We start from the raw sequence: 114654 nt of genomic DNA, 5'->3' as shown, positions 1-114654 counted from the left end.
TAAAAAACGAAATGAATGTTTTTCCTTGATATCATGGGAATCTCTCCAATGTTATGATGTTTTTCCTATAAATTGGAACATCAATTATTAAACAGGACAGGAATTAATTTCTAACAAAAAAGCCAATCCTTTTTGATTGACTATGCAGATTTCGCAGGCAGAACAATATTGAATGTTGTACCTTTATTTAATTCACTCTCGATAAATACTTTTCCGTTATGGCTTTCGATAATTTTAAAGCTGACCATCAGGCCTAAGCCGTTCCCATTTTTTTTGGTTGTAAAAAAAGGCTCTCCGATATTTTTCAGTTTTTCCTGCGGGATTCCTACACCTGTATCCTGAATTGCAATTTGAACCTGGTTATTGATGATTCCGGCTCTAACGGTGATGCATCCTCCATCAGGCATCGCTTCAATTCCATTTTTAATAAAATTAAGGAAGACTTGTTTTAGCCGATTTTCGTCACATTCAATCTGAATGATATCCTGTTTATATTCGAAACCAATTTTCACGTCTCTTTTTCGAGCTTCAAATTCCAAAAAAGAAACGACATTTTTAATAATTGGTATGATATCCCTTTCTTCCAGTTCTGCGGCTTTTGGCTTAGCGAGAACCATAAAATCTTCTACTATATTATTAACCCGGTCAATCTCATCTAAAATGATGCTTAAGTACTCCTGCCTCTCTTCATCTGTCTCATCCAGCTGCAGGAATTCTGTATATCCTTTCATGGTTGTGAGCGGATTGCGGATTTCATGGGCAACCCCCGCAGCAAGCTGGCCAACTGCTGCCAGTTTGTCCTGCCGATGCAAAACTTCTTCTGTTTTTTTTCTTTCTGATATATCGTTTCTTATTGCTAAATATTGATAAGGTTTTCCGCTTGCGTTCAGGAAAGGCACAATCGTAGTATGAACCCAGTAATAAGATCCGTCTTTTGCTTTATTGCGTATTTCCCCTTTCCATACTTCTCCCAGGCCAATTGTTTTCCATAGGTTCTTAAAGAATTCTTTTGAATGAAGTCCTGAATTTAAAATAGAGTGATTCTGTCCTATCAGTTCTTCCCTGCTGTACTGAGAGATTTCACAAAATTTCTCATTAACATTGGTTATGGTTCCTTTTTCATCTGTAAAGGCAATAATGGAAGATTGATCAAGCGCAAATTTAATATCGTTTACCTCTTTCAGAGATTTTTTAAGGCTGGCTTCAGCAGATTTCAAGGCCGATATATCTGTCCGGATGGAAACATACTGATAGGGTTTATTCTTTTTATTAAGAAAAGGAACAATTGTAGTTTCAACCCAATAAAAGCTTCCGTCTTTTGCTTTATTGCGTATTTCCCCTTTCCATATTTCCCCTGATCCAATTGTTTTCCATAAAGTTTGAAAAAATTCCGGAGGATGAAAACCCGAATTTAAGATATTGTGATTTTTGCCAAGCAGTTCATGTTCTTCATATTTAGATATCTCAACAAATTTATCATTCACATAAGTGATGATGCCCTTTGGATCTGTAATTGCCACTATAGAGGATTCATCGAGCGCAGCCTGAATATCATGTAAACGGGTGTCGCTTGCTTCCAGCCGCTTGCTGATTAAAGTGCTTGAAGCAATGAGCCCGCTCAGGATAAGAATCCCTGCAAAAAATACAAGATAAATCAGAAAAGTTTCCGGTGAGCCTCCTCCCGTGCTAATTTCTCCATTTGAATAGAACGATGACGATCGGATCAGCAGAAAATAACCCTCCACAATGGCTCCGGTGAAAATGAGTGCACTTAAGGGCTTAATCCAGAAAGGTCTGGAGTTCGAAAGACTTTTCGAATAAAAGAGCATCCATAGTGAAAATAAAAAAGAAACAAAAATGATCAGTGCGGAAATGAAAAATATGATAGGGCCAAACTGCACATTCATCCCCACAGCAAACATTCCCGTTACATGGATAGATAGGACCGCCATTGTTAAAAAGAAGCTTCCCGCAAATAGATTGACTGCTTTCAGCTGCCGGTCGATTACAGTATTAAAAGCCATACCGGTAAAGGAAATGCCAAAAGCCATGGACAATAAAGTTAGCGGAATATTATAACTTCCTGAAGCACTTATGTTGATGGCGACCATGCCAATAAAGTTCATAATCCATATCCCGATTCCAAGGGAAAAAGTTCCGCCTAAGAACAAAAATTTCTGGTTTCTCTCAGATGATTTAATCAGTGTAAATAAATCTAATGCTGTATAAGAAGCCATCATGGTAAGTATTACGGCCACGAATATTAATATCGGATTAAAAGAAACAATTATCTCAGTCATCGCAGGCTGTTAGCCCCCTCCATTTTACTTTTATTAAATATGATTGTAATAGAATCATTCCAGCCTTGGAAGGGGCTGTGCGAAATAAAGTCAGAAGTTCATTGGAAGAGATTTTGCAGTTAAGCTAGAAATGATTAGATGATTTTACCCCATGTTTTCGGACTTGTTCCTATGGATTTCCCTTTCTGCTGTCCGAATGGTGGCAAAGTTCGGACTCGTTCCACCGGATTTCCGCTATTGCTGTCCGAATGGTGACAAAGTTCGGACTCGTTCCACCGGATTTCCGCTATTGCTGTCCGAATGATGGCCAAGTTCGGACTTGTTCCACCAGAATTCCGCTTCTCTTGTCCGAATGGTGACCAAGTTCGGACTCGTTCCACTGGATTTCGGCTTCTGCTGTCCGAATGATGGCCAGCTTAAGACTTGTTCCACCAGAATTCCGCTTCTCTTGTCAGAATGGTGACCAAGTTCGGACTCGTTCCACCGGATTTCCGCTATTGCTGTCCGAATGCTAACCAAATTTTTTTACCCAAAAACATAATAAATAAAATTTTTAAAAAATTTAATCAAACCACTTCACATTTAATTTCGTTTGGTATATACTGTACTACAACAGATGAACACAAAATAAACTGTATTATAAAAAGGAGGAAAATTCATGATCAAAAGTCCAGTTGAATTTTTTAGAACTCTTCCCAAAAAGGTATGCCCGGAGTGCGGCCAAACAGTCAAGGAACAGGCAGAATCCTATTTAATGGAATGTGATCGGTGTCTTTCAAAAAAAATGGAGTAGCACAAAAAGCGGAAGGCTTCAGGCCCTCCGCTTTTTTATTTTCTGTTATTTTCTGTTATTTTCTGCCATTTCCACTTAAAAGCAAACTCAAGCTGTTACAGTACAGTTAATTTAAAATGTTTGAAAAGTCTATAAATTTACCAAACCTTCCTGTATAATTGTCCCATAATCTCTTTATTTAGAGAATCGAAATAGGAGGGATCGTTAATGATTCAAACAGAAGTAACTCGATTAAAGCGTGTTGAGGTACCGAAAGATCGTACCTGGAAAGTGGAGGATTTATTTTCTTTAGAGGAAGATTGGCATAAAGAAATTAGAAATATAGATAAGGATCTTACTGTTTTTGAGCAGTTCAAGGGAAAGCTCCATGAAGGCCCGCAACTATTACTGGGCTGCCTTTCCGCTCAGGAAAAGCTCTCCATCCGATTGGTTCAAGCTGGAACGTATGCTAGTTTGCGTCAGTCGGAGGATGGAACAAATCCAAACAATCAGGCAAATTCATCCATACTTGCATCTTTAAGAGCAAAAGCAGCCTCCACTCTTTCGTTTATTGACTCTGAATTAATTTCCTTGCCTGAAGGCACGATTGAAAAATACATAGAAAATGAAAGCGGCCTGGAGCCTTTCAGGAAACAGCTGACAGATCTTCTTGAATCAAAGAAGCACAGGCTTTCTCCAGAGACGGAAGAAACTCTGGCAGCATTGGGTGAAGTCCATGGAGCTCCGTATAATGTGTATCAGGCTGCAAAACTTGCTGACATGCCATTTTCCTCTTTTAAAGACAGTAAAGGAAACGATCTGCCAAACTCTTTTGCTCTTTACGAAGATCGTTACGAGTTTTCGTCAGATACGGCTATCAGAAGGAATGCCTATGTCTCATTTACAGATTCACTGGAAAACTATAAGAATACAATTGCCTCCGCCTATTCTGCTGAGGTGAAAAAGCAGGTAACACTTTCTAAGCTGAGAAAATACAGTTCAGTCACCCAAATGCTCCTGGATTCCCAGCATGTTACAGAGGAAATGTACAACAATCAGCTGAATATTATCCAAAAAGAGCTTGCCCCCCATATGCGCAGATATGCACAGTTAAAAAGAAAAGTTCTGGGATTGGATAAGATGCTTTTTTGTGACCTGAAGGCTCCTCTAGATCCTGAGTTCAATCCTGAAACAACATTTGAAGAAGCATCAAAAGTCATATTAGAGGCACTCAAAGTAATGGGACCAGAGTATACAGATATAATGAAGAAAGGCTTGACTGAACGCTGGGTTGATTTGGCTGACAATGTGGGCAAATCAACAGGTGCATTTTGTTCAAGTCCATATGGATCGCATCCCTTCATCCTGATTACATGGACAGACACGATGCGCGGTGCTTTCGTTCTCGCACATGAGCTCGGCCATGCGGGTCATTTCTATTTGGCCAATAAATATCAGCGTATAATGAATACCCGCCCTTCGACTTATTTTGTAGAAGCTCCCTCAACACTTAACGAATTGCTGCTTGGACAGCATTTATTGGCGGGCACTGAAGATAAGAGAATGAAGCGCTGGGTAATTCTTCAGCTGCTTGGAACTTATTATCACAACTTTGTCACACACCTTCTCGAGGGAGAATATCAGCGAAGAATTTATAGTCTTGCTGATCAAGGGGTTCCGTTAACGGCAAAAACACTTTCAGATCAAAAGATGGAAACACTTGCTGAATTCTGGGGTGATACGGTTGAACTGGATGATAAGGCGGCTTTAACCTGGATGAGACAGCCTCATTACTACATGGGACTCTATCCATATACTTATTCAGCTGGTTTGACTGCTTCCACTGCTATGGCACAGAGCATTCAAGAGGAAGGGCAGCCTGCCATTGAACGCTGGCTTAATGTATTAAAAGCAGGCGGAACGAAAAAGCCGCTTGATCTGCTTAAGAGCGCAGGCATTGATATGTCCAAGCCAGATCCAATCCGCAAAGCTGTAAGCTATGTGGGAACATTGGTGGATGAATTGGAAAACAGCTATGTTTAACAAGAACCCCCTCCGTTTTTTGGAGGGGGTTAAGTTTAGAATTTATAGGTTTTATGTGAGATTTATTCAGTCAGAAATGCAGGTTATGACTTTCTCAAAGGCATATTAAGCGGGTTTAAACTATTGGTCTTCTCTATAAAAATGAAGCCGTCATACCTGAGTGAGATCTGAGTGGACACATAATTTCCATCCTGTTCATATTCAGGATTATAGACAACTCCGATAGCCCGGTGTCCGATAGAATCTGTGAATAAATCCCGGTTCTCTTCGGTAAACAGCAAAGCCTTATCACCCGGGCCTGCCTTTTGAAGGGCATCTTCCCAGCTCCCTGCCTGTGCTGTGGGCACCTCCATAACCTGCATCTCCTCCCCCCATTGCTCTGCAGCTATAACGGTACCTGCGTGAGTGCCAAATCCTAGTGCGAAAACCTGATCTTCCCCATACTTTTCCCGGAGGATCTGCCCAACATTAACAAGCCCCTCTTCTTTCATATCTGTTGCCCTGGCATCTCCGATATGGGTATTGTGTTCCCAAACGATGACTTTGGCATCTTTTCCATAATACTCCGATACTTCCTCCAGTGCATTCACCATATGATGGTCCCTAATATTCCAGTCATCAGGACCGCCTTTTACCATTGCTCGATAATAGTTTTCTGCATTCAGGGCAACAAGGCTATTTATTAAGAGGTTCAGTGATTCCTCTTCATAGTTCCTGGTATGTTCCCACTTATTTTTTATTTTTACTAAAAGTTCGGCAACTTCCTTGTCGCAAGCTTCCCCATAAAATTCTGCAGCCACTGCATAATTTTCAGGCTTTCTGTGAAAGGGTTCAAAGCAGGCAAATGCTCTTTTAGCAGCTCCCAGCTCTGCTGCACCCTTTGTCTCAAGAAGTTTTATTATCTCATGCATCGATTCCCATAGGCTATATATATCAATGCCATAGAAACCTGCCTTTAGACTATGTTCGTTAATCAGCTGATTATGATTATAAAGCCAGGTTATTAGATCTTTAATTTCCTCATTTGCCCACATCCATGTCGGCCACCGGTTAAAATCTTTCAATGCATCAAGGGGGCTCAGTCGCGCATAGCCTTTAACATACTTGTTTACAGTAAAGCAGGAAGGCCAGTCTCCTTCCACTGCGATACAATTGAACCCTTTTTGTTCAATTAGCCTTTTAGATATTTCCGCTCTAATTGTATAAAATTCTGATGTTCCGTGTGAAGCTTCTCCCAATAATACAAATTTCGCTTCCCCGGCTGCTTTAATAATCCGGTCAAGCCCATATGAATCGCTTAACAAGAATGCTTCTTTTTGAATAGCTGTAATCAAGCCCTTATTTTCTTCGATTTTTATCACCTCATTCAAAACCTATATGGTTACTTTGCCCATTTTAATTAGGATTAATATGGTTGAATATAAGAACAATGCAGAGAGAAAACTTTAAAGAAAGATGCTCGAATATCTATACCAGAAGGAGTTTTACTAATGAAAGAAAACGATGAGAAGTACCTGACATATGCACCAAAAGAGGAGATGGTAACCATTGAAACAGGTGGCATATTTCCAAATTTAAAACATGCAGCTGGGGATACAGTTGATGAACATGAACAGCAGGAAATGGCAAATGCTATTATAGGTGCAAAAGAAATTGGACAGCAGAACGAAAACCTATAAATTAAAGGAGTGAGTGAATTGGAGACAATCGATCCTAAAAAGGTGAAATCTGGTGATGAGGTTTTTGTTATATATCATAACCCTCATACTCCAAGTGTAGCAAACGTCAGGCCGGCTGAAATTGTACAGCATCCTAAAGATCCTAATGCAGTGGCCCTCTTCCTTAATGAATCATTCCATTTAATAGAAGAAGATGATGCCTTATTTTCTTCTGAAAAAGACGCAGAAAAGGCCTTTCAGGAATTATATGGAGATTATTGAAATTAATAAAGAAAGACTGTTATTTACCAGACAACAGTCTTTCTTTATATCTTGATTATAGAATTTGAGGCAATTCCCTCATTTCGGCAGTTGTTTCATCACCGCATAATGGGCATTTTAAATCTGAAGAGGCAAAATCTTTTCTCATCCAGCCATTGCAGCTATTACAGGAATACACCTCTGTGTCCAGCATTACAACTTCTGGCTTGTCATCTTGGCCTTTTTTATTGAAAAAAATTGGAAACGCCCCCTTTTTTTCTTAGTATGGCCAAAAAAAGAGAAAATTATTGAAAATGTTTTGAACAAAATTTTGAATAGGAGGTGATCCAATGGACCGCCGAGAGAAAAAGCGAAATCTTACTATAGCAGGAACTGATATTGATGAAGTGAAAAGGCTGAATAGCCAATCAGGGCTATCGTACAATGAAGCAAAAAAACTGCTTGCAGAACTTTACTTTAAGAAATGAGGTATTGAATGGGTTACACCATTAATACGATCAAATTTTTGTTATGGTGAAGAAACCTTTATCAAAGGCCAGAAATAAGCATGTTTTTCCGGAGAGTAGTGTACTATTGGTTCGCCTTCAAGGTACTTGCGGGGCAAAAATGAAGCTAAAGTGTTTTGATGTATCGTACAAGAAGCTTTCTGCAGCTGCCATTTTGTATGATGGATATCCCCGCGGAAAACTTTTTCACCTTTTATTACCCATAAGCAATACCTTTCAGTGAGCCATTCATCAAGTGTTCCTGCTTTTGAATTAAAGGGGCTTGATATTGGCTTATAATTGGCTTTGAATTGGCCGCTCTCAGAATGGCTGTGTGTTCGCCTGCTTTCATAATTAATTAATCCTTCAGACTTACTAACTTGCATTTCAGCATTCATATACGGCAGGAAATACAACATTCTGGCCCCTGTTACGGCTAAAAAGTTGTCTGCATCCATGCTAAAAAAATATACTCCTTTCATGCCCTCATACTCCACATAAGTCCTTACATTCAATTCATTCATCGATTTCATAATTGGCAATGGCGGCAAGCCGCGCACCCTCATTTTACTGATCCAGAAAGGTACGATTCCAACCCATGCTGTACCGTTGTATGTATCTAATGTTAACTGTGAAGGGATGTGTTCTTTCATTATTTCTGCAGGTACCGGCCAATGAGCAAATAATACATCATTCCATATTTGTTCCATAACCCAGGGTTTATCAGGCAGTGAAAAAGGCCTATGTCCTGTTATCCTCAATTCTTCTTTCATTTCCTTACCGCCCTTCATCATGTTATATAAATGATTATTCCTCATAATGCCGGCATTAAACTTAGCATAAATGAAGTGTTGATTGTCTATAGTTCTAACGCTGGGCATTGCATTGTATTTATGAATGGAGGTGATGGTTCATGAATAGACAGTTTTCAGCACCTTATCTGAAAACGCTAAGTCTGTCTCCTGAAAATCAGGAGTCTCCCATTCATTTTTTGGAGAGCTGGAAAACACCGCAGGAATATTTTTATTTAAGAAACCATTTTTCCTACCCGATAATTAGCCCTCATAATTTGTTTTTGTCCATTAGTGGGAATGTGAAACAAGCGATGGAAATATCTTTAAGTGAACTTTCCCGCTTTCCTACCAAAACCATTCTGGTCTCTCTGGAATGCGCTGGCAATAACAGAGCGAAATTTAAACCTAAGGTTTTTGGTGAGCAATGGGAAGAAGGAGCAGTCAGTCAGGGGAAATGGAAGGGAGTGCCATTGAAAGAACTGCTGGATAAAGCCGGACTTTTGGATGGAAGTAAAGAAGCCGTGTTTGCAGGAATGGATTTTGGTGAGCGAAAAGATTTGAAAGGATCCTTTTACTTTGCCAGAAGCCTGCCAATTGAGAAGGCACTCGGTGAAGATACGATTGTAGCTTATGAGTACAACGGCAAGCCCATCCCTTATAAGCATGGATATCCATTCAGGCTGATCGTGCCTCAATGGTATGCAATGGCCTCCGTCAAGTGGCTAAGAAATATTTTTATTATTCGTCATGAATTTAATGGTCCTTTTCAATCAAAAGATTATGTTTATTATCCCTATAAAGACAGCGATTTAGATAAAAAGCCTGTTACAGCCATGAATGTTAATAGCACAATCCAGCAGCCATTGAATTATTCCATTTTGAAAGAAGGATTTCATGCTATAAAAGGAATTGCCTGGACTGGCACAGGAACAATTAATGAGGTGGCATTAAGCATAGATCATGGTGTTACTTGGAGAAAGGCCACTCTTAAATACAGGGAAAACGAAAAATATTCCTGGGTAAAGTGGCATTTTGATTGGGAGGCATATAAGGGTGAGCATACCATTCTTGTAAGGGCCAGCGATTCTACGGGCAATATGCAGCCATTAAAGCCTTACTGGAACAGAAAAGGATATGGATATAATGCTGTGCAAAAGATAAAAATTCAGGTAGAATAATTTTTCAGGTGCAAATTCCCGAATTTCTTATATAGTCATAAACAAAAGAGAAGATGTCCCAGCATCCTCTCTTTTGTTTATCAATTTTATCACCGCTGCAATCTAAATCAGCAATCCATGTTGAACAGATTTTAATTTTCCTGATCTGTTCTCTTACCTGCTTCAGGTTCACCAGGTGTCTGGTTGCCTGTTGTAGCCTGGTATCCCACCCGATAGGAGGAATTCCTCTTTTTTCTGAGAACTTCCGGCATTTTGTACTGGCCGAGATCATCTTGAGCATCTTTTGGTGCCATTGAATTGCCTCCTTACTTTGCGTTATTCATCATACCCTTTGCGCGGAATGGAAATATCCACCCCGACAACGTCTTCAATTACGGCATCAGCTTGTCCTTCCATATATGCGTCACTCACTTGTTCATGGGTTGTCGCCAGGCCTGATGAAAGCTGATCATTCCTGTTATAATCTTCAGTTTCATAATATCTGCCCGCAATATTCGTGCCATCATTTTTGTCTCTTTTGTTCATGCTGAATACCTCCTTCTAAATTTTAAGAACTATCCTTATTTTGGACATTAAACCGATTATCATACTGATTCATTTTAACAGGAAGGCTGAAAAAAAATCTGCCCAAGTACGGGCAGATTTTTTGCGCTGTAGATTTTTTAGATATTAATAGTAGCCTCCACCAACGAAAGCAGCACCAACAATGATTAGAAGTATAAACAGGACAACGATTAAAGCAAAACCGCCGCCATACCCTGCACCTGCGCCCATTCTAACACCTCCTGACATCTAGTGACATTGTATGAAAATGATGTTTGTCCCGAATGGGCAATTATACCGGGGAAAGAAAATAAAATCGAAGGTATTTTATTTAGGCACTGAAAGATTTTAATGTTATTGGCCACTTTAGAGAGAATAAAATCTTTGAAAATGTGAACAAAATAGGAGATTAATCAACAAATTTAACTTGGCAAGAAAAAAACTCTTTACTGCAAGCGGATTCATGTTAAAATGGACATGTAATCAAGTTAGATGTCTGACGTCTATTCACAAACCTCTTTAATGTGAGGTCTATATTTTTGGCGTTTCGTAAAAACGTTTTCATAATTCTAAATTCAACAAATGAGGTGTCAACATGAATTTTTTCTGGGGTTTATTAGGGGTTGCTTCTGTATTGGGGATTGCTTTTCTCCTTTCTTCAAATCGGAAAGCGATCAATCTGCGTACAATACTTGGCGGACTTGCCATACAGTTTGCATTTGCATTTGCAGTCCTCAAATGGGATCTTGGCAAAAAAGCATTAGAAAAACTAACATTTGCAGTAAATGATATTGTCGGTTATGCAAATGAAGGCATTAATTTTCTATTCGGAGGATTATTCCAGGAAGGATCTGGAGTTGGGTTTGTCTTTGCTTTTCAGGTGCTGACTACTGTAATCTTCTTCTCTTCCCTAATATCTGTGCTTTATTATACCGGTGTCATGCAAGTGATTATTAAGGTCATTGGCGGAGGTTTGTCCAAACTGCTTGGAACAAGCAAGGCGGAGTCCATGTCCGCAGCAGCCAATATTTTTGTCGGACAAACGGAAGCTCCATTGATTGTCCGTCCATTTCTTAACAAAATGACGAAATCTGAACTGTTTGCTGTTATGACCGGAGGCCTTGCATCAGTTGCCGGTTCAGTTCTTATAGGATACTCCCTTCTTGGGGTACCATTGGAATACTTGCTTGCCGCAAGCTTCATGGCTGCACCTGCAGGTCTTGTCCTGGCTAAAATTATGATTCCTGAAACAGAAATTTCAGAGACAACAGACGACATAACTATTGAAAAAGATACTGATTCAGTAAATGTGGTAGACGCTGCCGCACGCGGTGCAAGTGTAGGACTTCAGCTTGCATTAAACATCGGTGCAATGCTTCTTGCTTTTATCGCTCTTGTTGCTCTTATCAATGGAATTATCGGATTTGCAGGCGGGATTTTCGGATTTGAAAATCTTACACTGGAAACCATTCTTGGATTTATTTTTGCACCGCTCGCATTTGCAGTAGGAGTTCCCTGGGCTGAAGCTGTACAGGCTGGCGGGTATATCGGCCAAAAACTTGTTTTAAATGAATTTGTTGCTTATTCAGCATTCGCTCCGGAAATCAGCAGCCTGTCTCCTAAGACGGTTGCAGTAGTGAGTTTCGCTCTTTGCGGATTTGCCAACATTTCCTCTATGGCCATTCTTCTGGGCGGACTGGGCAACCTTGCTCCTGACCGCAGGAACGATATAGCAAAGCTTGGAATACGTGCGGTAATAGCTGGAGCACTTGCTTCTCTATTAAGTGCAGCAATTGCAGGAATGCTAATTTAATAGTTTTATAGCATACCGGATGAATCCGGTATGCTTTTTTATTGCTGAAAATAGAAATAGGCGAGAATTGTCGAACATTATCTGAAAATTATTTTAATTCAGAGTTGATTTTATATTTTTATTAATGTTAAAGTATGGTTGTAAGCGTTACCATAAGTATTCTTCTAAATGTTTTGCACCATGGAAATACATAGATTACTATTTTAAGGAGGAATTATATGAGTCAGCTAACTGCAGGTTTAAAAGAAAAGGTAGAAAAGTTTTTAAGCGGAAAGAAGAAATTATATATCAATGGTGAATTTGTTGAAAGCAAATCACAGAAAACGTTTGATACGTATAACCCGGCTACAGGAGAAGTTCTTGCTTCTGTTTTCGAAGCCGGTGCAGAAGATATTGATCTGGCAGTAAAAGCAGCCCGTAAGGCATTTGATGAAGGCAAATGGTCAAAAATGAGCGCCTCAAAGCGCAGCCGCCTGATGTACAAGCTTGCTGATCTGATGGAAGAAAACAGTGAAGAATTAGCGCAGCTTGAGACATTGGATAATGGTAAGCCGATCCGTGAAACAACCAATGCCGATATTCCTCTGGCTGTTGAACATATGCGCTATTATGCTGGCTGGTCTACGAAGATTGTCGGTCAGACGATTCCTGTAAGCGGTCCATTCTTTAACTATACCCGCCATGAGGCAGTTGGTGTAGTGGGACAAATTATCCCTTGGAACTTCCCTCTTCTTATGGCTATGTGGAAACTGGGTGCTGCGCTTGCCACAGGATGTACGGTTGTTCTAAAACCAGCGGAGCAAACACCTCTTTCTGCTTTATACCTTGCTGAATTAATGGATGAAGCCGGCTTCCCTCCTGGGGTTGTCAATATTGTTCCAGGTTTCGGAGAAACAGCTGGCCAGCCGCTTGTCGATCACCCATTAGTAGATAAAATTGCGTTTACGGGTTCTACTGAAGTAGGCAAATTGATCATGTCCAATGCTTCAAAAACATTAAAGCGCGTTACGCTTGAACTGGGCGGTAAGTCTCCAAATATTATTCTTCCAGATGCTGATTTATCAAAGGCTATTCCAGGAGCTCTGAACGGTGTTATGTTCAACCAGGGTCAGGTGTGCTGTGCCGGCTCCCGTGTTTTCATACAAAAAAAGCAGTTTGATAATGTTGTAGCTGACATGGCTTCACATGCCAAAAAAATTAAACAAGGTGCAGGTATTCATGCTGACACAGAAATTGGCCCGCTTGTTTCTGCTGAGCAGCAAAACCGCGTTCTTGGGTACATTGAAAAAGGCCTAAGCGAAGGTGCTCAGCTTGTAGCGGGTGGCGACAAGCCGCAAGAGCAAGGTTACTTTGTCTCTCCTACTATTTTTGCAGATGTTCGTGACGAAATGACAATTGCAAAAGAAGAAATATTCGGACCAGTTATTTCGGCCATGCCTTATGATGACATAGACGAATTAATTAACCGGGCTAATAACAGCGAATATGGTCTAGCTGCAGGTGTTTGGACTCGTGATGTGGCAAATGCACATTATGTGGCCAACAAACTCCGCGCAGGTACAGTCTGGGTGAACTGCTACAACGCATTTGACGCTGCATCTCCATTTGGCGGGTATAAGCAATCCGGTATTGGCCGTGAAATGGGATCATATGCTCTGGATAACTATACAGAAGTTAAGAGTGTTTGGATTTCAATGAAGTAATAGACGGAAACAAAAAAGGAGCCTTGCGGGGTTCCTTTTTTATTGCTGTCCTTCCCCTTCAATATTTCTCTGTTTGCAGAATAAGTTCACAGATTATCCATAGGATTTTTGATGGATATTATTTATCCTTATATTGGGAGGGGAAATAATGAAAAAAGTATATATGATATCCGCTATTATTGTAATATTAGGCATAGCCGCCGGCATTTCTTTTTTTATCATTCGTGATATGACAGCAAAGATACCTGATCATATTACACTTTTAACCGATGATGAGAAGGTATACGACTTTGCAGAATCGGATAAAAAACTGAAGCTTGTTGAATTTATTTATACGCACTGTCCGGATATTTGTCCGACTACTACACAAAGAATGAATCTGCTGAAAGGCGATCTTAGCAAAGAGGGTGTCTTTGGGGAGAAGGTGCAATTCATAACTGTAACGATCGACCCCTATAGAGACACCACAGAGGTTCTTCGAACATATAGAAATACCTTTGAAATCGAAAATGATGGCAATTGGGTCTTTCTTACTGCAGAGCCGGATAAACTGAAAAAAGATCAGGCTGAAATTCAGGAGCTCGCTAACACTTTTCAATTTCAGTACCGTGATCCCGGTGATGGTTTCTACGTTCATAGCACATTTGTGTATTTGCTTGACGAGAATAATAAGTTTATTAAGAAGTTCCCAATGGGAGAAGATTTTGATAAGAATGATGTTTTCAATAAGATAATGAAGCAAATATAAAAAAAAAGTGGCGGATACTGAATCCGCCACTTTTTTTAAACCTAATTTGCTGAAGAAGATAAATTTTTGTTTTGGTTAATGAGTATTAAAGTTTTCGATCTTGGCTTTGAAAAGCTTACTTTAATACCGGATTTCTTTAATCTGTTTACCAAATCAACCAGCTGCTTTTTAGCCATTTGAAAAACTCCTTTTTCCCTGCCTGTATGTTTAATATTGTACATGAAAAATATGAAAAAACTATGAACAAAAAGAAACATTTTATGATTTTTGGGAAGCATTTTCAAGGTTTTAATAAGACTGTATGCCTGGTTTTCTCTTCAGTGAGAGCTGTCTTATGATAGTTCCCATCTGCCCAGCCGTTCATCTGGTCATGATACCAAGGGCTTAGAGGGTGTCCTGATTGTCCTGGTCCCACAAGATGATAGGCAGTATTCATGTTTTGCGTATCCATCACAAATCTCCATGAGCCCCCGTGATTTACAGTGCCATCCTCTTTATTAGCTGCCGCCTGGACTGTGACTGAGCTTCCGCCAACAGGAATCCGCCCTTCTCTATTAAACAGGAAGTTTAAAGGTTTTACACTTGAAAGCGGGTGGGCAAATGCTAATTGGTGATAGTCTCCCCATTTCCACTCAGACAGGTTATTTCCTTGAAGATCTGCTGCTTTCTTTACAGCTGAACTCAATGATTGTGAAAGGACCTCCTCAAGTCCGCCCTTTTCTTCAATCCAGCGGCTTTCCCTGCCTTTTGCAGCATTTCTCAATAATTCATCCACCGCCTGCTTTTGCCCTTTAAAGAGATTCCTCATCTCGGATGATATCTGATCCTCAAAAAGAACATCGGATATGCTTTTCATCCAAAGATTGAAAATGAGAGGGGCTGCTTCATCTTTGCTGTCGTTATAATCCCATTTCCTCAAGGCGGATAAAGCTGCCTTTTCAAGATTGGAAGATGGTTCTCTAATTTTCGACAGGAAAATGGGTATAAATTCCTTTGCCTGCAGGTTTTTCTGATCCATCTGCAGAGACATCATGTCTTCAGGTGTAAGTTTATCCCTGCTATCCAGGAATTCCTGAATGCGCATTTGCCTGTACGGCTGTGCCCAATCATGACTTATATGGTAAGGGTAGCTGTCGTCAATCACTTTATTGTTTGCAGTAGATATGAAGCCTTCCTTTGGATTGATGGTTTTTGGCAGTTCATCATAAGAAATATATCCTTCCCATCCATAATCTTCTGTCCAGCCTGGCACTGGCAATAGCCCGTCTCCTTTCTTTCTGATGGGGATTTTACCGTTTGCTTTATACGCTATTGTTCCATCTGGCGAGGCAAATACAAAGTTCTGTGCTGGTGTATGAAATAACTCCAATGCTTGTTCAAATTGATTCCAGTCCGATGATTTATTCATTTTTAGAATGGCTTCCAGTTCTTTTGAAGGTTCAAGGGCTGTCCATTGCAAAGAAAGAACGGTATCTTTGCCGCTGTCTGCAGCAAATTCCGAAATCACTGGTCCGTGGCGTGTAATCGTTACTTGATAACTGATCGGATCTTTGTCTTTAACCTTAATTGGTTCTTCAATTATTTCTGCCTTTTCCCATTTATCATTGAATAGAAACTCATTTTTATTGTCAGGATTCCTTTTTTCGATGTACAAATCCTGAACATCTGGTCCTGTATTGGTTACTCCCCATGCAATGTCTTCATTGTGACCGAGAATAATGCCCGGAATGCCGGCAAAAATGACCCCGCTGACATTCATTTCCGGGGACTTCAGATGCATCTGATACCAGATGGAAGGTGTGCTGAGTGATAAATGTGGATCATCTGCAAGAATCGGCTTCCCGGATGCTGTTTTGCTGCCTGCTGCTACCCAGTTATTGCTTCCGTTGAATTCAGGCGGTGTTACTGCATATGCTAAGCTTTCTTCAATATTCAAATTGTGTTTTCCTATTATGTAAGGGGCTTCCTTCGGATATGAGGGGAATAATTCATACGCTTTATCTTCCGGAAAATGCTGAAGGAGATAATAGCGGAATGCCTGGCTCTCCCAGTGTCCTCCAAGATCATATGCCATATATTTGCCTATAGTGAGTGAATCCACGGGAGTCCATTCTTCAGGCTTATAGCCGAGAATAGAAAATTCAGGCGGCCATTTTCCGTTTTCTTTCACCTCTTTCATATAAAGATTTACTCCTTCAGCAAACCAGCCTAAAATCTGTTTTGCTTCCGGGGAATATGCTTCATAGGATGCTTCTGCGGCCCTTCTCAGTCCAAGTGTCCTAAAATATTTATCATTGTCAATTGTCCCTTCCCCGATCACTTCACTTAATCTGCCGGATGCCTGCCGCCTGCTTAAATCCATTTGAAAAAGGCGATCCTGTGCCTGCACATATCCCTGTGCAATAAAAAGGTCTCGTTCATTATCCGCAAATATGTGGGGAACGCCATTGCCGTCGCGATTCACCCTGACTTCCGCAGCGATGGATCCAATTTTAATCTCTCCTTCTGTTTCAGGGAGTGAGCGCGATAAATAACCAAACATCACGAAAAATGCCGCAGCCAGTAACACTAATATGATTGCAAAGGTCCAAAGTGTGTATTTCCTCCACTTTGATTTTGGCTTGAGCTGGACCCCAATATGACCTCCCATAGAAATCCTTCCTTTATATTATATTTTTACTTCGAACTGTCCGGAGAGCTTTACTTCACCAGCTTCATTTTTAACTGAGACTTCTCCTGTCAGTCTCTTCTCATCTTCTTCCATTCTCTCCCCTGTCACTTTTCCTTCTATTGTCAGTTTCTCGCCAGGACGAGTCATTTTGCTGAAGCGCACTTTGAACTTTCTCAGGTTTCTTCTCGGAAACCAATCAGCCAGTGCTTCGCCTGCCATTCCCATAATGAGCATCCCATGGGCAATCACACCGTCCAATCCCGCTTTTTCCCCAATGGGTACTACAGTATGAATTGGATTAAAATCCCCGGATGCTCCTGCATATTTGACCAGCTGTGTATGTGTGATCTCGGGTTTATGAATCGCTGTTAATTCGCTCTTTATATTGTTCCCCTTCTTTCGATAATGGTAGATTCCGAATATAAAACCTTGATTCCTTCACTGTTTTTGTAATGAATTCCTATTGTGATAAAACGGAGATTCCTCTTTTCAAATGCTGAGATTAACTGAGGAGTTGCAGTTATTGTATCGCCGGCGCATAATTCCCCCATATAGCGATATTCCTGTCCCCCGTGAAGAACTTTGAGCGGGTCAAGGTCGAATAGCTTGATTAGGGTTTCAAAATCCAAGCCTCCCCACATCTCTATGGCCGTCGGAAATGTAGGCGGAATGGGGATGTCCCGGTACCCTTCTTTTCTCGCGATGTCCGCATCATAATAAATAGGATTCCTGTCTCCAATGGCCATAGCAAATTCCCTGATTTTTCCCCTCTCAATTGTGAAGCGGAAAGGTTTTAATTTTACATCTTCTTTTAAAAGAGAATCCATTACAAAATGCACTTCCTCTCACTATGTTTATAATCTTTATTATTCGCCTTTTACCTGATGCTTCCTTTTAATTTTCTGAACTTTTATGAAGCCGGCAGATTACATTAAGAAGAATTCGCGATTACGCGCTGAAAGTGGTATACTTTTAGGGATTATGTATTTGGAGGAATAAAAATAATATGATAACTGTCAGTAATGTAGGTCTTCGATACGGCGACCGCAAACTATTCGAAGATGTTAATATTAAATTCACACCTGGCAATTGCTATGGATTAATTGGAGCAAATGGTGCAGGTAAATCAACTTTTCTTAAAATTTTATCAGGTGAAATCGAGGCACAGTCGGGAAGTGTTCATTTAGGTCCCGGCGAGCGCCTTGCTGTCCTGAAGCAGAATCATTTTGAATACGAAGAGTTTGAAGCATTAAAAGTAGTCATCATGGGACATGCACGCCTTTATGAAGTGATGCAGGAAAAAGATGCGATTTATATGAAGGCCGATTTCACTGATGAAGATGGCATGAAGGCTGCGGAACTTGAAGGTGAATTTGCAGAACTGAACGGATGGGAAGCAGAATCTGAAGCAGCTATTTTGCTGAAAGGGCTCGGCATCGAAGAAGAACTTCATGACAAAAAAATGGCAGACCTTTCCGGTTCGGAAAAAGTGAAAGTTCTTCTTGCGCAGGCCCTTTTCGGCAAGCCGGATGTTCTTTTGCTGGATGAGCCGACCAACCACTTGGATATTAAAGCAATTCAATGGCTTGAGGAATTTCTTATCAATTTTGAAAATACGGTTATTGTTGTATCCCATGACCGTCACTTCTTAAACAAAGTATGTACTCATATTGCCGACCTTGACTTTGGGAAAATTCAAATTTACGTTGGTAACTATGACTTCTGGTATGAGTCGAGCCAGCTTGCACAAAGGATGGCACAGGATGCCAATAAGAAAAAGGAAGAAAAAATCAAGGAACTGCAAAGCTTTATTGCGCGATTTAGTGCAAATGCATCAAAATCAAAGCAGGCAACTTCGCGTAAAAAGCTTCTTGATAAGATTTCTTTGGATGACATTAGACCGTCCTCAAGAAAATATCCATATGTCGGATTTTCCCCTGACCGTGAAATCGGAAATGATTTGCTTCGGGTAGACGGCCTCAGCAAAACAATAGATGGTGTTAAGGTTCTGAACAATGTCAGCTTCATCATGAACAAAGATGATAAAATTGCGTTAGTTGGGACAAACGAATTGGCGAAAACTACCCTATTTAAGATACTGACTGGTGAAATGGAGCCGGATGAAGGAACGTATAAGTGGGGTGTTACTACATCTCAATCTTATTTCCCGAATGATAACTCGGAGTTCTTCGAAAACTCTGATTTGAATCTTGTAGACTGGCTGCGCCAATTCTCACCTGCTGACGACAGTGAAAGCTTCCTGAGAGGTTTCCTTGGAAGAATGCTGTTCTCTGGTGAGGAAGTTCTAAAGAAAGCAAGCGTTCTTTCAGGTGGAGAAAAAGTCCGCTGCATGCTTTCCAAAATGATGCTTAGCGGTGCAAATGTACTAATGCTGGATGAGCCGACTAACCACCTTGATTTGGAATCCATTACGGCATTGAATAATGGTCTAATTAATTTCAAAGGGTCTTTGATTTTTGCATCACATGACCATCAGTTTATTCAAACCATTGCCAACCGCATTATTGAAATTACACCGGCTGGCATTGTGGATAAGCAGATGACTTATGATGAGTATTTAGAAGATACATCCATTCAAAAACAAGTTGCTGAAATGTATCAGTAAAAAGTAAAAGCAGGAGGAATAACCTCCTGCTTTTCGTTTGGTTAAAAGTCTTGTTTTTTCTTTTTATGCCGTGCGGAAGAAGCCGTTCTGCTTCCCGTTTCCATATTAGTTGTACCTTGCCCTTCGATATTTGGAGAACTTAGTCCAGCCTTTGAAGGGTCTTTTTTGCGTTTGCTCATATTAAACACCTCCTTTCTTACTGTTTCGTGATTAGGCTTTTTTTATCCATGGAATAAAATTGGAGCACAAAAGCCAATCTAACAAACGGAGGAGGTGTTAACATTGACGAAAAGAGTAGCGGTTGAACAATCCTTAACAAATGTTTCGGAAGCGCTTCGCCAAAAAGGATATGAAGTGGTTGATATGAAGTCGGCGCATGATGCTGAGAACTGCTCCTGCTGTGTAGTGAGCGGTGTTGATTCAAATGTGATGGGTATGCAGGATGTTTCTACAAAGGCTTCTGTCATTGAAGCAAGCGGCCTATCGGCGGATGAAGTATGCCGTCAGGTGGAGCAAAGAATGCAATAAAAGAATGTCCAAAGACTAAAGAGAAATTCTTTAGTCTTTTTCTGAAGAACATGCAATAAAAAGACGGGCATTAAACCCGTCTTCTTCTTTTGGCTTTTGCTTTAAGATTTTTCCTTAATAATAGAATAAAGATCCCGAATAAAAATATCGTTAACCCGACTCTTCCATAGTACCCGGTTGTCTCTTTTTCAGGCTCCTTATCTGTTTTCAGCTGGCTTGAAACCACTTCATCCTGTTTGTCTTCAACGAGCTTTACGGATTGAATGATCGTTCCGTTTTCATTCTTTATCTGCAGTTTTCCTTTTGCTGTAATGTTTTCTTCGTAGTTTCCTTTTGGCAAAGTTATGGCTACATTTTCACCGCCAGTTGTATAGGTTTTTCCATCAGAAGGAAAAACATCAGTGCTGCTCAGTGTCGCAGTTTTAAAGTTGCTGAACCCATAGTTCAATAGGTTTTTTGTATCATTATAAATATCCCGCTTGAATTCAGCTTTTAAGACAATGGCCGTTAACTTTATTGAATCGTTTTCGGCAGAAGTGGCGAGGGTCTGCTTAGCTTCATCTACGAAACCGGTTTTTCCCCCTGTCACTCCTTCAAATGGAACCTCACCTTTAAGCATCCTGTGATGAGTAAAGATGGTGGTGTCCCATGATTTTCCTGACCACTTCATTTCCTTTGTTCCATAAATTTCTCGAAAGGTCTTATTTTTCAGGGCGTAATTAGTTAATTTTGCAAGGTCCCTTGCCGTTGTATAGTGGTTTTCATCATACAAGCCGTGAGGATTAACAAAGTGAGTATTTTTTAACCCTGCACTCTCTTCAAGATAGTGATTAAGATTCTCTGAGAATGCTTTCATATTGCCGTCAAGATGCTCAGCAATGCTCCAGGCAGCATCATTTCCTGAATTAATCAGCATGCCCTGAACGAGTTTTATTAAAGGCACTTTTTCTCCTTCCTCCAAATAAACTCGTGTTCCTTCAACCTCTGCAGCTTTCTTGCTGATAGTTACTATGTCCTTTAAATCTCCATTTTCTATGGCATATATGGCTGTGGCTATTTTCGTCAAGCTGGCAGGGTACATCTTATTATCCGCATTTTTCGCATACAGAACAGCACCTGATTCAGCATCTGTTACGATAGCGGCTTCACTGATAATTTCAGGGTCTTTTGTTTCCTCAGCTGCTGTATATGCAGTCGGAAAGCTGAATAATAGCAGGATGAAAGCAAGCAATTTCTTCATAAATACACATCCAATTCAAACCGATAATCAATACTGATTCTACCAGACAATTCATGCATACATAATTGAAAATTTAGTGCCGTAATTTGAGAAGATTGATAATGAAAGGAAATTACCTGCTCTTATCTTTTCCAAAACAGCAGGAACCTAAAATTTTGAAAACAAAAAAGCAATCCAATTGGACTGCTTTTTAGCTTGAACATCCCCCTCCACAGCTCGAACAGCTGGAGCCGCCAGAATCATGTCCTCCTCCAGAATCATGATCACCATGGCTGCTGCAAGAGAAGCCGGTGCAGTAAACCATTCCGGCAGCACTGTCTTTTGCGAGTTCCGGGGGAAGAAGTTCGTTCATATGGTCCTCGAACCCATCTGGTTCATAAACCGAAAAATAAACGGCAGAAAAGAGCAGATAGGAATACTGGCTGCCAGATGCGGGCTTCGTAAATTCCAGCGGCTTTTTCCCAAGCTTCAATGATTCTGATTCAGAAATTTCATGCTTCAGTTTTTCTATCATTTTCTTTTTCAGTTCCACCCGATCATTTCCTGCCCTGAAATACTTATTTAACAGTTCAGCCTCATTCATGCTTCTGAAATCCTCAAGTATTTCCTTTTTAATCGGATTTTGCAAAAAGTTTCCCCAAATTCTTCTGCTATTATGGCCTGCTTCAAAAAGACTTAAATACACCCAGTCAAAAAAAGCCCTTTCTCCTGGAATGGGGGTGCTGTCCATATTTGGTGAATGGTGCAGGTATTCACCGAAGAAGTTTTTTGAAAACTGATCATAATCACGGGTGAACATGAGCATTTCATGCCATATTTCATCCGCTTTACTGCTGAACATAGGCACTGTTTTCAGTATGGCATTCATCACAAAATATCTTTTCAGCTCAAAAAATGTCCAATCATATGCGTAGTCTTTCCATTTCGGATGCTCCCTCAGGACACGATTTTTTATATTCTCCCTGTACCCTTCAGGCAAAGATTTTTCTAATTTTTGAATCATTGGAAGATAGTCTTCGCACTGCATTCCCAGATGTTCAGGAAATGGCTCGTTTTTAATAAAGGGATCTCTTTTCGAACCAGCAACTAGACCTTTAATGATTATGGCAGCGAAAATCACACCAAAAATTAACAGAAATATTTCCATAGAACCTCCCCCAATCTATATATATCTTAATTATATATGGAATTTACAATATTTAGCAGGGGTGGTTTTTAAAAAATATAAACCGCCCAATAAGGCGGCATTGCTAATTTTTTGTCTTTATATAAAAACGCTTTAAAAATTCTACATAAATATCATCATGAACAAGCCATGCCTGGTATTTTCTTTTAATGAAATTTTCTGCCTGCTGAAAGTTCTGATAGGATTCATGGACTGGCTTTCCGTTCATTTCCAGAATCCAATTGTCCTCGCCAGCAGCAAAAATAAAAAATTTGTCTCCTTTCTTATTTTCGTAAAGGGATCCCTGCATAGAACTTTTATTATTGTATTTGTTCCTGAATGCGTCCTGTCTCATGGGATCCAGAGGAAAAATATCCTGAACGAATAATTTATAAGCATCTTTTCCCATCGAACATCCTGATGCTTTTGCATGTCCTCCCCCTCCGAACTTTCCGGCGACAGCAGATACATCAACGTGGTCATGTATTGTCCTGAAACTGATTTTTTTGCCCCCCAGGTTTAAGATTGCGATATAATCCAAATGGGGAAAGTCTTTGCCAAGTTCGTTTCCCAGTTCAGAATGATAGGATTCAGCATGGACGATGCCGGCACAATATTCACCAATGAAAGTTTGGACAATTTCCCGCTTCTTCCGTCTAACATAACGCTCAATCTTTTCCTCTTCCATTTCCAGCAATTTTTGTTCAAAATCATCAAACTTGAAATGGTCTGAGTTTATGATTCTTTCCGTCATTTTTTCTTCGAATTCTTCAATGGAAACCATAAAGAATAGATCGTTCAGATTCTTTGCTTTAATATTCTCATTTTGATCCCATTCCCAGGTATCATACTGGCGGACAAGTTCAACGAATTCATCCAGAGCCTGGGATGATTTAATCAGTTCATGTTCGAGGAGATACTCATACAGCAAAGAGGTTGCAGCGGTGAGTCTGCCATCATCATATTGAACCTCCACTCTGCCCCAGCTATAATCATTAAAGTGCAGGGCTGTTTTGTGATGGTCAATCAATCTGACCTTGCCTCCGCCTTTTTCCAGATCATCAAGCCTGATCAAATTTTCATCATTAACTGATAAATCCGTGATTATTAAAAAGTCATCCTTCAAGTTTTTTTCATTTTCAAATAATTTTTCAATCTGATAATCAAGTCCCATTACAGAGTTATAGCGCACCTCGACGTCTTTTCCAAAAGCAATCTTGGCAACGATGCCGCATCCGACACCATCAAGGTCATTATGGGTATACAGTCTGTACAATATCAATCACCTGCTATTCTTAGACTCATTCCTCTGTTAGTTTGGTTGTGCAGGAAAATTCTATGCGGAAAATCCCCGCTGCAAGGAACGGGGATATGCCGGTTATAGCAATATATAGGCTAGAGGCGCAGCAATCAGTATTGTTAAAATTGTTCTTTCTGCCCAGATGACAAGCAGCTGCGGAATGGTTATAGGGATCTCTGTTGATAAAATACACGGGACAAGAGCAGAAAAGAAAATGATGGCTGATACTGAAACAACTCCGATTACAAATTTAGTGGCCAGTGCTGCCTCTGCTGCAAGCAATGCCGGCAAAAACATTTCAGCAATCCCCACTGCACTTGCTTTTGCTGCCAGTAATGGCTCAGGCAGCTGCACTAGAGCCGTAAACGGATAAAAGATATATCCAAGCCAGTCAAAAACAGGGGTGAATTCTGCAAGAACCAGGCCTAATAAGCCTACTGACATAATGGATGGCAAAATGGACATCGTCATAACAAACCCATCTTTTAAATTATCTCTGATGTTGTTCCATAATGCCGGGGACTGATTGGCTGTATCCATTGCTTCCTTCCAGGCTGCCTGGAGACGACTCCCTGAAAAGGTTTCCATTGGAGGCTGCTGTCCATTGTAATATTCTTCGCTCATTGATCTAAGAGGCCAGATTCTTACTGTAATAGCCGTTACGATGAAAGTGACAGCGAACGTCGTCCAAAAATAGGTGTTCCAGATTTCCATCAATCCAAGTGTTTTGGCAACAACAATCATGAACGTTGCGGAGACGGTTGAGAATCCGGTAGCTATAATGGCGGCTTCCTTAATACTATATTTTCCTTCTTTGAATACCCGGTTTGTAATGAGCAGCCCGATTGAATAGCTTCCTACAAAAGATGCCACCGCATCGATAGCAGATTTCCCCGGTGTCTTCCAGATCGGCTTCATGATCGGCTGCATTAAGACACCGAAAAATTCAAGGAGACCATAACCAACCAGCAGTGCCAGAAAAACGGAGCCGATTGGAACGAGCAGCCCGACAGGAACGACAAGTTTGTCAAACAAAAACGGTCCCATACTCGGGTCGAATAGCCAGGATGGCCCGAAACCGAATACAATCATGAGGGCGGTAAATAACCCGGCCACTTTAAAAATAGAAAATACAATATTTACTTTATTCTTGTTCCAGGATTTTGTATAGAACGGATAAATGGCGCCAAGCAGGATGACGAGTAAGGCATAATAAGGGACAGCTGCAGGTATGGAAGTCTGAATGGCTGTGACAATATGGTCAAGCATGATGGAGGATTTCTCATTAACGGTGACGGGAACAAAAAACATAAATAGGCCAATTGCGCTGAAAAGAAAAAATTTAACCTTATTTTTCAAAGCTGTATTTGGATTCTTGAGTTCAGGCTGGTGAGATTGATTCACTGCAGTTTCTTTTTCCATTCTCATTCCCCCTAGTAATTTAGCGGTAAGGAGCAAAGTCAGCCCCTTACCTTCTGTTCATTAATGCTGTCAAAAAGGTCAGAAAAGTGTACGTACCTGCTTTAACCGTTGGCTGTGCCTGGTGGTCTCTTGTTGGATCGAGGCAAACTATATCCATGGCTGCGGTTTTGGAAGAAAGTCCTGCAGTATATACCGCACTGAATAATTCTTCGGTGCTCATGCCGCCTGGTGTGGAAGCAGGAACCCCGGGAGCAAAGCCGATATCAAGCACGTCCATGTCAATCGTGACATAAATTTTATCCACTTTTGACTCCATCTGCAAAAGTGCTTCTTTAACCGTTTCTTCAATTCCCCGTCTTCTGGCTTCCTTCAGCGTAATATAATTGAGCTTGTGCTCTTTTGCATACCTGATAAGGGACTGGCTGTTAAAAAAGCCATGAAGGCCAATATTATAGACATTTTCCCCTTTAATCATGCGGTTCTGAATCAGGTTGCGGATGGGTGTCCCATTAGTCGGCCCGTGGTCTTCAAGGCTTCTGAGATCAAGGTGAGTATCCAGCTGGAGTATGCCGATTTCTTTTTCCGGCTCCAGTTCTTTCAGGCCGCTGACAAGCATGGCTGTAATGGAGTGGTCTCCTCCAATCGCAATTGGAAATGAATCAGGAAATTGTTTCCTTATATCTTTCATTGTCTGTTTGATATTGGAATGGCATTGCGGAATATCCGTGAAATGCATTTTTACATCGCCAAGATCTGCAACCTTCATCATTTGAAGATCACTTTCAAAATCCAGATTGTACGTGGAAAAGCCTTTCCAGGATCTCCTGAATGATTCAGGGAATTCAGAGGCTCCAGATGCGCTTATGGATGAGCGGGAAAGAGGGACACCGAAGAGCACGACATCCCATTTTTCTTTTTTCAACTCCTCTTCCCTCTGGATTTGGCGAATCCATTCACTCACCTTTACGTCAGTTCCTAATTCGGCTTGCGGCCAGAAGAACCCGGGAGGATTTATTGTTGGCAGCATAAGCTTCCTCCTTTAACGACCACTTTCCCATTTTTAATCACTGTGTCTGTATGGTTCATTCCGTAATGATATTGCATTTGCATGTAGTTCGGGACATTAAGCATAAGCAGATCAGCCTTTTTCCCGGCTTCAATACTTCCCACTTCTTTTGCCCTATTGATGGCATGTGCTGCATTAATTGTAGCGGCAGTAATGGCTTCTGCCGGAGTTAAACCCATGTGCATGCAAGCGAGATTCATCATAAATGGCATGGAGCAGGTTGGCGAAGAGCCAGGGTTGCAATCGGTTGATAATGCAACCGGCACACCTTTATCGATCATCCGGCGGCCCCTGGCGGCTTCAGCCATCAGGAAGAATGCTGTCCCTGGAAGAAGCACACCGATTACTCCCTTTTCAGCCATCATTTCCATGCCTTTATCAGATGCTCTAAGCAGATGATCTGCAGAAATGGCACCAACTTCTGCGGCAAGCTCCGCCCCCTCATAAGGTTCAATTTCATCGGCATGGATTTTCGGAGTCAGGCCAAGCTTCTTCCCTGCTTCCAGCAGCTTTCTTGACTGTTCCGGGGTGAACACGCCTCTTTCGCAGAAAATATCGTTGAATTCTGCAAGCTTATCTTCCGCAACTTTCGGCAGCATTTCTTCAATGACCAAATCAATAAAGGCATCTGGATTCTCTTTGTATTCAGCAGGTACTGCGTGTGCACCCATAAAGGTGCGGACAACATCCACCGGATGCAGTTCATCCGCTTTCCTGGCTGCAATCAGCTGCTTGCGCTCTGTTTCCCAATCAAGGCCATATCCGCTTTTTGCCTCTATTGTGGTTACTCCGTGTTTAAGGAAGCGATCAAGACGGACAAGGCTCGCTTCTACTAATTCCTCTTCAGTTGCTTTTCTGGTCATCGAAGTGGTGGCGTGAATTCCGCCGCCATTGTTCATAATTTCCATATACGTCGCCCCGTTCAGGCGCATATTGAATTCCTCTTCCCTGCTGCCAGCATATACGAGGTGTGTATGCGGATCAACCAGTCCTGGAAGGAGGACTTTTCCTGTGGCATCAATGATTTCAGCTTCCTGAAGCCGGCTTTGATATTCAGCTTCGAGTTCCGCTGTTGTACCAGCCGATTTGATCCTTCCTTCTTCAATCCATACCGCCCCGTCTTCAATAATGTGAAGCTCGCTCATTTTTTCTTTTGTCAGCGGCTGTTTGGAGCTGCCCTTTAAAGTGATCATTTGATTTGCATGTTTGATAAAAATAGGTTTTGAGTGCATTTTGTGCTCCTCCTTAAAAAATGGAAGTTCCAATCCGCTAAAATCACGGATTGGAGGGCTTCCTCATTGAAGATATTAGTGGTTATTTGCAAGTTTAAAAGTTTTCTTTGCTGAATTGACTGGCTTCTTTGCAAATTAGGATGGTTTATTTGCGGATTCGAAGTTTTCTTTGCTGATTTTTCGTTTTTATTTGCAAAGTTCATAAAATACTAGAGAAAACTTTTATTTCATCATTGGAATGTTTACGCCTTTTTCTTTTGCTGTTTTGATAGCAAGGTCATAGCCTGCATCTACATGGCGTACGATCCCCATTCCAGGATCAGATGTGAGGACACGTTCAAGGCGCTGTTCCGCTTCTTTCGTGCCATCTGCAACGATGACCATGCCAGCATGGAGGGAGTATCCCATTCCGACACCGCCTCCATGGTGGACGGAAACCCAGCTTGCTCCGCCCACCGCATTGATCAGTGCATTAAGGATTGGCCAGTCTGCCACTGCATCACTGCCGTCCTTCATAGCTTCTGTCTCGCGGTTTGGAGATGCAACGGAACCAGAATCGAGATGATCGCGGCCTATAACGACCGGTGCTTTCAATTCACCTTTTGCCACCATATCATTAATGATTTTTCCGAATTTGGCGCGCTCCCCATATCCAAGCCAGCAAATTCTTGAAGGCAGGCCCTGGAATTGGATTTTATCCTGTGCCATCTTGATCCATTTGCAAAGGTGTTCATTATCTGCAAATTCACGCAGAATCACTTCATCTGTTTTATAAATATCTTCAGGATCTCCTGATAATGCTACCCAGCGGAAAGGCCCCTTCCCTTCACAGAATAACGGACGGATGTATGCAGGCACGAATCCAGGGAAATCAAAAGCATTCTCAACACCTTCGTCTTTTGCCACCTGACGGATATTGTTTCCGTAATCAAATGTGACTGCACCCTTCTTCTGCATGTCGAGCATAGCCTGAACATGGACGGCCATGCTTGCTTTTGATTTCTGAACATATTCAGCAGCATTTTCCTTTCGCAGAACAGCTGCTTTTTCTAAAGAATAGCCGATTGGAACATAGCCATTTAAAGGATCATGTGCAGAAGTCTGGTCAGTCAAGACGTCCGGGATGAAGTTCATTTCAAGCATTTTTGGCAGAATTTCAGCTGCATTACCTAATAGACCGATAGAAAGCGGACGGCCTTCCTGCTTTGCCTCTTGTGCTAATTTGATTGCCTCTTCAATTGAATAAACCTTTGTATCCAGATATTTCGTTTCAAGTCTGCGGTCAATGCGGTGTTCATCCACATCAATGGCAATGCAGACACCATCATTCATTGTTACTGCAAGCGGCTGGGCGCCACCCATTCCGCCAAGGCCTGCGGTTAAAGTAATAGTCTGTTTCAGTGAGCCGGAGAAGTGCTGTCTGCCTAGCTCTGCAAATGTTTCGTAGGTTCCTTGTACAATTCCCTGGCTACCGATGTAAATCCAGCTTCCGGCTGTCATTTGGCCATACATCATCAGGCCTTTCTTATCAAGCTCATGAAAGGTATCCCAATTTGCCCAGGCAGGCACAAGATTCGAGTTGGCGATTAATACCTTCGGTGCATCTTTATGTGATTTAAAAACGGCAACCGGCTTTCCGGATTGGACAAGAAGTGTTTCATTGTCTTCTAATTCATGCAATGTTTTGACAATCGCGTCATAACAATCCCAATTTCGCGCTGCCTTTCCGATCCCGCCGTATACAACCAGCTCTTCAGGGATCTCTGCAACCTCTTTGTCCAAGTTATTCATCAGCATGCGGAGTGCTGCTTCCTGAATCCAGCCCTTAGCATGAAGCTCACTGCCTTGATAGTTTTTTATTTCTCTTTTTGTTTCCGCTTTCATTGTTATCCCTCCAATGTTATCTCATATTTAGATTTTATAATGGGAACTATCTGAAAAGTATAATAATTAAGTTTGATTTTTTATAATTTTGTTAGATTCTTATAATGTTTTTTTCGATTTTTATATAAATATTAGTATTTTTATAATTAGAACAAAAATAAACCCCCGGTTAAACGGAGGTTTTATGCATGCTCTTTCTATATTGATTTGGCGGCATTCCTTTAATTTTACTAAAAACTTTATTGAAATATTGCTGATTGCGAAAACCGCAGACAGACGCGATTTCCTTAATGCTTATTTCTGATTCCATCAAAAGCTTGGCAGATTGCCTGATCCGGGTTTCATTAAGCAGCTCCCGGAACGACTTGCCGCATTTTTTTGCGAGCGTGGAGCTGATATAATTCGGGTTTCGGTCTGCATATTCAGCTGCCCTTTCAAGAGTAACCTCAGGGTCCCAGTAATTCGTTTCTATATAGAATAAGACTCTGTCAGTAAGTTCCAGCTTCAGCTTTTTATCAGAGCGTATGGTTTCAAAAATAAGGGAAATAAAGCTAATCATTTCGTTAATCACCCGGTAGATCAGGGGGGAATAAAGGATAGTCTGGAATAAACGCAGATATTCTTTCTCCATATCCCCGTCTGCCAGCCGGAAAGTTTTCATATGCCTGCGAATTTGCGCAAGGATACTGGTCAGTCGAATTCTGATGAGACCTGGTTCCGGATATGGGTCCTGCAAAATAAGGAATTCCTTGTAAAACCATGACTTCAGCGCTTCTAAATCAGATTGATTCAGGAAATCAATCCATTTGCTCTGTTCCTCGGGGGTCAGGAATGGATCAATTGATAGCCATTTAGGCAATGATTTCTCCTCAATTACCTGATTAAATCCCCTGTAAAAAGTTAACTCCATCAGTTTCCTGTTTGCAAGATAGTAGCTTCTGACGGTTCCGCTGTCCTCCTTGCCCGTATAAATGCTGATGGCGATTTGTTCTGCTGACGTCTCCTGCCAATCTCTCATAAATCTGAGGCTCTCCTCTTTCCAGGCCACATCAGATTTTTCAGCCAAAATCAAAATCATATCACTCAAAATAAATGAGTGAACTGTTTTTTGAAAAGTATAGCTTTCAAGAAATTTATATAGTTTTGGAAGCTCCAGCGGATTTTCAGTCTTTATTCCAATAGATACAAATGGTTCTGCCGAATCATGACCTTCTAAAAATAAGTCCTGATATTTGAAGTCTTTTTCAGCTTTCTGAATGGAGTTTTGTTCAGCAGTCCGATTATTCATCTGATTACGTCTATGAATCTTTCTCGCTGATTTTAATAAAGTATCTGCAGAAATTGGCTTAAGTATTAAATCGGATACACCCATGTCGATGGCTCTTTTTGCTTGTGAAAAGGTCGCTTCCATTGTTAAGGCAATCAAATCCGGCCCTATGATCTGAATGGTTTTAAGGAAAGAACTATAACTTTCTTCATTTATCAGATCAAGTTCAAAAATCAATAGGTCTGGCTGAAAAGTTTCAAGCTTATAAATAAGCCCTGATTCATTTTGGGCGGAATCTACTTGCCATGCGTTCATTGATGATTTAAGAAGCCACTCTATGCCTTTCGTATCGTACTCATCCCGATTGGCCACAAGTACTTTGTACATGCTGCCACATCCTTTTTTAATTCTATTATGAAATAGTATTTTGGCAAATGTAAAGAAATTATCGTGAAAATCTCAGAAATAGTAGACAAGTTATGATGCCCTTCCTGCATATCTATATAGGGACAACCAATTTGGAAGGAGTATGAGCATGCCTTTTCTTGTATTAAAGAAACGCAGCATTATTGCATTTGTCATCATATTTTCAGTAATCGTTTCTGCATCAGTATGGTTTTTTTCAAAATCTGATAATTTGACAGTATTCAACCAGACGGAGGGCGAAAAAGTCCGGGAAATTCATATGGTTACAGGAGAATTTAAAGCCAAGCTGCCTGATGGCAGAGAAATTGAAGCTTATCGCTGGGATCCTGGAACTATATTTCTTGAAAAAGGTGAAAAGGTAAATCTGAAGATTTGGGGAGTTAATGGAATGGAACATCCATACATCATTGAAGGAACTGATATTAAAGGTGTGGTAAAAAAAGCAGAAGAAACGGTGGTCCCTCTTCAATTTGATAAAGAAGGCGTTTACCGTCTGGTGTGTCTTACTCATCCGGATAAGGATAATAGCGGACCAATGATTGCTTATATTGTAGTAGACTAATGTGAAAAGCAAAAGCACCGGATAATCCGGTGCTTTTCTTAACTGTCCAGCTCCAGCGCCTACCCCTCGAGGTCACAAGCTTGTCTAGTTCCGGCTCCTAGTGACTCGGGGTTATAATCCGTTTCCTTCCAGAAGGAAGAACGCCTTCTTACAGGAACCGTCTTATGCCTGTCGTCCCTGGGCAGTCGCCTCCACATTTCGGGCAATCCTTTCAAGAAAGCAAAGGTCGCCTTTCCGGAAGGCTCGTCTTGTGCTTGAGGCCCGCAGGACAAGGAAGGCTTCGTCAGCATAATCATCGCACGACCAAAAGCGGCAGCTTTTGGGAGGATGCGGGTCATGCAGACGTTGCCACAGGACGTGGCGTTCTTAGTCTGCGTTCCTTCGTGGGCAAGGCGCTTCCCCTTTTCTTCTTACCTCCCAATAAACATCTGTGTCCAATAGTGGCCATAGTATCCGCCCTGTGCGTATCCCACTCCGATTTCTGTGAAATTGGCTGATAGGATGTTCTTGCGGTGACCCTCGCTGTTCATCCATGCTGTTACAACTTCCTGAGGTGTTTTTTGACCTGCAGCAATGTTTTCTCCAGCGGTTCTGTAAGTAATTCCAAAGCTCTTCATCATATCAAACGGGCTTCCGTATGTAGGAGAGTTGTGATCGAAATACTTCTTGCTGATCATATCCTGAGATTTGTATCTTGCCACTCTCGCAAGCTCCCAATTTGATTTTAATGGCTTTAACCCATACTTTGCCCTTTCCTGGTTTACAAGCTGAACTACCTGCTCTTCAACACCGGTAGTGGCTTTAGATAATGTAGGGATATTCACCTTTTGCCCAGGATAAATGAAGTTTGGATTTGAAATCTGCCCGTTGGCATTTATGATTTCAGGAACTCCCACCTGATACTTCAGGGCGATCTTCCACATTGTGTCCCCTGGCTGAACGGTATGTACTGTTGATGCTTTTGCATCGAAATTGAATCCAAAGACAAGTGCGACAGACAACATTAGAATGAATGAAAGTTTTGATAGTGTTTTCATATTTATATTTAATCAAAATCTCTTATTCTATTAAACAGGTAATTGTTGGCGCTGATTGTAAGAATTTCATGATTTCCTCTTTATTCTTCTTCTAGTGGGATTTTCAATCTATATATATCAGTTCAAAAGTACGAGTGGTTTTATAGTACACTTATGCATTATTAAATATAGATTTACTCTATTTCACAATACGTTCAAAAAGTTTGTGATTTATTTCACATTATCTCTGTTATATTGAATGTATAGTTAAGTTGTAATAACTGTTATACACATTGATTATATGAGGTGAAGGAATATGGAAAGTTGGAATGGCTTTAAAAAAGGAATCTGGACACATGAAATTGATGTTAGAGACTTTATTTTAAAGAATTACTCACCTTTTTTTGGGGATGAATCATTTTTGGAGAAGGCAACAGAAGCTACTACTTCATTATGGGAACAAGTGATGGATCTTACGAAAATGGAACGTGATAATGGCGGAGTGCTCGATATGGACACAGAGATTGTCTCAACCATCACCTCACATGGTCCTGGTTACCTGGACCAAAAAAAAGAAAAAATTGTGGGTGTGCAGACTGACCGTCCGTTTAAGCGCTCTCTTCAGCCATATGGCGGAGTCAGAATGGCTGTGGCAGCTTGTGAAGCATACGGCTATGAAGCCAGTAAAGTGATGGAAAAGATATTTACAGATTACCGCAAAACACATAACCAAGGCGTGTTTGATGCTTATACCGATGAAATGAAACTTGCCCGCAAAGCCGGCATTATTACAGGCCTGCCGGATGCATATGGCCGAGGCAGGATAATCGGTGATTACCGCAGGGTTGCTCTTTATGGAGTTGACCGCTTGGTTGAAGCCAAAAAAGCGGATTTGAAATCAACCTCAAGTGTGATGACGGAAGACAATATTCGCCTTAGAGAAGAGATTTCAGAACAGATAAGGTCTCTGAAAGAACTGGAGCAGCTGGCAAACAGCTATGGTTTTGATATTTCAAAGCCTGCAGAAAATGCTCTCGAGGCTTTCCAATGGCTGTACTTCGCCTATCTTGCAGCCATCAAAGAGCAAAATGGAGCAGCTATGAGCCTTGGCCGTGTCTCGACTTTCCTTGATATTTTTATAGAAAGAGACATTCAGAAAGGAATGCTTACCGAGAAGGAAGCCCAGGAACTGGTCGATCACTTTGTAATGAAGCTGCGCCTTGTCAAATTTGCGAGAACTCCTGACTATAATGAATTATTCAGCGGTGATCCTACATGGGTTACAGAGTCCATTGGCGGGATGGCTCTTGATGGCCGTCCGCTTATAACGAAAAATTCTTACCGCTTCCTTCATACTTTGAATAATCTGGGGCCGGCACCTGAACCGAATTTAACAGTTTTATGGTCCAGCAAGCTTCCCGAGAACTTCAAAAAATATTGTGCCGGGATGTCCATAGAAACAAGTTCAATCCAATATGAAAACGACGATATCATGCTTCCTGAATATGGCGATGATTATGGAATTGCCTGCTGTGTTTCTGCAATGGAGATCGGGAAACAAATGCAATTTTTCGGAGCAAGAGCAAACCTTGCAAAGGCTCTGTTATATAGCATTAATGGAGGCAAGGATGAGAAACTTAAGCGTCAGGTCGGCCCTTCCTATGCCCCAATTACCTCAGACATCCTTCAATATGAAGAAGTGATGGTGAAGTTTGATTTAATGATGGAATGGCTGGCAGATCTCTATATTAATACGCTGAATATCATTCATTACATGCATGATAAATATAGCTACGAACGGATCGAAATGGCTCTGCATGACTCCAAAATTCTTAGAACGATGGCCACTGGCATTGCGGGTCTGAGTGTAGCGGCCGACTCACTGAGTGCGATCAAATACGCAACTGTTAAGGCAATCCGTGATGAGAACGGGCTAGTGATTGATTTTATGACAGAAGGAGATTTTCCGAAATACGGGAATAATGATGATCGCGTTGACAGCATAGCTATAGACCTGGTTGAACGGTTTATGAAAAAGCTCCGCAAGCATCCGACATACAGAAACTCTATGCATACGATGTCTATATTAACCATTACATCCAATGTAGTGTATGGAAAGAAAACAGGTAATACGCCTGATGGACGGCGAGCCGGCGAGCCGTTCGCCCCGGGAGCAAATCCGATGCACGGGAGAGATACGAAAGGAACGCTTGCTTCCCTGTCTTCTGTTGCAAAACTGCCATACAAACATGCGCTGGATGGCATCAGCAACACTTTCTCCATTGTCCCTAAAGCACTCGGAAAGGATGCTGATAGCCGTATCCGCAATCTGGTATCTATACTGGATGGATATGCCATAAAGTCAGGACATCACCTAAATGTAAATGTATTCAATAAAGAAACGCTTCTGGACGCCATGGAACATCCGGAAGAATATCCACAGTTGACCATCAGGGTATCAGGCTATGCTGTGAACTTCATTAAGCTGACTAAAGAGCAGCAGCTTGACGTTATCAATCGAACATTCCATGATTCAATGTAACAAATAGGATGGCGGGCCTTTATAAGAGGCCCTCTCTTCAAAAAAAGATTGAGCAATGCTGCTGCTGCGCCGGCTGCATTTGGAAAGGAAGATGCTGATGTACGGCAATATTCATTCAATTGAAACATTTGGTACAGTAGATGGGCCTGGCATTAGATATGTCATTTTTACACAGGGGTGCCTCCTTCGCTGTCAATTTTGCCATAATGCGGACACTTGGGAAATTGGGTCAGGGAAACAAATATCTATTTCAGAAATCATGAATGATCTGCAATCCTATCTCCCTTTTTTGGCTGCTTCCGGAGGCGGCATTACAGTTAGCGGCGGTGAACCTTTGCTTCAGATTCCTTTTCTTATAGAACTTTTTAAAGAATGCAAGAAACATGGCATTCACACTGCAATAGATTCATCGGGAGGCAGCTACTCCACCTCCCCGTTTTTTCAAAAGCAGCTGAAAGAGCTTCTGGACTATACGGACCTGGTGCTGCTGGATTTAAAGCATATTAATAGGGATAAGCATAAAAAACTGACAGGTCTTACAAATGATCATATCCTCCAATTCGCCCAGTATCTGTCTGATCATCAGGTGCCAGTATGGATCCGCCACGTGCTTGTGCCTTCAATCTCTGATGATGAACGTGATCTGGAACAGCTTGGGCGTTTCATTAAAAATTTAAATAATGTGAAAAAAATTGAGGTTCTTCCCTATCACAAGCTTGGTGTATATAAATGGGAAGCACTCGGATTGGAATATCCGCTGAAGGATACTGAGCCGCCAAGTGAGGAAATGGCAGAATGGGCTTATCACATACTTACAGGACAATGAAAAAAAATCAGTTCCGATTGCTGGAACTGATTTTTCTTTGTGATAAATGCTTATTTCCACCAATTATCGTGCATGGATGCAGGCAGCTGGCGCTTGTGTTCTGATACCAGGTAGCGTTTTTCGATTTTTTCTGCCGCTTCCGGACTTACTGGTTTTCCTTCAAGGTAATCATCCAATTCATCGTATGAGATACCTAATTCAGTTTCATCAGCCTGTCCGGGTTTCTGGTCAAGAAGATCTGCTGTAGGCACTTTTAAGTATAGTCTTTCCTCTGCCCCAAGCTCTTTAAGAAGTGCTTTTCCCTGTCTTTTTGTCAGTCCGGACAGCGGCAGGACATCTGCGCCGCCATCGCCATATTTTGTGAAGAATCCAGTCACTGCTTCTGCAGCATGATCCGTGCCGATGACCAGCAAGCCATACTGGCCGCCAATGGCATATTGGGCAATCATTCTCATGCGGGCTTTAACATTGCCTTTATGATAATCCTTCAGCGGTTCTTCCGGAATTATTCGATCATACTCGGTTTTCACTTCATCGACTGCATTTTTAATATTAAAGACCACTTCTTTGTCGGCCTGAATAAAGGAAAGGGCAAGCTGTGCATCCTTCTCATCCTGCTGAACGCCGTACGGAAGGCGGACTGCGATGAATGTTGCGTCCTTCCCTTCTTTTCGAAGCTCTTCAACCGCAAGCTGCGCAAGTCTTCCGGCAAGAGTGGAATCCTGGCCGCCGCTTATGCCTAAAACATAACCTTTTGCATTTGTTTTAACAAGATAATCCTTTAGAAACTCAATTCTTTTCTTTATTTCTTCCTTTGGATTGATAGTCGGATTTACATTTAAACTTTCCATAATTTCTTTTTGCAGATTCATTGCAGGTTCCTCCCTCTTCTTAAAGCTTCAGCCATTTATATTTTCTTTCACCTGGCTGATCATTTTCATCTTATTATCCCAGCACTCCTGGCTAAGGTCGACTGGGTATTCCTCCGGATTCAGAGAACGGCGGTACTCATCCCATAATACATTGAGATTATCCTTTGCAAACTTCTGCATCTCTTTTAAAGATGGAACTTTATAGGTAAGCTTGCCTTCGTGAAATATCACTTTATGCAGCTCCCTGGCTTCGAAATTTGTAACGAACTTGCTTATAAACGTGTGAACAGGATGGAACATCTTAAGTTTTTGCTCAGCTTGAGGATTTTCATGATCCAGCGCAATATAGTCCCCTTCTGATTTATGGTTATCTCTGTTAATAATCCGATAAACCCTCTTTAATCCGGGAGTTGTCACTTTTTCCGGGTTGCCGCTTATTTTTATCGTGTCAGCCATTTTGCCATTTTCATCTTCTATTGAAACGAGTTTGTAAACAGCCCCTAATGCAGCCTGCTCGTACGCTGTAATGAGTTTTGTGCCTATGCCCCAAATATCGATTTTCGCCCCTTGAGCTTTCAGGTTTATGATGGTGTATTCATCCAGATCATTTGACGCAATAATCTTTGCTTCAGGAAAACCTGCATCATCCAGCATTTTTCTTGCTTTTTTAGAAAGGTAAGCCAAGTCCCCGCTATCAAGCCTTATACCTTTAAAGTTAATTTGACCCTGCATCTCCTTTGCCACTTTAATTGCGTTCGGTACTCCTGATTTAAGGGTATCATACGTATCGACGAGAAAAACGCAGTCCTTATGGGTCTGGGCATATTTCTTAAAAGCAGTATACTCGTCCCGGTAAGCCTGAACAAATGAATGGGCATGGGTTCCTGCAACCGGAATGCCAAACTTCTTGCCTGCTCTAACGTTAGATGTGGCATCAAAGCCGCCGATATAGGCTGCTCTTGTTCCCCAGATGGCTGCGTCCATTTCATGGGCTCTTCTTGAACCGAATTCCATGGCTGTTCCGTCGCCAATTACTTCTCTGATTCGGGTTGCTTTTGTAGCAATCAATGTCTGATAGTTAATGATATTCAAAATAGCAGTTTCAATAATCTGGGCCTCAGCCAGGGGAGCTTCTACACGCAAAATTGGTTCATTGCCGAATACAAGCTCACCTTCTTCCATTGATTTGATGGTCCCTGAAAACCTCATGTTTTTCAAGTATTCGAGGAAATCTTCTTCATAGTTCAATTCGTTTTTTAAGTACTGCAGATCAGTGTCTGTAAATCTGAAGTTTTCTATATACTCAATAACTCTTTCCAGGCCGGCAAAAATTCCATAGCCGTTGCCAAAAGGCAGCTTCCTGAAGAACACTTCAAAGACCGCCTTTTTAGTATGTATGTTGTCTTCCCAGTAAGTCTGTGCCATATTTATTTGGTACAAATCAGTATGCAAGGCTATACTATCATCCGCAAATTCCCTCTGCATTATCTTAAACCTCCTGTGACAAATATAACAATTCCTATTAAAAATCTGCTATCTGCTATTATCCCCCATTCAATATTTTATCATCTTAAATAGATGAAAAATTGGCTATTATTTTAATAGTAGTGAAGTTTCTCGCCTTAATCAAATTTTTCAGCCTCAAGCCATACAGTTATTTACCCGTTAAGGATTTTTTTACACATTCTTCTTCAGTTGTTCGTTATATTGAACAGTGATATTATCCTGTTATAACACTTTGAAATTATTTCCCGAGTGTCGCTCGCTGAAATGTTATTTTGAAATATGAAGCAGGAATATTCCCTCGGACTGTCGGACTGCATTTCCCGATTAGGGCAATCACCAACTTTCTGCCCTCCGCATAGGATGTCATGAACTGACAAGGAGGGCTGTGAGCTATGGAAAGACGGGACCTTTTGCCTTTCGTTGTGACCGCATTTTTTGCCGTAATGATTTCGCTCTTTGCTTTCTCCCTAATGGATTCAAAGGATGACACGCCAATAACCAAGACCATTCCAGATGGCCAAAGCAAAAGCAATGACAGTGATATCAGCAATCAAGTAAAAAATAATATAAAAGGAAATAAAGCTAATGTTAATAACTCAATCGACAACGATTTGAATAATGGTGAAGATAGCCAAATTGATAATAATGTTACGAATGACATTGAGGTAAATGTAGACGTTAATGTAACAAATACAATCAAAAATAAAGCTGATAAAAATCAGGACTCCGGTCAAACAGGAAATGAAAATGAAAACAGCGGCAGCGATAAAGGTGCGAAAAATGAACAGGATGGCAAGTCTGAGGATGATGAAGTCGTTTGGGGTGTAGACTCTGCAAGTCTCACCACAAGCGACTTGCTTTCATGCGTACGGGAGAATTTCGGATCTCCTAAAGTCTGGGGACGCTATTTAGGTGAAAAGGAAGGTGTATCAGCAGGCATTACACCACAAGAGGCCAAACTTCTGCAAGACAATAATATTAAATTACTCGTGATTTGGAATCGATTTAATGATGCAACAGGCCTTGAAAATGGACAGAGTGAGGCAAAAGCAGCTGTTCAATTGGCACAGGAGCTGGGGATACCGGAGGGAGTAGCGATTTTTGCGGATATTGAGCCAAATTATCCTGTTGATTCTTCCTTTATTGAAGGCTGGTATCAAGCAATGGAGGAGTCACCCTATCATCCCGGCATATACGGGATTTTTGATAAGGAACAGGCCCTGACTAAATCTTTCAGTGAAGCTGCAGCTGAAAATTCTTCCATACTTGAAAACACATTCATATGGACTGCTGCGCCAAATATAGGAATCACTGAGCAGAAACAGGCACCTGGATATAAACCTGAAGCTCCTGCAAATTCCTTGATTGCAGGCTGGCAGTATGGAATTGATGCGGAGGAGTGCAATATAGATACAAATTTATTCAACAAGGACATTCTGGATGTTCTTTGGTAAATATAAAAAATAAAGAGCCCGCAACGGCTCTTTTATAATTTGAAGCTGTTTTTAGGCATTCCGGTATTCCAGAACTGGCTCATGACAAACGGAGTGCCAATAAACACAGGAACTACATAATAGCTGAGACGATAAAACATGAGAATCAACAGCCCCAATTCGGTGGGAACACCCTGTGATTCCAGTCCGATCAAAAATACAAAATCAAAGGAACCAATGCCTCCAGGGATCATACTCGCAATGCCAGCGCAAGCTGAAATGATGACAATGGGAAACAGCACAAAAAATGAAATCGATACTTCCAGGGCCCGGGCAATTCCCCAGATGCATATAATAATAAATAGCCACTCCGATAAAGAAACAGCCAGCAATTCTCCTGCAAATCCTTTTTTGATGTGTTTCATATTCCAAAAAGACGCCTTAAAAATGTAAACGCCAAGCAGCAGAGGTGTATATGCCGCAACGGCCCAAACGGCAATCTTTATAAGTTTAACATCATCGTATAAACGTAAATCTGTAAAAAGGACCATCCATGACAATATGGACAAGCCGGTGAGGTAAAAAAGCGACAGCTTGGCAATAATTTTGATATACGGAGTATTGCCAGTCAAGTAATCCTTATAAAAATAGGACCTTAGTGTTGCTCCGGCCACACCTCCAAATCCGATAAAGTTAGAGAATGCGTTGGCAGATAAAGAATAAAATAATAGCTTTTTTCTAGGCACTTTAATCCTGAAAAGCCTTTGGAGTATTTCATCATAGAAATACATTGGAAAAAGTGCAGCCAGTCCCAATAAAAGGATAAAAAATAGTCTTCGGAAGGTTAGCCGGTCAACATAAAGCTCAAGGAGAGCCCAATTAAAATCATTGAATATCCCTTTTGCTTCCATCATGACAAACAGCAAAATGAATAAGGGTACGAGGAGTTTGGCAAGCGTTATAATTGTTTTTTGTTTTAACAAAGACAAAATACCCCACCATTCATGTAGTGAACTAGAGATAATGATTATTTAATCTCCCTGATAGAGTGTAGCATACTAAAGCGGACAATATATACCTTCTCCTATTATATTCCTGCATAGATACAATAGAATGGGACAAACGATAACTTTTTGCAATTGGTCATATCTGCAATTGTTTTCAATGCAGCATTCAATTATACTTAAATCTGTGAATAGAGGTGAAATAATATCTTTGAAATATTAACTGAATCGTCTTTTATTTCATCAGAATATACTCTTTATTTAACATATATTATTGGTTTAGCAGCAAAGCTGTTAATCATTTGGAAAATAGAGCCGACTTTATGCAATACCAGATATATTGAGAACGAAAAAAGACAATTTGAAAGCCTTCCAGGTTTTTACATGGTTCGGGGCTTTATTTGCGATTCAATTCAGTCCTGGATAGCAAAACTTATTCTAAAAAAAGGCCAAGATAGTGATGAGCCTGAAGGTCTCTCCCCTATTTAAAGAAAAAAATAGCGGGAGGTTTGACCTGTATGAGAAAAATTAAACTGTTATTAGCCATTACCATGATTACTGTACTGCCAATATTCTTATCTGCCTGTCAGGCTCAAGGCGGACAAGGAACAGGTTTTTTCCATCATTATTTTGTCGATTCCTTTGCTTTGGCAATACATGGAACAGCCGTTTTCTTTCATGGTAATTTCGGCCTGGCCATTATCTTCATTACCATAATGATTAGGCTGATATTAATGCCCTTAATGCTGAAACAATATAAAAATCAAAGCGAAATGAAAGAAAAAATGGATAAGTTAAAACCTGAACTTGAAAAAATTCAGCAAAAGCTGAAAATAGCGAAAAAACCACAGGAGCAGCAAAAGCTGCAGCAGGAAATGTTCGGTTTGTATCAATCTCACGGAGTAAATCCTTTGAATGCAGCGGGATGTCTGCCAATCTTTATTCAAATGCCCATTCTGATGGGGTTCTATTATGCCATAAGAGGGAATCAGGAAATAGCTGCACATTCATTTCTCTGGTTCGATCTTGGTCATTCTGATATTTGGATCACAATCATTGCAGGAATTGTGTACTATCTTCAGTACCGGTTCACTCTAACGAATATGACTGCGCAAACGCCAAAGCAAATGAAATTGATTGGTCTTTTGTCTCCTGTAATGATTATGCTTGTTTCTTTAAATGCACCTGCCGCTTTGCCGCTATATTGGACTGCGGGCGGATTATTTTTAGTTTTTCAATCATGGCTTGGCAGAAGATTGTATACGAAAAATAAACCTGATACTATGCAGTTCATGTCAGAATCATAATTACATGGGGAGCGGGCTTAATGCCTGCTCCTTTTTTGTCTATTTTATAAAAGAAATCTGAATAACCTCACCTATTATTGGAAAGATAAGAGGGAAAAACGGAAGGAGGAAAGTGAATGATCAAAGGTAAATTATTAATGGCAGGGGCATTGTCAGCTGCATTACTTGCAGGCTGCGGCATGAATGACGCGGATATGAATGAAACAGCTCAAAGAAACAGAGACTTGACAGAGCCTACAAAAGTGAACAACAGCAATTATGGCGAAAATGGACGCACCACTGAACCCGGGATTGATCTTACCCGCACGGGAACAAACAATGAGAATCGAAATGAATCCCCTCGAATGAAGGTTGCTGATAAAGCTGCCGATAAAATTACCTCTATTCCAGAGGTTGAGTCTGCGAATGTAATTGTGACAGACAATAATGCATATGTTGCCGCACGCTTGAATGATGGAAATGGGGAATTGACTAAGGATGTCGAGAAAAAGATTTCCGATCAGGTTAAAGCAGTCGATCAGGACATTGATAATGTATATGTTTCTGTTAACCCCGACTTTTATGATCGAATGACTGGATATACTGAGGACATTCAAGCCGGTCAGCCAATTGAAGGATTTTTTGATGAATTTACAGAAACAGTCAGGAGAATTTTTCCTACACAAAGGTAAAGGAATATTAAAAACGGCCCATTTTAACAGGCCGTTTTCTTCTTTGGATTAAGCATCATGGAAATAATCTTTATAAAATCCGCTTACTTTTCCGGAATTGTCTGTGATGAAATAGAATTCTTCAGTTTCATTTTTTACATCATAGGTATTCCCTGCTGTCAAAGCCCGGTTTACAATGTATTTTGCTGCATCTGTATGCACGCATTTTACTTTTTTCAATGTTTCTCGTTCATGCCATTTTAAATGAATCATAATTGCCACTCCTTCATAATCTGCATTACTTACTATGATTAGTTTTTATTATAAAGAATACGAACTGTTGTCTGCAACTGGATTCTCATTAACTGCTGGCATTAATTTCATAAATTTCCGGAATCGGCTGATTTTATCCGCCTCAAATGTATACACTTCTCCGGTTAGCGTGTTTTTCATTGTTATATAATTAATTTCACAGATTTGGTCTATTCGTACAAACTCTAAATGATCATAATGTTCGTTATCATATTCCACTTCATAAAAGCCATTATCTGCTAAAATTTTCATTTTGATGACCTTCTTTCTAAGATGATGGCAAAGGTAATATACCACCCGCTTAGCCTGTTTCAAACCACCAAATAAAAATTTTGCGCTATTTTAGCAAATTTCAATAGATGAAAACTGGTCAGCACAGAGAAAAATCAATATGGGCTAGTACTAAGCATCCAATCTAATTTGAACACCCAGTTTTTCCAGCTGCTGTTCAAGCTTTCTGTAATAATCGTCACTTACTCTGCCTCTTGCTCCCCGGAGAATTTCAAGCGCGTAATGGTCAGGCGGGGGCAGCTCCCCCTTTTTATTGTAGACATGAAAAGTCAGGACATCTCCAAAAAACTTATCTCCAACTTTGACATTCACAAAGGCAGGACGATACCATTGTCCATAAAAACCTTCTCTATGAAACAGGTATTCTACTGCTTCATAAGGAAGTTCATATAGAACTCCTTCCGTGACGCCGCCATTTTCGATAATGTCTGCCCTTCCTCCATCCTCCCTGGAAAATAGGTATTGCATCGAGTAACCTGCCAGCGTTCCCCCGCCGACTATGGTTTTGAAGTGGTGATCTATTTTTGCCACGCAAAACCGCTCATCATCCATGCAGGAACCGTAAGCAAAATAAAACGTCTTTTCGGGCTTTTCCTTCATTAAGCGATAAAGCTTCCAATCTCCATGTAGAATGGGTTCGGCTAAAAGATCATCCCGGCAGGAGACATATACTAGTGCATTTACTTCTCCGGTATCAGTATGTACAGTCTGTTCCACACGGTCATATAAATTATCTTTTCTGCCCGGGATATAATCCTCAAGTTCATCCAGGTCAGTGAAATGATCTAAATGCACTTCATAAAGCTCTCCATACACTTTTTGGTCAAGTGATGATTTCATAGAGGGATAGCCAAGTCCTGTATCAAATAACTCCCCATATACCCATGCCTGCTCGGCAATGCAGGTACTGCCTTTTAAAACGAAGTGATTTGACTCATGTTTTCTTAAGGTTCCATAAACAAACAGCTTTTGTGTTGTCATTAGTGCTTGCTCCCCCTTATTCTTCTCTTTTGTTTATTATACTACCATTTTCTGAAGATTCTTTTCAAAAAAATAAGACGGATAGTAATCTCCGTCCTAGCTGCATTGGCATACTGTGAACTTCTTTACTAAAGGAAGCTTGCAGAAAAATTTTTCCTTCGTATTTTCCTGGAACGGATTAATTTGGTTAAGTTCAGCAAATTCCTTCCGCTTAGCATTATTCAAAACTTCAATGACATAAATTTCCTCGTACATCTTCTATCTCTCCCTTCAATTTATCTTTAATCTCATTTTAAATACTTTACGCAGTAAAAACATTGGCAATGGGATTGAGATTTATTAAGACTTATGAATGAAGGAATGAGGAGTTCTTTAGGAAAGCGGAAGGCGCCCGCCTATTGGCTTATACCCGAGAGCCGAAGGCGCCTGGAGCTGGACAGTTATCTAGCTTCAGAATCTATACATCTTATTACATAAAAAAACCTGCTGGAATAGTCCCAACAGGTTAAATGTACTTTATTTCAATGTATTTGCTTTTTCAACGACTTCTTTAGCCTTTTCACGGAGTCTGAATTTCTGGATTTTACCAGAAGCCGTCATTGGATACTCCTTTGTAAATTCTATATAGCGAGGGATTTTATGGCGTGAAATTTTCCCTTTGCAGTATTCGCGAAGTTCGTCTGGTGTTAATTCAGAGCCTTCTTTTACGATTATCCAGGCGACCACTTCCTCCCCATAGACGGCATCTGGAACTCCAACCACCTGAACGTCCAGAATCGCTGGATGCGTATAAAGAAATTCTTCAATTTCGCGGGGATATATATTCTCTCCCCCGCGAATGATCATATCCTTTAGTCTTCCAGTGATTTTGCAGTACCCGTTCTCATCCATAACAGCGAGATCACCTGTATGCAGCCAGCCATCTTCATCAATGGCTTCTTTTGTAGCATCAGGATTTTTATAATATCCCTTCATGACATGATAGCCTCTTGTACACAATTCCCCTTGTTCTCCAAATGGTACTTCTTTATTGGTGCCTGGTTCCACAATTTTCACTTCCACATTCGGCAGTGCTCTTCCGACTGATTCCACTCTGAGCTCAATCAGATCATCCGTTCGAGTCTGCGTTATGACGGGAGAGGACTCTGTTTGACCATAGGCAATGGTTATTTCGCTCACGCCCATCCTTTCAATAACGCCTTTCATGACTTCAATAGGACAATTGGAGCCAGCCATTATGCCAGTACGGAGAGCCGATAGATCATACTTTGAGAAGTCAGGATCATTCAGCTCTGCAATAAACATTGTCGGCACCCCATGCAGGCCTGTACATTTTTCATCCTGGACCGTCTGCAGAACAGCTTTAGGACTGAACTCCTGCACAGGCACAATGGTTGCGCCGACGGATATGCATGCCATCGTCCCCAGCACGCACCCGAAGCAATGGAAAAACGGAACAGGAATACATAAACGGTCATCTTTTGTTAAACGCATGCAATTAGCAATATTATAGCCATTGTTAACAATGTTGTTATGGGCTAGCATAACCCCTTTTGGAAACCCTGTCGTCCCTGATGTATATTGCATATTGATGGCATCATCCGGGTCCAGGCTCTCCATACGCTCATTGAGTTCTGCGTCTGTAACTGATTCGCCCATCCTGATAATATCTTCCCAGCTGTAAGTCCCGGGAAAGCGTTTTTCTCCCATCACGATAACATTTTTTAAAAAAGGAAGTCTTTTGCTTTTCAGCTGTCCCGGCTCAGAATTCTTTAGTTCCGGAACAATACTGTATAGCATTTCTATGTAGGAGGTTTCTCTGAACTTTTCCATTAGAACAATAGTTGTACTGTCAGATTGCTTTAATAGGTATTCAAGCTCGGCAGCTTGATAGTTTGTATTAACTGTTACAAGGACAGCACCCATTTTGCCTGTTGAGAACTGGCATGTAAGCCATTCTGGCGTATTGGTTGACCATGCGGCAATATGCTCTCCTTTTTCAAGACCCAGCTTCATAAACCCTTTGGCAGCAAGCCTGCAGTATCCATTAAACTCCTTATAACTCATTCGGAGCCCGCGATCTGCGTAAACTACAGCTTCATGATTCGGGTGAAGACCGGCTTTCTCCTCCAGGAGCTTCCCTACTGTTAGATTCAATAATTCCGTCATCCAGAAATCCTCCTTGGTATATGATGATCTAATTAATGTGTGAAGAGTTCTCTAAGATGCTGATATATAAAACGCTTTCATTTTATGTTATCATATATTGCTGAATATTCAATATTTTCATATATTAATAACTTATAAATTTTTCCGGCTGCAATTTCATATCTCTTAATTTATCAAATTTGTATTCTTTAATAGTAAAAAGCCGCCCCTTGTTATAAGAGCAGCTTCCTTATGTTTAAACTAAAATAGTTCCGTCCCATTTAAAAATAAACAGTTTCAAATAGATTTATTTCTTTTTCAAGACCAGGAGAGAACTGGGCAGCAAAGGGCTTCTCCCCCCTTTTTTTCAGGACTTCAATAGCCTTTCCTTCATTCTGCAATGGCTGGCAAAAGGTGATATTAGCTGATCCAATTTCAATGGATGCTCTCTTCTCTTTTCCATCGTTGCTTATGTATACATCACCCATGGAATTTGGCATAATAGCCTTCCAGGACTCCGCAGACTTTTCACAGTCATTGGAGGCAATAAATACTGCTTCGATTTTTTTATTTTCAAGGTTTTCATCAATAAAGCCAAGATGTCTCAGTTCTTCAAATCTTCTATCGTCTTCCACGCCCCAGTCAATAAAGAAAGGATATTTATAATCGGGATTTTCTTTAAAGAACAGCATCTTCCATGAAAGCATGCTGCCATCCTGCCTCTTTCTGCTTCCTTTAAAAATCGGAAGGGTCTCAAAGCCCTTTTTCTTTAATTCAATTCTTAGGTCTTCAATATTACTGGTTCGGAAGCAAAGCTGCCCGAGGCCATCCCCTAAAGGGAGTTCATCTGTCAGCTGGTTAATGAGCGGATTTTCAGCATCAGCGGCAATATGATTTTTTTCAATTGATAGAAATTCAATGTATGACTGTCCGATATATAAAAGGCTGTTATATGTCCCCCAGTTTTCATGGCTTCCTCCCAATACTGCTTTATATCCCTCGTTCCTCCACCTCGCCGCTGCTTCAGATGGATCAGCTTTAATAAAGTGGACGAGATGGTCCAGTGCCAGATTCATTATCGGCTTCCTCCTTTATACAATCTATTTATATAAATCTTACCTTCGGTTTGTATTCCAGTCCACTATCAGCTGCTGAAATGGGCCTGCAGAAAATGTCATCATAATGAAATAAATCTTTTCTTTATAAAGGGTTCACAAAAACTTAAAAAACCTTTACAATAATTAAAAATAGAATATTCAATCCATTTAACCAGGAGGTATGCATAATGAAAATTATGAGTAATGAACAGCTGGTCTTCTCGTATCGTGATGCATTGAAGTCGGGGTCTGAAAAGGAATGGATTAGGATATTAAAAACGGAGATTCAAAAACGGGGATTGAAGCCGTTTAAAGAGTAAGTTTCAACTTAATATTAATTTGCCAAATACTTAGTGGGTATGTAGAGCGGGAGCTATTCCCGCTTTTTTTAATATTTTCGCAAGGATTTTGGCAGTTTATTTGCTTTTTTAATATTTTCATATTCTTGTTGACTTAGAACTCCTAGTTTCTTTAACACTGTACTATATTGGAGTATCTTCATCTGCCTTCTTCTCAAGCTGATCACCTGCTTTTTTATTATAATATTCATAACACGTACAATGTTTCCTTAATGCAAATAATTTTCCATAATAAAAAATAAAACCAGAGCGAATCTCCGCTCTGGTTTGTCATTTTATTATGCTTCAAAAAGAAGGCTTTCAGGATCTTCGATCAGTTCCTTGACGCGTTTCAGGAATGTGACAGCCTCTTTGCCGTCAACAATTCGGTGGTCATAAGAAAGTGCGATATACATCATAGGACGGTTTTCCATTCTTTCAGCATCAATTGCAACCGGGCGCAATTGAATGGAATGCATTCCAAGAATACCAACCTGTGGTCCGTTAAGGATTGGCGTAGACATCATGGATCCAAATACTCCGCCATTTGTGATAGTGAAGCTTCCACCCTGCAGGTCTGATAAGGCAAGCTTGTTGTCTCTGGCCTTCACCGCAAGGTCCATAATATCCTTTTCGATTTCAGCAAAGTTTTTGCGGTCTGCATCACGTACAACCGGAACTACAAGACCTTCTGGTGCTGACACGGCAATACCAATGTCATAGAATTTTTTTAGGACAATTTCATTGCCTTGAATTTCAGCATTTAAATAAGGATTTTTCTTAAGGGCTGCAACTACCGCTTTTGTGAAAAATGACATGAAACCAAGCTTAACATCATTTTCTTCGAAGAATTTATCTTTGCGCTTCTTGCGAAGGTTCATCACATTTGTCATGTCGACTTCATTGAATGTAGTCAGCATCGCTGCAGTTTGCTGAACTTCTACAAGGCGGTTTGCAATTGTCTGGCGGCGGCGGGACATTTTGATTCGTTCCACTTCTTTTCCGCCGGCCTGCTGTTCTGCAGGTTTTGAAGCTGCTGCCGGTTTTTGCGGCTGTGCTTGCTGTTTTGCTTGATTTGGATTGAAGGACTCAACATCCTGGGTTCTGATTCTGCCCAGTGGATCAGCTGTCGGCACCTGGCTTAGGTCAATCCCTTTTTCTCTTGCCAGCTTGCGTGCTGCCGGAGAAGCGATCGGACGCTGTCCGCCAGCTTTTTCTTCAGCCGCTGGCTGTTCGTGCTGAACCTCTGCTTTTGGCAGTTCAGCTTTAGGAGCCTCAGGCTTTTCTTCCGCTTTTTCTGGAGCAGGTGCAGCTTCTCCGCTTTCATTAACGATAGCAATGGTTTCACCTACATTAACCGTGTCGCCTTCCTGGGCTTTAATTTCCTGTAAAACACCGCTATGTTCAGAGATTATTTCAACGTTTACCTTATCAGTTTCAAGTTCTACAACATAGTCACCCTTATTTACAGTGTCACCAGGCTGTTTTAGCCACTGTGCCACCGTACCTTCTGTAATGGATTCTGCCAATTCCGGAACTATGATTTCTGCCACCTTAATTTCCTCCTTATTGCTTGCGTGTTAAAGTGAAACTTCAATCAGTGGGGGAATTTTCCCACTGATTGTTAGTCGCGTTCTAGTGTCGCTAATATCTCCGCTAACGCTTCGATCTATCGACACTACGAACCCGATTGGTTCAACTAAGCCCCTGCCTGCGCATCGGCAAGTTTCACTGTATCTCACCAAACGGGCCTATACGGGGAGTTTGACTCCTGCTAAATCTATTTCAATCCATCTATCTAGTCTTAATGCGGGAGTTTTACTGCCCGTTAGACTGCGATAGGGTTTCATCTATTATGCGTGCTTGTTCTTTCTTATGAACAGTCGGGTCACCTTCAGCAGGGCTTGAACGTCGTCTTCTTCCGATATATGTGACGTCTATATCACTTCCGGCAATTTCCTTCAGTCTTGGTTCAACGAAATTCCATGCACCCATATTTTTTGGTTCTTCCTGAATCCAGACGATTTCTTCCACATTCGGATAGCGGGTTAATATTTCTTTAATTTGATCCATTGGGAACGGATAGATTTCTTCCACACGTAAAATGTGGAACCAATCCTGATCCTGGTAGTTTTTCAGGTTTTCTGATAAATCGATTGTGATTTTACCTGTTCCAAGAATGATGCGTTTCACTTTTTCGTGATTTTGACCAAGGCCAGGCTGTTCCATAACAGACTTGAATTCTCCTTCGCTCAATTCCAGTCCATTTGAAGCGACATTCGGATTGCGCAGAAGACTCTTAGGAGACATGATCACTAACGGGCGAACTTCCTCTTTTCCGAGAATGGCAGCCTGTCTTCTTAAGATATGGAAGTACTGTGCTGAAGAAGAAAGATTGGCAACTGTCCAGTTGTTTTCTGCTGCAAGAGTCAGGAATCTTTCCAGGCGTGCACTTGAATGTTCAGGTCCCTGTCCTTCATAGCCATGTGGAAGAAGCATGACAAGACCTGATTTTTGGCCCCATTTCGCACGGCCAGCAGCAATAAACTGGTCAAACATTACCTGTGCCGCATTAGCAAAATCGCCATATTGAGCTTCCCATAGAACAAGCGTCTCCGGAGCGAATACATTATAGCCATATTCGAAGCCTACTACAGCAGCTTCAGATAATGGGCTATTATGGACAGCGAAAGATGCCTTGGCAGTTGAAAGCTTGTGTAAAGGTGAATACGCTTTTCCAGTTGTATGATCGTGCAAAACAACGTTTCTTTGGGCAAATGTACCTCTCTCAGAATCCTGGCCAGTCAGTCTGACAGGGGTACCATCAGATAGAATGGTTGCAAAAGCCAGTGTTTCGGCAAGTCCCCAATCAATCTTGCCGTCGCCTTCAAGCGCTTCCAATCTGCGCTGCAGAATTTTGCCGAGTTTATCAAACACTTTGAAATCCTCTGGCCATTTTAATAATTCTTCGTTAATTTGCTTTAATTTATCGACAGACACAGCTGTTTTAATTTTTGGCAGACCCTTTTCGACTGTTTCAGGCGGATTGGTTAACTCTGCCTCCTTTTTTTCTTTTGGAACTTTTTCATAGGCAGCCTTCATTTTTTCCAGTACATCATGATGAATGCCTTCTGCTTCTTCTTTGGAAATGATCTTATCATTTAAAAGCTTATCAGCATACAGCGCTTTCACGGTTGGACGCTTGCGAATAATGTTATACATAAGAGGATTAGTCGTCATAGGCTCGTCCATCTCGTTATGTCCAAAACGGCGGTATCCGATTAAGTCAATAAGGATATCTTTTTGGAATTTAGCACGATATTCACAAGCAATTCTTGCCGCTGCGACTACTGCTTCAGGTTCATCTGCATTAACATGAAGAATTGGCATTTCATACCCTTTGGCAAGGTCACTTGCATATCTGGTAGAACGTGAATCATGTGATTCTGTTGTGAAACCAATTGTGTTATTGGCAATGATATGGATTGAACCGCCCGTATTATAGCCAGTCAGCTGCCCAAGGTTAAGTGTTTCTGCAACAATTCCCTGTCCTGGGAAGGCTGCGTCTCCATGAATGATAATGGCTAAAGCAGCTTTTGGATCTACTTCAGGATAACCTGCTTTTGTTCTATTATCCTGTGAAGCTCTGGTGTAGCCCTCAACCAGTGAACCAACAAATTCAAGGTGGCTCGGATTATTTGCTAATGTCAGTCTGGCTATGGTCGTATTCTCATCTTTGATCTGTTTATCAAGACCAAGGTGATATTTAACATCGCCTGTCCATCCGTAATTGATTCCGATAGATCCTTCGGAAGGAACCAGTTCTTTATTTGGCGCATGCTGGAATTCCGCGAAGATCATTTCATATGGCTTTCCAAGCACATGTGCAAGAACATTTAACCTTCCGCGGTGGGCCATGCCGATATTAATCGTTTTGGCTCCATCAGAAACGGATTCGGAAACAATTTCATCCAGTAATGGAACCATTGTATCCAGACCCTCAATTGAGAATCTTTTCTGACCAACGAATGTTTTATGAAGGAACTTTTCAAATTCCTCAACTTCAGTCAGTCTTCTTAAAACTTTCAGTTTTTCCGCCTTCTGCATTGACAGTTTGTGGCTGTTGGCCCCTATTTTACGGCGAAGCCAGTCTTTTTCGTTTTCATCAAATATATGCTGGAATTCAAACGCAATTGGTCCCATATAAGCACTTTTCAGGAATTCAATTGCTTCAAGTCCGTTGCGTAATGGATAGGTGGCGTCTTTAGTAATGACACCGGCAGGAATCTCTTTTAAATCATTTTCAGTTAAGCCATATTTACTCAGTTCGAATAATGCACTTTCAGATTTATTGTTACCAAGCGGATAAATATCTGCAGCCAGGTGGCCATATGTGCGGATATTATCAGCAAGGCGAATTGCAGCAAGTGTTTTTTCAAGCTGTCCGGCATTCATTGGCTGATTTGCTGATGAAGCCATTTGCGGAGTTCCTTCACTCGCTAAAGGGGAACCGTTTCTTTCAAAGTAGTCTTTCATTTCAGGATCAATAGATGATGGATCCTCTAAGTATCTTTCATATAGTTCAATAACGTAGCCAAGGTTGGGGCCATGAAATCCTTGTTCAAAAGGTCCCTCACCATTCGATGGCTTTTTCATGGAAAATTACCTCCATAACTGTTTTAAGTAAATAATTCAAATACATTTTTCTCCCCTGAAAATACATTACCCATCTATAAGATGCATTAACGTTTTATTTTTACGAATAATAATATTTTTCAGAGGATAAAACGTTTCCACAGTTATTCTAACACGGAAAATCTAGTTGTACAAAGATAAAAACATGAATATAGTGGAAAACTATTAAAAAAATTTTTTTCGTAATTACTTATTCTAATAAAATGTTTTGTTAAATGTTAAACAATTATAAATAAGAAATAACTGGGTGGTTTTAAAAAGAGGCAAAAATAAAAAGCCGAAGTGCTGTTCGGCTTTAAAAAGTCTCAACTAAGTTAATATAAATTTGTTTCGCTGCATTCGCATTTTTTCTGTTTTCTTTTAGGGAAGATTCAATTGCTTCTCTCGTTTCCACAGGAAAATCAAAATGGCCGCAAGTTGTACATTTTTCGAACATGGAACCAGAAACATTTACTTCAATGCCATCCATGGTCTGGAATACTGCTGGTCCTTCGGATTCCGCAAACCGGTGGCGGCAGTGGCTATGTTCTCGCATATTAGCTTCCCTCCAAGAATTATATCATTTGCCTTCATTATAAAACAAATATTCTGAACTTTAAAGCCGTTCACTTCTAACATTTTATGCCATGGTTTTTTTAAAAGAATAATTTGAGTGTTTTTAAGACACATTAAAGTTATTCAAATTCAGGAGGTTTTTCCATGAATATTGGCAGAGCAAAAGAGATTGCTGAGTCTGCTGAAATGTATAGTGTTACTTTCAATGGCAATCCGGTCATCATTCAGCATGTAGATGAGCAGACTAAGACAGCACGTATTTACACAAAGGCAGATTCTGAAAAAGAAATTGATGTGCCGGTTAACGATTTGATTGAAGAATAAATACCCTTAAAAACTTTCCAGAATATGATGGAAAGTTTTTTTGTTCAAATTCTTCTTCATTCCCCCTTAAAAACGGATGCTTAGGGCAAACAGACTCAAAACAACTGAGCGGAAATTTTTTATAACATAAAATATTCAAAAAAGTGTTGACGATTAGCGGTTTAGTGTAGTAAAGTTTAGAGAAAATTTAATATTTGATTTCTTATCCAGAGAGGTCGAGGGTAAGGCCCGACGACGCCTCAGCAACCAGCAATCATATATTTGATTGAAAAGGTGCTAATTCCTGCAAGTTTCTTAAAAACTTGAAAGATAAGAAGAATGGCTGATCACATTAAAAAGTCTTCTTCTTATAGAAGGCTTTTTTTATTTTTACTAAGGAGTGGTTACAAGCATGTATAAAATTGACACCAGATTAGCGCAAATCGGCAACAGAAGCGAGTCAGCAACAGGTGCAGTCAATCCGCCTGTATATTTTTCCACGGCATATCGCCATGAAGGCATTGGGCAGTCAACTGGCTTTGACTATAGCAGAACAGGCAATCCCACCCGCCAGCTGCTTGAAAAGGCAATTGCCGATCTGGAAGAAGGCGATCAAGGCTATGCCTGCAGTTCTGGAATGGCCGCAATTCTTACCATACTATCTCTTTTTAAATCCGGAGATGAATGGATTGTATCCAAGGATTTATATGGGGGTACATATCGTCTGCTAGAACAGGGCTTCAAGAAGTGGGGACTTCAGTGCAAATATGTAAATACCAGCAATCCGGAAGATGTGGAAATTTTAATCACAGAAAAGACCAAGGCAATATTTCTGGAAACTCCAACTAATCCGCTGATGGAACAGACTGACATTCAATCGATTGCAGACATTGCCCAGAAGCATAATATCCTCCTTATCGTCGATAACACGTTTTATACCCCTCTCCTTCAGCAGCCGTTAAAGCTTGGAGCTGATATTGTTATCCATAGTGCAACAAAGTATCTTGGCGGGCATAATGATGTCCTTGCCGGCTTAGTTGTCGCAAAAGGCAAAGAGTTATGCGAAGCCCTTGCTATGAATCACAATGCCGCAGGTGCTGTCCTCAGCCCGTTTGATTCATGGCTGCTCATCAGAGGCATGAAGACACTCTCCCTCCGCATGGAACGGCATGGAGAAAATGCGAAGGAATTAGCAGAATTTTTATCGGGCCACGATGCAGTAACGGATGTCCTTTATCCAGGCAAGGGAGGCATGATATCTTTCCGAATTAAGGATGAATCCTGGGTGAATCCATTTCTGCAGAGCCTCTCCCTTATCTCCTTTGCAGAAAGCCTTGGCGGAGTCGAGAGTTTCATAACGTATCCAGCAACCCAGACACATGCGGACATTCCTGAAGAAATCCGCATTGAAACCGGTGTCTGTAATAGGCTTCTGCGTTTCTCGGTTGGAATCGAAAATGCAGAAGATTTGAAGGCGGATCTTGAACATGCTTTTGCAAAGGTTGTTAAGGAGGCAGTACGATGAGTTCGAATTACACATTCCAAACGAAATTACTTCACAATAATCAAAAATTCGACCCGGAAACAGGAGCTGTCAGTGTACCAATCCAGCATGCCTCCACTTTTCATCAAAAAGATATTGATGTGTTCGGAAAATATGATTACAGCCGCAGCCTGAATCCAACAAGGGAAGCACTTGAAGAAGTCATCGCGGAGCTTGAAGAAGGTATTAAAGGGTTTGCCTTTTCTTCTGGTATGGCTGCCATTTCTACAGCATTCCTGCTCTTATCACAGGGAGATCATGTAGTCATTACAGAAGACGTATATGGCGGAACCTATCGCATGACAACAGAAGTCCTGTCCCGTTTTGGCATAGAGCACACATTTGTTGATATGACAAATCTTGAGGAAGTAAAAGAAGCAATCCGTCCAAACACGAAGGTTTTTTATGTAGAGACTCCTTCCAATCCGCTGCTGAAAGTGACAGATATACAGGCCATCAGTTCACTTGCAAGACAGCATGGAGCCCTGACATTTGTGGATAATACATTCCTGACCCCTGCCCTTCAAAAACCGCTCTCTTTAGGTGCAGATATAGTGCTTCATAGCGCAACCAAATTTTTATCCGGACACAGCGACGTCGTTGCTGGCCTGGCGGTTGTGAAGGATCCTGAATTAGGTGCAAAACTTGCTTTTCTTCAGAATTCCTTTGGAGCTGTTCTGGGTGTTCAGGATGCCTGGCTTGTGCTGAGAGGTATTAAAACGCTGCAGGTAAGGCTTGATCAGTCTGTGAAGTCAGCTAAAAAAATTGCTGGTTTCCTTAATGATCACCCTGCAGTTAAAAAGGTGCATTATCCAGGGTTTGCAGATCATCCCGGATATGAAATCCAGAAAAATCAGGCAGTAAACGCAGGTGCCGTCCTATCTTTTGAGCTTGAAGATGAGCTATCGATGAGAACATTTGTTGAGAATGCCAAAATACCCGTTTTTGCAGTAAGTCTGGGAGCTGTTGAATCCATCCTCTCCTACCCTGCAAAAATGTCACATGCAGCCATGCCTGCATCCGAACGGGAGCAGCGTGGAATAACGGACAGTCTTCTTCGTCTATCTGTTGGCCTGGAGAGTGCAGATGATATTATAGAAGATTTCAAGGCAGCTTTATCTGCTGCCGTACAAACAAAGCATTCGATTTTACAGCGGGGGTGATACTTTGAGTTTCCTTAATAAATTAAAGAATGAAATCATCATAGCAGATGGCGCGATGGGAACTCTTCTGTACTCCTATGGTACCGACAGCTGTTTTGAGGAATTAAATCTCTCACAATCTGAACAGATCCAGCACATCCATGAAGCGTACATTGGCGCAGGTGCTGAATTGATCCAAACAAATACGTATGCGGCGAATTATCTGAAGCTGCAGCGATATGGACTGGAGGACTCCGTTAAGGAGATTAACAGTTCTGCAGCAAGGATTGCAAAAAAAGCTGCCAAGGGAAAGGCATATGTCACTGGTACAATCGGCGGGATCAGAGGATTCAAGCCCAACATGATTACCCTTGAAGAAATAAAAAGAAGCTTCAGAGAGCAGCTTTATTGCCTGCTGCTAGAGGATGTAGATGGTATTTTACTGGAAACCTATTACGACCTTGAAGAACTTGAGACAGTTCTTGCCATTGCCAGAAAAGAAACTGATTTGCCGATTATCGCACAGGTATCTCTTCAGGAAGCGGGTGTTCTTCAGAACCAGACTTCTATCGCTGATGCTTTAACAAAGCTTGAGGGCATTGGTGCAGATGTTGTGGGAATCAATTGCAGGCTTGGTCCGCATCATATGCTCAAAACTCTCGAAAGTGTACCTTTGCCAAAGCATGCCTATCTTTCTGCCTATCCAAATGCCAGTATTCCAGCCTATACGGACGGCAAATTTCATTATGAAGGAGATGCAGAATATTTCCGCCAGTCAGCAATTGAATTCCGAAATCAGGGTGTCCGCCTGCTTGGAGGCTGCTGTGGAACAACACCTGACCATATCAAGGCGTTTTCTGATGTTTTAAAAGGACTTCCGCCAATCGAGGAAAAAGAGGCAAAGGCAATTAATAAAATCATTGTTTCTGAAAAGCCATCATCATCAAGAGAGCTCCCCCCTCTCCAGGATATTGTCAGGGAAAGGCCTTCTGTCATTGTTGAGTTGGATCCCCCGAGGAAGCTTGATACTTCACGCTTTTTCGAAGGTGCAGAAGCATTGAAGGAAGCCGGAATAGATTCTATTACACTTGCAGATAACTCCCTTGCTTCCCCCCGGGTTTGCAACTCTGCGCTTGGCTATCTCGTCAAGCAGCAGACAGGATTGCGCCCGCTTGTTCATGTGACCTGCAGGGATAGAAATATAATTGGACTGCAATCCCATTTAATGGGGCTGCATGCACTTGGATTAAATGATATTCTTGCTGTTACGGGTGATCCTGCACGTGTCGGTGATTTTCCAGGAGCATCTTCCGTATATGATGTCTCATCATTTGAATTGATCAGTATGATCAAGCAGTTGAATGAGGGGTTATCTTTTTCAGGGAAAGATCTTGGCCAGAAAGCTGCTTTTTCAGTTGCAGGCGCTTTTAACCCCAATGTCCGCTCATTGGAAAAAGCTGTTGGACGGCTTGAAAAGAAAATTGAACATGGTGCGGATTATTTCATCTCGCAGCCAGTTTTTTCTGAAGAGAAGCTGCTGGAAGTTCATGAGGCTGTGAAAGATTTAAAAGCACCTGTTTATATAGGCCTAATGCCCCTTACCGGCAGCCGGAATGCCGAGTTTCTTCATAATGAAGTACCGGGAATCAAAATTTCCGACAGTATTAGAAACCGAATGGCTTCATTGAAAGATGATCCTGCGCAGGCTGGAGCTGAAGGCATTGCCATTGCGAAGTCACTGATCGATGCCGCGGCAGAGCTGTTTAATGGCATTTACCTTATCACTCCATTTATGCGCTATGAAATGACGGTCGAACTATCAAACTATGCCCGTGAGACAACCGAACGGCTTTCAAGGAGGAAACAACATGCATAAACCATCACTGCAGGAGCAGCTGAAAAAGAAGATCCTGATCATGGATGGAGCAATGGGCACCATGCTGCAGAGAGCCAATCTTACCGCGGATGACTTTGGCGGCGAAGAATATGAAGGCTGCAACGAGTATTTAAATATAACAGCTCCTTCTGTGATTGAACATATTCACCTTGAATATTTAAAAGCCGGCGCAGATATTATTGAAACCAATACCTTTGGCGCAACCAGCATTGTTCTGGCAGATTACGATCTGGAAGAAAAAGCTTATGAACTAAACAAACTTGCTGTTGAAATTGCCAGGGAAGCTGCAGACAGCATTTCAACCCCTGAATGGCCGAGATATGTGGCTGGTGCCATGGGACCTACTACGAAGACGCTGAGTGTAACCGGCGGGTCTACTTTTGAAGAAATGATAACAGCTTATGAAGAACAAGCCAGAGGGTTAATTGACGGCGGAGCCGATCTTCTCCTCCTTGAAACCAGCCAGGACATGCTGAATGTGAAGGCTGGTTTTATCGGCATTGAAAATGCATCAAAAACGACGGGAATAAAACTTCCGCTCATCGTTTCGGGAACGATTGAACCGATGGGCACAACTCTTGCAGGCCAATCGATTGAAGCATTTTATATTTCTCTGGAACATATGAAACCTCTGGCAGTTGGTCTTAACTGTGCGACAGGCCCTGAATTCATGCAGGACCATATCCGTTCCTTATCAGGATTGGCATCCACTGCTGTCAGCTGCTATCCCAATGCAGGACTGCCTGATGAAGAAGGACAGTACCATGAAACTCCCGAATCACTGGCGAGCAAGCTTGAGGGCTTTGCCAAGGAAGGCTGGCTGAATATTGTTGGCGGCTGCTGCGGAACCACACCTGAACATATCCAGGCAATTGCTGAGTCGGTTGAAAATTATAAACCAAGGAATTATGAGGGGAATTCACTGCACAAAGTTTCTGGAATTGAACCTCTGATTTATGACGATCCGACATTAAGGCCCATAATGGTCGGCGAGCGCACAAATGTAATTGGCTCACGCAAGTTTAAAAGACTGATTGCTGAAGGTAAGTTTGAGGAAGCTGCTGAGATTGGCCGAGCACAGGTAAAAGGCGGAGCCCATGTAATTGATATATGCCTTGCAGACCCTGACCGTGATGAAATGCAGGATGTTGAAAACTTTATCAGGGAATTAGTGAAAAAAATTAAGGTCCCGCTGGTCATTGATTCAACAGACGAACTGGTTATCGAGAAGGCCCTTACCTATTCTCAGGGGAAAGCCATCATTAATTCCATTAATCTGGAGGATGGCGAAGAAAGATTCGAAGCTATAGCTCCTCTCATCCATCGATATGGTGCAGCTGTGGTAGTAGGTACGATAGATGAAGTCGGAATGGGAGTTACGGCTGAACGAAAACTTGAAATTGCAAAGCGTTCGTATGATTTGCTTGTAAACAAGTATCAAATTCCGCCTGAGGATCTTATTTTTGACCCTCTCGTCTTCCCTGTCGGCACAGGGGATGAGCAATACATCGGGTCTGCAAAGGCAACTGTAGATGGGATAAGACTTATTAAAGAAGCTTTCCCGGAGGTACAAACCATACTGGGAATCAGTAATGTTTCATTCGGCCTTCCTCCTGTCGGCAGGGAGATATTAAATTCAGTATTTCTGTATCACTGCACTCAGGCAGGCCTCGATTATGCGATAGTGAATACGGAGAAACTCGAAAGATTTGCTTCTATTTCAAAAGAAGAGGTCTTAATGGCTGAAAAGCTTCTTTTTGAAACTACTGATGAATCACTTGCCATTTTCACAGATTTTTACCGGGATAAAAAGAAAGAAAGCAAAAGTGTTCTTCCGGATATGACACTTGAGGAACGCCTCGCTTATTATATTCTGGAGGGAACAAAAGAAGGGCTCCTGCCTGATCTTGATCTGGCCCTGCAAGCATACCCTGCTCCCCTTGATATCATTAATGGGCCTTTAATGAATGGAATGAAGGAAGTAGGAAGATTGTTCAATGATAACCAGCTGATTGTTGCAGAAGTCCTTCAAAGTGCAGAGGTAATGAAAGCATCTGTTGCTCATCTTGAACCTTATATGGAAAAAGACGCTGCACAATCTTCTTCCAAGGGGAAAATCATCCTCGCAACCGTTAAAGGCGATGTCCATGATATTGGGAAAAATCTTGTAGATATTATTTTAAGCAATAATGGATATGAAGTAATAGACCTGGGAATCAAGGTCTCCCCTGCTGAACTGATTGAAAAAATCAGGCGTGAGAATCCGGATATGGTCGGCCTGTCAGGTCTGCTTGTTAAATCCGCACAGCAGATGGTCATTACGGCCCATGATATGAAGCAGGCAGGAATTGATATTCCGATATTAGTAGGCGGAGCTGCACTGTCGAGAAAGTTCACAGATACTAAAATCTCCAAGGAATATGATGGACTTGTACTGTATGCCAAGGATGCGATGAATGGACTCTCTATAGCCAATCAGCTTCAGGAGCCCGAAGAAGCGGAGAAACTGCGGATCCAGCAGGCAGAAAAACAGGCAGCCGTGCTGAATGCAGTCCCTTTTGACCGCGGATCGGTTGCGGTTGCAGTAAAGCCTAAACCAACAGTCAGCACAAAAGTGCCAGTTTTTGTTCCAAAAGATTTAAAGAGGCATCTGCTGAAAACATATTCCCTCTCGCATATAGAGCCGTATATAAATAAGCAAATGCTCATTGGCCATCACCTTGGCTTAAAAGGAAACCTGCAAAAGCTTCTTGCGGAAAAAGATGAAAAAGCGATTAAGATTAACGCAATGGTTGATGAACTGATTGCTGAAGCAAAAGAGAAAAACTGGATTGAGCCTAAAGCAGTTTATCAATTCTTCCCTGCCCAAGCAGATGGCGATAAGGTGTATATCTATGATGAAGATGAACAAACGGTCATTGAAACGTTTGAGTTCCCGCGCCAGGAAACAGAGCCATTCCTGTGTCTGGCAGACTTCCTTAAATCAAAAGAAAGCGGTCAAATGGATTATGTTTCCTTCTTTACTGTTACAGCCGGGAAAGGAATACGCAGTATAGCAGACCGTTTAAAAGGGGAAGGCAGATTCCTGGAAAGCCACGCTCTGCAGTCGCTCGCTTTGGAGACAGCTGAAGGGCTTGCCGAGCTGATCCATCGTCAAATACGGGATCGCTGGGGATTCCCTGATCCAGTTGAAATGACTATGAAAGACCGTTTTGCAGCGAAATACCAGGGACAGCGCTTTTCTTATGGATATCCTGCATGCCCAGAGCTTGAGGATCAGAAAAAGCTATTTAAACTAATAAAGCCTGAAGATATCGGAGTTAAGCTTACGGAAGAATGCATGATGGAGCCGGAAGCTTCTGTATCTGCAATGGTTTTTGCCCATCCGGAAGCAAGATATTTTAATGTATTAAGATAGTAAATAACCCGGCAAATAAAAAAATTGCCGGGTATTTGCCTATCCCTTTTTAAAACCTTTACAATGGTTACATAGCAAGGAGGGAAATTTATATGAATGTTCTCTGGGATTTAGATGGCACCATTCTGGATACATGGCCTACTCTGGTCCAGTCTTTTATTCGCATATCCGGCAAAGAGCTGGATCCTCAAGAAGTTCTTACGCCTCTTAAAAACGGGACAGCCTATCAGAAATTTAATGTTTCACCGGAAAAAATTGCTGATTTTCGTCAAATGGAAGCAACTTTTAAGCATGATAAGAAGCCATTATTCCCATATGTAAGGAATATTTTAGAACAAAATAATGTAAATGTGATGGTAACCCATCGGAACCGGCAATCCACAGAGGAGCTGCTTGAATATTGGAAACTTAATTCCTATTTTGCAGAAGTCATCTGCCCTGAATTTGATGGGTTCAGCTTAAAACCACATCCGGAATCCTATGAATATCTTCATCGGCGATATCATATTGATTTGGCGATTGGCGACCAGGATACAGATTTAATGCCTGCCAGACAGATTGGCATCAGCACCTGTGCGTTTCGCAATCCTAACCCCTATGCAGACTTCGCGATTGATTGCTATTCAAAATTTGAATTTGAGAAATAAGGAACCAGGGCTTCACTATGATGAAGTCCTGGTTTGATACCGAGCAGTTTAATTAGCTGATCTTCGCGTATTAATCCTGATTACTCTCTCAGTTTTTGAATCAAACTCAATATCAATATATAAACCGAATTCTTTGCCGCTATCCTCTATCCATAGCTTGAACTTTTCAATGTCTGTCGTTTGTCTCTTTTCTCTGCCGATATGCAAGTAGTCCAGAATTTTAGCTTTAGGGTATTTCTCTTTTGCTGTTTCCATAGCCAGTCTGCCCCATTTTGCATAGGCTGGTTCTGGTCTTTCTGCAAACGCTTCTCCAGTGAATGTCCGAATGGGAATATACTCCGATAAGAACATCAAAACCATAAAGCTGATAATTAATTTCTTCATCTTTTACCTCTTTCCCAAAAGATCCTAATCAGTATTCCCGCTATTCATGGTTTCTTCCTTCATCCGTTCTTCCTCTTCCTCTACACAGATATAAGCAATTTGTTCTTCCATTAGATGATGGAGAATATCTTTATCATCTGTACAGGAAATGTCTTTTCTTTTTTCCATTATCCTCTCTCCCCTCCTCATTCATTCGGGATTTATTAAAATAATTTCTAAATCTAACTACTAACGCCGACAATATTTTTTTATCCACAAATGCCAAATGAAAAACATACATGAATATTGATTTCATCAAGAACAGCATAAATAGCTTCAGCTGTGAAAAACGGAGAAGCTTCCATATCCCGATCTTTTTGAACCACGTATAAAAAGGATAGGCGAAAAAGGCGTCAACAACTGTATTCAAAAGGAAATACAGCAAGGGCCTGCCATAGGTTAATTTTAATATCCATATAGATCCCGCAAAAAACGGCCCTAAAATCATTGGCAATTCACCACTGAGTTTTGGAAGAAGCCTTTCCTTAATAGTCCACCATTTGTTTTTTTCAGCAATAAATCCTTCTAATAAAACATAAAGGCACATAAAAATGGCTGCCGGATAAAAACGTTTAAAGTCCCTTTTGCCTATGAATGGAACAGTCAGCCAGGAAAGGAGAATTATAAGCACCAAATATAGCTTCTTTTTCATCTTACCCCACCTTTTTTTTAAGGTTTTGTATTTAAAGGAAAATTATTCATTCCTTCCGCATGAACGGCAGATATTTTTAAATTTGCTTTAAATTTGAGGTTTGAACATTTAAATATGTGTAATAGATTAACAACCAAAGAAGGAGCTGATCAGCATGTTAACAATGTATAAATGCAAAAATTTTAATAAAACTGGGAAAATTCTGCTCCCCAGCAAGTGGCGCTGCCAATTTGGGCTTTTGCCGGGAAAACTGGCTGATCTTCGCTTCGACCAGGATCAAATTATTATTGAGAAGGCCGATTATAAATCAACCCATAATAAAAGACTTATATCTGAAAATGGCTCTATCCATATTCCAAAAGAACTTCAGCTTCTTCTTGACATTACGGAGGAAGAAGAATATTGCCTTTTTATTGATGAGGAAGATAAGAGTTTTGTCCTTAAGATGATTTCAGAACACTAAAAAAGCTGCAGCTATTTCCTTAGCAGCAGCTTTTTAGCAGATATATTTACCTGTCAGCTTTGAAAGTGCCTTGCAAAACTTTTCCCAGCCCTTAGGGAATGCCTGTATTCCCTGACTCTCAAAAATATTTGCCTTTGTAATCAGCTTTATGGACCATGTCACACTATCCAATATTATTCCAGGGTTTTGGTATTCCTTCTGCCACTTCCAAATTTTCAGCCGATATAATTCCTTCTTAAACTCCTCAATGCTGCCTGAAGCTGCAGGCAGTTCATTTCTAGGTGAGAACGAACTTAAATGCCATTCAAAATATACAAAACGTCCGTTGATAAAGTCCACTTCAATTTTGTACCATGGCCCGGGATAACCGCCAAGGCTGACACTTAAAACGATGGGATCTTTATCAGGATCAATCGTGACAATATTATTTTTTATATGGAAAATTTCTCTTTTTCTGCTGATAACAGATTTTACATGTGATAATTCAAGCGGTTTCCGGTTGGTATTCTGAAAGTTACTTTGTCTATTTATTTCGTCAAGCAAGGAAGGGATTGATATAGCTCCCTTTTTCTCCAGGATATCCAAAATATTCTCGTAAATACTCATTGTTTCTTCCTCCATCAACACAAGGTGGGTTTATGTACCAAAGAATGTTTTCTTCCCTAATATCCTTTTTTCCCCCTGTGCAAACATTAATTAGTTATCAAGGTACATGAGTGAATAAATTCCGCCTGCTTATTGCACGCTATGGATTGGGAGGTGCAGCCATGGATCCAATAAAACCAGGAAGTAAAAAGCTGCCGGATTTCGAAGAACTGGATGATCGGATGATTGCGGGGCATACTTCGGGGCCAACACTTGTAATAAAGACAAATCTTGATCCGGAAAATTCGACTGAAGATAATCCTTACTTTAAGAATAAAGGCGAAACGGATACAGAAGAATTTCGGGATTATTTTGAGGAATAAAAGGAAACCGGCAGGCTTTTTGCCTGCCGGTTTCCTGCATTATTTAGAAATCGAAGTTGTCAGGGTCAGGACCTACTCGTCTATTTTCATTTAAGCCGCTGATTTTGTCCATATCTTCTGAAGTAAGCTCAAAGTCAAATACATCAGCATTTTCAATGATGCGATGTTCTTTTACTGACTTGGGTATTGTTACAATTTCGTTCTGAAGATCCCATCTTAAGATCACTTGTGCAACCGATTTGCTGTACTTTTGGGCAATTTCCTTCAATGCTTCGTTTTCAAGAAGCTCTCCTTGTGCAAGTGGTGACCATGCTTCTATTTGAATATCCTGTTTCCTGGAGAACTCCCTAAGCTCAGTCTGGTTCAGCAAAGGATGAAGCTCTACCTGGTTAACCATAGGGTTTATTTCAGCATCCTGCATCAGATCTTCAAGGTGATGAATCTGGAAGTTGCTCACGCCAATTGCCTTTACTCTTTTTTCTTTATAAAGAGTTTCAAGGGCTTTCCATGTTTCTTTATATTTCCCTTTCACAGGCCAATGGATCAGGTAAAGGTCGATATAATCGAGACCCAGCTTTTTAAGACTGGTTTCAAATGCCTTGATTGTAGAATCATAGCCCTGGTCAGAATTCCAGACTTTTGTGGTAATAAATAGTTCTTCACGAGGTACGCCTGCTTCCTTGATTGCCTGGCCTACACCTTCTTCATTCTGATAGACAGCTGCCGTATCAATGCTTTTATATCCTGCTTTAATGGCTGATTTAACTGACTGGACAACTTCGTCTCCGTCCTTAACCTTGAAAACACCCAGTCCCAGCCACGGCATTTTGACACCGTTATGTAATGTTGCAGCAGATTGTAAATTTTCCATTCTTTCACCTCTTTTTAGGAATTAGGGTACTGGATAATTTTCTCACATTATTTTCAGTTAACAAAATCTTTTGCTTAAAAAGAAAAACATTGCCCCATATTAGGCAATGTATGATCAGATACTTTTATCCCCCGAAGAAAAAATCCAGAACGTTTCCTGCAGTGGAAGAGTTTTTATTATAGAATTCTGAGTATCCGCAGTTTTTACAGTAAACTACCAGAAAGCGGTTATGCTGAATATCAAACATTTTGGAAAGTCCTGTACCAGTCATGGCAACTTCTTTTTGGCCGGCATCACTGCTGCCGCATTTAATACAGCCCTTTTTCTCCATATTCTCACCCTTTCGATTTCTTTCCTTACTTTACGTTCACAGCTGAAAAAAGTTTCGCCAATAATCGTACTGTGATTTTAATCACACTTAAGCTAAAATAACTTCTATATAATGACAAATATAATTAATGTAATTAAAGCAGGTGAAGAATTGTGCATGACTTTAAAACACTTTTTGAAGAAATTGGCGGAGCTGAAACCATTGAAAAGCTTGTGGAGGCGTTTTATCCGCGTGTGTATGCTGATCCCGTATTAAGTCCCCTTTTTGTAGGAGACATAGAGGACATTAAGCGAAAACAGAGGATGTTTCTTACACAATTTCTTGGAGGCTCTCCCCTCTACAGCCAGGAGTTTGGACCGCCGGCCATGAAACAAAGGCATCTGCCATTCGAGATTACACCTTTAAGAGCACAAAGATGGCTTGCCTGCATGAAAGAGGCCTTCAAGGAAACGGGGCTCGATCAAATTCCAGCATCGGTTCTATTCTTTGATCGATTAATACAGGTGGCGGCCATTATGGTCAATAGCCCGGAACGAGAATAGACCTTCCGATTCGGAAGGTCTATTCTCTGTTAAATGAGTAAGTATATAGTTTTAAACATCCAGTCCAAGCGATTTTCCAGTTATTGCGATTCAAAATATTCTTTTGCATGTTCTACCGACTGGAACATCTTAACTTCTGTCACCTCTTTTTCATCATAAGCTACTCCGAGAAATCCATCTGCAAGCTGAAGGATATCAGCAGATGAGGTGTTTTCATCTTCGACGATAACAGTGTCTTCCATTTCAAGCTGCCCTTTTTCCGCCCATGATTGAACTTCGGCCGAGTAAGTATCAATATTCATGCCCTCATCAATACGATCATCCAATTCAGCTACTGACAGCGGCTTTTCTTCACCTTCTGTATTCGTAGCATCATTATATTCCTGGCTATTAGTTGAATCATTCGCTGCTTCTTCCTTATTTTCTTCCTCTGTACTGCATGCTGTCATCAGTATGCAGGCGGTAAATGCAAGAATCCATTTACGCATATGTGTTCATCTCCTTTTATAATTCTTCTATGCTAGTAACCTATTACCCCAAATTTTAGTTTGCATTCATATTAAAAAAATAAAGCACCTATAAAAAGGTGCTCTAGCTATTTATTCCTGAGCTCTTCTCTATCAAGTGATTGAGGCGGATTTTCAAGCCAGCCGTTGTCAATCATAATCTTTGCTCCATCATCTGCAAAATCACCGACTTTGATCATCATTTTAGCATACTGAATAGCCAGGTCTTTTCTGATGCTTGCACCGATAGCTATACCAAAGTCCATTACGCCGACCGCCGTTATGCTGGCGATTAGAAACATCATTAATCTATCCGAAAAAGGTGAAATGGTTGAGTCTGTAATGGAACCATCCCATGTGCTTGGATAGGCTACATCGTCATTTTTTAAGACATTGAGAAAATATTCGACATGCTCCAGGCTCATTTCATAGCCTTTTTTAAAATAATCGCTTATATCTTTTTGTTTAGCTACCTGGCTGAAAGCCAAAAGCATGGTTTTGGCAATATTGGATAACTCGATATTTGTACCCAGATGGGCAATTTCGATGGCCAGCAGCTGCCTCCTTTTGCCTACAATCCCGCCCAGAAAACGATGGTCTGATACATACTTAACTTTCTTGGGATATTCTATGTATGGTGATCGAATGAAAATTCCCTTTTCTTGCATAGCCTCAGCTGCCATATCAAAAAGTTTTTCTGTTTGTTCATAGTATTTTTTAAACATACTGCGAACGTCTTTTCTTGCAGAAACTGATTTAGCAAGTGAATAGGCACTCAATCCGGTTCTTCCCAAATGATGCATGAATCTTAAATAGGTTACGTCCGAAAATAATTTAGGAGTGTCATTGTGCAGGTCTTTTTCATTAAATCCATCAGGTATTGGAAATTCTTCTTTTTTAAAGAGCGAGGCAATGTCGTCTATGTGATCCTTGGCGATGGAAAGCGCGTATTTCAATACTGGCAGGACATCTGGATCTTTATTTGTTTTTATATAGTGCCTTATGCAGCAGACTGCTGCAGTATCTGCTACATAGGTATTCCAGAGCAATGCCATTTCAGACGAAATTAATTTAGGAATACTGCTGCCGTTCATATTCTCACCAGCCGTTAGTAAAATTATATTTATATACTATCAGCTTTATATTTGCCTTCATTCAGCATTTTCATTCAAAGATATGGAAATTAATTTCCATCATACTGTTTTACAGGCACATTAAGAAAAAGAACCAGCCAGAAAAGAGGCCGGTTCCTATAAATTAATTTAACTCGAGCTCTCCTGCTTTTTTGAATCCATCAATATGGTAGGCATCAACTTTTTTAGGAGAAATGCTATAAATGTGATCACCGATATAAATAAGCCTTTCTATTGTCTCTTCCCATTCTTCATAGATTGCATTTTCTGTCTGATGGGTAATTTTACTTTGAAGCTCGATTCCACTTTGGGCAGTAATTTTGTATACTAACGCACCCTGGAAGTCGAATGTGGATTCAAACTGGCTTCCTTCTTTATTCTGGTAAATCGAAATGGGAAATCCATATAGATTCTTCTTTTTATGAATGAGCAGAGCTTTGTGATCGTAATTTAATGGTGAATATGTTCCGCGTCCTCCTATTATTTCGGTATCTTTTTCCACGGGCTTATTTGTATTGCTTACATCGAATAATGATATTTTAACACCGTCCGTAGTAATAACAGGCTGGCTGCCTGTACCTTTGCCTCCTGTTATCTTCGTATCATACCCGAAGCCTATCAGATGGTTTTCATCCAATGGGTGCAGGTAATTGCTAAAGCCGGGAATTTTTAATTCACCCAGTACAGAAGGTTTTTTCGGATCTGATCCATCAATGACAAAGAGCGGGTCAGTTTCCTTAAAAGTAACCATATAAATTCGGTCATTCATAAACCTTGCAGAATAAATCCGTTCCCCTCTAGCCAGGTCTTCAAGCTGTCCAATCTGTTTTAAATTCTTATCCAGTATATAAAGGCTGTTGGATGAAGGGGTTCTTTCGTCCCAGGCTTCACCCCTGGTTGTTACCACTCTGAAGTTTTCATTATACTCATCCATTGAAAATTGATTTAAAACGGTGCCTTCTATTTCAGCTGATGCCTGGAACTCTACTTTTCCATCTTTTATATTGAACTTATAGATGCTCGTATCCGGCTGGGGCATCTGTCTGTCTGCGATGATTTCATTGCTGTAGCTGACGGCTGATAAATATAGATTATTATGGGACATATAGAATTCGTTTCCGCTGCCTAAGTAGCTTGTGATAGATAGTGGCTCTCTGCTTGATCTTACATTCAATACAGCTATATTAATATAGTTTGCGTTTTGGGAACCAGGAAAATATTTTATCTCATTATAATCAACGATCTGCTGCTCACTGCTCTTGGCAGTATCAAAATAACGAGGACGCAGATCTGCATTTTTATTTCTTTCCAGAATCCAATATTCAGGATAATAACTTGTAATAAAATATACCTTTCCATCCATTAGCCTGGAAGCAAGCAAACTTCCTTCGATGTCTGCCTCTCTAATTTGTACCGGTTTTTGTTTATTTTCGATATTGAATACAATCGTTTTTGTGGAATGAAATGCAGGTGCAATCTTTTTTTCTGAAGCCGCTTTTCCAATATGATCAGGAGCATCTATATAGCTGTGGCCCACAACTATTAATTGATTCCCTTCTATAAATAACTGATAGGGAGAGAAGGCTTGATTAAATGTTAATACAGAATCCATCTTCATTTTATCAGCAGGCATGGCCTTAATAATCTGGACTTTATTATCAGTGATTTTGTAAATATGCGTGCCATCCGTTTTTACCACATCAGCTTCATCTATACCCGCTACTTGAATATTTGTCCCGGAATAGTCTGCACCTGCAGAATCTGATGAGCTCTTTTCACTGCTGTTCTCCTCACTCACTGCCATATCCCTTCCAGCAAGGACAGTCCTGTCTTCATTGGACATTTTTGAAAAGTAATTGTTCAATTTTTTTCTTGAGCCGATTGCCGGCAGAGTATTTATAACTTTGAAAGCAGTTTTTACTGATTGATTCAAATTTTGCCCGCCCTTTGTTTTGATATCCTTTGTCAGGACCAAGGTATAATGTGGAGAATTTAAATTATAACCTTTAGAAGGGGGCTGAATTTCAATGGATTTATTAGTATTTTCCAGAGAGATTTTAACCTGCTCTTTTTCCCCCTTCTCATTTAAAATATAAACCGAGCGGCTGTTAACACTATCTGGATTAAGTTTTTTTGAAAACGTAATTTCCCATACTTTATTATTTAGAACTATAACTTCTTCATTATTTTCTGCCAGATTACCGACAATTTTTAATCTGTTAAGGAATGAAAAAGACGCCAAAATAATAATAATCATTGTGACTCCGCCTAGAAAAAGCCATTTTTTCTTCATGAAAGACACCCCTTTTTAAGTAAGTTGACGGGTTAAATCTTCCAATAGTTACAAATTATTATTTATTAAATTTCTGAAATTAATGAATTTTCCTGGCGGTAAAGGTAAAATGTAATTTATTACAGTGCAGGAAGAAGGTTTTCTCAATTGCTGGGAGAGACAAACAAAAGGTACGGTTTTTTAATGCTGATTTTAGCGAACATGATTTGGGGCGGTAATTTTGTTATTGGGAGAATTGGTGTCGATTATTTTCCTCCAATCCTCTTTTCCCTATTAAGATGGATTATTGCATTCTTGCTTTTAACCCCTTTTATGGTCAAGCAGCTAAAAAAAGATTGGAACATTATTTGGCAACATAAGCGGATCATTTTGCTTTTGGCAATGACTGGTGTTGCCGGTTACAATACAATCATTTATTTTGCCCTGCAATACACCACTTCCATTAATGCATCAGTGGTAAACAGCACAACACCACTTTTTATTGCCATTCTGGCCATATTTATTTTAAGAGAAAAGCTTCTAGCCCACCAGGGAGCTGGAATTCTCCTGTCAGTCTTGGGAATTTTATTCATTATTTCAAAGGGATCGATTGAAGTGTTTCTTTCATGGAAAATAAATGCGGGAGATTTATACGTTTTGGCTGCAGTCATTATGTGGGCATTGTATTCGGTCATTGGCAAAAAATATTCAGGCGTATTGCCTGTACTATCTTCTTTTTATGCATCATCATTTCTCGGCATATTACTATTGGCGCCATTAAGCTTGATTGAATATTCTGTAATGGAAGAAGAGCCTGTCTTATCCTTAACTTCCGCAGGAATCTTGCTGTATGTTGGTTTCCTGGCTTCAATTATGGCTTTTCTATCCTGGAATTTTGGAGTTTCCTTAATAGGAGCTGCCAAAGCAGGCGTTTTTCTGAATCTTCTTCCTGTTTTCGCTATCATATTCTCATTGTGTTTTACGGAGGAAAAATTGTATTTGTATCAGATAATCGGCGGAGGAATTGTCGCATTGGGCGTTGTATTATCTTCTAAAAAATCTCTTCGACTTAAGAATCACTTTCAAGAAAATAAGTCTTCAGCATAAAAACTCCCCTCAGTTCCTGACTGCGGGGAGTTTCCATATATATTACCAATCCTGGGTTCGTTCTAATAAATGATCAATTTCTACATGTCTGATCATATAGCCAAGATCTTCTTCGGCAATTTCCGATGTGGATTCCAATAGCTGATCAATATCCATTTGCACCAATCTCATAACCAGACCTCCTGATTTAATAAATGAATCTATATTCTCTTTCCTGCTATACTATTCGCTATGCACTAGACTGGTATGGGGGCAGATGAGAAATTTTATCAGTATTTATTACCCGACTTTTTTTGGACCTAAACATAAATTCAAAAAACAAGATTGAATGGCTGTTCATTATTCGTCACGTCTACTCCGGAAAATAGATAGTATATAATGTTTTAAAAAATCGCAACAGGGAATAGTGTCATAAATACATTGCTGTTTGAAGGTGGCTATTATGAAAACTAACTTTAGTGATTTTGCGAAGCTATTGGAATCTGCCCTTGATAAAGGGCAAACAGATAACGAAGTGACCATTCATGAATTGCTTGATGAAATAAAAAATCAGCTTGAACCTTTAATTAATAAAAAGGAAATCGGCTAATGTGCCGATTTCCTTTTTATTTTGCTATAAACATTTGTGTCCAATAGGAGCCATTTTCAGTATATCCAACACCAATATGTGTGAAAGTGCTGTTTAATATATTTTTCCGATGCCCTTCACTTTCCATCCATGCTTGAACAACTTGTTCAGGAGTCTGCTGTCCCATGGCAATATTTTCGCCAGCGCTGCTGTAATTGACCCCAAAATCCCTCATCATGTCAAATGGCGACCCAAAAGTTGGGCTTGTATGAGAAAAGTAATTTTTCTGCTGCATATCATTTGATTTCGCTTGTGCCACATTACTTAGCGGATTATCTGATTTTAATGCATTTAGGCCATTTTTCTGACGTTCTGCATTTGTTAATTCAATTACTTTCGATTCAAAGTTGTTAATTTCATCATTTTGAGCTGCAGGTGCCTGTCCTCTATCGCTATCTTCTTGAGGCACTGCTGATTTCGGCTGCTGTTGTCCGCCTTCCTGCTGATCTGGCTGCGCAAATTGGCGGCTTTCAGGCTGCTGGGGTGTCATACCCTGTTCTTGCTGCTGGTCTTCTCCGAATTGGAATAAGGGCATTCCGCCATCATCTGTTAATTGGCTGTGTGGAAATTCCTGACTTGGTGTTGCTGTACTATAAGAATTCGGGTCAATAGTTAGATAGCCATTATTTACACGCTGCAATTCCAGAGGAGCTGCTCCCCGTCTTTCTCTATCCACATTCACATTATTTGCATTGCTTATTTCCTGGAGATCTTCACCTGTCAATGCCCCGGAGTGCATTCCCTGCTCTGTGTTATTATTACATGCCGTGAGCATGAGAATCAGGAAGAGACCTGGCAGAACATTTTTCTTTAAGTTCATTTTTCAATTCTCCTTTAGAAAGTGTTTTATAACTTTCTTATCATATGGAGACATTCATAAAGTATGGGTGGAAAAATAGAGAAGTCATCGAGAGAGAACGTAAACATTGTTTGGCATATCTTATTGATAAAGATAAATAAGGAGGAATATCTTTGAGGCAATATATAATTACAGGCATAAATGGAGCACATTATTATGGATATCCTCAGATGCAGTATGGGCCCTGGTGGCAGCCAATTCATCAAGGCTATCCTTATCACAGCATTTGGCATCAAAGTCATTTTCATTCACAGCATTACAATGCTGTTCCGATGCAAAGAATAATTTGAAACAGAAAAACGCATGTTTAAGGGAAACATGCGTTTTTACATTTTATTATGAGATTTGAACAGAAACTCTCTGTATGGCATTAATTGCATCTTCAAGCTGGTTTTTAGTAACATCATAGTGAGTAACAAAACGCACATAAGAGGGTCCAAAAGTTCCTGAAAGCACGCCTTCAGCTTTTAACCTTTCAACAAACTCCGATGAATTCATTTTAAGTTTTTTTACATCAGCCACAATGATATTTGTATCCACTTGATTTACGATTTCTATCCCTTTGATTTGCCCAAGCTGCTGAGCAAGAAGTTGAGCATTTTCATGATCCTCGGCTAAACGCTCTCTCATATTCGTTAATGCAACAATTCCCGGGGCTGCTATGATCCCAGCCTGGCGGAGTCCCCCGCCTAATCTTTTGCGCCATTTTCTTGCTGCAGCAATAAACTCCCTGCTGCCTGCAAGAATGGAACCAACTGGAGCTCCGAGCCCCTTTGAGAGACATACTTGCACTGTGTCGCAGTGTTCAGCCAAGTCAGAAGCCGGCAGATTTAAGGCTGCGGCTGCATTAAACAGTCTTGCCCCATCAATATGTAAGGGAATATTATTCCTTTTTGCAATGCTGTATATTTCTTTCATATTATCAATAGGTATTACGGCACCGCCAGCTCTATTGTGAGTATTTTCCAGACAAATCAATCCAGTTTCCGGATAATGCTGATCTTCTCCCCTAATGGCATACTCCACTTCTGATGGATTCATTGCACCTCGTGTCCCATTTAGCGTCCTTGTCTGGACTCCGGCAAAAGCTGAAGAAGCACCGCTTTCATAATAAAAAATATGGCTTTCTGCTTCAAGAATGATTTCATTGCCCGGTCGGCAGTGTGTTAAGATGGCAATCTGGTTTCCCTGAGTGCCGCTCGTTACAAACAGAGCTGCCTCCTTACCAAGCACCTCAGCAGCGGTCTCTTCCAACTTATTGATTGATGGATCCTCTCCGTATACGTCATCCCCAACTGCTGCTTCATAAGCAGCTTTCCTCATTTCTTCAGTTGGCTTTGTAACTGTATCACTTCTTAAATCAATCATACCCTCACCCTGTCCTTCTCTATTTTTAGTCCATGTTACTGTACTATTCAGTATTTTTCAACAAAGAGAGTAATTAGGGTGTCGCAATAAAGTTCAAAATTTGTTCAAAAGTTGTTTTGATGGCCAAAACCCTGCAATAATGCTATTTGTGCAAAATTATCAGCCACTCTAACACCTTACATTTATTTCCTTCTCACTTTTGTCACAACTTTTCATATTTGCTTATGTTAATATCATTTACACAGTGATAACTAAGTTAAATAAAGGTTTTAAGGATGTTTATGTTTATCAGCTATATATTTTTTTGGCATCTTTGTGAAAACCCGCACATTATTTGTGAATTATTTAACAATAGTTTTTGTCAAAAAGGAGATGAAACATCAGATGAAGAAAATGCTGCTCTCTTTAACAGCTCTATTGCCCTTAATGGTTCTCAGCGGCTGTAATATGGTTGTATTTGAACCTCAGGGCCCCGTTGCAAGAAGCATAACCGAATTAATTAACTGGTCCCTGATCTGGATGCTTCTTGTCGTTGCAGTTGTATTTGGATTATTCGGCTACATTGTCTGGAAATACAGGGAACGACCTGAAAATAAAGATTATGAACCCCCGGAGGAGCATGGCAGTACACTCCTTGAAATTATCTGGACCGGGATTCCGATATTAATTGTCATTGCCCTGACAATCCCGACAGTAAAAACTCTTTATGCTCTGGAAGAAACACCAAAGGGCTATGAAGAAAAAGAACCTATTACAATACATGTAACATCTGCAGACTGGAAATGGATCTTCAGCTATCCTGAAGAAGGCATTGAGACAGTGAACTATGTAAATATACCGGAAGATACGCCAGTTCTCTTTAAGATGACATCTGCAAGCACCATGCAATCTTTCTGGGTGCCAGCTCTTGGCGGACAAAAGTATACCATGCCAAAAATGGAAACAGAATTGTATCTTGTTGCAGACAACCCTGGATCTTATGAAGGCCAGAACACGAACTTTAACGGCCGTGGATATGCGGATATGAAATTTGAAGTGCTTGCACAAACCCAGGAAGATTTTGACCAATGGGTTGACGACGTTAAGGATACAGCTCCCAAGCTAACGGAAGATGAGTATGAAGGGCTGCTGAAGCCTACTCATTTAGGAAGACTGACATATTCCAATACTCATTTAGAATGGGTCAATCATGCTGATCCAAATTCGAAGGCTTATACAAATCCTGAGCTCTACAGAGGGCATGGATATCAAGGTAAAACCTTCGAAGAAGATGACAATTATAAAAATGAGAATCCAAACGTAATCGAAGGTCATGGCGAAGAAGAAAGCCATGATAGTCAAGAAAACCATGGAGGTGACCATCATGGGCATTAAATGGGATGAGTTTTTTATTACTGGGGACCCCCTTATACTAGGTTCACAGATTGCTATATTGTTAACGATGATTGGTGCAGTCGCTGGCATCACTTACTTAAAAAAGTGGAAATACCTTTGGACAGAATGGCTGACTACAGTTGATCATAAAAAAATCGGTATCATGTATATCATCTCCGCAGTATTGATGTTTTTCCGCGGCGGAATGGACGGCTTGCTGATGAAAGCTCAGACAGCGAGACCTGAAATGGAGTTTTTGAATTCCCAGCACTATAATGAAATCTTTACAACACACGGCGTTATTATGATTCTTTTCATGGCTATGCCGTTCTTAATTGGTTTAATGAACGTTGTCATTCCGCTGCAGATCGGTGCGCGTGACGTTGCTTTTCCACAGCTGAATGCTCTAAGCTTCTGGCTGTTTTTCAGCGGAGCTATGCTATTTAATATTTCCTTCGTCATCGGAGGATCGCCTGATGCAGGCTGGACATCTTACTTCCCTCTTGCAGGCAAGGAATTCAGCCCGGGAATCGGCAACAACTTTTACGCAGTCGCACTGCAAATTGCTGGTATCGGTACTCTAATGACAGGTATAAACTTTATCGTCACGATTTTGAAAATGAGAACAAAAGGCATGACACTGATGAAAATGCCGATGTTCACATGGACTACCTTTGTAACATCCATTCTGATTGTGGCTGCTTTCCCAATTTTCACAGTTGCATTGGCGTTGATGACATTCGACCGTCTGTATGGAACACACTTCTTTACAGTGTCAGGCGGAGGAATGGATATGCTTTGGGCTAACCTGTTTTGGCTATGGGGACATCCTGAGGTTTACATTGTTGCCCTTCCTGCTTTCGGGATTTTCTCAGAAGTTATTGCAACATTCTCAAGAAAATCTTTGTTTGGATATAAATCAATGGTATTTTCCATCCTTGGAATTGCCCTTTTAAGTATGGTTGTATGGGTTCACCATTTCTACACAATGGGATCAGGCCCTGCAGTTAACTCTTTCTTCTCCATCACGACGATGGCGATAGCCATACCGACCGGAGTTAAGATGTTCAACTGGCTGTTTACGATGCGTAAAGGCCGCATAAAAATTACTTCCGCCATGCTTTGGGCACTGGCATTCGTCCCATGCTTTGTTATAGGCGGGGTTACAGGTGTAATGCTTGCAATGGGTGCAGCGGATTATCAGTATCACAATACATTATTCCTTGTTGCCCACTTCCACTATGTATTAATTCCAGGTGTAGTATTTGCCGTATTTGCAGGTCTGTACTACTGGTGGCCAAAAATGTTCGGCTTCATGCTGAATGAAAAAATCGGAAAATGGCATTTCTGGCTCTTTGTTATTGGTTTTAACGTAACATTCATGCCTATGTTCTTCCTTGGATTAAACGGAGCTGTGAGACGTGCATACACATACTCTGCGGAATCAGGATTTGCACCACTCTTCATGCTATCGGCAATTGGTTCGATCATTCTGGCAGCAGGGTTCGCGGTATTCTGCTACAACATTTACTGGAGCATCCGCTATGCTGACAGAAACATCTCAAGCGACCCATGGGATGCAAGAACATTGGAATGGTCTACTGCTTCACCAGTTCAATTCTATAACTTTGCAAAGCTGCCGGAGGTTAAATCCCTTGATCCTTTCTGGCACATGAAGAAAAAGAATGAAGGCTTAACGTTATATGACAGTGAAATTGAAGAGATTCATATGCCAAGCAATTCCTGGCTTCCGATTTATATGGGTGTCATCTTCGGCATCGCAGGCTTCCTCCTTGTATTTGAATGGCACATTGCTGCAGCTGTAGCTGCCATCGGCATTTTTGCTGGTTTGATCATCCGTTCATTCGATTACAATGAAGGCTTCCATGTTAAAAAAGATGAAATTCACAGAATTGAAAATGCCTGGAGAAAAACAGAAGGAGAGGTGCATGATCATGTCAGCTAAAGTGGATACTTCCTTGCCCCTTGAATATCAAACTGAACAGGACCGGATGAATATTCTTGGCTTCTGGGTTTTCCTTGGCGCTGAAATCGTTCTATTTGCCACTCTGTTTGGAGTATATGGTGTATTATATGAACGCTTTGCAGGAGGTCCAACACATAAAGACATTTTTGTGATCAAGGATGTCATGATTCAGACAGTCCTCCTTTTGACAAGCAGCTTTACAATGGGCATCGCCATTTTTGAAATGCGCCGGCATAACCTGAAAGGGCTAATTACCTGGCTGGTGATTACCCTTGCTCTTGGCGCAGGATTCCTATTCATGGAGATTAATGAATTTATCCATTATGCCCATGAAGGCGCAACGATGCAGACAAGTGCGTTCCTTTCCAGCTTATTTGTCTTGCTGGGTACACACGGAGCCCACGTTACATTGGGTATTGGCTGGGCAACTATGGTCATTATCCAGCTTTTAAAAAGAGGCCTTACCCCTACTACAGCAAGAAAAACATTTATTATCGGCCTTTACTGGCACTTCCTTGATGTAGTCTGGATCTTTATTTTCACATTCGTGTATTTGAAAGGACTGGTGGCTTAAATGGAACATCATCAATCAAAAAGCTTCCCGATAAGCCATGTCATTGGATTTGTTGTTTCCCTTGTGCTGACATTTGCAGCAGCAGGTATTGCCTTAAAAACGAACCTCTCTTTTAAAGTTATCATGTGGATCATCGGCTCACTGGCTGTCATTCAGGCAGGCATGCAGCTTTTCATGTTCATGCACTTAAGAGAAGGCGAAGACGGCAAAACGAACTTGGTAAATATGATTTATGCCGTATTTATGGTTATCGTTATTGTAGTGGGTTCAATTTGGGTTCTGACTTCTGGGCACGCTGCTCATTAATTAAAGATAAGCAGAAGCGCCATGTCCAACCGATGAACCAAATAATACAAAAAACCGGTCTCCCTATTGGAGGCCGGTTTTATTTGTATTGTCTGATTCCCTTGCTTCCCTTTGTCATTTCTTCCATTACATTGATAAAAAATCCAAATCCAAAAATTAGCATGGATGATACCATAATGCTTAAGCCGATTGATAAAACATACTCACCCGTGATACCGCTTACAAAAAAGCTGGAAATAAAGACAATTAATCCTAAAAGTATACCTGCTGCTGTAACATTCCTAAAAAAGTGAAGAACCTTTTGCTGTTTTAATGTCATGTTTTTCATCCCCTTTTATTTAATATTCTAACTATGTTCACAAATTTGTCAAACTTTTTGTCACAAATTTGTCAAATTTAATTTGGCAAGAAAAAAAGCCTTGCAAGATGCAAAGCGATTTTCTACTGATATAGTTTTTTAATGTTCTCCAAATCTTTCTTTAAACTGCATATTTCCTGCCTGGTCAGCATTAACGGCATTTGATCGTACAGTGTAATAATTTGTCCTCCCTCATCTTCCTCATGGATGGATAAATAGTTATACAAATTTTCACATTGATTTTTGTTGAGAATCGACTGGGTAGTGAAACTTTTAACCTTTTGGATCTCAAAGGCACTGGTTTCTGCATCAAAGACACCTGTTATGATGTTACCCTGCAATGTGTTTGACAAACAATCACTCCCCTTTTTGAGTAATATACCCATTTTTCATAAGGAGTTTCCTAAGATATGAAAAAAACCTCTTTGAAATATATTCAAAGAGGCAGATTATAATCAGGAAGCATGTTTTTGCGATTGAATAATTTCATCTGATTTTCTCATGATTAATCTAGGTGCCGAAGAAATAATTAATGCTGCTAAAATGGAACAAAGAATAGCAGCACCAAGCATTGTTGCGCCATTTGCCATGAAGGAGAATAATACAGGCGACATCCCTTCTGGCGCATAGCTTCCAAAGAAAAATACACCTGCTATGAAATGCCAGAAATACCTGGCAAGGCTTCCGGCAAACACAGCTAAAACTATCCAGCCCAATGCTTTGTTCTTGTTTCCCCTGTGCAGCTGATTTTGAATTGGCCGGAAAAACAAACCGGCAAAACCAATACAGGCAAATGCGACAAAGTACTCAATAAATGCCTGAAGCGGAGTGGCGATCCAGGCATCTCCCATGGAAATCTGCAAAATTCCCCATAAGAGGCCTGCGATGAAGCTTACCTTAAAACCCCACCTGAAAGCCAAAATAAAGATCGGAATCATCGCGGCGGAAATGGAAATAGACGGTGACAGCTTGATTGATGGCAGAAAATCCAGAATGATGGCAAATGCTGCAAAAAATGAAGCTTCAATCATCGCAGTTAAGCTTAATTTTTTCATAAAAAAATCCCCCTTTAATCGTTGACGATACCCCAAGGGAGAACAAGCAGGCAGAAAATCTCCTTCCGCCTTTTATTCCACATTCCTGCGCTAGCATTATCTAACAGGTTCAAAGGGTCAGAACAGCGAACTATTCACTCTCAGCAAAATGCTCCCCTTGTGGCACGTTATTGAATTATCCGATTTTAGTATATATGAAATGAAACATTGTGAAAAGGATTCTTTGAAAAAACTTTTTTAATTTATATGCCAGGTTTTCACCCTGCTTGTCACATTTTTTTCACATATTTATGCCATCTGATAGCTGTTGTAGCACACTTTCTTATAAACTATACTATTTTTCCATAATTTACAACGTTTAAAAAAAGTAAAACCCTGTTATTAACAATACTATTTCCTTATAATGTAGGTATGTTCAATGAGGAGGGAAATAGTTGAAATCACTTCTAAAGAAGCCTTCGACGATTGTTTCTATTGCATTGGTGATCACGGTGATTTTGGCGGCGGTTATTTGGACCGTACAAGCAGGAAATAAGGATGTGACAGTTCCGTTTTCTTCTGTGGAAAAAATTATTGCCTCCCAGGATGGAAAGACTGTTGCAGTACAGGAATACAAAAATGGGAAACTGCTGATCACAGCCCCTGATGGCGAGTACATCTCCCATGTGCCTCCCAACAGTGAGATGGTTGATAAATTAGTAGAAACCTATAATATACAATATACGTTCGCAACCACAGGACCTTATACCCCTTGGATTCTGGGCGGTGTAGTCCTTTTGTTTATAGCCATTGGCATTTACCTGTTTAAGTCAGGAAAAGGCGGAATGGGTGCTACAAATACCATGAAACAAAGTGTATCTAAGCCAAAGGCCCTTCCTTCCATTTCACTGGAAGATGTTGGCGGAATTCAGGAAGAAATGAAAGAGGAAATCATGCAGACTCTTTCTATATTAAAAGAACCTGAGCGCTCTCTGAAAATGGGGATTAAGCCGCCGAAGGGAATTCTATTATACGGGCCTCCTGGAACAGGAAAAACATTGCTGGCTCAGGCAATCGCTAAAGAACTTGGAGCCACTTTTTTCTCAACCAGCGGTTCCGGTTTTAATGAGTTGTTCGTTGGTGTGGGAGCTTCCCGAGTAAGAAACCTTTTCCAAAACGCAAGAAAGCATTCTCCTGCCGTCGTCTTCATTGACGAAGTAGATGCATTGGCAGGCAGAAGAAAGCAGCATGGCGGAGAAGAAAGCGAAAAGACGTTAACTGAGCTGCTAGTCCAGCTGGACGGCGGCCATTCCAATGATGGAATACTATTTATTGCAGCGACAAACAGGAAGGATATGCTTGATGAAGCATTCCTCCGTCCGGGACGGATTGACTTCTCCTTCAATGTCCCTCTTCCTGATACAAAGGGCCGAAGAGAGATTATCAATATTCACACAAAAAATAGATTACTGGCTGAGGATGTCATGACAACACTTGGTGATTTAGCAGAAAGCACCTCTGGTTTCTCAGGTGCAGATCTTCATTCCCTTTTTGAAACGGCAAGCCGCAGAGCTGTCCGTAACGGCCAGGAAATTATCTCAAAAGAAGATTTGGATTATGCGCTTGACCGGACCATTCTGGGAACAACCACCCGGGCATTGCAGGATCACGGTACAAAGCAGCGGGTTGCCATACACGAAGCTGGCCATGCATTAGTGGCTGCTTTAACAAAACCCGGATCCGTCCGCAAAGCAACCATCATTCCGCGCGGCGAAGCACTTGGGTATGTAGCACCAATACAAAAAGAACTTCACTTATCGACAACAAGTGAATTGCTTGATCAGGTTGCCATGATTCTCGCAGGCGGTGTATCAGAACGAATGATTCTTGGCGAGCACAGCATTGGAGTAAGCGGTGATGTTAAACAAGCCAAGCACATCATTGAGCAAATGGTTGATACCGGTTTACTTGATAACGGCTTTGAGCTTACCTTTAACAAAGGTCAAAAAGAAGCAAAAATGCAGGATCTTTTCCAGAAAGCACTGGAAAGATGCGAATTGATCATTGCAAATCATCACCCTCAATTTGAAACACTGGTAGAGGCCCTTCTTGAAAAAGAAACTCTGGAAGGCAGTGAAGTCCAGAAGATTGTTGGAGAATTGAAGTCTGAAATGGTAATAGCATGATGAGAAACCGGCCCCCCTGCAGGCCGGTTTTTATATTGGAAATGCAGTTCATTAGTAAATATTCAAAAATTAATCCATAATAATGTTATGTAAACAAATGGTTATCTCCTATAGAGTCAGAATAAATAAATGTTCCCATATAAAGGATTCTTCCTCTCTTTTGTTTAATTACTAATATACCTGCATGTTGGAGGGATGGTTCTTTTGTATGATTTTACAGCTGACTTGATTTTTCACTTTCTAATTATGATAATGATTCCTTTTATCCATAAAATCTCTTCACATCGGGGGGATGGCTGGAAGACTTCTGCCCCGCTTTTATCTGTTCTTTTTTTAGCGCTTTTCCTGACTATGACTTTTCCGGTGGAAATTGCAAGCGGTCAGTTTTTTGACTTGAAATTTATTCCTGTTTTTGTCGCCTATTTTTACATTAAGCCTCTTGCAGGCTTCCTGGTTATTTTAGTATTGATTACTTTTAAGGGCATTTTTTCACCAGGAGATATTTCGATTGCGCTCGTAAATTACGCAATTATGTCTGTGCTCTTTTTCTATGCTTCAAAATTCTATAAAAAATGTACATTTAAACAAAAACTCAGTATAGCTGTTTTATTTTATCTTCCCATTACGGTAACCAGGTATGTTATTTTCCTCCAAAAGGATATTAAAGAAGACGCTGTATACTTGCTATTGTTTTCAGCAGTTTCTATTGTGACTCTTTCTATGATCATCTATTTAATTGAAATGAATCTGCTTCAGGAAATGATGATGCAAAAACTGAGAGATGCGGAAAAAATCAATGCGATCAGTCAGCTGGCTGCGTCCGTCGCCCATGAAATTAGAAACCCAATGACTACTGTAAGAGGTTTTCTGCAAATGCTTAAAAATGAAAAAAACCTGACTGCAGATCAAAAGTCCTTTATTAAAGTTTCTTTGGAGGAACTGGACAGAACCAATCATATTATTAGTGATTTCCTCTCACTTGCACGCCCGGAAACTCCTGTTGTCAGTCAAGTTTCTCTTTCCGGAGTATTATTGGAAGTGGCTGATTTTATGCGGCCATATGGACTGATGACAAAGGTTGAAATAAGGACAAGTATTTTTGAAGGCATTTTTATCATTGGTAACCCAAATGAAATTAAGCAATTATTTATAAACTTAATGAAAAATAGTATAGAAGCAATGCCTGATGGCGGAATTCTAGAGGTTTCAGCATTCAAAAGAAATACTACAGCCGATATACTAATTAAAGATGAAGGTGTCGGAATGTCAAAAGAAAAACTCCAAATGCTCGGTCAGCCCTATTACTCAACAAAAACGAAAGGAACCGGCTTAGGATTAATGATATCTTTTGACATCATCAATCGTTTGAAAGGAAAATATGCAATAGAAAGTACACAAAATATAGGAACCTGCTTTACTATTTCGCTGCCTCTATATTACTCGTCCGAAGTGATCCGGCAGACTTCATTCCAGAACAGGTCTGAAAGTCAGCGTATAAATGAGAGTTAACTCAAAATGACTGAATGGGAATCCTGCCGAAAATTAATGCTCGACAGCACAGGTTGGTGATGAATCAAAACATTAACTTAAAAATAAACCACAGAAAAAAGCCTCCAAAAAACTGAAGGCTTTTTTCATTTATCCCCTGCCGGATGCACGGCCTCTTATAAAGTTTACAACAATGATGATCGCTGCTATTACAAGCAGTATATGAATGATGCCTCCCGCTATTTTAAATATTAATCCGAGTATCCATAATACAAGCAGAATACCTGCTATAGTCCAAAGCATGCAATTCACTCCTTCCTGTTGATTTATTATTTACATACCCCTTACAATCGGGACTAATTCATGAGTAATTGAAAAACACAAAAAAACATTGCCCCACTTTTTACAGTTCTGACAATGTTATATTTTGCAAAGAATGGATACTTCTATTCAGAAAGTATTTCATGTTCAAGCACTTTTGCAGCAAGATTATACAAAACCTTCCTGTATTCAAGGAAGTTTTGCTGCATCCTTTTTGCATCACTGCATATACTATATTCACGGTCGCCCACCTCTTCTAACATCGCTTCGTTGCGGGACTAACCAGACCGGAATGTGGGCGGCCACCTTTTAGGATTTAAACCGTATTTCACCATTACACCGTTTTATTACACACCATGAACAAAGCTGCAAACCACACCAGGCTTGCAGCTTTTATTAATAGGATGGAACAGTGTGAATCCCTCTGTGGAAAGATTGCATCTATCTCCAGCGCCTAGCCCCTCGGGTCATAAGCCAAATCACTCCAGAAATTAGGACAAGGAACGCTTCGTCAACGGATACATCGCCCGACCAAAGCTTGCTTTGGAAGGTTTCCTGCGTGATTCGTCATATGCCTGTCGGACTTGCACAGGATGTGCTGGCTTCAACGTTCGCCACAGGACGTGGCGGTTTTTAGTGGAAGTTCATCTGATCAGGAGCTTAAGCTTTAGTTCAAGGTCCTTCGTCAATAAGTTCATAGCCTGGAATCAGTTCTGACAGCGGCACTATTTCTGCTTTCTTTTTATAAACAGGTATATACTCTTTAAGCACATTTACCATCTTTGTTCCTGTGATGCCAACATGGCCGATTGCGATGATGCGTTCATTTTTCACCAGTTTTTCAGCGAGTCTGTCTGCCTGTTTTGTGATATGGGCAGTAGTGTAGATATCATCAAAGAAAATATTGTTTTCAACATATGGTACACCCAATTCATTCGCCAGTTTCCCGACTACACTTTTGCCGGTTGTTTTGCTGTCGAGATAAAATAATCCGTGTTCTTTGCATACTTCCAGGACAATTCTCATGACCCGCTCATTTTCAGTGGCTCTTGAACCCATATGGTGATTCATCCCGACCGCATGAGGCACCTCTTTAATGGCACTCTCCACCCTGCGGCGGATTTCTTCATCGGTTAAATCTGTTGTGATGGCCCCAGGCCCAAGCCAGCTCCTCTTTCCTCTTTTCGGCTCCATCGGCATATGAACGATCACTTCATGCCCATTTTTGCTTGCCAGTTGTGCATCTTCTTTTGTCGTTGGCATGAAAGGCATGATGGCAACCGTTAAGGTCACCGGAAGCTCCATCATTTCTGCTGTTCCCTTCATGTTGTTTCCAAGATCATCAATGACAATCGCCAATTCAGGTTTTACTGGGGCAGAAGTTGTGTGAGTTCCTATACTTGCGAATGAAAAAATCAATAAATATATGCTGAAGAATATTTTCATTTTCCATCCTCCTTTTGGCTAGTATTCCCTGAATCATTTAATCAGTTCCAATGCAAAAACTGCCAGGAATTAATCCTGGCAGTACATTACTTTGAATGCATTTTAAACTCAAGGAAAAGCTCATTATAATAAGCAAGCATCCTTTTTCCCAGATTCTCATATACCTCCAGCCGGGCTGTCATTTCTTCATCCGGATAGAATCGTTCATCTGAGATTGTTTCTTCGTCCATATATTTCAGTGCTTCTTTATTCGGCGTTGAATATCCAACGTATTCTGTATTTTGTGCCGCATTTTCCGGGTCAAGGATAAAATTCATGAACTGGTGGGCCGCTTCCGGATTTTTGGCAGTTTTAGGGATGACCATATTATCAAACCAAAGATTGGAGCCTTCATTCGGAAGCACATATTCCAGATTATCCTTCTCCCACATAAGCTCCTGTGCCGTACCTGACCATACCACGCCAATGCCGGCTTCATCATTTTCCATCAGCATTCTGATTTCGTCACCCACAATAGCTTTAATGTTAGGTGTAAGACGATCGAGCTTTTCTTTAGCTTCGATCAAATGGTCTGTATTTTTGTCATTCAGGGAATAATGAAGACTGTTGAGACCCATGCCCATTACTTCCCTTGCCCCGTCTATCAGCAGGATCTGATTCTTAAATTCAGGGTCCCATAAATCATTCCAGCTTGTGATTTTTTTATCTCCTAAAATATCCGTGTTATAAAGAATTCCAACTGTGCCCCAGAAATAGGGAATCGAATATTTGTTCCCCGAATCAAAAGGCAGGTCCATAAAACGCTGATCTATATATTTCAGATTCGGAATTTTCGAATGGTCGACCGGCAATAAAAGGTCTTCCTCTTTCATTTTTTCAATAGCATATTCAGATGGAACAGCAATATCATAAGCTGTGCCGCCCTGTTCAATTTTCGTCATCATCGCTTCATTGGAATCGAATGTCTCATAGATGACTTTTATGCCTGTTTCCTGTTCGAACTTTTCCACCAGCTCTGCATCTATATAGTCGCCCCAGTTAAAAATGGTCAAAGTATTGCCGCTTGTGTAGCCCTGGGAGGAATTCAGCCTTAAAACGATGTACAACAAGGCAAATGAAACAATTAAAACGGCAGCGAGCGCCTGAACAAGCTTCTTCATTGCCTTACCCCCATTCCATTCGGCTTCTCATTTCGTTTCGTAATAAAGTAATAGCCAGTAACGAGAATGATTGTAAATAGGAAAAGCAAAGCAGATAAAGCATTGATATTTAAAGAAACTCCCCGTCTTGCCAGTGAATAAATCTCAACAGACAAAGTGGTAAAGCCGTTGCCTGTAACAAAGAAAGTTACGGCAAAATCATCGAGGGAATACGTCAGGGCCATAAAAAAGCCAGCGAAAATTCCAGGAGTAATATAAGGGAGAATGACCTTAGTGAGCACATCAAACCTGCTTGCCCCAAGATCCATGGCTGCATAAATCATGGATGAGCTCATTTCCTCTATTTTAGGCAAAACCATCAGCACGACAATTGGAACACTAAATGCTATGTGTGCAAGCAAAACAGATACAAATCCAAGCTTAAGCCCGATCATTGTAAACAGAATCAAAAACGAGGCTCCAATAATGACATCCGGACTGACAATCAGCACATTATTCAGTGAAAGAAGCGTGTTTTTCACTCTGCGTTTTCTGGCATAGGCAATGGCAAGTGCTCCAGCTACTCCAATAATCGTCGAAATAGCTGCAGATAAAAGGGCAATAATAACGGTATTAAGGACAATGATGAGCAATCGGCTATCAGCAAACAGCTCCCGATACCAATCCAAGGTGAAGCCTTCGAATTGATACATGGTCCCTCCGCTGTTGAATGAATAAAATATCAAGTAAAAAATCGGGGCGTACAGGATGATAAAAATAAAAGCCAAATAAAACGCCGGCCATTTCCTGTTCTTTTTCATTATAAGATCCCCCGCTTTCTTCGGCCTGTCAGCAACATAATGATTACCATTGCGATAATCAGGAATACAGCAATGGTCGAGCCCATTCCCCAGTCCTGTGTCACAAGGAAATGCTGTTCAATGGCTGTTCCAAGAGTGATGACACGGTTTCCTGCAATCAGCCTTGTCAGCATGAATAAAGACAGTGCAGGGATAAAGACGATCTGGCATCCCGCTTTTACCCCATCAAGTGTCAATGGAAAAATGACACGTTTAAATGTTACCCAGGAAGACCCGCCTAAATCATTGGAAGCATCAAGAAGGGTTGGATTCAGTTCATCCAAAGAATTAAATATCGGCAAAATCATAAAAGGAAGGAAGATATATACCGACACAAAGATAAAGCTGAAATCAGTGAACAGAATTTGCCTGCCCCCTATTCCCATCGCATCCAAAAAAGCATTCGCTGCCCCATATGTACCAAAGATGCCCAGAAAAGCATAAGCTTTCAAAAGCAAATTAATCCACGATGGCAGGATAATGAATAAGAGCCACAGCTGCTTATGTTTAGTCTTAGTAAGCAAATAGGCCGTCGGATAAGCGATCAGCAATGAAAATAATGTAATTAAAAAGGCATACCAAAAGGAGCTTAGGGTCATTTTTAAATAAACGGGTGTAAAGAACTTTCTATAATTCTCCAAAGTGAATTGCCCTTCAATATCAAAAAAAGAATAATACAGAACTAGAAGCAATGGAGCTACAACAAAGAGAGCAATCCACAGGACATAAGGAATTAAATAAAAGTTGCGGGAATTAGTTCTCATGGCTTCCCTCTTCATAAGCTTCAAGACGCTTATCAAATTCCTCTTCTGTTTCCCCATGTCTCATGACGTGTATTGCTTCGGGGTCGAAATGAAGGCCAATTTGATCCCCGACTGTCGCCTTTTTGGTTGAATGGACCAGCCACTCATTGTCATCGCTGTCATAGCAGCTGATCTCATAGTGGACTCCCCTAAAGAGCTGTGAGTCAACTTTCACTTTCAGTTTCCCATCTTCCGGTGCGGTAATAGCCAGATCTTCAGGCCGGATGACGATCTCAACATCTTCATTTGGCTCAAAGCCGCCATCAACACACTCAAATAATTTGCCGGCAAACTTTACCTGATAATCCTGGATCATCGTTCCGGCAACAATATTGGATTCCCCAATAAAATCTGCTACAAAACGATTAATCGGCTCGTCATATATATCAGTAGGAGTTCCGCTTTGCTCGATGCTTCCGCTGTTAAGCACGAAAATTTCATCTGACATGGCCAAAGCTTCTTCCTGGTCATGTGTGACAAAAATAAACGTAATGCCCAGATTTCTCTGCAGTTCCCTCAGTTCATATTGCATTTCGGTCCGCAGCTTTAAATCAAGTGCAGACAAAGGTTCATCCAGGAGAATAACCTCTGGTTCATTGACAATCGCACGCGCGATGGCAACACGCTGTCGCTGTCCCCCTGACATTTCTTTAATTTCACGATTTTCGTAGCCTTCAAGGTTCACAAATTTTAACGCTTCTTTAACTTTCTTCTCAATATCCGCTTTCTTCATTTTTTTGATTTTTAAGCCGAATGCAATATTTTCATACACATTCAGATGCGGAAATAGAGCGTAATCCTGAAAAACAGTATTTACTTGCCTTTTGTTGGCTGGAACATTATTTATTATTCTTCCATTAAAATAAATGTCCCCCTCAGAAGGTTCAGTAAAGCCGGCAATCAATCGCAATATGGTCGTTTTCCCGCAGCCCGATGGCCCTAAAAGGGTATAGAACTTCCCGCGTTCAATTTCAAAGCTGACATCCTTTAAAACTGGCGGGTCATTATCATATCTTTTAGTAACGGAATTAAACCGAATAATAGTGTTATCTGTCATCTAACTCTCCCTATCTATCGAAATTTACAGCACTTATGTAATGTTAAGTTCAAACGTATAATATCATATATTTCCCGGAATCTGACATAAATTGTTGTATATACTTAACATAAATAAACCCCGCATCCTTTGATGCGGGGTTTATTTATGTTATACTCCGCGCTTATTGCCCCATACATAGGTATGCAGCTGCGGAAGTACTTTCACATCCTTCAAATCACTGTCATGTATCGTTTTTTCAATTAGCCAATCATATTTGTCAAGCAATCTCTGCAGCAAATTTCGATCATCAGCTGTAACGGTATCATCATTTCCCACCTGCAGATAAAACGGAACACCGGGATAGCGCTTATGAACGTTTTTTGCATACTCATAATCCTTATCATCAAAAACAACAATCTTCAGTGAGAACTGCTGGCCAGCCTTTCTTTTGGTCTGAAGATTATTCACAATATAATCGAGAACATCAAAGTCTGTATCCATGCCTGAGCTTGGCGGTTTTGGGGAAAGGGTCAGTTCATCAATTTCATAAAACCAATCCTGCCATCGGCTTCCCTGAGTTTCCAGGCAAATCTTAATTTTCTCCGCTTTCAGCAAAGAAATGAATTCACTCAAATTTTTTAAAAGAGCAGGATTACCTCCGGATATTGTCACAAAGGAAAATCCATCGCCGCCAAGCTCTTTGAGCTCCTTCCAGATTTCATCCGGCTCCATCTGGCGGATGCTGTCTTTTGCACTTCCATCCCAGGTAAAGGAGGAATCACACCAGCTGCACGAATAATCACATCCTGCTGTACGGACGAACATCGTTTTCTGGCCGATCACCATCCCTTCACCCTGAATGGTCGGCCCAAATATCTCGAGAACAGGAACTTTACTCAACCTCCATCCACTCCCTTCTTGCTTCCGCATAGCTTGTAGGAGTTTCAAAAAGGCGCACAAATTCGACTCTTGCACCGCTATATTGCTCTTTTCTGTTTTGGAGGCTTTCTGCCATTTTTTCATAAATCCAGACAACCATATTCTCTGCGGTCGTATTCATTGGCGGCAGCGTTTCATTCAGATACTTGTGGTCAAGGAATATTTCAATTTCGTTTTTCCAGATTTCTTTAATGTCTCCGAAATCAATCATTAACCCTCTGTTATCCACGAATCCGCTTAGGCCAAAAATCACCTTGTATGTGTGCCCATGCAGGTTTTTGCATTTGCCTTCATAGCAATGCAGATGATGGGCTGAATCAAAAGTGAATTCCTTGCTGACCATTACACGCTTATGATGGTATTTCAGCTGATCGGGTTTAATATCCTCATTAATTTTCTGCAGTTTTTCAACAATCCTGAAACCGTACATGGCTTAAAGCTCCTCCTTTTCTTTGAGGTATTCTTCAAGGCCATTTTTCCTTAAATGGCATGCAGGACACTCACCGCAGCCATCAGCCGGAATTCCGTTATAGCATGTCAGGGTTTTCTCACGCACATATTCAAGGGCATTTAATTCATCTGCCAGCTTCCATGTCTCAGCTTTGTTAAGCCACATTAAAGGTGTATGGATTACAAACTGGGCATCCATTGATAGATTAAGTGTGACATTCAATGATTTTATAAACATATCTCTGCAGTCAGGATAGCCGCTGAAATCTGTTTCACACACCCCGGTTATAATATGCTTTGCATTAGTCTGACTGGCCAGGACACCTGCAAATGACAGAAATAAAAGGTTTCTCCCAGGCACAAATGTGGATGGCAGCCCGCCTTCCGCTCCGTCCTTTACTTCAATTTCATCCCGGGTCAGTGCATTTGGTGCCAGCTGATTCAATAGGGACATATCCAGAATATGGTGCCTGATCCCCAGCTCTTTTGCTATTTGCTGTGCACATTCTATCTCCAGCTTATGACGCTGATTATAATTAAAAGTGACTGCTTCCACTTCTGCAAAACGTTCCTTTGCCCAGAATAAGCAAGTTGTACTATCCTGGCCGCCGCTGAACACAACGATCGCTTTATCATTTTTCATATTAATATTCTCCTTTAAAATAGAAAAACAGGACCACTAAGAAAGCAGACCTGTTTTCCTTAGTTTTTTAAAGAGGGTAGCTAGAACCTCTACCGTGTACACGGATTTTGCTATTGAACTATCAGTTAATATTATCATCTTTATTGGCATTTTAGAAGGTTTTAATATATACAGCAAAAAAGTTTAACTATTCCAAAAAAAAGTGCAGCTATTGCTTGCACTTTTTTGCGTTTTAATTTTCGGAATCGGCTTCCAGGAGGTCCCAGGCTGTAATCATGCCTTTTGGTTTTTCAGTCGGCTTTCCATTCTCGGTAACAATGATCCCTTCAAGCTTTTCATTTTTATTTCTGGATTCCTCAAATGTATCCTCTAATTCAAAGATAGATGTATCCTTGCCGGCAAAAGAGATTTTATGTTTTGATTTCTTGTTGAAAAGCTCTTTTATTTTCACCTTTTTCAACTGGATTGTTTCTTCAGTAAAGTGCTCAGCCATCCATTTCACGATATCCGCAGAAGTTAATATCCATGAGTATTCGTCATTTCTCGAGTAAATCGGGAATTGGGAGTGTGAAAATTTGTTGATGATGGCCAGTACATCAGTTAGCTTGCCATCTTCATAGAAATAAAATACCGGGGTTGCAGCTATGGAGAGGGCGGTTTTAGGCTTTTCAAAATAGCCGGCAATTCTTTCAATCTTCTCTACCGTCTTGAAATGAGGCTCCGCAATATAGTAATCAAGGTCTATTTTTTCATGAACAATAGCATTTCGCAGCTTGGCAAACTGGTGCAAATCTTCTTCGTATAATCGAATCAGCGAATGATTTTTCTGTATTTCTATAAGTTTATAAAATTTATCTGTTCTGGCGTTTTTAGCAGATTGTTTTAAGGCCTTGTGAATACGGTTAAAGGCAGCCTCAAACCTTTCTGATAAGTTTTTTTCTATAGCTTCTTCCAATTTGATCTCTCCCTAAATGGTAATGTACCTCCTCTATTCCCAAAATGATGGACCAAATAAACTTTGAAGATATTGGTTCGCCTGCTAAAAGAATAATTTGCACAAATAGAATTTTCAGTCTATTATAGAATATTATATTCTTTAGCTGGGGACATTGCATAAATATATAACTTTACTAATAAATTTTTTCGTTCTAGCGTTAAAAAACATGACTTTACCTTTTTTTAGGAAAGAATATTGTATGTATTTCTTCTGAACGAAAATGAATATTTATTATTACCGAATAATATTTTATTCCTCAGGTCAACAAATATACTATGAAAGCTGGTGAAATCATGAGATACACTTTACACCCCTTGGGGGATGACGCTGTTCTTATTGAGCTTGGGACAGAAATCAGCCTGGAAACACATCAGAAAGTTCAGTCGCTGACTGCCTTTCTCGAAAAACATCCTCCCGAATGGATGATTGAATACATACCTGCTTACACAACTGTAACCATTTTTTATAATCCAATTGAGGCCTTTCAGCTTTCAAACGGACAGCTCCCGTTTGATTTCGTGTGTTCACTGATAAAACCGCTTATTGAAGAGCTGAAGGAAAATGATTTGCCGGAACCTCAAATCGTTGAGATCCCGGTTTGCTATGGCGGGAAATTTGGGCCGGATCTTGATTTTGTTGCGGCACATAATGGGATTACCCCTGAAGAAGTAATTGAAATTCACTCTTCAGGCAGTTATCTGGTCTATATGATTGGATTCGCACCAGGGTTCCCTTTTATTGGCGGAATGTCAGAACAAATTGCGGCACCAAGACGCGATACACCGCGTTTAAAGATTCCCGAGAGAACGGTAGGGATTGCCGGGATGCAGACAGGAATTTACCCCATTGAGACGCCAGGAGGCTGGCAGCTGATTGGGCGTACTCCTGTTAAATTGTTTCGGCCGACCGATCACTCCCCTACCCTCCTGAAAGCAGGCGACCATATCAAATTCAAGCCAATAAGTCTGGAAGAATACCATCATTGGGAGGAGACGGAGCAATGATTAACGTTTTAAAGCCTGGACTCCTTTCAAGCATCCAGGATCTTGGGAGAACCGGCTATCAAAAGTATGGCGTGATTTCCAGCGGGTCTATGGATCCTTTTTCACACCGGATGGCCAATCTGCTGGCTGGAAACGATGAAAATGATCCTGTTTTAGAAATAACGATGATGGGTCCAGTTCTAACATTTGAAGAAGATATACTCATTTCGATTTGCGGCGGGGACCTTTCCCCTTCCATCAATGGCCAGCCTGTTCGAACATGGAGATCCCTTTTTGTGAAAAAAGGCAGTGAACTAAAATTCGGCAGGTGCCGTAAAGGGTGCCGGGCCTATCTGGCTGCTGCGGGCGGATTCGCCGTTCCTGAAGTAATGAACAGCAAATCCACTTACCTGAGAGCAGGCATTGGCGGCTATAAAGGCAGAGCATTAAAGTCAGGAGACCTGCTGGAAACCGGCAAACCCTCTCTCCAGTCATTGAACATAACGGAGTATTTGTCAAAACAGATTCTTAATAGGCCTTTTGTTGAAAACGACTGGGGTATTGCATCAGAACTAATACCGGACACAGCGGCAGAAATCAGAATAACAAGGGGCCGCCAATTTGATTTATTTTCTGAGGAAAGCCAGGTTCAGCTTTTTAAACACGCCTTTGAAGTGACCTCACAATCGGACAGGATGGGATACAGACTAAATGGCCCTTCCCTTTCGCTATCAGAACATGCTGAGCAAATATCTGAAGCCGTAAACTTTGGTTCCATTCAAGTTCCTCCGGATGGAAATCCGATTGTATTGCTGGCTGACCGGCAAACAACGGGGGGGTACCCAAAAATTGGACAGGTTGCTGCTGTCGATCTCCCTCTTCTGGCGCAGGCCAAACCCGGAGATTCCTTAAGTTTTGCAGAAATATCAAATGAAGAGGCTCAGCAGTTATTAATTAATAGAGAAATAAAATTAAAGGAATTAAAGCAAGGCATATTTTTAAAAACCAGAGGAGGAAATTAAGATGCACATTGTAGACATTAATTGTGATATGGGAGAAAGCTTTGGCTCTTACAAGATGGGGCGCGATGAGGAAATTCTTGATTATATTACTTCTGCAAATATTGCATGCGGCTTTCATGCCGGCGACCCTGCGACCATGCGAAAAACAGTTAAGATGGCACTAAAGAAGAATGTTGGCCTGGGTGTCCATCCGGGGCTCCAGGATCTGCATGGATTCGGCCGGAGGGATATAAATATAACCCCTCAGGAAGCTTATGACTTAGTGGTTTATCAAATTGGCGCTTTGAACGCTTTTGTTACATCAGAAGGCGGAAAGCTTCAGCACGTAAAACCGCACGGTGCATTGTTCAACATGGCCTCAAAAAGCGCACCGTTATCTGAAGCAATCGCAGAAGCGGTCTATAAAGTGGATCCTGAACTGATTCTTTTCGGGCTCTCAGGAAGTGAATTAGTAAAAGCCGGAAGGAAAATTGGACTCCGCTCTGCAAATGAAGTGTTCTCAGACCGTACATACCAGGAAGATGGATCCCTCACTTCAAGAAGGGAAAACAATGCACTTATTACAGATCATAGCGCAGCTGTAAATCAGGTAATCCGCATGGTCAAGGAAGGAAAAGTTCATTCTGTCCAGGGCACTGATGTTTCCATTGAGGCCAATACAATATGCATCCATGGTGACGGGGAAAGCGCACTTGAATTTGCTCAATACATTCCGAAGGCATTGAATGAAGCGGGAATTCAGGTAGCAAAAATCAGCGAGTTTTTGAAATAAAATAGGTATTAATGGAGATAATGTAAAATTGGTGCTGCTGCTTATATGCTCCTGAATGACCGTATAAATCAAGCTATTTATTGCAGAGATTCGAATGTTCTCATCGGCTTGAAATAGTCCAAATGAATTTTGATAAGATAGTGTGAAGGCATTCACTGGCGACTGTCGGGAATAGTTCTTTTGAAGCTGAATAATTCAAGCGCCAATGGCACTTATCACCCGGAATAGTTCCGTTGAAGCCGAATAAGTAAGCGCCAATGGCACTTATCACCCGGAATGGTTCCGCTGAAGTCGAATAAGCAAGCGCCAATGGCACTTATCGCCCGGAATAGTTCCGTTGAAGCCGAATAAGCAAGCGCCAATGGCATTTATCAGGGGGTATAGTTCCTCTGGAGCTGTATAAGCAATTTCGAATGAAGCTCAATCAGACTAATAGTGTTGGTGCAAAGTAAAAAAGCACGACAGATAACCACAAATAGAATTATTGGGGGAAAATGAATGAAAAAGCAATCAAATGCCAGTCTACTGCTTGGTGCCGCATTCCTTATGGCCACTTCTGCCATTGGACCAGGCTTTCTGACACAAACAACAGTATTTACAGAAACCCTGCTTGCGAGTTTTGGGTTTGTCATTTTAATTTCTATTATTATTGATATTGGAGCACAGATGAATATCTGGCGAATCATTGCCGTTTCTGAAAAGCGCGCACAGGATATTGCCAATGATGTTCTTCCGGGTCTTGGTCATTTCCTTGCTGCCCTGATTGTCATGGGCGGTCTTGCTTTTAATATTGGGAATATTGCCGGTGCCGGGTTAGGTACAAATGTTATTTTCGGCATATCCCCTGAAATGGGCGCCCTTTTAAGCGGAATTTTGGCAATCGGCATCTTCCTTGTAAAAGAAGCGGGCAGATTAATGGACCGTTTCACACAGATTTTAGGGTTTGTCATGATTGGATTAACTCTTTACGTAATGTTTACGGCACAGCCACCTGTTGGTGAAGCTGTTGTCAAAACGTTTGTGCCGGATAAAATTGATATCCTGGCCATTATTACGCTTGTAGGCGGAACGGTTGGCGGTTATATTACCTTCGCGGGCGGGCATCGCTTAATTGATGCTGGAGTCAAAGGAAAAGAAGCTCTTCCGGAAGTCACGAAGAGCTCTGTCAGTGCAATCGGGATCGCATCCATTATGCGTATCTTCCTGTTCCTTGCAGCACTAGGTGTGGTTTCACAGGGCCTAGCACTCGATCCATCCAACCCTCCTGCTTCTGTCTTTCAGCTGGCAGCAGGCAATATTGGATATAAGATGTTTGGAGTAGTCATGTGGGCAGCTGCCATTACTTCTGTTGTCGGTGCAGCCTATACTTCGGTATCATTCATTCGGACATTGAGCCCAGCTGTCGAGAAACATCATAAATGGGTCATTGTCGGTTTTATCGCCATTTCTACATTTGTTTTTGTTTTGATCGGAAAACCGGTAAAAATATTGGTTTTAGTTGGTTCCTTAAACGGTCTTATTCTCCCAATTGCATTAGGTGTAATGCTGATTGCTGCTTATAAAACCAAAATTGTCGGCGATTATAAACATCCTCTTTGGATGACGATTTTTGGAGTCATTATCGTGATTGCCATGTCTTACATGGGGGTTTATTCATTAATCAATGGAATCCCTGAGCTATTTAAATAAGCATGAAAGGAGATTTTTATATGAACTCCCCTTTTCAATTGAATCCCGATGAGGCACGCAGATTGATCCGTGTCCAGGATTGGGATAAACCAACTGCAGGAATGGCAAATGGCTTTATTCAAGCCAATCTGGCTATATTGCCAAAGGAGCTGGCCTTTGAATTTCTGCTCTTTTGCCAGCGTAATCCTAAATCCTGTCCAATCATCGATGTGACTGAACCAGGATCACCGGTGCCAATGCTGTCAGCTCCAAATGCTGATATTAGAACCGACCTGCCAAAATACAGGGTATATAAAAACGGAGAGCTCGTTGAGGAGCTTTCAGACATAACCTCTTATTGGAATGATGATATGGTAGCATTTCTGATCGGCTGCAGTTTTACGTTCGAAGACGCATTGCTCAAAAATAATATCCCTATCCGCCATATTGAGGAAAATCGGAATGTCCCGATGTATAAAACAAATATTGGGTGTGTGGGTGCAGGCCAATTTGAAGGCCCTATGGTAGTGAGTATGCGGCCGATGACAGAGAAGGAAGCGATTAGAGCTGTACAGGTGACAAGCCGCTTCCCATCTGTCCATGGGGCTCCTGTCCATATTGGAAATCCTGAAGCAATCGGAATTAACAATATTCAGCATCCTGATTTTGGAGACTCTGTGACCATTAAGGAAGGAGAAGTACCAGTTTTCTGGGCCTGCGGGGTTACCCCTCAGGCAGTCGCCATGCATGTGAAGCCGGAGATTATGATTACTCATGCTCCGGGACATATGTTTATTACTGACTTGAAAAATGAAGAATTTTCGGTTTTATAGGAAAAAGGCGTCCAGTGGGCGCCTTTTACTTTTTATTTTTCAAATAATTAAGGGCATCATGATGATCCTTTTTCATAATCTGTTCAATTATTGGGTCTGCGGGTATGACTTCCCTGCTTTTTTTATTGATTGTCCGGTAAACGGGCCTGATCGACGAAACACTGCTTTTCACTTTCCATTCGCTATCCTGGAAGACAATTTTCAAATCGATGAGACCGAGATGATTGCCCCAGTATCCAGCCTGGACAGCAGCAGTCCCGTTAATGGTACCAGCCTTTAAGTCAATGCCAGGCAGCTTTTGCAGTTCATCTTTGACAGGAAAAACTGAATGGCTGTGCCCGAATAGAATGGCATCTAATCCTTTAACTTTGCTGAGGGCATGAACTGAATTGCCCTTTTTTTCATCCAGCCCTTTATCAGATTGGAGACCGGTATGGGCTAGAGCCACAATGATATCTGCCCCTTTACTTTTCATAATAGGAATAAAATGCTCGGCAGTTTCCTTAATATTTTTCACTTTAAGGTTTCCGCGAAAATACTCTTTATTCCATTCCGCCACAATCGGTGTGATAAAGCCGATGACTCCAACTTTCAGCTTATGCTTTTCCCCGGCTGTATCTGTGACCTCTTTCTCTATGATGGTATAGGGATTAAAATAATTCAGATCATCCTCATCGATCTGATTGCTGTCTTCAACATATATATTGGCATTGACATAAGGAAAGTTAGCTCCCCTGATACTTTCTTCCATAAAATCAATTCCGTAATTAAATTCATGATTTCCCACCGTCGCAGCATCATAAAGTAAAGTATTCATGGCTTTAAAAACAGGATGGACATTAGCCATGTCAAGCGGATGGCTTCTATAGGCATATTCATCCAGTCCATTCCCTTCAAGAATGTCTCCATTATCAAATAGAAGGGAGTTAGGCGACTCATTTCTTGCCTTTTTAATCAAGCTGGCCGTTCTTGAAAGCCCAAACTCCACTGTCTTCCTGCGGTCTTCGTAATCATAACCAATCATGTTCCCATGCAAATCAGTGGTTTCCAACAGGCGCAGATGGATGGTTGGCGGTCCGGATACTTCAGCTTCCGTCTGGTTCCAGACAATCAGCAGGGCTATGAATAATAACAGCGTGATTAAGTATTTTTTCATTCCCTTTTTCATTCCATCTCCCCCAGATGATCAAAGATTAGTTTTCTTATTTTCTCTAGATGCAAGAAAATTAATCAGAGATTGGGGACTTAAGTAAAAAGAAGATAAAAAGGAAAATTTTGAAACTTTTTATCATTCTATTCGTTATAAAAGAAAAAGAAAAAAGGAGGTCATGCATGGTTAAACAAAAAAAGTTCCTGGTTTGGTCATTGTTATTTTTTATTTTAGAATCAAATTTAGCAGCAGGTATTTCATTTTTTCTTCACTTTCCTCTGCTTGATACTCTTGCCTACAGCAGCTTTATTCTTTTTGCATTCAGCTTATTTGCTTTTTCACAGGGTGATGCCTGGACAAATAATGTGATTGCAGATTCAAAGCTGAATCTGATGACTCATATGAATGAAGAAGAAAGAGCGGATTTCTTCATTCATTTCAATCCGTTTCTTACAGGGACTTTTGCTTTTTTTATCGTTGGAATAATTATTACCGGGTATTTGTTTATAAGTTAATTTTATTTTTATGATAGGCTGTTTTTTTAGTTTTTAATGATGTCCGTTACGTTCCGCGGGGAGGAATGAGAGCCTATTCGGGTTCGCCTGCGGGATCTCTCATTCCCCTCTCCTCCCGCAGTACATTGAATTGTCTTCCGTAAATCATCACCGCACGAAGAAAATGCATAAGCATTTTCGAGGATCAAGTACTCTCCGCTCCAATCAACTCAGCAGATTAAATAAAATTTAGAGTTAAAACTTTAAAAAAAACTATTATTGTTTGTAGAGAGTTTTTAATATGATTTTCTCCCAGCTTTTCCAGTTCATAAGGTTTTTCAGGCGTATTCTTGTGCGGACACCCTTTCCTGCCGGATACCTGAGTGCAGGTTCTTTTTCTCTGAGGATGCTCACTGCTTTTTTCGCAACGATTATCGGATCTTCATAAAATGGCTCTCCTTGTTCAAGGTAATGTTGAATTTTTGTCATATATGGATAATAAGGTGAGTCTTTTTTCAAGGATGATTCAGCTATCTTTTTTCCAGTTGTCCAGATGCCGGTCCTGAAGGATCCTGGCTCAATCAGCACAACATTTACGCCAAACGGTTTCATTTCAAGTCTAAGTGATTCACTCCATCCCTCTACAGCAAATTTTGATGCGGCATATGGCGATAAGCCTGGAAACCCGATTCTTCCGCTTATAGAACTCACATTTATGATGGTTCCTGTTCTTTGTTTCCGCATAAATGGCAGAACCGCCTGAGTAACTGCAAACGTTCCAAAAACATTTGTCTCAAATTGATTTCTATACTCCTCCAGCGGTATTTCTTCCGCAAATCCTGCTCCTGCATAGCCGGCATTATTGATTAGAACATCAATGGAAGGCAATTGAAGGATCAGGTTTTTAAACATTTCAATGGATGAGGACGAGGTGACATCCAATTCGTGAATGGATATCTGTTCATGAACTCCCTCTTGTCTAGCTTTCTCCATTAACTTATTGCTTTTATCCGTGTTTCTCATTGTTGCAATAACTTGAAAATCATCCTTTGCGAGCTCAATGGCCATCAAGGCTCCAAACCCGCTGGAACAGCCTGTAATGGCAGCATATTTCCTATCCAACTATCATCATCCTTTCTGCGTAATGATTTTTTCCATTTCGACTGTAAATAGATATATAATTAAATGAAAAAGTATTATAAAATAGTAAATATATTGATAATAAGAGGATGAACAAGGTGGCACACATATTTTTCAGCATTTTCCTGCTTGTATCCGGTTTGTCTTCATCTGTGCAGCAAAGCCAGGAGCCGATTGATTTCAATGTACATCTGAAGGAAAATGCCATTGTTATTGATTTACCTGCCCTAAAAAGCCCTGCTTTGAGTAGCACTTTAGCAGCTCCAGTAAAATTAACGGTGAAGCTGACCTATTATAAAGTATACCGGACACATTTTCAGGCACTAAACTCCGATGCAATTCACAGAAGTAATCAATATATGATCCCATATATGTTCCAGAGTAATTATCTCCGCATTTCCTGAAATTTTAAAGAAACTTAAAAAGTGTGGAGGAATGAAGTTGGAAACGATTAAATCATTTTTAAATAATAACGGCATAAAAAGATTCATCATTTTTGGAATTATAGTCCTGGCTCTTTACCTGTTGAGGAGCATGATTAATTTAATTCTGATTACATTCATATTTTCATTTTTGATGGATAGGCTTGTGAAGCTTGTCCTTTCGAGATTTAAACTGAATAGAAAACTGACTGTCATTACCCTTTACATGGGAATTATCGGCCTGCTTTCTATAGGGATAATCAAATATCTTCCTTTGATTGTATCTGAAATATCACAGCTGTTTAAACAGGTTGAAAGCTTTTACACCCAAAAACATGACAATATAGTAATTACATATATTGTTCAAATGCTCGAAACAAATGAAATTACGAAATATCTTGAACAGGGATTTGCCTTCCTGCTTCAGTATTTTTCCGATATTAGTCATATTGCCATCCAGGTATTGCTGTCTCTAATACTTAGTTTGTTTTTTCTGCTCGAAAAACCGAAACTTATCGAATTCACCTTGAAATTTAAACACAGCAAAATCGCTGACTTTTATAATGAAATCGAGTATTTTGGAAGTAAATTTGTGCAAACATTCGGAAAGGTAATCGAAGCGCAGTTTGTCATTGCCACTGTGAATTGCATCCTGACAACACTTGCACTGTGGATCATGGACTTTCCTCAGCTAATGGGATTGTCGATTCTTATTTTCCTGCTGGGATTAATTCCTGTTGCGGGTGTCATCATTTCGCTTGTCCCGCTATGTACAATCGCCTATTCTCTCGGCGGATTCATCCAGGTATTTTATATAGTACTTGTCATTATGGTGATCCACGCCATTGAAGCGTATATTTTAAATCCGAAGCTTATGTCTTCCAAAACGGATTTGCCTGTCTTTTATACCTTTATTGTCCTGATTTTTTCTGAACATTTCTTCGGTGTTTGGGGATTAATCGTAGGTATACCAGTGTTTGTGTTTATGCTGGATGTTCTTGAAGTCAAGAGCAATCCGCCGAAAATACAGTAATTTAAAAACACACAGTCCCGCTGTGTGTTTTTTTATCTTTTTAGAATCCCTCTTTTATTATCGGGCTGCTTCAGCCAATGCCTGAGCCCTTTTCCTGCGTGTAGTTCATCATTATATCTGGGAATGACGTGCAGGTGGCTGTGAAGAATGGATTGATTTGAAGCATCGCCCACATTCCAGCCAAGCGTATATCCATCTGGAGCATACTTTTTATCTAAATAATCCTTGGCTTTTTGCAGAAGTTCATATGTATCATTCCACTCTTCCGCCGTCAGGTGAAAAGCATCGGAATTGTGCGCTTTTGGCACTATGACCCCACAGCCCTCCAATACGTCCTGTTCTTTATCGTGCTGAAGAAAATAACAAGTGCTGTTTTCAAAAATGATATGTTGAAGAGGGTCCTGGTGCGGTCTGCAAAAGGGACAATGCTCCTGATAAGGCACTTAATTTTCCCCTTTCTGTGCAAGGTGATTTATCAGCAAATTCACTAAAGCGGCTTTATGTGAATTCTCATCGAATGCTGAGTTATTGATTACAGCCTTTCGGATGGACAGCTCCTTCAAAATTTCCTCTTCAGCCTTCCTCCTGGCTTCAAGAACCTTTATAGTACCTTCTGCCCCGCTTAAGTGATTTTTCTTACCATATCCTTGACCGGTATAATAATGGATAAAACCTTCAGACCAGGATGGCGGCCGTTCATTTATCGCTTTCCTGAAAGACAAGTCAAGGTTATCCTGACTGACATAAATTAATATCGGATTCAGATTTTTCACGGATTTTTCCAATGCTAATACATAATTACTAACCTTTGTAAGGGGAGCTCCATATTTAATCATACCGACTGTAACTGGATTCTGTAAAAAACAGCATTCAAAAATATGTACTTTTTGGCCGCTGGCAGCTCGATTGGAAAATCGTTCCCAATTATTGATTATAAGTTTCATATTTTGCTCCAAAGGAAGCTCATAGATATCATTTTTAGATACTTTCGCATAAAATGTGCCTGGCATATCAGGTCCAATCTTTTTATACGGCACTAAATAGCCAGTATCTTCCGGAAAACTTTTTTCAATCATCCGGTCTCTGAATGCACTGTATTCTTCCAGCAATCGATGCCACTGGTCGTTTTCAAAATAGGCGACGCTCTCATAATCTGCCGGGTGATCCAGATCACCTTCGCAGAATAGCTCTGATTCAATACCGTTTTGCATCAAAACTTCATGAACCAATCTTGCGGTAGTAGATTTGCCTGAACCAGGGAGACCCTCAATTAAAATTAATTTTGTATCCATAGAATCACCTTCATAATATTTAGAATTCCCATTCTATTGTAATGCATAAAAAGAAAAACAAACAGCATTATTAACTGTTTGTCGCTTGGATGATGTTTATTTTATTTCCGTAAAAGCATTAAACAGATTTATCCAGACAGGCAATCAGGCGCTGCTCGATATCTAAAGCCAATTCTTTTAGATTCTGGTTATCAATCATGCTTATTAACGCGCTTGGCCTTGGAAGCCCTATCTTTGTTTTCCCTTTTTCTTTATATACGACAATTTTACATGGGAGAAAATATCCAACAATTTTATCTTCTTTCAGTACCCGCTCAGCCTCCTGCGGGTTACAGACTTCTAGCACCTTAAATTCCTCTTCCAATTGAAAGCCTTTTTCTTCAAGCTTTTCTTTAATATCAAAAGTCCAAAGCACACCAAACTGTTCATCTTTTAAATGTATTTCCAATGCTGTAATTGCTTCTTCAATGGATTTCTCTGTTTCAATAGTGTAAGCAAAATTCATGGCAGTCACCTCTTTTTATTTCCTTCTTAATGTAAACAGGCTGCTGTTTTTTTACTATGTAATATTTATGGTTTTGGGAAACTGCCAAAATGTTTTTTATAACAACCATTTGTTGGTGTGCGGTTGAATTTCCGTCTTCATGATCAAATAAAAGCCGGTATTCAAAATTATTTGCGTTGTTTGTTAATTTCCATTATCAAAACAGTCAGTGCATCGCTCATTGGGGAGGCATGCATGTTATTAATGATTTGTCCTCTTCTTTTTTCAAGTTTATCCAGGGACTCAAGCAGGCTGTCTTTTGTTAAGTTCTCTTCTTCCAATGTAAGCGAGAATCCTTTTTTTAAGAAAGATTCTGCATTTAGTATTTGGTCTCCCCTGCTTTGTTTTTTGGTTAGCGGGATGATGAGCATTGGGATTTTTAAAGACAGGAATTCAAAGATGGCATTTGATCCTCCCCTGGTGACGACAGTATCTGTAGCAGCGAGGATATCAGCAAGCTCATTGCTAATGTATTCGAATTGTCTGTACCCTTTAACATTTATTAAACTGTCATCCTTCTGCCCTTTGCCGCAAAGATGAACAATTTGGTATATAGCAGTCAGCTCCTGAAGGGATGCCCTGATTGTTTCATTAATTTTCTTAGCCCCCAGACTGCCTCCCATTACAGTCATAATTGGTTTTTCATCTGTAAACCTAAGAAACTCCTTCCCTCTCTCCTTATCACCTGAGAAGATTTCCATTCTGATCGGAGATCCTATGGCCTTAGTCTTTTTCGCAGGAAAATGTGCTGCTGCTTCATCAAATGAAGTAAAAATCCTGTCAGCAAACCGCTGGGAAATTTTATTTGCAAGTCCTGGCGTCAGATCACTTTCATGAATATAAATAGGTATTTTTAATGAGCTTGCCGCAATAATAACAGGCACCGATACAAATCCGCCTTTTGAAAAGACAAGCTTTGGCTTCAATCTTTTGAGCAGCTTTCGAGCTTCGATAATCCCTCTTAACACTCGAAAAAAATCTTTTGCATTTTCTTTATCCATGTAACGCCGGAGCTTTCCGCTGCTAATTCCGTAATATGGTATTTTAATCTCAGAAATCAATTCTTTTTCGATTCCTCTTATCGAACCGATATAGTGAATATCCCAATCTTTTTGAGAAAGTTCATTTATTATGGCAATATTCGGAGTCACATGCCCGGCAGAGCCGCCCCCTGTAAAAACGATTTTATTTTTCTTCATTTCCTACCTGCCTATACAATTTTTAATTCCATTATATATCTAAGATACCAGTTTAAGTCCGATTGCGGCACTTAATACCATTGCAATAAAAAATATCCGTTTAGCATCTTTGGGCTCTCCGTACAGAATCATGCCAAGGACAGCTCCTCCAGCGGCACCAATTCCAGTCCAGACCGCATAAGCTGTACCCATTGGCAGCTCTTTCATGGCCAGCGCAAGGAACAGGAAGCTGGCGCCAAAACCGCCAACCAGCAGGAATAAGGATTGCCAATTCCGTTTTTTGTGCAGGCTGTTAATCATGGTTACACCTGTCATTTCAAAAAGGCCAGCCAGAATTAAAAACACCCAGCTCATGAACTTTCAGCTCCTTTTGATTCATCTTCATTTGTCACTAGCTTTAAGCCCAGAACACCTAATAACAAAATAAGAACCAGTATTATTTTAGATAATTTCAAAGGCTCTCCGAAAAATATGATTTCAGATAAAACTGTACCAGCAGTGCCTAAGCCAACAAAGACAGCATAAACCGTTCCCACAGGCAGGACTTTGCCAGCCATGATCATCAAATAAAAACTGACTGCTATGCATAGAATGGTCCCTGCCCATGATAATGGATCATCCGCATGCTTTAAACCAATCACCCAAAACACTTCAAAAAATGCGGCTATAAATACCTTCAGCCACTGCATGAAATCAGCCCCTTTTAAACGAATAGTATTCCCGGAAAAAGAAAAAAGCCCGGAAGATATCTGATGAACAGTATCTCCCAGGCTTTTATCCTTCCGTGGCATAGCTAATATTGCTATGAGTTTTCTCTCGGACCAGGCCAGCAGCTGCTGCGGAACCCTAGAAAACCTTTTTATTAGATTTACTGGCATTATAACAAAATAAAATCAGCTTTTCCATAATAATAGATGAAAATAAATATCAAGACACATGATCAGCAAGGACATATTCTTTTTCCCATTTCCTGCTGTCTGACATTTCAGCTGATAAAGAATGCGGTGAGCACGTGGATGCAAGATGGCTGATTGATGGCGGATAGGGACTTATCCTAATATGGCCTTTAATATAGCTCAAAGCCATTTCATAGTCGAAATCACGGCAATAATCAAAATAATAATGAACGATTTCGTTTTTAATCCGAAATGAGGGATAGATTCTTTCAATAAGTACCAAAAGCTTCAGCATCTCTGTTTTGTTCATTTTACCAATCCTTTATTATTATGTTAATTCAATTATTGCCTTTTTTACTAAAACAAAACCCCTGCATCTCCGCAGGGGTTTCGCTTTACATATCCAATTCAAGCGCTACCGGGCAATGATCGCTGCCCATAATGTCGCAGTGAATCTGTGAATCTAGTATTCTTTCTTTTAGCTTTTCGGACACGATAAAGTAATCAATCCTCCAGCCGATATTCCGCTCTCTAACCTTGGCCATATATGACCACCAGGTATAAGCTCCCTCAGCATCAGGATATTTATAGCGGAATGCATCTACAAACCCGGAACCCAGCAATCTGGTCATTTTTCCGCGTTCTTCATCCGTAAACCCTGAGTTGCCCCTGTTGGATTTAGCATTTTTTAAGTCTTTTTCGAAATGTGCCACGTTTAAGTCCCCGCACATGATCACAGGCTTAATTTTATCCAGGCCGAATAAATACTCCCGAATCCGCTCTTCCCACTCAAGGCGGTATGGAAGCCTGGCCAGATCACGCTGTGAATTCGGAGTATAGACATTGACGAGATAAAAGCCATCATACTCAAGCGTGAGGATCCTGCCTTCAGGTTCTGTTTCCTCATCATTCAATCCATAGCGGACAGAAAGCGGCTCTTTCTTTGTAAATACAGCTGTACCGGAATACCCTTTTTTTATCGCATAATTCCAGTATTGGTAATAGCCTTCCAGTATAAGTTCGATCTGTCCTTCCTGCAGTTTGGATTCCTGAATGCAAAATATGTCTGCATCCGCTTCTTTGAAATAATCCATGAATCCTTTTTTCACACATGCCCTTATGCCATTCACATTCCATGAAACGAGTTTCATTGCTATTATATCCCCTTATGTTAAAAAATCTGCCTGATTACAACATTACCATGGAAATTCAATACTTGCACAGTTAAAGTACTGTAACAGGAACGGCAAATCCACAAGAAAATGCAGCCTATTTTTATAAGCGTTGCTTTATTGCCTGAATATCATGGTACCGGCATTCATCTGCACTAATTTGATCTTTTCACCCCGCTTAATACTTTCATATAATGATGCCGTCAGCTCAAAGGATTTGCCATTATCCAGCCGTATCCAATATTCTTCATGGGTGCTAAAGTTGCTTAAGTAATTATCAACCGAAGTCAGACGATATTTCTCATCTATTTCCCCTTCGTATTCAGTCATTTTGGTCTCCGCAGCTACAAGACCTGAAATGAACCCGTAATAGACGACCAGCAATACGGCTGCCATTTGAATGTAAAGACCTGATTCCATCCACTTTTTCAATTGTTCATCCCTCTGTTTCTATTGTTTGTAGTGAGCTACCCTCAATAGATTGGGATAAACCTTAGAATTTCAAACGTCTATACAATAAAAAATGCCCAAATTAGTGGGCATTTTTCACATTATTCTCTTACTGCATCATATAACAGTATGGCTGCTTTTTCAGGTGAATCCGCCTGGCTGATTGCAGAAATAACAGAAACACCGTCAGCCCCTGCCTTAATTATAGGAGGTGTATTTTCAGGAGTAATTCCGCCTATTCCTACAACAGGAATTTGGATACGAGCAGATCTTAATTCTGTCAAAAAAGTAAGTCCCTGAACGGCTTTGGCATCTTCCTTTGTGGATGTCGGATAAATAGGCCCTATCCCAAGGTAATCTGCGCCTTGACGGATCGCTGTTTCCGCTTCCTGCATGCTGTGCACTGAGACTCCCAGGATTTTGCTGCCAATTTTCCTGCGGACCGCATCGGCTGGTTCATCGTCCTGGCCTATATGGACACCATCTGCATTTATTTTAAGTGCCAATTCGATATCATCATTTACAATAAAAGGGATACTGCTCTCTTTGCAGATTGCTTGAAGCTTTTTTGCGAGCGATTCCTTTTCTTTGCCATGAAGGCATCCTGCTCCTTTTTCACGGAATTGAAATAACGTAATTCCTCCTTTGATGGCCGATTGAAGGACTTTTTCAGGATCCTGATGGCAATTAGTGCTGCCCATTATAAAGTATACTTTTAATAAGTTTCTCATTGTCTGCGGATTAACGGCCATAAACTTCAGTCTCCTTCTTCCTTCTATTGAACGCCCAGTGATTGGTAGGACCATGACCGCTGCCAATTCCCAAGTCAAATTCAATGGCGGCCTGGATGAATTTTTTCGCGCGATCAACAGCTTCTGGCACAGAAAGACCGTCTGCGAGGCCAGCGGTAATGGCAGCCGAAAAAGTGCAGCCTGTTCCATGTGTATTGGCGGTTTGTATTCTGCTGCTCTTAAATTCCGAAAAACTTTCTCCCTCAAATAGAAGGTCTGCTGCTATGTCCTTTGCTTCGTCATGGCCGCCTTTTATGATGACATTTTTTGCTCCAAGGTGATGCAGTTTTTTTGCTGCTTCTCTTTTATCCTCCAGCGAACGAATCCTTATGTCCGTTAAAACCTCTGCCTCTGGAATATTCGGGGTAATCACCATAGAGAGCGGAATAAGACGCTTCTTCATCGCTAATATCGCTTCATTCTGAAGAAGACTTGCTCCTCCCTTTGCAATCATCACTGGATCTATGACGACATTTTTCCATCCGTATCTCACGATTTCATTGGAAACACTCTCGATTATATCTGCACTAAAAAGCATTCCTGTCTTTACAGCGTCAGGTCTGAGGTCCTCTCCTATGGACTGAATTTGAGCAGACACTGCCTCTGCTGTCATTGGATAAACTCCCTGAACGCCCTTGGTGTTTTGAGCCGTAACAGCAGTCAAAGCAGACATGCCGAAAACACCCAGTTCCTGAAATGTTTTTAAGTCTGCCTGAATGCCCGCGCCGCCGCCGCTATCTGAACCCGCTATGGTTAAAGCTTTATTCACTTTCATTTAAAAGCCTCCTATCCGATCGTTTTTTCAAAAGATCCATATGCTTCAACATCTGCAGCAGAAATGTTATATAAGCTATTCAAAAACTCTGCTTGGAAAGTTCCTGGGCCTTTGCCATCCGATTTTTCTGCTGCAATTTCTGCGGCAGATCCATAAACGACCAATGAAGCTGCTGCCGCTTTTACAGGATCCTTTTCAACAGCAGCGAAAGCTCCTATTACAGAAGTAAGAAGACATCCGGCACCTGTTACTTTCGTTAGAAGAGGATGGCCATTGTTAATGGCAAATGTGGATCTTCCATCTGAAACGATATCCTGTTTTCCTGTGATAACAGTGACTGCACCAAGTTCTTTTGCTGCCGACTTAGCAAGCTCAGAAGTGTTCCCTGCTGCTTCAACTGCATCTACGCCCTTAATACTCCATTTCTGTCCTGCTGCGTTGGCAATTTCTGCTGCATTGCCTCTTATGATGGTAATATCTAATTCTTCTAATAGTCTTTTAGCTGTTTCTGTACGATAGGCCGTCGCGCCGACACCAACAGGGTCAAAAATGACCGGCACTCCATGCTGATTTGCTGACTTACCCGCTATGAGCATGCTTTTTACTTCTTTTTCAGTCAGTGTTCCCATATTGAGAACCAATGCGCCAGCTATTTTAGCCATGTCAGCTGCCTCTTCATGTGCATATGCCATCACTGGTGATGCCCCAATAGCGAGAAGGCCATTTGCCGTAAAGTTAGTTACCACCACATTGGTGATATTATGTACCAGAGGATTTGAATTTCTTAGTTTTTCCAATAGACTGCTAATCTCCTGAATGTTCACATTAATTCCTCCTTTAATTCATAACTAGTCCGCCATCCACAACCAAATTCTGTCCTGTAACCGCCCTTGCCCAGGGAGAAGCGAAGAAGACTATTGCATCAGCCACTTCTGCAGGATCTGTGACTTTTTTTAATGGAGTTGAGTTTTCGATAATTTCAAAGACTTCCTCGGATGTCGAAGCACTGGCGTCTGTCGTTCTTAACAAACCGCCTGATACCATATTCGCAGTAATCCCATATTGTCCCAGCTCATTCGCCATATTCCTGGTGAAGCCTAATAGAGCAGCTTTGCTGGTCGTATAGTCATGGTAGGGTACAACTGGATTCTGGAATAGATTGGTCCCAACCGAGATTATCCTGCCAAACTCCTGTTTTTTCATATCTTCTAGACCAGCCTGGACTGTGTTTAAAGCCCCAAGAATTGCACCTTCGAGCTGGTTTTTGTAATCGTCCCATTTAATTGTTTCTGCATCTTTTTTTGAAATAGGGTCAAATTGAAAGTTCACCAGTGCATTATTGACTATGGTTGTAATGGGGCCTCCAAAGTGTTCCTTCGCCTTTTGAAACATGGATTTCACTTGACCTCTGTCCCGGATATCAGCACGAATGGCAATGGCTTTTTCGCCAATTTCCTTCTGCAGAGCATGTGCTTTTTCCTCGCTATGGAAATAGTTAATGACAACTCTCGCCCCTTCCCTCGCGAATGCTCTTGCTGTTTCTTTGCCCAGCCCTCTGCTGCTGCCTGTAATAATGACAATCTGATCGTTAAGATTCATAGAAAATCCTCCTTATTGATAGCCAATTCATTTGTTTTTGAGAACAAAATAAAAACCAGATCCGAAATTGGACCTGGCTGAATAATCTAAGAGAAAAAACATCGTTCCCCGCAATTACTACTTTCCTACGCTGGTATGATCCAGATCAGGTCCGAAGGGTAAAAAACAGTCCGGTTTCTTTCTCAGCCCGCGAGCATCGGGCACCCCTAGCAGTAAAACTATTAAGTTGGCTGATTTCATCTTAGCCTGAAACGTTAAATCTGTAAAGTCTTGCAATTCTGCCTGTTCCTCTTTAAGGTTTAAATAGAAATACATAACTTGGAGGAATCAAAGAATGGCTGAACACCAATTCCATTTAAAAGCACATTGGCCTGGACTTCGTAATGATGTTGGAGAAATTGAGACTGGAGGGCTGAAAACAAAGGTTTCCATTCCCCCAGAAATGGAAGGTCCCGGAATCGGAACAAATCCGGATGAAATGCTGCTTGGGGCAGCAGCAACTTGTTATATCATTACCCTGGCAGCCATGATGGAACGAAGCAAACTCGAAAAAGAAGACCTTACGATGGAATCAATTGGAATTGTGGATGTAACCAAAGGAGTGATTACGTATAGGAAAATTATTCATCGCCCCCATATCTTGTTAAAAGCTGATGCGACAGAAAAGGATCATTCACTTGCGCGAAAGCTGGCGCAAAAAGCTGAAGCATCCTGTATGATTTCCAGGGCGATTAAAGGAAATGTGGAAATAGCACTGGAAGAAACCATTCTAATTGCCAAAAGAGCATCCAAATAAACCAAAAACCGGCATGTTAGCCGGTTTTTAATCTTAGAGAGCCCACTTTCGGATTGCTTTTGCAACACCAGCGTCATCATTAGTTCCCGTAACAGCATTGGCTGTTTCTTTCACAATATCCTGGGCATTTCCCATTGCTACTCCCCAGCCAGATTCCTCTATCATGGCAATATCATTTAAGCTGTCTCCCATTGCCATTACATTTTCCATCGAAATGCCAAGAATCTCAGTTACCTTCTGGATACCTCTGGCTTTATTGATGCCCAGAGCATTTACCTCAATATTAGTTAAGCTGGAATTTGTAATTTCCAGGTCCCCTTTTGTTCGAAGCTCTTTATGAATGAGTTCCCTGATCTCATCATCTGATATATCAAATCCAAATTTAAGCCATTCATGGTCATGAATATTTTCTGGCATTTCATTCATCCAAACTTGTTCGCAGCTGGTTGCCCAGAATTTGGTCTTATGTGACTGGGATAAATTCCACATCCATTCCATTACTTTAGAATCAACAGGAGTCCTTGTGATTAATTCTCCACCAGGGCCAAATATTTCACTGCCGTTGACCGTGATCAAATAGGAGTTCAATTCCAAAGAATCAGCATGATCGCCTGCCGTGAGCCTGGATCTTCCCGTGCTTAAAATAACTTCAATCCCTTTTTCCTTCGCCTCCCGTATTGCCTTGCGGTTTTCATCTGGAATTTCCCCTCTGGAATTCAACAAGGTTCCATCCATATCAAGAGCGATTAATTTGATCTGTGGAGCAATATTTGATTGTGACATAATAATCTCCCTTCTTTCTTGCACAATAAATCCATTATATAAATAAATAATCGTCCCATCAAAAACAAAGCATTTGGGCAGAATCATTTATTCGAAAATAGCGATCATTATTACCAATCTAATTGTATAGGCCAGAATTACTCAATATGAACAAATGAGGAAATGATGAATGTTCCTTGTTATTTTTGCTCCTTCTGTTCCTAAGCTATGCATGGATGTGGTTTTATTTAATCGGATTAAATAATCAGGCGCAGACCAAATGGTATGCGCTTTTTTTGTATAATCTTGATAAATGCCAAAAGTTGAAGCGATTTACTTGTATCTGTCGTCTAACTGTCAGGAAACAAAAGGCAGCCGGAATCGGCAGCTGGCAATTTACAAGGAGGCAGTCATGTGAGCTCTGATGATTATGTAAAACGGTCAATTGCTGATCAAGTGGATCGTGCTCTCGTTCTAGAAATGATCATGGATGAGTATGGAACCGTTTTGAAGAGATTGATATACAGCTATGTGAATGATTGGAATGCGGCCAGCGATTTAACACAGGATACCTTTATTACTGTTTATGAGAAGCTGGAAAGTTTCCAGCAAAGATCTTCTTTTAAAACATGGATTTTTACAATCGCTATTAATAAAAGCAAAGACTATCTTAAAAGCTGGCATTATCGAAATATGGTCCTGAATGAAAAGGTTTTTTTCCTGAAGAAGGATAGAGAAAAAGATCCGGAAGCTTCATTTCTTGAACGGGATGAACATCAGGAATTGCTAAAAACGATTGAATCCCTCACAGTAAAATACCGGGAAGTCTTCCTTCTCCATTATTACCAGGATCTCAGTCTGGCTGAAATAAGTGAAACCCTTAATATTCCTATTTCTACTGTTAAAACAAGACTGTACAGAGGACAGGAAAAAGTGAAGAAGATACTATCTGCTGCAGAAAGAGGTGAACAGCATGGCTGATCTGAATCAGGAAGTGAAGAAAGAGTTGAATGCTGCATGGACGAAAGATTCTGTTTTCACAGAAGAAGAAAAACAGAGAGTCAGAAACCGAATCGCCACTTCTGCTGTTAAAGGCAGGAAAAAAGACTATGTTCCTAAGCTTCTTTCTGCCGCTGCAGCTGCTGGGTTTGTCCTGTTGATTGGCGGGATTGCCGGAATCCAGACAGATGACTTTAACAAGCAAAATGGACAGGAGACTGTCATTTCAAATAAAGATTTTTATTCCGGCCTTACAGAGGGTGCTATGCTAAATAACTGGAAACTGAATGGTTTCGAGAAGGATTCATATGGCCGCATAACTGCAGTTTTTACTGGAAAGGCAGCGGTTACAGGCATTCTGGATTTTCAGGATGAAATTGTATACTTTCAGCCTGATCGTGATTCTTTAAAATTGCTGCCGATCATGGATGGCAAGACCATAAAAATTACTTTTAATGAAACCGATCAGGAGATGCTAAAAAAGGTATTTGGCACAGCCGCACCCATTAAAGCAGAAAGTGTTTCTTTAATATTAGATGGATATCGCGCACCGGAAGGCGCTGTACATCAGGCTGAAGTCTTGGAGCTGGCAGCCCCAAAAGAACCTCAATTCCATGCTGTTCCATTCCAGCTGGCCCTAAATATTAATGCGGAACTGGTCCTGCCGGAGCCTTTAAACCATGTGTATAAAGAATTTTCTTTAAGAGGAACGGATGAGATCTTAAGAGGTTTAAGCCCGGCAGAAGTATTCCAGCTGTACTTATTTGCTGAAGAAATTGAAGATTATTCTACTCAATATGCATTGTTTAACCATGATCCGGATATCGGAAAACCATTCCCTACCCTGAATCATTACCTGAATGCTATAAGCGAGTCGCCATCGATCCCAGAAGAACAGACATTATTGCATAGGGTGAAGAATGCACATTTAGAAGAAGTCATTAGCGATGACTCTTCAGCATATATTTCCATATCTGAAGAGGATGGCTTTGGATTCGGCCTCAGCAAAAACAGCGAAGGAATATGGAAAGTAAACTGGATGCCAACCCAATAAATTGGCTGAGCTTGTACCGTTAATGGTGCAGGCTCTTTATATTTACCTAAATAGGCCACCAAAGAACACAATGATTGCTAATACGGATGAAAGAAACAGGGTGAGGATAATGGAAAATAATACATGAAAACCCGCTTGCCAGTTTTGGACTTTCTTTAAAACAAAAACACTCACGAGGAAGACAATGACTGTCAGAAGCAGGAGAAGCGAAAATGGACGATGGCCGATATTATTCAGATAAATATCATACAGAGGCGAAAAACCCAGCAGCAAAAATAAACCAAGACATATAAACGATAAGATGAAAACAAAATGGCTTAGTTTTTCCGGCATGGTTAGTCCCCCTTCTATAAAATGGACTTCTCTTAATAAATTGTATGAAAACATATGATTTTATAAAACTTGTAATTTATTCATTGTTTTTATATGGTATAAATATCTTTAGGTATACTAAATAAAAAGAAGGTTTTTTTGTGAATAAAAATTTATTGATCACCTTTCTTACTGCTG

124 protein-coding genes and 5 riboswitches (1 of these 129 only partly in view) are annotated in these 114654 nt (G+C 40.8%); of the genes, 48 read left to right on the top strand and 76 right to left on the bottom strand.

Going from position 1 to position 114654, the window contains the following annotated elements; all coding sequences use genetic code 11:
• Window positions 1-140: 140 nt before the first annotated feature.
• Together JI665_RS12735 and JI665_RS12730 are read right to left on the bottom strand one after the other, a co-directional pair.
• Complete coding sequence (locus JI665_RS12735; RefSeq protein ID WP_206839801.1) at window positions 141-2300, bottom strand: PAS domain S-box protein; 2160 nt, start codon at window positions 2298-2300, stop codon at window positions 141-143.
• 234 nt (window positions 2301-2534) lie between these two features.
• Complete coding sequence (locus tag JI665_RS12730; RefSeq protein WP_206839800.1) at window positions 2535-2819, bottom strand: hypothetical protein; 285 nt, start codon at window positions 2817-2819, stop codon at window positions 2535-2537.
• A gap of 139 nt (window positions 2820-2958) precedes the next feature.
• On the opposite strand from JI665_RS12730, the gene yhfH reads away from it, so the two are divergent.
• Window positions 2959-3093: a protein YhfH gene (yhfH, locus tag JI665_RS12725; RefSeq protein ID WP_009334590.1), complete on the top strand. Its 135-nt coding sequence runs from the start codon at window positions 2959-2961 to the stop codon at window positions 3091-3093.
• Window positions 3094-3300: 207 nt separating this feature from the next.
• A complete protein-coding gene (pepF, locus tag JI665_RS12720) occupies window positions 3301-5115 on the top strand; it encodes an oligoendopeptidase F (RefSeq protein ID WP_206839798.1) in 1815 nt (604 codons plus the stop codon).
• Window positions 5116-5198: 83 nt separating this feature from the next.
• Here the strand turns inward: pepF and JI665_RS12715 are convergent, their stop codons facing one another.
• Entirely contained in the window at window positions 5199-6476 is a 1278-nt protein-coding gene (locus JI665_RS12715) for an erythromycin esterase family protein (protein ID WP_206839797.1), read from the bottom strand.
• Between the two features lie 129 nt (window positions 6477-6605).
• On the opposite strand from JI665_RS12715, the gene JI665_RS12710 reads away from it, so the two are divergent.
• Both JI665_RS12710 and JI665_RS12705 read left to right on the top strand, forming a co-directional pair.
• Window positions 6606-6794 carry a hypothetical protein gene (locus tag JI665_RS12710; protein WP_206839796.1) on the top strand — a complete coding sequence of 63 codons (189 nt, stop codon included), beginning with the start codon at window positions 6606-6608 and terminating at the stop codon, window positions 6792-6794.
• Window positions 6795-6812: 18 nt separating this feature from the next.
• A complete protein-coding gene (locus JI665_RS12705; RefSeq protein WP_206839795.1) occupies window positions 6813-7055 on the top strand; it encodes a transcriptional regulator SplA domain-containing protein in 243 nt (80 codons plus the stop codon).
• Between the two features lie 55 nt (window positions 7056-7110).
• On the opposite strand, the gene JI665_RS12700 is transcribed toward JI665_RS12705, so the two are convergent.
• Entirely contained in the window at window positions 7111-7293 is a 183-nt protein-coding gene (locus tag JI665_RS12700) for a cold-inducible protein YdjO-related protein (RefSeq protein WP_026041562.1), read from the bottom strand.
• Window positions 7294-7384: 91 nt separating this feature from the next.
• On the opposite strand from JI665_RS12700, the gene JI665_RS12695 reads away from it, so the two are divergent.
• Entirely contained in the window at window positions 7385-7522 is a 138-nt protein-coding gene (locus JI665_RS12695) for a hypothetical protein (protein WP_206839793.1), read from the top strand.
• A gap of 41 nt (window positions 7523-7563) precedes the next feature.
• Here the strand turns inward: JI665_RS12695 and JI665_RS12690 are convergent, their stop codons facing one another.
• Window positions 7564-8313, bottom strand: coding sequence for a YqjF family protein (locus tag JI665_RS12690; protein ID WP_206839790.1), 750 nt, complete (start codon window positions 8311-8313; stop codon window positions 7564-7566).
• A gap of 140 nt (window positions 8314-8453) precedes the next feature.
• On the opposite strand from JI665_RS12690, the gene JI665_RS12685 reads away from it, so the two are divergent.
• Window positions 8454-9512 (top strand): sulfite oxidase, encoded by a 1059-nt coding sequence (locus tag JI665_RS12685; protein WP_206839789.1) that lies wholly within the window; start codon window positions 8454-8456, stop codon window positions 9510-9512.
• 131 nt (window positions 9513-9643) lie between these two features.
• Here JI665_RS12685 and JI665_RS12680 read toward each other — a convergent pair whose 3' ends face one another.
• From JI665_RS12680 to JI665_RS12670, 3 genes are all read right to left on the bottom strand, one after another.
• A complete protein-coding gene (locus tag JI665_RS12680) occupies window positions 9644-9805 on the bottom strand; it encodes a hypothetical protein (protein WP_206839788.1) in 162 nt (53 codons plus the stop codon).
• 22 nt (window positions 9806-9827) lie between these two features.
• Window positions 9828-10037, bottom strand: coding sequence for a YozQ family protein (locus JI665_RS12675; RefSeq protein ID WP_206839787.1), 210 nt, complete (start codon window positions 10035-10037; stop codon window positions 9828-9830).
• 144 nt (window positions 10038-10181) lie between these two features.
• Complete coding sequence (locus tag JI665_RS12670; protein ID WP_206839786.1) at window positions 10182-10286, bottom strand: YjcZ family sporulation protein; 105 nt, start codon at window positions 10284-10286, stop codon at window positions 10182-10184.
• Window positions 10287-10650: 364 nt separating this feature from the next.
• Between JI665_RS12670 and JI665_RS12665 the strand changes: the two genes are divergently transcribed.
• From JI665_RS12665 to JI665_RS12655, 3 genes are all read left to right on the top strand, one after another.
• The gene (locus JI665_RS12665) at window positions 10651-11868 is read left to right on the top strand and encodes a NupC/NupG family nucleoside CNT transporter (RefSeq protein ID WP_206839785.1); all 1218 of its coding nucleotides are present in this window, start codon (window positions 10651-10653) and stop codon (window positions 11866-11868) included.
• Window positions 11869-12086: 218 nt separating this feature from the next.
• A complete protein-coding gene (locus JI665_RS12660) occupies window positions 12087-13571 on the top strand; it encodes an aldehyde dehydrogenase family protein (protein ID WP_206839784.1) in 1485 nt (494 codons plus the stop codon).
• A 148-nt stretch (window positions 13572-13719) separates the two neighbouring features.
• Window positions 13720-14319 carry an SCO family protein gene (locus tag JI665_RS12655; protein WP_206839783.1) on the top strand — a complete coding sequence of 200 codons (600 nt, stop codon included), beginning with the start codon at window positions 13720-13722 and terminating at the stop codon, window positions 14317-14319.
• 41 nt (window positions 14320-14360) lie between these two features.
• Here JI665_RS12655 and JI665_RS28955 read toward each other — a convergent pair whose 3' ends face one another.
• The 4 genes from JI665_RS28955 to JI665_RS12640 all read right to left on the bottom strand — a co-directional run bounded on the left by JI665_RS28955 (window position 14361) and on the right by JI665_RS12640 (window position 17817).
• A complete protein-coding gene (locus JI665_RS28955) occupies window positions 14361-14495 on the bottom strand; it encodes a hypothetical protein (protein WP_256816508.1) in 135 nt (44 codons plus the stop codon).
• Window positions 14496-14599: 104 nt separating this feature from the next.
• Window positions 14600-16969: a penicillin acylase family protein gene (locus JI665_RS12650; protein WP_211202542.1), complete on the bottom strand. Its 2370-nt coding sequence runs from the start codon at window positions 16967-16969 to the stop codon at window positions 14600-14602.
• A gap of 18 nt (window positions 16970-16987) precedes the next feature.
• Window positions 16988-17323, bottom strand: coding sequence for a MaoC/PaaZ C-terminal domain-containing protein (locus JI665_RS12645; protein WP_244671178.1), 336 nt, complete (start codon window positions 17321-17323; stop codon window positions 16988-16990).
• 47 nt (window positions 17324-17370) lie between these two features.
• Window positions 17371-17817 (bottom strand): FAS1-like dehydratase domain-containing protein, encoded by a 447-nt coding sequence (locus tag JI665_RS12640; protein WP_206839781.1) that lies wholly within the window; start codon window positions 17815-17817, stop codon window positions 17371-17373.
• A gap of 179 nt (window positions 17818-17996) precedes the next feature.
• Here JI665_RS12640 and JI665_RS12635 point away from each other — a divergent pair, with 179 nt between their 5' ends.
• On the top strand, window positions 17997-19616 hold the full coding sequence (locus tag JI665_RS12635) for an ABC-F family ATP-binding cassette domain-containing protein (RefSeq protein ID WP_206839780.1): 1620 nt from the start codon (window positions 17997-17999) through the stop codon (window positions 19614-19616).
• Between the two features lie 41 nt (window positions 19617-19657).
• Here the strand turns inward: JI665_RS12635 and JI665_RS12630 are convergent, their stop codons facing one another.
• A complete protein-coding gene (locus JI665_RS12630) occupies window positions 19658-19795 on the bottom strand; it encodes a YuzL family protein (protein ID WP_019379858.1) in 138 nt (45 codons plus the stop codon).
• A 103-nt stretch (window positions 19796-19898) separates the two neighbouring features.
• Here JI665_RS12630 and JI665_RS12625 point away from each other — a divergent pair, with 103 nt between their 5' ends.
• On the top strand, window positions 19899-20144 hold the full coding sequence (locus JI665_RS12625) for a YkuS family protein (RefSeq protein ID WP_048011629.1): 246 nt from the start codon (window positions 19899-19901) through the stop codon (window positions 20142-20144).
• 70 nt (window positions 20145-20214) lie between these two features.
• Here JI665_RS12625 and JI665_RS12620 read toward each other — a convergent pair whose 3' ends face one another.
• The 8 genes from JI665_RS12620 to JI665_RS12585 form a co-directional block, all read right to left on the bottom strand.
• Window positions 20215-21384: a D-alanyl-D-alanine carboxypeptidase family protein gene (locus JI665_RS12620; protein WP_206839779.1), complete on the bottom strand. Its 1170-nt coding sequence runs from the start codon at window positions 21382-21384 to the stop codon at window positions 20215-20217.
• A 190-nt stretch (window positions 21385-21574) separates the two neighbouring features.
• Window positions 21575-22531, bottom strand: a complete 957-nt coding sequence (locus JI665_RS12615) for a hypothetical protein (protein WP_206839778.1) — start codon at window positions 22529-22531, stop codon at window positions 21575-21577.
• A 103-nt stretch (window positions 22532-22634) separates the two neighbouring features.
• Window positions 22635-23825 (bottom strand): DHH family phosphoesterase, encoded by a 1191-nt coding sequence (locus tag JI665_RS12610; protein ID WP_206839777.1) that lies wholly within the window; start codon window positions 23823-23825, stop codon window positions 22635-22637.
• A 102-nt stretch (window positions 23826-23927) separates the two neighbouring features.
• Entirely contained in the window at window positions 23928-25271 is a 1344-nt protein-coding gene (locus JI665_RS12605; RefSeq protein WP_206839776.1) for a YjiH family protein, read from the bottom strand.
• Window positions 25272-25317: 46 nt separating this feature from the next.
• A complete protein-coding gene (locus JI665_RS12600) occupies window positions 25318-26298 on the bottom strand; it encodes an agmatinase family protein (protein ID WP_206839775.1) in 981 nt (326 codons plus the stop codon).
• Window positions 26283-27569 carry an imidazolonepropionase gene (gene hutI / locus JI665_RS12595; RefSeq protein WP_206839773.1) on the bottom strand — a complete coding sequence of 429 codons (1287 nt, stop codon included), beginning with the start codon at window positions 27567-27569 and terminating at the stop codon, window positions 26283-26285. The genes JI665_RS12600 and hutI overlap by 16 nt, the downstream gene beginning before the upstream one ends.
• Window positions 27570-27791: 222 nt before the next feature.
• Window positions 27792-29453 carry a urocanate hydratase gene (gene hutU, locus JI665_RS12590; protein WP_206839771.1) on the bottom strand — a complete coding sequence of 554 codons (1662 nt, stop codon included), beginning with the start codon at window positions 29451-29453 and terminating at the stop codon, window positions 27792-27794.
• Window positions 29454-29622: 169 nt separating this feature from the next.
• Window positions 29623-31107 (bottom strand): AraC family transcriptional regulator, encoded by a 1485-nt coding sequence (locus tag JI665_RS12585; RefSeq protein ID WP_206839769.1) that lies wholly within the window; start codon window positions 31105-31107, stop codon window positions 29623-29625.
• A 148-nt stretch (window positions 31108-31255) separates the two neighbouring features.
• On the opposite strand from JI665_RS12585, the gene JI665_RS12580 reads away from it, so the two are divergent.
• On the top strand, window positions 31256-31708 hold the full coding sequence (locus tag JI665_RS12580) for a hypothetical protein (RefSeq protein WP_206839767.1): 453 nt from the start codon (window positions 31256-31258) through the stop codon (window positions 31706-31708).
• A gap of 410 nt (window positions 31709-32118) precedes the next feature.
• Here the strand turns inward: JI665_RS12580 and safA are convergent, their stop codons facing one another.
• Window positions 32119-32745, bottom strand: coding sequence for a SafA/ExsA family spore coat assembly protein (gene safA, locus JI665_RS12575; protein WP_206839764.1), 627 nt, complete (start codon window positions 32743-32745; stop codon window positions 32119-32121).
• Between the two features lie 295 nt (window positions 32746-33040).
• On the opposite strand from safA, the gene pflB reads away from it, so the two are divergent.
• Together pflB and pflA are read left to right on the top strand one after the other, a co-directional pair.
• Complete coding sequence (gene pflB / locus JI665_RS12570) at window positions 33041-35266, top strand: formate C-acetyltransferase (RefSeq protein WP_206839762.1); 2226 nt, start codon at window positions 33041-33043, stop codon at window positions 35264-35266.
• A 97-nt stretch (window positions 35267-35363) separates the two neighbouring features.
• Window positions 35364-36092: a pyruvate formate-lyase-activating protein gene (gene pflA / locus JI665_RS12565; RefSeq protein ID WP_206839760.1), complete on the top strand. Its 729-nt coding sequence runs from the start codon at window positions 35364-35366 to the stop codon at window positions 36090-36092.
• A 50-nt stretch (window positions 36093-36142) separates the two neighbouring features.
• On the opposite strand, the gene nadE is transcribed toward pflA, so the two are convergent.
• Window positions 36143-36964 (bottom strand): ammonia-dependent NAD(+) synthetase, encoded by an 822-nt coding sequence (gene nadE, locus JI665_RS12560; protein ID WP_206839759.1) that lies wholly within the window; start codon window positions 36962-36964, stop codon window positions 36143-36145.
• 27 nt (window positions 36965-36991) lie between these two features.
• Window positions 36992-38449: a nicotinate phosphoribosyltransferase gene (locus tag JI665_RS12555; RefSeq protein WP_206839758.1), complete on the bottom strand. Its 1458-nt coding sequence runs from the start codon at window positions 38447-38449 to the stop codon at window positions 36992-36994.
• Window positions 38450-38862: 413 nt separating this feature from the next.
• On the opposite strand from JI665_RS12555, the gene JI665_RS12550 reads away from it, so the two are divergent.
• Entirely contained in the window at window positions 38863-39924 is a 1062-nt protein-coding gene (locus tag JI665_RS12550) for a glycoside hydrolase domain-containing protein (RefSeq protein ID WP_206839757.1), read from the top strand.
• Window positions 39925-39956: 32 nt separating this feature from the next.
• Here the strand turns inward: JI665_RS12550 and JI665_RS12545 are convergent, their stop codons facing one another.
• On the bottom strand, window positions 39957-40886 hold the full coding sequence (locus tag JI665_RS12545) for a lysylphosphatidylglycerol synthase domain-containing protein (RefSeq protein ID WP_244671165.1): 930 nt from the start codon (window positions 40884-40886) through the stop codon (window positions 39957-39959).
• 539 nt (window positions 40887-41425) lie between these two features.
• Between JI665_RS12545 and yidC the strand changes: the two genes are divergently transcribed.
• Both yidC and JI665_RS12535 read left to right on the top strand, forming a co-directional pair.
• The gene (yidC, locus tag JI665_RS12540; RefSeq protein WP_206839755.1) at window positions 41426-42214 is read left to right on the top strand and encodes a membrane protein insertase YidC; all 789 of its coding nucleotides are present in this window, start codon (window positions 41426-41428) and stop codon (window positions 42212-42214) included.
• A gap of 116 nt (window positions 42215-42330) precedes the next feature.
• The gene (locus tag JI665_RS12535; RefSeq protein ID WP_206839754.1) at window positions 42331-42885 is read left to right on the top strand and encodes a YhcN/YlaJ family sporulation lipoprotein; all 555 of its coding nucleotides are present in this window, start codon (window positions 42331-42333) and stop codon (window positions 42883-42885) included.
• Window positions 42886-42933: 48 nt separating this feature from the next.
• Here the strand turns inward: JI665_RS12535 and JI665_RS12530 are convergent, their stop codons facing one another.
• The 6 genes from JI665_RS12530 to JI665_RS12505 form a co-directional block, all read right to left on the bottom strand.
• Complete coding sequence (locus JI665_RS12530; protein ID WP_206839753.1) at window positions 42934-43137, bottom strand: DUF6501 family protein; 204 nt, start codon at window positions 43135-43137, stop codon at window positions 42934-42936.
• Between the two features lie 48 nt (window positions 43138-43185).
• Window positions 43186-43428: a hypothetical protein gene (locus JI665_RS12525; protein WP_206839752.1), complete on the bottom strand. Its 243-nt coding sequence runs from the start codon at window positions 43426-43428 to the stop codon at window positions 43186-43188.
• Between the two features lie 150 nt (window positions 43429-43578).
• On the bottom strand, window positions 43579-44448 hold the full coding sequence (locus JI665_RS12520) for a gamma-glutamylcyclotransferase (protein WP_206839751.1): 870 nt from the start codon (window positions 44446-44448) through the stop codon (window positions 43579-43581).
• 96 nt (window positions 44449-44544) lie between these two features.
• Window positions 44545-44703: a hypothetical protein gene (locus tag JI665_RS12515; RefSeq protein WP_206839749.1), complete on the bottom strand. Its 159-nt coding sequence runs from the start codon at window positions 44701-44703 to the stop codon at window positions 44545-44547.
• Between the two features lie 261 nt (window positions 44704-44964).
• A complete protein-coding gene (locus JI665_RS12510) occupies window positions 44965-46617 on the bottom strand; it encodes an AMP-binding protein (protein WP_206839748.1) in 1653 nt (550 codons plus the stop codon).
• 260 nt (window positions 46618-46877) lie between these two features.
• Window positions 46878-47672 carry a VOC family protein gene (locus tag JI665_RS12505; RefSeq protein ID WP_206839747.1) on the bottom strand — a complete coding sequence of 265 codons (795 nt, stop codon included), beginning with the start codon at window positions 47670-47672 and terminating at the stop codon, window positions 46878-46880.
• Between the two features lie 209 nt (window positions 47673-47881).
• Between JI665_RS12505 and sda the strand changes: the two genes are divergently transcribed.
• On the top strand, window positions 47882-48013 hold the full coding sequence (gene sda, locus JI665_RS12500; RefSeq protein ID WP_206839746.1) for a sporulation histidine kinase inhibitor Sda: 132 nt from the start codon (window positions 47882-47884) through the stop codon (window positions 48011-48013).
• A 317-nt stretch (window positions 48014-48330) separates the two neighbouring features.
• Here sda and odhB read toward each other — a convergent pair whose 3' ends face one another.
• The 3 genes from odhB to JI665_RS12485 all read right to left on the bottom strand — a co-directional run bounded on the left by odhB (window position 48331) and on the right by JI665_RS12485 (window position 53261).
• On the bottom strand, window positions 48331-49584 hold the full coding sequence (odhB, locus tag JI665_RS12495) for a 2-oxoglutarate dehydrogenase complex dihydrolipoyllysine-residue succinyltransferase (RefSeq protein ID WP_206839745.1): 1254 nt from the start codon (window positions 49582-49584) through the stop codon (window positions 48331-48333).
• A 265-nt stretch (window positions 49585-49849) separates the two neighbouring features.
• Window positions 49850-52687: a 2-oxoglutarate dehydrogenase E1 component gene (sucA, locus tag JI665_RS12490; protein WP_206839744.1), complete on the bottom strand. Its 2838-nt coding sequence runs from the start codon at window positions 52685-52687 to the stop codon at window positions 49850-49852.
• Window positions 52688-53021: 334 nt separating this feature from the next.
• Window positions 53022-53261, bottom strand: a complete 240-nt coding sequence (locus JI665_RS12485) for a hypothetical protein (protein ID WP_206839743.1) — start codon at window positions 53259-53261, stop codon at window positions 53022-53024.
• Between the two features lie 164 nt (window positions 53262-53425).
• Between JI665_RS12485 and JI665_RS12480 the strand changes: the two genes are divergently transcribed.
• The 6 genes from JI665_RS12480 (at window position 53426) to JI665_RS12455 (ending at window position 62231) form a co-directional block, all read left to right on the top strand.
• Window positions 53426-53605, top strand: coding sequence for an H-type small acid-soluble spore protein (locus JI665_RS12480; RefSeq protein ID WP_206839742.1), 180 nt, complete (start codon window positions 53426-53428; stop codon window positions 53603-53605).
• Between the two features lie 199 nt (window positions 53606-53804).
• Window positions 53805-53921, top strand: a riboswitch (SAM riboswitch).
• Window positions 53922-53996: 75 nt separating this feature from the next.
• Window positions 53997-55109 (top strand): methionine biosynthesis PLP-dependent protein, encoded by a 1113-nt coding sequence (locus JI665_RS12475; protein ID WP_206839739.1) that lies wholly within the window; start codon window positions 53997-53999, stop codon window positions 55107-55109.
• Window positions 55106-56290: a cystathionine beta-lyase gene (gene metC / locus JI665_RS12470; protein ID WP_206839738.1), complete on the top strand. Its 1185-nt coding sequence runs from the start codon at window positions 55106-55108 to the stop codon at window positions 56288-56290. The genes JI665_RS12475 and metC overlap by 4 nt, the downstream gene beginning before the upstream one ends.
• Window positions 56291-56294: 4 nt before the next feature.
• A complete protein-coding gene (locus tag JI665_RS12465) occupies window positions 56295-58145 on the top strand; it encodes a bifunctional homocysteine S-methyltransferase/methylenetetrahydrofolate reductase (protein WP_206839737.1) in 1851 nt (616 codons plus the stop codon).
• Window positions 58138-61584: a methionine synthase gene (gene metH, locus JI665_RS12460; protein ID WP_206839736.1), complete on the top strand. Its 3447-nt coding sequence runs from the start codon at window positions 58138-58140 to the stop codon at window positions 61582-61584. The genes JI665_RS12465 and metH overlap by 8 nt, the downstream gene beginning before the upstream one ends.
• A gap of 92 nt (window positions 61585-61676) precedes the next feature.
• Entirely contained in the window at window positions 61677-62231 is a 555-nt protein-coding gene (locus tag JI665_RS12455) for an HAD hydrolase-like protein (RefSeq protein ID WP_206839735.1), read from the top strand.
• Window positions 62232-62279: 48 nt separating this feature from the next.
• Here the strand turns inward: JI665_RS12455 and JI665_RS12450 are convergent, their stop codons facing one another.
• The 3 genes from JI665_RS12450 to JI665_RS12440 are packed head-to-tail and all read right to left on the bottom strand — an operon-like array spanning window position 62280 to window position 63306.
• Complete coding sequence (locus tag JI665_RS12450) at window positions 62280-62615, bottom strand: DUF3889 domain-containing protein (RefSeq protein ID WP_206839734.1); 336 nt, start codon at window positions 62613-62615, stop codon at window positions 62280-62282.
• A gap of 24 nt (window positions 62616-62639) precedes the next feature.
• Window positions 62640-62783: a hypothetical protein gene (locus tag JI665_RS12445; RefSeq protein WP_206839733.1), complete on the bottom strand. Its 144-nt coding sequence runs from the start codon at window positions 62781-62783 to the stop codon at window positions 62640-62642.
• Window positions 62749-63306: a hypothetical protein gene (locus tag JI665_RS12440; RefSeq protein ID WP_206839732.1), complete on the bottom strand. Its 558-nt coding sequence runs from the start codon at window positions 63304-63306 to the stop codon at window positions 62749-62751. The genes JI665_RS12445 and JI665_RS12440 overlap by 35 nt, the downstream gene beginning before the upstream one ends.
• A gap of 154 nt (window positions 63307-63460) precedes the next feature.
• Between JI665_RS12440 and JI665_RS12435 the strand changes: the two genes are divergently transcribed.
• A complete protein-coding gene (locus JI665_RS12435) occupies window positions 63461-63769 on the top strand; it encodes a hypothetical protein (protein ID WP_206839731.1) in 309 nt (102 codons plus the stop codon).
• Between the two features lie 33 nt (window positions 63770-63802).
• Here JI665_RS12435 and JI665_RS12430 read toward each other — a convergent pair whose 3' ends face one another.
• On the bottom strand, window positions 63803-64375 hold the full coding sequence (locus JI665_RS12430; RefSeq protein ID WP_206839730.1) for a hypothetical protein: 573 nt from the start codon (window positions 64373-64375) through the stop codon (window positions 63803-63805).
• Between the two features lie 161 nt (window positions 64376-64536).
• Between JI665_RS12430 and JI665_RS12425 the strand changes: the two genes are divergently transcribed.
• Complete coding sequence (locus JI665_RS12425; protein ID WP_206839727.1) at window positions 64537-64737, top strand: hypothetical protein; 201 nt, start codon at window positions 64537-64539, stop codon at window positions 64735-64737.
• 43 nt (window positions 64738-64780) lie between these two features.
• Here the strand turns inward: JI665_RS12425 and JI665_RS12420 are convergent, their stop codons facing one another.
• A complete protein-coding gene (locus JI665_RS12420; protein ID WP_206839725.1) occupies window positions 64781-65608 on the bottom strand; it encodes an aldo/keto reductase in 828 nt (275 codons plus the stop codon).
• 124 nt (window positions 65609-65732) lie between these two features.
• Window positions 65733-65939, bottom strand: coding sequence for a zinc ribbon domain-containing protein (locus JI665_RS12415; RefSeq protein WP_206839723.1), 207 nt, complete (start codon window positions 65937-65939; stop codon window positions 65733-65735).
• Between the two features lie 152 nt (window positions 65940-66091).
• On the opposite strand from JI665_RS12415, the gene JI665_RS12410 reads away from it, so the two are divergent.
• A complete protein-coding gene (locus tag JI665_RS12410) occupies window positions 66092-66481 on the top strand; it encodes a globin (protein WP_370222677.1) in 390 nt (129 codons plus the stop codon).
• A gap of 80 nt (window positions 66482-66561) precedes the next feature.
• On the opposite strand, the gene JI665_RS12405 is transcribed toward JI665_RS12410, so the two are convergent.
• The 3 genes from JI665_RS12405 to JI665_RS12395 form a co-directional block, all read right to left on the bottom strand.
• Window positions 66562-66969 carry a hypothetical protein gene (locus JI665_RS12405; RefSeq protein WP_206839722.1) on the bottom strand — a complete coding sequence of 136 codons (408 nt, stop codon included), beginning with the start codon at window positions 66967-66969 and terminating at the stop codon, window positions 66562-66564.
• 107 nt (window positions 66970-67076) lie between these two features.
• Window positions 67077-68081, bottom strand: a complete 1005-nt coding sequence (locus tag JI665_RS12400; RefSeq protein ID WP_206839720.1) for a DUF3231 family protein — start codon at window positions 68079-68081, stop codon at window positions 67077-67079.
• Window positions 68082-68244: 163 nt separating this feature from the next.
• On the bottom strand, window positions 68245-70413 hold the full coding sequence (locus tag JI665_RS12395; RefSeq protein ID WP_206839719.1) for a beta-propeller domain-containing protein: 2169 nt from the start codon (window positions 70411-70413) through the stop codon (window positions 68245-68247).
• Between the two features lie 147 nt (window positions 70414-70560).
• Here JI665_RS12395 and JI665_RS12390 point away from each other — a divergent pair, with 147 nt between their 5' ends.
• The gene (locus JI665_RS12390; RefSeq protein WP_206839718.1) at window positions 70561-71499 is read left to right on the top strand and encodes a DMT family transporter; all 939 of its coding nucleotides are present in this window, start codon (window positions 70561-70563) and stop codon (window positions 71497-71499) included.
• 42 nt (window positions 71500-71541) lie between these two features.
• Here the strand turns inward: JI665_RS12390 and JI665_RS28950 are convergent, their stop codons facing one another.
• The gene (locus JI665_RS28950) at window positions 71542-71670 is read right to left on the bottom strand and encodes a hypothetical protein (RefSeq protein WP_258549796.1); all 129 of its coding nucleotides are present in this window, start codon (window positions 71668-71670) and stop codon (window positions 71542-71544) included.
• 271 nt (window positions 71671-71941) lie between these two features.
• Between JI665_RS28950 and JI665_RS12385 the strand changes: the two genes are divergently transcribed.
• A complete protein-coding gene (locus JI665_RS12385; RefSeq protein WP_206839717.1) occupies window positions 71942-72088 on the top strand; it encodes a hypothetical protein in 147 nt (48 codons plus the stop codon).
• A gap of 16 nt (window positions 72089-72104) precedes the next feature.
• Here JI665_RS12385 and JI665_RS12380 read toward each other — a convergent pair whose 3' ends face one another.
• A complete protein-coding gene (locus JI665_RS12380) occupies window positions 72105-72947 on the bottom strand; it encodes a CAP domain-containing protein (RefSeq protein WP_244671164.1) in 843 nt (280 codons plus the stop codon).
• A gap of 152 nt (window positions 72948-73099) precedes the next feature.
• Between JI665_RS12380 and JI665_RS12375 the strand changes: the two genes are divergently transcribed.
• Complete coding sequence (locus JI665_RS12375) at window positions 73100-73276, top strand: hypothetical protein (protein ID WP_206839716.1); 177 nt, start codon at window positions 73100-73102, stop codon at window positions 73274-73276.
• A 46-nt stretch (window positions 73277-73322) separates the two neighbouring features.
• Here JI665_RS12375 and ltaE read toward each other — a convergent pair whose 3' ends face one another.
• A complete protein-coding gene (ltaE, locus tag JI665_RS12370; RefSeq protein WP_206839715.1) occupies window positions 73323-74354 on the bottom strand; it encodes a low-specificity L-threonine aldolase in 1032 nt (343 codons plus the stop codon).
• A gap of 384 nt (window positions 74355-74738) precedes the next feature.
• Here ltaE and qoxA point away from each other — a divergent pair, with 384 nt between their 5' ends.
• Genes qoxA through qoxD form a run of 4 tightly spaced genes read left to right on the top strand, consistent with a single transcriptional unit; the run spans window position 74739 to window position 78595 of the window.
• Window positions 74739-75728 (top strand): cytochrome aa3 quinol oxidase subunit II, encoded by a 990-nt coding sequence (qoxA, locus tag JI665_RS12365; RefSeq protein WP_206839714.1) that lies wholly within the window; start codon window positions 74739-74741, stop codon window positions 75726-75728.
• Window positions 75718-77694, top strand: a complete 1977-nt coding sequence (qoxB, locus tag JI665_RS12360) for a cytochrome aa3 quinol oxidase subunit I (RefSeq protein WP_206839713.1) — start codon at window positions 75718-75720, stop codon at window positions 77692-77694. Before qoxA ends, qoxB begins: the two co-directional genes overlap by 11 nt.
• Complete coding sequence (qoxC, locus tag JI665_RS12355; RefSeq protein WP_009334518.1) at window positions 77684-78289, top strand: cytochrome aa3 quinol oxidase subunit III; 606 nt, start codon at window positions 77684-77686, stop codon at window positions 78287-78289. The genes qoxB and qoxC overlap by 11 nt, the downstream gene beginning before the upstream one ends.
• Window positions 78290-78595, top strand: a complete 306-nt coding sequence (qoxD, locus tag JI665_RS12350) for a cytochrome aa3 quinol oxidase subunit IV (RefSeq protein WP_019379818.1) — start codon at window positions 78290-78292, stop codon at window positions 78593-78595.
• Between the two features lie 79 nt (window positions 78596-78674).
• Here qoxD and JI665_RS12345 read toward each other — a convergent pair whose 3' ends face one another.
• The 3 genes from JI665_RS12345 to thiT form a co-directional block, all read right to left on the bottom strand.
• Window positions 78675-78914: a hypothetical protein gene (locus tag JI665_RS12345; RefSeq protein WP_206839711.1), complete on the bottom strand. Its 240-nt coding sequence runs from the start codon at window positions 78912-78914 to the stop codon at window positions 78675-78677.
• Window positions 78915-79036: 122 nt separating this feature from the next.
• A complete protein-coding gene (locus JI665_RS12340) occupies window positions 79037-79306 on the bottom strand; it encodes a hypothetical protein (protein ID WP_206839709.1) in 270 nt (89 codons plus the stop codon).
• Between the two features lie 102 nt (window positions 79307-79408).
• The gene (thiT, locus tag JI665_RS12335; protein WP_206839707.1) at window positions 79409-80008 is read right to left on the bottom strand and encodes an energy-coupled thiamine transporter ThiT; all 600 of its coding nucleotides are present in this window, start codon (window positions 80006-80008) and stop codon (window positions 79409-79411) included.
• Window positions 80009-80073: 65 nt separating this feature from the next.
• A riboswitch (TPP riboswitch) is annotated at window positions 80074-80176 on the bottom strand.
• A gap of 266 nt (window positions 80177-80442) precedes the next feature.
• On the opposite strand from thiT, the gene JI665_RS12330 reads away from it, so the two are divergent.
• Entirely contained in the window at window positions 80443-82173 is a 1731-nt protein-coding gene (locus tag JI665_RS12330; protein WP_206839705.1) for an AAA family ATPase, read from the top strand.
• Between the two features lie 204 nt (window positions 82174-82377).
• Complete coding sequence (locus tag JI665_RS12325; RefSeq protein ID WP_206839703.1) at window positions 82378-83682, top strand: ATP-binding protein; 1305 nt, start codon at window positions 82378-82380, stop codon at window positions 83680-83682.
• Window positions 83683-83811: 129 nt separating this feature from the next.
• Here the strand turns inward: JI665_RS12325 and JI665_RS12320 are convergent, their stop codons facing one another.
• The 10 genes from JI665_RS12320 to JI665_RS12275 all read right to left on the bottom strand — a co-directional run bounded on the left by JI665_RS12320 (window position 83812) and on the right by JI665_RS12275 (window position 92256).
• Window positions 83812-83964, bottom strand: coding sequence for a lmo0937 family membrane protein (locus tag JI665_RS12320; RefSeq protein ID WP_206839702.1), 153 nt, complete (start codon window positions 83962-83964; stop codon window positions 83812-83814).
• Window positions 83965-84654: 690 nt separating this feature from the next.
• On the bottom strand, window positions 84655-85428 hold the full coding sequence (locus JI665_RS12315) for a divergent polysaccharide deacetylase family protein (RefSeq protein ID WP_206839701.1): 774 nt from the start codon (window positions 85426-85428) through the stop codon (window positions 84655-84657).
• A gap of 86 nt (window positions 85429-85514) precedes the next feature.
• On the bottom strand, window positions 85515-86588 hold the full coding sequence (locus tag JI665_RS12310; RefSeq protein ID WP_206839700.1) for an ABC transporter substrate-binding protein: 1074 nt from the start codon (window positions 86586-86588) through the stop codon (window positions 85515-85517).
• Window positions 86585-87388 (bottom strand): ABC transporter permease, encoded by an 804-nt coding sequence (locus JI665_RS12305; protein ID WP_206839699.1) that lies wholly within the window; start codon window positions 87386-87388, stop codon window positions 86585-86587. The genes JI665_RS12310 and JI665_RS12305 overlap by 4 nt, the downstream gene beginning before the upstream one ends.
• A complete protein-coding gene (locus JI665_RS12300) occupies window positions 87388-88191 on the bottom strand; it encodes an ABC transporter permease (protein ID WP_206839698.1) in 804 nt (267 codons plus the stop codon). Before JI665_RS12300 ends, JI665_RS12305 begins: the two co-directional genes overlap by 1 nt.
• The gene (locus tag JI665_RS12295; RefSeq protein ID WP_206839697.1) at window positions 88181-89287 is read right to left on the bottom strand and encodes an ABC transporter ATP-binding protein; all 1107 of its coding nucleotides are present in this window, start codon (window positions 89285-89287) and stop codon (window positions 88181-88183) included. Before JI665_RS12295 ends, JI665_RS12300 begins: the two co-directional genes overlap by 11 nt.
• Window positions 89288-89437: 150 nt before the next feature.
• Complete coding sequence (gene queE, locus JI665_RS12290; protein WP_206839696.1) at window positions 89438-90169, bottom strand: 7-carboxy-7-deazaguanine synthase QueE; 732 nt, start codon at window positions 90167-90169, stop codon at window positions 89438-89440.
• Window positions 90162-90638 (bottom strand): 6-carboxytetrahydropterin synthase QueD, encoded by a 477-nt coding sequence (queD, locus tag JI665_RS12285; protein WP_206839694.1) that lies wholly within the window; start codon window positions 90636-90638, stop codon window positions 90162-90164. Before queD ends, queE begins: the two co-directional genes overlap by 8 nt.
• Before the next feature lie 3 nt (window positions 90639-90641).
• Window positions 90642-91322 (bottom strand): 7-cyano-7-deazaguanine synthase QueC, encoded by a 681-nt coding sequence (queC, locus tag JI665_RS12280; protein ID WP_312886191.1) that lies wholly within the window; start codon window positions 91320-91322, stop codon window positions 90642-90644.
• A gap of 32 nt (window positions 91323-91354) precedes the next feature.
• Window positions 91355-91397, bottom strand: a riboswitch (PreQ1 riboswitch).
• 136 nt (window positions 91398-91533) lie between these two features.
• Entirely contained in the window at window positions 91534-92256 is a 723-nt protein-coding gene (locus JI665_RS12275; RefSeq protein WP_206839691.1) for a CBS domain-containing protein, read from the bottom strand.
• 335 nt (window positions 92257-92591) lie between these two features.
• Between JI665_RS12275 and pxpB the strand changes: the two genes are divergently transcribed.
• The 5 genes from pxpB (at window position 92592) to JI665_RS12250 (ending at window position 97576) form a co-directional block, all read left to right on the top strand.
• Window positions 92592-93302, top strand: coding sequence for a 5-oxoprolinase subunit PxpB (gene pxpB, locus JI665_RS12270; RefSeq protein WP_206839690.1), 711 nt, complete (start codon window positions 92592-92594; stop codon window positions 93300-93302).
• Window positions 93299-94303: a biotin-dependent carboxyltransferase family protein gene (locus JI665_RS12265; RefSeq protein WP_211202541.1), complete on the top strand. Its 1005-nt coding sequence runs from the start codon at window positions 93299-93301 to the stop codon at window positions 94301-94303. Before pxpB ends, JI665_RS12265 begins: the two co-directional genes overlap by 4 nt.
• Window position 94304: 1 nt before the next feature.
• Window positions 94305-95075: a LamB/YcsF family protein gene (locus JI665_RS12260; RefSeq protein ID WP_206839687.1), complete on the top strand. Its 771-nt coding sequence runs from the start codon at window positions 94305-94307 to the stop codon at window positions 95073-95075.
• A 498-nt stretch (window positions 95076-95573) separates the two neighbouring features.
• Window positions 95574-96764 (top strand): NRAMP family divalent metal transporter, encoded by a 1191-nt coding sequence (locus tag JI665_RS12255; protein ID WP_206839686.1) that lies wholly within the window; start codon window positions 95574-95576, stop codon window positions 96762-96764.
• A 20-nt stretch (window positions 96765-96784) separates the two neighbouring features.
• Entirely contained in the window at window positions 96785-97576 is a 792-nt protein-coding gene (locus JI665_RS12250) for a putative hydro-lyase (RefSeq protein WP_206839685.1), read from the top strand.
• A gap of 25 nt (window positions 97577-97601) precedes the next feature.
• On the opposite strand, the gene JI665_RS12245 is transcribed toward JI665_RS12250, so the two are convergent.
• Complete coding sequence (locus JI665_RS12245; protein ID WP_206839684.1) at window positions 97602-98744, bottom strand: metallophosphoesterase; 1143 nt, start codon at window positions 98742-98744, stop codon at window positions 97602-97604.
• 164 nt (window positions 98745-98908) lie between these two features.
• On the opposite strand from JI665_RS12245, the gene JI665_RS28570 reads away from it, so the two are divergent.
• Window positions 98909-99241, top strand: coding sequence for a hypothetical protein (locus tag JI665_RS28570; protein ID WP_244671163.1), 333 nt, complete (start codon window positions 98909-98911; stop codon window positions 99239-99241).
• A gap of 255 nt (window positions 99242-99496) precedes the next feature.
• Here the strand turns inward: JI665_RS28570 and JI665_RS12235 are convergent, their stop codons facing one another.
• Window positions 99497-100342 (bottom strand): SDR family oxidoreductase, encoded by an 846-nt coding sequence (locus JI665_RS12235; RefSeq protein WP_206839683.1) that lies wholly within the window; start codon window positions 100340-100342, stop codon window positions 99497-99499.
• A 116-nt stretch (window positions 100343-100458) separates the two neighbouring features.
• Between JI665_RS12235 and JI665_RS12230 the strand changes: the two genes are divergently transcribed.
• A complete protein-coding gene (locus JI665_RS12230; protein WP_206839682.1) occupies window positions 100459-100764 on the top strand; it encodes a hypothetical protein in 306 nt (101 codons plus the stop codon).
• Between the two features lie 37 nt (window positions 100765-100801).
• Window positions 100802-101815: an AI-2E family transporter gene (locus JI665_RS12225; RefSeq protein ID WP_244671162.1), complete on the top strand. Its 1014-nt coding sequence runs from the start codon at window positions 100802-100804 to the stop codon at window positions 101813-101815.
• Between the two features lie 32 nt (window positions 101816-101847).
• Here the strand turns inward: JI665_RS12225 and JI665_RS12220 are convergent, their stop codons facing one another.
• The 13 genes from JI665_RS12220 to JI665_RS12160 all read right to left on the bottom strand — a co-directional run bounded on the left by JI665_RS12220 (window position 101848) and on the right by JI665_RS12160 (window position 110533).
• The gene (locus tag JI665_RS12220) at window positions 101848-102258 is read right to left on the bottom strand and encodes an HIT family protein (RefSeq protein WP_206839678.1); all 411 of its coding nucleotides are present in this window, start codon (window positions 102256-102258) and stop codon (window positions 101848-101850) included.
• Window positions 102259-103107 (bottom strand): hypothetical protein, encoded by an 849-nt coding sequence (locus JI665_RS12215; RefSeq protein WP_206839676.1) that lies wholly within the window; start codon window positions 103105-103107, stop codon window positions 102259-102261.
• A 118-nt stretch (window positions 103108-103225) separates the two neighbouring features.
• Complete coding sequence (locus JI665_RS12210; protein ID WP_206839675.1) at window positions 103226-103612, bottom strand: DUF302 domain-containing protein; 387 nt, start codon at window positions 103610-103612, stop codon at window positions 103226-103228.
• Between the two features lie 167 nt (window positions 103613-103779).
• Window positions 103780-104850, bottom strand: a complete 1071-nt coding sequence (locus JI665_RS12205) for an undecaprenyldiphospho-muramoylpentapeptide beta-N-acetylglucosaminyltransferase (RefSeq protein WP_206839673.1) — start codon at window positions 104848-104850, stop codon at window positions 103780-103782.
• A 39-nt stretch (window positions 104851-104889) separates the two neighbouring features.
• A complete protein-coding gene (locus tag JI665_RS12200) occupies window positions 104890-105204 on the bottom strand; it encodes a DMT family transporter (protein WP_206839671.1) in 315 nt (104 codons plus the stop codon).
• A complete protein-coding gene (locus JI665_RS12195) occupies window positions 105201-105539 on the bottom strand; it encodes a DMT family transporter (protein ID WP_206839669.1) in 339 nt (112 codons plus the stop codon). Before JI665_RS12195 ends, JI665_RS12200 begins: the two co-directional genes overlap by 4 nt.
• A gap of 72 nt (window positions 105540-105611) precedes the next feature.
• A riboswitch (guanidine-I (ykkC/yxkD leader) is annotated at window positions 105612-105711 on the bottom strand.
• A gap of 66 nt (window positions 105712-105777) precedes the next feature.
• A complete protein-coding gene (locus JI665_RS12190) occupies window positions 105778-106056 on the bottom strand; it encodes a hypothetical protein (protein ID WP_206839668.1) in 279 nt (92 codons plus the stop codon).
• An 85-nt stretch (window positions 106057-106141) separates the two neighbouring features.
• Window positions 106142-106897 carry an exodeoxyribonuclease III gene (locus JI665_RS12185; protein ID WP_206839667.1) on the bottom strand — a complete coding sequence of 252 codons (756 nt, stop codon included), beginning with the start codon at window positions 106895-106897 and terminating at the stop codon, window positions 106142-106144.
• Between the two features lie 138 nt (window positions 106898-107035).
• Entirely contained in the window at window positions 107036-107350 is a 315-nt protein-coding gene (locus JI665_RS12180) for a hypothetical protein (protein ID WP_035330901.1), read from the bottom strand.
• 119 nt (window positions 107351-107469) lie between these two features.
• Entirely contained in the window at window positions 107470-108120 is a 651-nt protein-coding gene (thiE, locus tag JI665_RS12175) for a thiamine phosphate synthase (protein WP_206839666.1), read from the bottom strand.
• On the bottom strand, window positions 108110-108934 hold the full coding sequence (thiD, locus tag JI665_RS12170) for a bifunctional hydroxymethylpyrimidine kinase/phosphomethylpyrimidine kinase (protein WP_206839665.1): 825 nt from the start codon (window positions 108932-108934) through the stop codon (window positions 108110-108112). Before thiD ends, thiE begins: the two co-directional genes overlap by 11 nt.
• A gap of 11 nt (window positions 108935-108945) precedes the next feature.
• Window positions 108946-109758: a hydroxyethylthiazole kinase gene (gene thiM, locus JI665_RS12165; protein WP_206839664.1), complete on the bottom strand. Its 813-nt coding sequence runs from the start codon at window positions 109756-109758 to the stop codon at window positions 108946-108948.
• 13 nt (window positions 109759-109771) lie between these two features.
• Entirely contained in the window at window positions 109772-110533 is a 762-nt protein-coding gene (locus tag JI665_RS12160; protein WP_206839663.1) for a 3-oxoacyl-ACP reductase, read from the bottom strand.
• 105 nt (window positions 110534-110638) lie between these two features.
• Window positions 110639-110751: riboswitch (TPP riboswitch) on the bottom strand.
• 116 nt (window positions 110752-110867) lie between these two features.
• Between JI665_RS12160 and JI665_RS12155 the strand changes: the two genes are divergently transcribed.
• Window positions 110868-111329 carry an OsmC family protein gene (locus JI665_RS12155; protein ID WP_206839662.1) on the top strand — a complete coding sequence of 154 codons (462 nt, stop codon included), beginning with the start codon at window positions 110868-110870 and terminating at the stop codon, window positions 111327-111329.
• A gap of 33 nt (window positions 111330-111362) precedes the next feature.
• On the opposite strand, the gene JI665_RS12150 is transcribed toward JI665_RS12155, so the two are convergent.
• Window positions 111363-112112, bottom strand: coding sequence for a Cof-type HAD-IIB family hydrolase (locus JI665_RS12150; protein WP_206839659.1), 750 nt, complete (start codon window positions 112110-112112; stop codon window positions 111363-111365).
• Window positions 112113-112505: 393 nt separating this feature from the next.
• On the opposite strand from JI665_RS12150, the gene JI665_RS12145 reads away from it, so the two are divergent.
• On the top strand, window positions 112506-113072 hold the full coding sequence (locus JI665_RS12145) for a sigma-70 family RNA polymerase sigma factor (RefSeq protein ID WP_206839657.1): 567 nt from the start codon (window positions 112506-112508) through the stop codon (window positions 113070-113072).
• Window positions 113065-114144 carry a hypothetical protein gene (locus JI665_RS12140; RefSeq protein WP_206839655.1) on the top strand — a complete coding sequence of 360 codons (1080 nt, stop codon included), beginning with the start codon at window positions 113065-113067 and terminating at the stop codon, window positions 114142-114144. Before JI665_RS12145 ends, JI665_RS12140 begins: the two co-directional genes overlap by 8 nt.
• 42 nt (window positions 114145-114186) lie before the next feature.
• On the opposite strand, the gene JI665_RS12135 is transcribed toward JI665_RS12140, so the two are convergent.
• Window positions 114187-114477: a hypothetical protein gene (locus JI665_RS12135; protein ID WP_206839652.1), complete on the bottom strand. Its 291-nt coding sequence runs from the start codon at window positions 114475-114477 to the stop codon at window positions 114187-114189.
• Window positions 114478-114617: 140 nt separating this feature from the next.
• Between JI665_RS12135 and JI665_RS12130 the strand changes: the two genes are divergently transcribed.
• On the top strand, window positions 114618-114654 hold the 5' portion of the coding sequence (locus tag JI665_RS12130; protein ID WP_206839651.1) for an AbrB family transcriptional regulator. Its footprint extends 1025 nt past the window's final position; the window shows 37 of its 1062 coding nt (coding positions 1-37); the start codon lies at window positions 114618-114620; its stop codon lies beyond the right edge, outside the window.

The organism is Bacillus sp. NTK034, assembly GCF_017303275.1.
Lineage (GTDB): Bacteria > Bacillota > Bacilli > Bacillales > Cytobacillaceae > Cytobacillus.
Note: the sequence above shows the minus strand (reverse complement) of the source record. Positions and strands in the feature narration are given on the sequence as shown.

Excerpts from the sequence above, each read along its gene's own strand:
- JI665_RS12415 (WP_206839723.1), bottom strand. The coding sequence starts at position 65,939 with ATGGAGAAAAAGGGCTGTATTAAATGCGGCAGCAGTGATGCCGGCCAA.
- JI665_RS12690 (WP_206839790.1), bottom strand. The coding sequence starts at position 8,313 with ATGAAAGAAGAATTGAGGATAACAGGACATAGGCCTTTTTCACTGCCT.
- JI665_RS12440 (WP_206839732.1), bottom strand. The coding sequence starts at position 63,306 with ATGAAAAAGAAGCTATATTTGGTGCTTATAATTCTCCTTTCCTGGCTG.
- JI665_RS12190 (WP_206839668.1), bottom strand. The coding sequence starts at position 106,056 with ATGAACAAAACAGAGATGCTGAAGCTTTTGGTACTTATTGAAAGAATC.
- JI665_RS12520 (WP_206839751.1), bottom strand. The coding sequence starts at position 44,448 with ATGACAACACAAAAGCTGTTTGTTTATGGAACCTTAAGAAAACATGAG.
- JI665_RS12655 (WP_206839783.1), top strand. The coding sequence starts at position 13,720 with ATGAAAAAAGTATATATGATATCCGCTATTATTGTAATATTAGGCATA.
- JI665_RS12475 (WP_206839739.1), top strand. The coding sequence starts at position 53,997 with ATGTATAAAATTGACACCAGATTAGCGCAAATCGGCAACAGAAGCGAG.
- yidC (WP_206839755.1), top strand. The coding sequence starts at position 41,426 with ATGAGAAAAATTAAACTGTTATTAGCCATTACCATGATTACTGTACTG.
- hutI (WP_206839773.1), bottom strand. The coding sequence starts at position 27,569 with ATGCACTCAAAACCTATTTTTATCAAACATGCAAATCAAATGATCACT.
- pxpB (WP_206839690.1), top strand. The coding sequence starts at position 92,592 with ATGAGATACACTTTACACCCCTTGGGGGATGACGCTGTTCTTATTGAG.
- JI665_RS12215 (WP_206839676.1), bottom strand. The coding sequence starts at position 103,107 with ATGGATACAAAATTAATTTTAATTGAGGGTCTCCCTGGTTCAGGCAAA.
- JI665_RS12585 (WP_206839769.1), bottom strand. The coding sequence starts at position 31,107 with ATGTACAAAGTACTTGTGGCCAATCGGGATGAGTACGATACGAAAGGC.
- JI665_RS12435 (WP_206839731.1), top strand. The coding sequence starts at position 63,461 with ATGTTAACAATGTATAAATGCAAAAATTTTAATAAAACTGGGAAAATT.
- JI665_RS12260 (WP_206839687.1), top strand. The coding sequence starts at position 94,305 with ATGCACATTGTAGACATTAATTGTGATATGGGAGAAAGCTTTGGCTCT.
- JI665_RS12555 (WP_206839758.1), bottom strand. The coding sequence starts at position 38,449 with ATGCAGAGGGAATTTGCGGATGATAGTATAGCCTTGCATACTGATTTG.
- JI665_RS12380 (WP_244671164.1), bottom strand. The coding sequence starts at position 72,947 with ATGAACTTAAAGAAAAATGTTCTGCCAGGTCTCTTCCTGATTCTCATG.
- JI665_RS12480 (WP_206839742.1), top strand. The coding sequence starts at position 53,426 with ATGAATATTGGCAGAGCAAAAGAGATTGCTGAGTCTGCTGAAATGTAT.
- JI665_RS12420 (WP_206839725.1), bottom strand. The coding sequence starts at position 65,608 with ATGGAAAATTTACAATCTGCTGCAACATTACATAACGGTGTCAAAATG.
- JI665_RS12210 (WP_206839675.1), bottom strand. The coding sequence starts at position 103,612 with ATGAATTTTGCTTACACTATTGAAACAGAGAAATCCATTGAAGAAGCA.
- pflA (WP_206839760.1), top strand. The coding sequence starts at position 35,364 with ATGTACGGCAATATTCATTCAATTGAAACATTTGGTACAGTAGATGGG.
- JI665_RS12310 (WP_206839700.1), bottom strand. The coding sequence starts at position 86,588 with ATGAAGAAGCTTGTTCAGGCGCTCGCTGCCGTTTTAATTGTTTCATTT.
- JI665_RS12205 (WP_206839673.1), bottom strand. The coding sequence starts at position 104,850 with ATGAAGAAAAATAAAATCGTTTTTACAGGGGGCGGCTCTGCCGGGCAT.
- JI665_RS28955 (WP_256816508.1), bottom strand. The coding sequence starts at position 14,495 with ATGGCTAAAAAGCAGCTGGTTGATTTGGTAAACAGATTAAAGAAATCC.
- JI665_RS12635 (WP_206839780.1), top strand. The coding sequence starts at position 17,997 with ATGATAACTGTCAGTAATGTAGGTCTTCGATACGGCGACCGCAAACTA.
- JI665_RS12515 (WP_206839749.1), bottom strand. The coding sequence starts at position 44,703 with ATGTACGAGGAAATTTATGTCATTGAAGTTTTGAATAATGCTAAGCGG.
- JI665_RS12185 (WP_206839667.1), bottom strand. The coding sequence starts at position 106,897 with ATGAAACTCGTTTCATGGAATGTGAATGGCATAAGGGCATGTGTGAAA.
- JI665_RS12385 (WP_206839717.1), top strand. The coding sequence starts at position 71,942 with ATGAAAACTAACTTTAGTGATTTTGCGAAGCTATTGGAATCTGCCCTT.
- JI665_RS12685 (WP_206839789.1), top strand. The coding sequence starts at position 8,454 with ATGAATAGACAGTTTTCAGCACCTTATCTGAAAACGCTAAGTCTGTCT.
- JI665_RS12510 (WP_206839748.1), bottom strand. The coding sequence starts at position 46,617 with ATGACGGAATTATTGAATCTAACAGTAGGGAAGCTCCTGGAGGAGAAA.
- JI665_RS12735 (WP_206839801.1), bottom strand. The coding sequence starts at position 2,300 with ATGACTGAGATAATTGTTTCTTTTAATCCGATATTAATATTCGTGGCC.
- JI665_RS12345 (WP_206839711.1), bottom strand. The coding sequence starts at position 78,914 with ATGACATTAAAACAGCAAAAGGTTCTTCACTTTTTTAGGAATGTTACA.
- JI665_RS12255 (WP_206839686.1), top strand. The coding sequence starts at position 95,574 with ATGAAAAAGCAATCAAATGCCAGTCTACTGCTTGGTGCCGCATTCCTT.
- JI665_RS12605 (WP_206839776.1), bottom strand. The coding sequence starts at position 25,271 with ATGGAAAAAGAAACTGCAGTGAATCAATCTCACCAGCCTGAACTCAAG.
- JI665_RS12450 (WP_206839734.1), bottom strand. The coding sequence starts at position 62,615 with ATGAAGAAATTAATTATCAGCTTTATGGTTTTGATGTTCTTATCGGAG.
- sda (WP_206839746.1), top strand. The coding sequence starts at position 47,882 with ATGAAAATTATGAGTAATGAACAGCTGGTCTTCTCGTATCGTGATGCA.
- JI665_RS12535 (WP_206839754.1), top strand. The coding sequence starts at position 42,331 with ATGATCAAAGGTAAATTATTAATGGCAGGGGCATTGTCAGCTGCATTA.
- JI665_RS12140 (WP_206839655.1), top strand. The coding sequence starts at position 113,065 with ATGGCTGATCTGAATCAGGAAGTGAAGAAAGAGTTGAATGCTGCATGG.
- JI665_RS12680 (WP_206839788.1), bottom strand. The coding sequence starts at position 9,805 with ATGGCACCAAAAGATGCTCAAGATGATCTCGGCCAGTACAAAATGCCG.
- JI665_RS12630 (WP_019379858.1), bottom strand. The coding sequence starts at position 19,795 with ATGAGCAAACGCAAAAAAGACCCTTCAAAGGCTGGACTAAGTTCTCCA.
- JI665_RS12580 (WP_206839767.1), top strand. The coding sequence starts at position 31,256 with ATGCCTTTTCTTGTATTAAAGAAACGCAGCATTATTGCATTTGTCATC.
- JI665_RS12250 (WP_206839685.1), top strand. The coding sequence starts at position 96,785 with ATGAACTCCCCTTTTCAATTGAATCCCGATGAGGCACGCAGATTGATC.
- JI665_RS12245 (WP_206839684.1), bottom strand. The coding sequence starts at position 98,744 with ATGAAAAAGGGAATGAAAAAATACTTAATCACGCTGTTATTATTCATA.
- JI665_RS12160 (WP_206839663.1), bottom strand. The coding sequence starts at position 110,533 with ATGAATCTTAACGATCAGATTGTCATTATTACAGGCAGCAGCAGAGGG.
- JI665_RS12600 (WP_206839775.1), bottom strand. The coding sequence starts at position 26,298 with ATGCTGCCAACAATAAATCCTCCCGGGTTCTTCTGGCCGCAAGCCGAA.
- JI665_RS12615 (WP_206839778.1), bottom strand. The coding sequence starts at position 22,531 with ATGGAAATATTTCTGTTAATTTTTGGTGTGATTTTCGCTGCCATAATC.
- JI665_RS28950 (WP_258549796.1), bottom strand. The coding sequence starts at position 71,670 with ATGAGATTGGTGCAAATGGATATTGATCAGCTATTGGAATCCACATCG.
- JI665_RS12425 (WP_206839727.1), top strand. The coding sequence starts at position 64,537 with ATGGATCCAATAAAACCAGGAAGTAAAAAGCTGCCGGATTTCGAAGAA.
- qoxD (WP_019379818.1), top strand. The coding sequence starts at position 78,290 with ATGGAACATCATCAATCAAAAAGCTTCCCGATAAGCCATGTCATTGGA.
- queD (WP_206839694.1), bottom strand. The coding sequence starts at position 90,638 with ATGTACGGTTTCAGGATTGTTGAAAAACTGCAGAAAATTAATGAGGAT.
- JI665_RS12430 (WP_206839730.1), bottom strand. The coding sequence starts at position 64,375 with ATGAGTATTTACGAGAATATTTTGGATATCCTGGAGAAAAAGGGAGCT.
- nadE (WP_206839759.1), bottom strand. The coding sequence starts at position 36,964 with ATGAATCTGCAAAAAGAAATTATGGAAAGTTTAAATGTAAATCCGACT.
- safA (WP_206839764.1), bottom strand. The coding sequence starts at position 32,745 with ATGAAAACACTATCAAAACTTTCATTCATTCTAATGTTGTCTGTCGCA.
- JI665_RS12445 (WP_206839733.1), bottom strand. The coding sequence starts at position 62,783 with ATGGAAAAAAGAAAAGACATTTCCTGTACAGATGATAAAGATATTCTC.
- ltaE (WP_206839715.1), bottom strand. The coding sequence starts at position 74,354 with ATGATTGATTTAAGAAGTGATACAGTTACAAAGCCAACTGAAGAAATG.
- thiE (WP_206839666.1), bottom strand. The coding sequence starts at position 108,120 with ATGGCCGTTAATCCGCAGACAATGAGAAACTTATTAAAAGTATACTTT.
- qoxB (WP_206839713.1), top strand. The coding sequence starts at position 75,718 with ATGGGCATTAAATGGGATGAGTTTTTTATTACTGGGGACCCCCTTATA.
- sucA (WP_206839744.1), bottom strand. The coding sequence starts at position 52,687 with ATGAAAAAGCCATCGAATGGTGAGGGACCTTTTGAACAAGGATTTCAT.
- metC (WP_206839738.1), top strand. The coding sequence starts at position 55,106 with ATGAGTTCGAATTACACATTCCAAACGAAATTACTTCACAATAATCAA.
- JI665_RS12550 (WP_206839757.1), top strand. The coding sequence starts at position 38,863 with ATGGAAAGACGGGACCTTTTGCCTTTCGTTGTGACCGCATTTTTTGCC.
- JI665_RS12695 (WP_206839793.1), top strand. The coding sequence starts at position 7,385 with ATGGACCGCCGAGAGAAAAAGCGAAATCTTACTATAGCAGGAACTGAT.
- yhfH (WP_009334590.1), top strand. The coding sequence starts at position 2,959 with ATGATCAAAAGTCCAGTTGAATTTTTTAGAACTCTTCCCAAAAAGGTA.
- JI665_RS28570 (WP_244671163.1), top strand. The coding sequence starts at position 98,909 with ATGGTTAAACAAAAAAAGTTCCTGGTTTGGTCATTGTTATTTTTTATT.
- JI665_RS12195 (WP_206839669.1), bottom strand. The coding sequence starts at position 105,539 with ATGCAGTGGCTGAAGGTATTTATAGCCGCATTTTTTGAAGTGTTTTGG.
- hutU (WP_206839771.1), bottom strand. The coding sequence starts at position 29,453 with ATGAAAGCGGAAACAAAAAGAGAAATAAAAAACTATCAAGGCAGTGAG.
- thiD (WP_206839665.1), bottom strand. The coding sequence starts at position 108,934 with ATGAAAGTGAATAAAGCTTTAACCATAGCGGGTTCAGATAGCGGCGGC.
- JI665_RS12660 (WP_206839784.1), top strand. The coding sequence starts at position 12,087 with ATGAGTCAGCTAACTGCAGGTTTAAAAGAAAAGGTAGAAAAGTTTTTA.
- pflB (WP_206839762.1), top strand. The coding sequence starts at position 33,041 with ATGGAAAGTTGGAATGGCTTTAAAAAAGGAATCTGGACACATGAAATT.
- JI665_RS12665 (WP_206839785.1), top strand. The coding sequence starts at position 10,651 with ATGAATTTTTTCTGGGGTTTATTAGGGGTTGCTTCTGTATTGGGGATT.
- JI665_RS12505 (WP_206839747.1), bottom strand. The coding sequence starts at position 47,672 with ATGAATCTGGCACTGGACCATCTCGTCCACTTTATTAAAGCTGATCCA.
- JI665_RS12395 (WP_206839719.1), bottom strand. The coding sequence starts at position 70,413 with ATGAAGAAAAAATGGCTTTTTCTAGGCGGAGTCACAATGATTATTATT.
- JI665_RS12525 (WP_206839752.1), bottom strand. The coding sequence starts at position 43,428 with ATGAAAATTTTAGCAGATAATGGCTTTTATGAAGTGGAATATGATAAC.
- thiT (WP_206839707.1), bottom strand. The coding sequence starts at position 80,008 with ATGAAAAAATTAAGCTTAACTGCGATGATTGAAGCTTCATTTTTTGCA.
- JI665_RS12155 (WP_206839662.1), top strand. The coding sequence starts at position 110,868 with ATGGCTGAACACCAATTCCATTTAAAAGCACATTGGCCTGGACTTCGT.
- JI665_RS12405 (WP_206839722.1), bottom strand. The coding sequence starts at position 66,969 with ATGCGTAAATGGATTCTTGCATTTACCGCCTGCATACTGATGACAGCA.
- JI665_RS12400 (WP_206839720.1), bottom strand. The coding sequence starts at position 68,081 with ATGAACGGCAGCAGTATTCCTAAATTAATTTCGTCTGAAATGGCATTG.
- JI665_RS12620 (WP_206839779.1), bottom strand. The coding sequence starts at position 21,384 with ATGAAGAAATTGCTTGCTTTCATCCTGCTATTATTCAGCTTTCCGACT.
- JI665_RS12305 (WP_206839699.1), bottom strand. The coding sequence starts at position 87,388 with ATGAAAAAGAACAGGAAATGGCCGGCGTTTTATTTGGCTTTTATTTTT.
- JI665_RS12300 (WP_206839698.1), bottom strand. The coding sequence starts at position 88,191 with ATGAGAACTAATTCCCGCAACTTTTATTTAATTCCTTATGTCCTGTGG.
- JI665_RS12670 (WP_206839786.1), bottom strand. The coding sequence starts at position 10,286 with ATGGGCGCAGGTGCAGGGTATGGCGGCGGTTTTGCTTTAATCGTTGTC.
- JI665_RS12650 (WP_211202542.1), bottom strand. The coding sequence starts at position 16,969 with ATGGGAGGTCATATTGGGGTCCAGCTCAAGCCAAAATCAAAGTGGAGG.
- JI665_RS12640 (WP_206839781.1), bottom strand. The coding sequence starts at position 17,817 with ATGGATTCTCTTTTAAAAGAAGATGTAAAATTAAAACCTTTCCGCTTC.
- JI665_RS12710 (WP_206839796.1), top strand. The coding sequence starts at position 6,606 with ATGAAAGAAAACGATGAGAAGTACCTGACATATGCACCAAAAGAGGAG.
- pepF (WP_206839798.1), top strand. The coding sequence starts at position 3,301 with ATGATTCAAACAGAAGTAACTCGATTAAAGCGTGTTGAGGTACCGAAA.
- JI665_RS12455 (WP_206839735.1), top strand. The coding sequence starts at position 61,677 with ATGAATGTTCTCTGGGATTTAGATGGCACCATTCTGGATACATGGCCT.
- JI665_RS12265 (WP_211202541.1), top strand. The coding sequence starts at position 93,299 with ATGATTAACGTTTTAAAGCCTGGACTCCTTTCAAGCATCCAGGATCTT.
- JI665_RS12135 (WP_206839652.1), bottom strand. The coding sequence starts at position 114,477 with ATGCCGGAAAAACTAAGCCATTTTGTTTTCATCTTATCGTTTATATGT.
- JI665_RS12530 (WP_206839753.1), bottom strand. The coding sequence starts at position 43,137 with ATGATTCATTTAAAATGGCATGAACGAGAAACATTGAAAAAAGTAAAA.
- JI665_RS12315 (WP_206839701.1), bottom strand. The coding sequence starts at position 85,428 with ATGAAAATATTCTTCAGCATATATTTATTGATTTTTTCATTCGCAAGT.
- JI665_RS12295 (WP_206839697.1), bottom strand. The coding sequence starts at position 89,287 with ATGACAGATAACACTATTATTCGGTTTAATTCCGTTACTAAAAGATAT.
- JI665_RS12320 (WP_206839702.1), bottom strand. The coding sequence starts at position 83,964 with ATGCTTTGGACTATAGCAGGTATTCTGCTTGTATTATGGATACTCGGA.
- JI665_RS12150 (WP_206839659.1), bottom strand. The coding sequence starts at position 112,112 with ATGTCACAATCAAATATTGCTCCACAGATCAAATTAATCGCTCTTGAT.
- JI665_RS12675 (WP_206839787.1), bottom strand. The coding sequence starts at position 10,037 with ATGAACAAAAGAGACAAAAATGATGGCACGAATATTGCGGGCAGATAT.
- qoxC (WP_009334518.1), top strand. The coding sequence starts at position 77,684 with ATGTCAGCTAAAGTGGATACTTCCTTGCCCCTTGAATATCAAACTGAA.
- qoxA (WP_206839714.1), top strand. The coding sequence starts at position 74,739 with ATGAAGAAAATGCTGCTCTCTTTAACAGCTCTATTGCCCTTAATGGTT.
- JI665_RS12200 (WP_206839671.1), bottom strand. The coding sequence starts at position 105,204 with ATGAGCTGGGTGTTTTTAATTCTGGCTGGCCTTTTTGAAATGACAGGT.
- JI665_RS12485 (WP_206839743.1), bottom strand. The coding sequence starts at position 53,261 with ATGCGAGAACATAGCCACTGCCGCCACCGGTTTGCGGAATCCGAAGGA.
- metH (WP_206839736.1), top strand. The coding sequence starts at position 58,138 with ATGCATAAACCATCACTGCAGGAGCAGCTGAAAAAGAAGATCCTGATC.